The following is a 112,261-nucleotide window of genomic DNA, read 5'->3' as shown; positions in this document are numbered from 1 at the left end:
GATGTTGCCGACGCCCATGGCGGCGAGGCCCATGCCGATGCAGGCGAGGCCCGCGCCGAGGAACTTGAAAGCAACCGGATCCATTGTGATCTCCTTGGGAATACTGTGATCGGGAGGGAAGGTGTAACTCGGCGCAGACCTAGTGGCCCGGGTGCAGCGCGTCGTTGAGGTAGATGCAGGTCAACACCGTGAAGACGTAGGCCTGCAGAGCGGCGACGAGGAACTCGAGCGCCATGAGGGCAACCGCCATGAGGAGCGGCAGCGGAGCGAGGATCGTCAGGGCACCGCCGGCGCCGAGCAGCGCCACCACGAAGCCTGCGAAAACCTTCAGCGCGATGTGTCCCGCGAGCATGTTCGCGAAGAGACGCAGGCTGAGCGAAATCGGCCGGGAGAGGAACGAGATGAGCTCGATCACCACGATGAAGGGCAGGAGCCAGGCCGGCACGCCCGACGGCACGAAGAGGCCGAGGAAGTGGGTGCCGTGCTTCATGAAGCCGTAGATCACCACGGTGCCGATGACGAGCAAGGCCAGGGCGAAGGTTACGATGATGTGGCTGGTGACCGTGAAGAAGCCCGGGATCATGCCGAGCAGGTTGGCCGTCAGCACGAACATGAACAGCGAGAACACGAGGGGGAAGAACTTCATCCCCTCCTTGCCTGTCGCATCGACCAGCGTGTTCGCGACGAAATCGTGCAGGACCTCGGCGACCGACTGTGCGCGGCCTGGAACGACGGCGCGCTTGCGGGTCGCAAACAGCAGGCCGCCCACGATCACGGCGGCCGCGCCGATCATGAACAGGGATGAATTGGTGAAGTTGATGACCGGAATGATGGGCTTGATCTGGAATTGTTCGATCGGGCTCGCCATGATCCGCTCTCAAAGTTCGATGTTATCAAATGCCGTTCGGCGTTCGCAGGTCTAAGTCCGTCACCGCTTGTCGTCATACCGGGCGGATTTGACCATCCCGGCCGCTCGCATCAGGTTGAGCATCCCGGCGCAGAAGCCGAGTATCAGACAAACGATCAGACCCCAAGGGGACGTTCCGAACACGCGGTCGACGATCCAACCCAGGATCCCGCCGGCCGCCACTCCTGCAACGAATTCGGCCGAGAGCCTGAAGGCTTGGCCGAGAGCGCTGGAATCTGACGTCGGACGGGCACGAGGCTCTGACTCGGCTCGATGCGCGGATGCTTGGGAGATCCGTGCGTCGAGAGACTTCAGTCTCGCTGACAGGTCGGCATCGTCGGCACTGCCCGGTTTCCGCTCATTCTCGCCGTTCCGCTCGTGAGGGTCCGCCATTGCGATCTCCTTTGAAGCGTTGCGGGAAAATGCTTGGAAGCCCAGCCCCGAAAGCCGGGCGCACCATATGAGCGGGGGTCCCCCCTGTCAAGAACCGTCTGAAAACATCTAAGTCTCTGATTTAATTGGGTTAACGATGTTTTCAGGTGCCCCCGGGCCGAAAGCCCACATGTTTTTGAGGCTGAAGCAAGGCAGGGCTGAAAGCCTTAGGCTACCTCAAGAATGCGCTCCGCGCTCTGCAGGTCGACGGAGACGAGCTGCGAGACGCCCCGTTCGGCCATGGTGACGCCGAAGAGGCGGTCCATCCGGGCCATGGTGATCGGGTTGTGGGTGATGACCACGAAGCGGGTCTCGGTCTGGCGCGCCATGTCCTCGAGGAGGGCGCAGTAGCGCTCCACATTGGCGTCGTCGAGAGGCGCGTCCACCTCGTCCAGCACGCAGATCGGCGAGGGGTTCGTAAGGAACACGGCGAAGATGAGCGCGGTGGCCGTCAGGGCCTGCTCGCCGCCCGACAGCAGGGTCATGCTCTGGGGCTTCTTGCCGGGCGGACGGGCGAGGATCTCGAGGCCTGCTTCCAGCGGATCGTCCGAATCGACCAGGGTCAGTTCCGCCGTGCCGCCGCCGAACAGGGTGGTGAACAGGCGCTTGAAGTGGTTGTTCACCACGTCGAAGGCGGCGAGCAGGCGCTCGCGGCCCTCGCGGTTGAGGCTGCCGATGGCCTGGCGCAGGCGCTTGATGGCCTCGACGAGATCGTCGCGCTCGCCCGCGATGCCGTTGTACTTGGTCTCGAGCTCGTTCAGCTCCTCGTCGGCGCGCAGGTTAACGGCGCCGAGGCGCTCCCGGTCGTTCTTGAGGGAGTGCAGCTTCGATTCGATCTCGCCATGGGAGGGCAGATCGGCGGCTTCCTTCAAGCCGGCGAGCTCGATGAGCCCGGCGGGCGTCGTCTCCAGGTTCTCCGTGATGGCGCGGGTGATCTCGGCCAGACGGGCCACCGCGGCCTCGTGGCGGGCCTGGGAGCCGGCACGGGACTCGCGGGCCGCCGCGAGGGTTTCGAGGGCCGCGCGGGCCGCGCGATCCGACTCGGCAAGACCCGTCTCGGCATCGGCCAGGTGGTCGGCCGCTTCCTTGCGCTTGGCCTCGGCCTCCTCGACCTCGGCCATGAGGGCGCGGCGGCGCTGCAGGTAGGTGTCGGGGGCCTCCAGCAGGCGCTGGTGCTCGTCCTGCGCGCGCTCCAGGCGCTCGCCCAGATCCTCGAACGCCTTGGCGGCGCGGCCCGCCCGCTCGGTCCAGAGGCGGATGTCGGCCGCGATCGCCTCCTGCCGGCGGCGGCGCAGCTCGGCTTCGTGCATGAGGGATTGCAGGGCGGCCCGGGCCTCGGAGGCGGTCGCCCGGCGCTCGGCCACCCGGGTGCGCTCTTCGAGCAGGCGGCTTTCGAGATCGGGCGCCGGGGCGAGGTCCTGCAGAGCGCTCTCGGCATCCTGCACGCGTTCCAGGGCCTCCGCCTCGCTCTCCGACAGGCGGGCGAGGCCTTCCTGCAGGGCCGAGCGACGCTGGCCGAGCTCGGCCTCCTTGCGCTCGGCGGCGGTGAGGCGCGTGCGGGCGGCATCGAGCGCCTGACGGCTCTGGCGGGCGGATTCGATGGCCTGCGTCTCGTGAGAGGCCGCCCTGCGGACGGCTTCCTGGGCTGCCTCCGCCTCGTGACGCAGGTGCTCGGCCTGCTCGCGGGCTTCCGCGGCCTCGCGCTCCAGGTCGCCCAGGCGGTTCTTCTCCGCGAGGCGACGGGCCGCCGGGGAGGGCGCCTCGGCGGCGGCCGTGAAGCCGTCCCAGCGCCATAGATCGCCTGCCTGAGTGACAAGGCGCTGGCCGGGCCTCAGGCGGCCACGCAGGCGCAGGCCGTCATCCTTGCTCACCACGCCGATCTGGCGCAGGCGGCGCTGCAGGGCCGCGGGCGCCTGGGCGAGATCCGCCAGGGAGCGGACCCCGTCCGGCAGGGCCGGATCGTCCTCGCCGGCATGGGTCTCGGCCCAGTGATGGGGAGCCGATGGGTTGATTGAGGCTTCGAGATCGTCGCCGAGGGCTGCGCCCAGGGCGGTCTCGTAGCCCTTCTGGACCGTGATCTGGTCGACGGCCGGGGGCCAGAGGTCGCCGGTCGCGGAGGTCACCAGCTTGGCGAGGGTGCGCGCCTCGGTCTCGAGGCGCTGCGCCTTGCGCTCCGCCTCGTTCAGGGGCTGGCGCAGGCGGTTCTCGGCCTCGCGGGCTTCCGACAGGGTTTCGCGGGCTTCGACCACCGCCTCTTCGGCGCCCTGTGCCGTTTCCTCGGCGATCGCCATGTCCTCGCGCAGGTCGTCGAGGGAGGGGCCGTCCTCGGGCGAGGCGGAGAGCGCCGCGATCTCGCGCTCGATCCGCTCCTTCTCGGATCGGAAACGGGAGGCGCGCTCCAGCTCCTCGCGCACGGCTCGCTCCAGGGCGGCGCGGCGGGCGTTCAGATCCGAGGTTTGGGCCTGGAGGGCGCTCAAGGCGGATTCGGCTTCCGCCAGCTCGGCCTCGGCGCCCTGGAGGCGCTCATGGGCCTCGGCGCGGGCGTCGTCCGCCCCGTCGGTGGTGAGCGAGATCTCGGCGGCTTCGGTCTGGAGGCGCTCGATCGTGGCCTCCGCGTCGCTGCGCTGTGCGGCCTCGCGGGCGATGTCCCGGTTGAGGTCGCCGACATGGCGCTCCAGCTCGACCACGCGCTCCTTGGACCGGCGCTCCTCCGATTCGAGCTCGTTGCGGGCATGGGTCAGCCGCTGCAGGGCGGCCGCGGCCGCGGCTTCCGCCTGGCGCAGGGCCGGGAGGCCATGGGCCGCGACGGCTTGGGCGGTGGCGGCCCGGGTCTGCTCCTCGGTGGCGTCTGCAACCGCCTTGAGATCCTCGGCCACCTGGCGCTCGGCGGTAGCGGCCTGCTCCCGCGCCTCGGCGAAGCTGATGGCGTACATCAGAGCTTCGAGGCGCCGGATCTCGGCCGAAAGGTTCTTGTAGCGTGAGGCCTGGCGGCCCTGGCGCTTCAGGCTCTCGATCTGGCTTTCCAGCTCGCGAATCACGTCCTCGACGCGGACCAGGTTGTCCTCGGCGGCCTTGAGCCGCAACTCAGCCTCGTGGCGGCGGGCGTGGAGGCCGGCGATGCCGGCGGCATCCTCCAGGATGCGGCGGCGGGATTGGGGCTTGGCCGAGATGATCTCGCTGATCTGGCCCTGGCGGACGAGGGCCGGCGACCGGGCGCCCGTCGCCGCGTCGGCGAACAGGATCTGCACGTCGCGGGCGCGGACCTCCTTGCCGTTGACCCGGTAGGTCGAACCCTCATCCCGCTCGATCTTGCGGGAGATCTCCAGCAGGTCCGTGTCGTTGAAGGCGGCAGGCGCCGTGCGCTCTCCATTGTCGATGGTGAGCATCACCTCGGCCCAGTTGCGGGCCGGGCGGCCGCCGGAGCCAGAGAAGATGACGTCGTCCATCCCCGTGGCGCGCATGTTCTTGAAGGAGTTTTCCCCCATGACCCAGCGCAGGGCCTCGACGAGGTTGGACTTGCCGCAGCCGTTCGGCCCGACGACGCCGGTGAGGCCCGGCTCGATCAGGAAGTCGGTGGGCTCGACGAAGGTCTTGAAGCCCGCGATGCGAAGGCGCGTCAGCTTCATGGACGCGCCCTCCCGTCCCGCACGCTAGCCCATCGTGCGGACCCAGAGGGCCGCGTCAGCGAAAGGTGGATCCGGTTTTCCGCCTCGAACGATACGCGCATCAAGCGAGAGGGCATCGGGTTGATCCCAAAAGTGGACACCACTTTTGGGCCCGATCCCCGAGGGGCAGGATAATGGAGCTTATTCGCCCAGGAGAGGCTTGATGACCTTTTCAAGCTCATCGATCGAAAGGCTTCCAGGATGACGCTGACCATTGATGAAGAATGTGGGCGTGGAGTCCACCTTGAACTGCTCCATACCCCGGTTCTTCACCGCGTTGACTGCGTCATATAGTTTCTGGTCCTTGAGGCAAGCCTCAAATTTTTCCTGTGAAAAACCCGCCTGGCGCATGAGCCCGCGCAGGGCATCGAGCGGCTTGTCCACAAAGGCCCAGTTACGCTGCTGCTCGAACAGCAGGTCCGTGATCGGGTAATATTTGTCGTTGCCGTCGCAGCGGGCGAGCATGAAGCCGGCGGTGGCGAGCGGGTCGAGGGGGAATTCCCGCAGGACGAAGCGCACCTTGCCGCTCTCGATGTAGCGCTTCTTCAGCTCCGGCCAGGTGGTCTTGTGGAAGTTCGCGCAGTGGGAGCAGGTCAGCGAGGCATACTCGATGATCGTCACCTTGGCGTTGTCCGGGCCCTGGGCCACGTCTCCGAGGGGCCCCTGGACCGCCAGATCCGGGACGGCCACGTTCTGGGCGAAGGCCGGAAGACTCGTGGCCAGATAGGCGGTCGCGGCTGCGGTTCCGAGAAGCTGAAGCGTCTGACGCCGGGTGATCATCGTGGGGAGGCTCCTGAAGAGATTTCGTCCTGCGAACGAATGATTTGCGGTAAGATGACTTGGCCTTCGTGGCAAGCGCCCGCCATCTCACGCTTTCGTGCGTGAACCGGAGCTGACGATGGCCTGACCCAGCCGATCGAGCGCCGCCTTCAGAGATTCCTCCTGGATGGGCTCGACGGCCTTGTCCACCTTCTCCCTCTCCGCCGAGGTGAGGGGGCGGGCGACGGGGCGCTTCTTCTCAACCCGCCGCACGGGCCCTTGTTTCAGCACCAGCTTGCCGATGCAGCGCCAGCCGTAATGGGTGTTCACCCGGTCGATGATGGTGGGGGCGAGGTGCTGCAGCTCGAGCGCGAAGGCGCTCTCGACCCGGATCACGAGGGTGGCCGGATCCGGCCGCGCCTCCGGGTCGGCGTGGGGGGCCTTGCGCTTCCATTCGATCTTGAGCGGCTGGGTGAAGGCGGACAGGCGCTCGCCGACGATGTCGGGCCAGGCCATGAGGATGTCGGACGTGGCGAAGCCCTGCGCCGCCAGACTGGGGGACAGGCAGACGTCGAGAAACTCGGCGAGGGGGCGGGCCAAAGGCCTTGGGCGTCTCAATGTCGCCTCGGTCGTCTCATGTTGAATGTCCAAAAGCCGCGTTGGAATATTCCGTTTAGAACGCTATTCCAAGTCCCATGTTAACGCCCGCCGCGAGCGCGACCAAGCCCGACCCGCAGGATCTTCTCGCCTGGTACGACCGTCACCGGCGCGACCTGCCGTGGCGCGCCAAGCCCGGCGTGACCGCCGAGCCCTACCGGGTCTGGCTGTCCGAGATCATGCTGCAGCAGACGACCGTGGCGGCGGTCCGGCCCTATTACCTGAAATTCCTGGAGCGATTCCCGACCGTCGAGGCTCTCGCCGAAGCGCCTGCGGACGCGGTGATGCAGGCCTGGGCCGGCCTCGGCTATTATTCCCGCGCCCGCAACCTGCATGCCTGCGCCAAGGCGGTCGTGGACAAGCATGGCGGGCATTTTCCGCGCACCGAGGCCGAGCTCCTGAAGCTGCCGGGCATCGGCGCCTATACGGCGGCGGCGGTCGCGGCCATCGCGTTCGACGAGAAGGCGGCCGCGGTCGACGGCAACGTGGAGCGGGTGATGTCCCGCGTGTTCATGATCGAGGAGCCGCTGCCCAAGGCCAAGCCCCTGATCCGCGCGCTGACCGAGGCCCTGGTGCCTGCGGACCGGCCCGGGGACTTCGCCCAGGCGGTCATGGATCTCGGCGCCACCATCTGCACTCCCAAGCGCCCCGCCTGCGCGCTCTGCCCCTGGATGGTGCCCTGCCGGGCCCGGGCCGAGGGCCTGCAGGAGGCCTTCCCGAAGAAGCAGAAGAAGGAGGCCGGGCAGCTGCGCAAGGGCGCGGCCTTCGTGGTGCTGCGCGCCGACGACACGATCCTGCTGCGTACCCGCCCGCCGCAAGGATTGCTCGGCGGCATGGCGGAGCCGCCGACCAGCCCGTGGGAGCCCGATTACGAGCCCTCCCGCGCGGTGCTCGACGCGCCCATCGAGGCGCGCTGGCAGCGGCTGCCGGGCACGGTCCGGCACGTCTTCACCCATTTCCCCCTCGAGCTGACCGTGATGTTCGCCAAGGTGTCCAAGGGCACACCCGCTCCGGACGACATGCGCTGGACCCCGCGCCTTCAGCTGCACGAGGAGGCGCTCCCCGGCGCCATGAAGAAGGTGCTGGCGCATGCCCTGGGGGATTTGCCAGGCGGCAAGGCGAAAAGCGAGAAGCCGGTGAAGGGGGCGTGAGGCCGAGCCCGCCACTCTCCTCGACGTCACGGCCGGGCTTGTCCCGGCCACCCCGATACGATGAGCCGCCATGCCTTTCCGATCGGGATCACCGGCACAGGACTGGTGATGACGTGGCGGGTGTAGGAGAGGGGCGACGCGGACGATCAGCCGCCCACCAGGGCCTTCTGGCTCCGCTTGAACAGAGCCGCCAGGGCATTCGCCACCCGGGCCACGTTGGGGCGGCTGCGGCTGCGCCGGTGCATGACCAGGAACACGTCCTCGACCAAGTCGCCCTCGGGCTTCGTGATCTGGATCAGGTCCGGGTCCGAATCGCCGAGCCAGCACGGGAGGAAGGCGGCGCCGAGGCCCGCCTTGGCTGCCTGGTAGCGGATCGGCATGTCGCCGATCCTGGCCGCGACGGTACGACCTTGCGCGAACTCGGCCACATAGGCGGCCTGGCGCGAGAGGGTCGGATCCTCCGGCGGCGCGATGACGGAACCGGGGTTCTCCGTGCGGGAATACATGGCGAAGGCGATCTGGCCGATCTTGCGGGCCACGAGATCATCCGTGCCCTCCGGCAGGTTGCGCATCCGCAGGCCGATATCGGCCTCGCCGGACGCGAGATCGAGCCGGCGCCGGGTCGGGATATAGGCGATCTCCACGGGGGCCGCGGCTTCGTGCAGCTCCGCCGCGTAGAGCGACAGGAACAGCGTCACCGACGCGGTGGCCGTGACCCGCACCGGGGCGTCCGGGTCGGGCCGGTAGGCGGCGGCCGTGCGCGACACCACGGCGGCCGCCTCGCCCATGGGGGCGGCGGCTTCGAGGACCGCCTGTCCCGCTTCCGTCAGCTCGAGGTTGTTCGGGCCGCGCTGGAACAGGGAGAGGCCCAGCGTCTCCTCCAGAACCTTGATGCGCCGCGCCACGGTCGGCTGGCTCTGGCCCAGCGCCTTCGCGGCGCTGTTCATCGATCCATGAGCCACCACGGCGAGAAAGATCCGCAGGTCGTCCCAGGAGGGTTCCGTGAAGGCGAGGCGGAAGGGATCGAGAGACGAAGAAGCCATGACAGGATGCTAAAGCGTTGAACCGGGTTCGGCATAGGGGAATGTTCCGGCGTGTGGACCGGCCCCGACCATCGCGCCGCATCGGCTCTTCCGCAGCCCGCCAGAAGCGTGAGGGAGCGGCTCAGTTTTGATGTGCTGCGGCGGACAATCCTCTGACGTCATCACCGGGCTTGTCCCGGTGATCCCGATGGTGTGAGGCGCCGCGCTTCACTTTATCGGGATGGCCGGCACAAGGCCGGCCATGACGTGAGAGGGTGTCACTGTCGGCCGGAGATGGCGAAACCTTCAGCTCAGCGCCGCCTTCGGCTCGAGCCGATCGAGGACGGACGTGCGGGCAGGCGCCCGAGCCGGTTCGCGGTTCATGTGCGCCTCGTCCTCCATGGCGCTCTGCCACGGCAGGGCTCCGGCCGGCAGATGGCGGCCCAGCGCATCGAGGACGAGCATGGCGGCCGTCACCACGGCCACGATCACGACGGCGACCGCGGAGGCCTGGCTCGCGAGGCCGGCTTCCTCGAGGTTGTAGAGCACCACCCCGATGGTCTCGGTTCCGGCCGACCAGAGCAGGGCCGAGACGGTGAGCTCGCTGAAGGCGAGCAGGAACGCCATCAGCCCGCCGGCGACTGCGGCGGGAAGCAGGGAGGGGAGCACGATGCCGAAGAGCCGCTGCGCCAGCCGGGCGCCGTCGATGGCGGCGGCCTCCTCCTGCGCGACGTCGACCTGCACCATGCCGGCGAGCACGGGTTTGAGCGCCACCGAGAGGAAGCGCGCGAGATAGGCGAACAGGATGATCCATGGGGTCGCGTAGAGCGAGAACCCCAGGAGCGGCAGCGGCTTCAGGAACAGGAGAATGCACGCGATGGCGAGCACGATGCCCGGCAGCACGTAGGCGATTTCGAGGAGGGACACGGCCAGGATGCGGGCCCGCCCCATCAGGCGGACCAACCCGTAGGCGAGGGGCACGGCGAGCCCGGCAAGCAGGCCGGCCGCGCCGCCGGCATAGAGGAGCGAGTTGGTGAAGGCGCGGATCGTCACGTCCTGGCGGGCCAGCACCTCGACGAAGTTGTCGAGGGTGATCGTGGCGAGCGACAGCGGCATGCCGTAGGACGGCACGAGGGCGGAGGCGAGCAGCGACAGGACCGGCAGGACCAGCGTGACCGCGAGGACGAGCGCGACGAAGATCTCGGTCGCGACACGCGCGCGGCCGAGGAGCCAGAACGGCCTCAAGGGTGCGTCGTCCTCGAGCTGCACGTCGTTCCGGCGCATCAGGACCTGGCTTGCGGCGACGCCGGTGATCGCGATGGCCGCGACGAGAAGGCCGAGCGCCGAGACATCGCCGATCATGTCGGTGCCGAAGCTCGACAGCCGCCGGTAGATGAGGACGGGGAGCGTCAGATAGTTCACGGGGGCGCCGAGCAGCGCCGGAATGCCGAAATTGCCGATTCCGGCCACGAAGGCGAGCAGGGCCGCGCTGGCGAGATGCGGGCGCAGCAGCGGCATCAGATGGTCGGTCAGGATCCGGAAGGGCCGCGCGCCGTCGATGCGGGCCGCCTCGACGACCGCCAGCGGAATGCGCTTCAACCCGGCGCTCATCACCACGTAGACGAGCGGCGCATGGTGCAGGCCCAGCACCAGGATGATGCCGCCGCGTCCCATCATCGGATTGGCGCTGCCCGCCTCCGGGGCGAAGCCGAGGGTGTTCAGGATCGGCGAGGCCGGGCCGGCGAGGTGCAGGAAGGCGAGGGCGATCACCTGAGGCGAGATCATCACCGACAGGACGAACAGGAACGACGCGACGCGGCGTCGGCGGAGATCCGTGATGCCGAGGACGAGCGCCATGGCGGTGCCGAGCGGCAGGGCCAGCAGCGTCGACAGCAGGGCCGTTTCCAGCGAGGCCTGCGCCGCCCGCACCGCCGACCGGCTCGACAAGGCCGTCAGCATGGCGTCTGGGTTGAAGGCGCCGCCGGGCAGGAGCGCGGCCCACAGCAGCCGCAGGGCGGGCAGGACGTCGAAGGCGACGACGATCAAAGCGACAAGAGCGAGGAGGCAGAAACCTCCCCGCTCCAGGAACGACCTGCTCTGTGCGCGATGTCTCACTGTCCGAAGATGTCGGCGAAGGCCGCCTTGTTCTTGGTTTCGTCGGCGAGCGCCTTGCCGGCGTCGAAGCTCATGACCTTGATCTGCTCACGGGCCGGATATCCGGCCGGCAGCGCGACGGCCGGATGGGCCGCGATGTAGCCCTGCTTGAGCGCCAGCTCCTGGCCCTCCTTCGAGAGCAGGAAGTCCACGAACGCGCGGGCGGCCTCCGGGTTCTTCGTGCTCTTGAGGATGGCGACGGGCTCGGACACGGCCGAGACGCCTTCCTTCGGGAACACGAACTCGATCGGCGCGCCCTTGGCCTTCTCGCGGATCGGCATGTAGTCGACGATCACGCCGTAGAGCTTCTGGCCGCCGGCCACCTGCTTGAGCACGTCGCCGTTGCCGCCGCCGGCGACGGCATCGTTGTCCTTGAGGGCCTCGTAGTATTTCCAGCCGCCGTCCATGGCGCCGGTGAGGGTCGCGGCATGGATGAGGGCCGCCCCCGAGGTGAGCGGGCTCGGCATGACGAGCTGGCCCTTGACCTCCGGCCGGGTGAGGTCCTGCCACGAGGCCGGCTTGAAACCCGCCTTCGTGTTGTAGGCGATGCCCGTGGTGATCAGCTTGGTGGCGAACCAGAATTTCTGCGGATCGTGCGTTCCGGCCGGATAGGCCGAGACGTCGGCCTTCTCGTGCGCCAGCAGGCGGTCCTCCTTCTTGAGGCCCTCCATGGTGACGCTGTCGGCGATGAGCAGCACGTCGGCCTGGGGCTGCCCAGCCTCGAACTCGGCGCTCAGCTTGGCCAGGATCTTCGGGGTGCCGTCGCGCACGAACGTGACGGTGACCCCCGGGTTCCTGGCCTTGAACGCGTCGACGGTCTGCTGTGCGTCGGTGTTGGGCTGGCTCGTGTAGAGGACGAGGTTGCCGGAGAGCCCCTGGGCCTGAGCGATTGCGGGCACGAGGGCGGCAAGGAGAGACAGGAGAATGCGCTTGGTGGACACGGGACAGTCCTCTCGGTTGGCGAAGGCCTGCCCGCGCTAGCGGTATCAGATGACGCCTCTGTGACGAAAGGTTAGTGCGGGAAACGAAAAGGGCCAGCTTTGGGCTGGCCCTCTCGAAAAGTCCAAATCGTCGCAAAGGTCAAGCGGCCAATTCGGCACGCACCTTCGCCCGGAACTCGTCGATCGACACGAGCTTGCCCTGCCGCTCCACGTGCCAGAACGTCCAGCCGTTGCAGGAGGGGAAGCCCTGGGTCAGGGCGCCGATCTTGTGGATCGAGCCCACGATGGCGCCGAGCGCCACGGTCCCGTCGGGGCGCACCACCGCCTTGTGGCGGCGGCGCTCGTCCACCAGGGTCTCGCCTGCCTTCACATGGCCCGCCTCGACGAGCGACAGGAACGGCACGCGCACCTCGGTGCGCTTTTCGGGCGCAGCCGCGATGGACACGTCGGACAGGGGCTCGACCGCATCGATCCGGGCGCGCGCCGCCTTGGCGTAGGTCGGATCCCGCTCAAGGCCGATGAAGCTGCGGCCGAGCATCTTGGCGACCGCGCCCGTCGTGCCGGAGCCGAAGAAGGGATCGAGCACCACGTCGCCGGGGTTGGACGAGGAGAGAAGGATGCGCGCAAGCAGCGCCTCGGGCTTCTGGGTCGGGTGGACCTTGCGCCCTTGAGCGTCCTTCAGGCGCTCGTCGCCCGTGCAGATGGGAATGAACCAGTCCGAGCGCATCTGCACGTCTTCATTGCCGGCTTTCAGCGCATCGTAATGGAAGGTGTAGCCCTTCGAACCGGCGCTCTTCGAGGCCCAGATCATGGTCTCGTGCGCGTTGGTGAAGCGGCGGCCCTTGAAGTTCGGCATCGGGTTGGCCTTGCGCCACACGATGTCGTTGAGGATCCAGAAGTTCAGGTCCTGGAGCGCCGAGCCCACGCGGAAGATGTTGTGGTAGGAGCCGATCACCCACAGCGTCGCGTTCTTCTTCATCACGCGGCGCACGGCGAGAAGCCAGGCGCGGGTGAACGCGTCGTAATCGGCAAAGCTCGCGAACTTGTCCCAGTCGTCGTCGACCGCATCGACGAGGCTCTGGTCGGGGCGCGTCAGCGCCTGTTCGAGCTGGAGATTGTAAGGCGGATCCGCGAAGACCACGTCCACGCTCTCGGGCGGGAGCTTCTCGAGATTGGCGATGCAGTCGCCGAGAAGGATCTCATTGAGAGGAAGAGACGGCGGCAGAACGGAGAGGGGCGTTTTACGCCCCGTCCGAGGAGCCGGCGCAGACCGCCCGGTACGCGAGACATGGATCCGGGAGGCGGCGCCGGCAGCCCCGGTACGCAAGGTACCCATGGGTGATCACCGGTTACGCAACTGACACTCCGGATCATGATGGGATAGGGTAAAGAGGAGGTTTCCAAAGCTGAGAAAATGCAAATATTTTGGATCGGCAAAACTTGCCTACATGCTGAAAAGATTGGGTTTTTCCGTTAATCAGCGTTAAGAGAGGTTACAGATCCAGTAACCCTTGGCGCAGGGGTGAGAAACTCATGCGGTGGAACGGGCAGGGGCCCTCGCTGGCGATCACCGTGAGATGGGCCTTGGTGCAGTAGCCCGCATTGCTGGCGAATCCGTAAGCCGGGTAAGCCTGCCCGAGCCGCGCCATCATCCGGTCGCGCACCACCTTGGCCACGATGGACGCGGCCGCGATCGAGGCGATGCGCGAATCACCCTTGACGATCGCTTCCGTGGCGCAGGGCAGCACCGGCGGATCGTTACCGTCGACGAAGGCCATGTCCGGCCGGCACGGCAGAGCGGCGAGCGCCCGGCACATGGCGAGCAGCGAGGCCTGCCGGATGTTGATGCTGTCGATCTCCTGATGCGACACCGAGGCGATTCCCACATGGGACGTGGCGAGGATTTCAGTGAACAGCGCCTCGCGCCTCGAAGCCGTCAGGACCTTCGAATCGGCCAGGCCCTGGGGCACGTTGTCGAGATCGAGCACCACCGCGGCCGACACCACCGGGCCGGCCAGCGGCCCGCGCCCGACCTCGTCGAGGCCAGCGATGCATGAACGACCCTGCGCGCGGGCGGCGAGCTCGCGGTCGAGGCCGAGATCGGGGAGACGGGAGGCGCGAATCGGTGCGGTCATGAGGGCCGCTTATAGGCGATCTTCCTCCTCCCGTGGACCGGGCCATTCCGCGCGGGCGAGAGGGTCGACGACCGACATGCCGATGCCTTCCGTCGCCCGGATCGGGATCGTGGAAGGGTCGAATCCGTCCAGGCAGAAGATGTTGACGCCGTAATGGTCGGGGGCCGCTCTCTTGCGATGGAACGTGTAGATGCCGCAGCGGGAGCAGAAGTAGTGCTTCGCCCGCCGCGTGTTCCATTGATAGAGGGACAGGGCCTCCTCGCCCGCCACGATGGTCAGGGCGCTCTCGTGGACCTTGGTCATCAGGGCGTTCTTCTTCACGCAGAGCGAGCAGTCGCAGGTCGTCAGCTCGACGATCTCCGCATCGATACGGAAACGAACGGTGCCGCAATGGCACGATCCGGTGTAGGGGCTCACGGTGCGCTCCGGCTTTCAGGCAGGGACGGGGCACTATAGCGGGCCCGCGGTGCATGGCCAGAGCGGCGCCAGGCGAGGATCGTATGACGCGTGAGATGGCCGGCCCGCGGCGTCCGGATGACGCCTCGTGCGAAGCGGTCAGAACAGACTCAGCTGCCCGGTCTCCTTCGGCGGCACGGCGAACAGGTCCTTGCGCAGGCGCAGGTTCCGCTTGTTCAGGCCGAGCCGTTCGGCGGCGGTCTCGAAGCGACGGCCGAGCATCCAGGCATAGGGTCCGACGCCGGATTGGCGGGTGCTCCATTCGGCATCGTAATCCTTGCCGCCGCGCGCCTCCTGGAGCAGCGTGAACACGTGCTTGAGCTTGTCCGGGTAATGCTCGGCGAGCCAGTCGCGCATCAGGTCCTTGAGGTCGTGCGGCAGGCGCAGGAGCACGTAGCCGGCCTCCTGCGCGCCCGCCTCGGCGCAGGCCTTCAGGATCGCCTCGATCTCGTGATCGTTGATCGCCGGGATGATGGGCGCCACCAGGACCGACACCGGAATGCCCGCCTCGGTGAGTCTGCGGATGGTGTCGAGGCGCTTGGCCGGCGCGGCCGCGCGCGGCTCCATGCGGCGGGCGAGCTTCGGGTCGAGTGTCGTGACCGAGATCGCCACCTTGACCAGCTGCCGCTCGGCCATCCGGCTCAGGATGTCGATGTCCCGGGTGACGAGGCCCGATTTCGTCACGATGCCCACGGGATGGTTCATCCGGTCCAGCACCTCGAGGATGGAGCGCGTGATGCGGAAGCGCCGCTCCACGGGCTGGTACGGGTCCGTGTTGGACCCGAGCGCGATCGTGGTCGGCTCGTATTTCGCGGCCCGCAGCTCCTTCTCCAGGAGCTCCGCCGCATTGGGCTTCGCGAAGATCTTGGTCTCGAAGTCGAGGCCCGAGGACAGGCCCTGGAAGGCATGGGTGGGCCGCGCGAAGCAATAGGCGCAGCCGTGCTCGCAGCCGCGATAGGGGTTGATCGATTTCTCGAACAGGATGTCGGGCGAATCGTTCCGGGTGACGATCGTGCGCGGTTTCTCGACGATGACTTCGGTCGGCAGGGCGGGAAGCTCATCGTCCAGGTCCCAGCCGTCGTCGAAGGCTTCGCGCTGCGCCGGCTCGTAGCGGCCGGACGGGTTCGCGGACGCGCCGCGGCCGCGGCGCCGCTCCACCTCGACGCGGTAGGCCGGGTCGTCCATGCGCCGCCGCGCCGCCTCGGCCGCTTCGAGCGGCGTGCGCCTCACAGGCCGGATGCGGAGGGGATCGCGGGCGGGATCTTTGGCGCGAACGCTCATGGCGGCCTCGAACGAATCTGTCGGTGGAGGCCGCAAGCTTAAGAACAAATCAGGAACAAAATCAAGGGTGCGTCGGCAGAAATGTCCTGGCGACGGCCTGGAGCCGAGAGGCTATACTCTTCGGATGATTACCGTTCTCGTCCGCGTCACGCATGGGCCCGAAGCCCTGGCCGCCACCTTGAGCGCCCTCGTTCCGGCGGTGGCCGCCGGGCTCGTCGGCGACGCCGTCATCCTGGCGGAGAAGCCGGACGACACCCTGGCGACCGTCGCCGACGCCGTCGGGGCGACCCTCGTGGTGGCGCCGAAAGGGTCGTGGCTCGAGGGGGCGAAGGCGGCGCGGCGCGACTGGCTGCTCTGCCTCGACGACGGCGACATCCCGCAGGAGGGCTGGATCCGGGTGCTCGACCGGTTCGTCGCCCTGTCCCGGCCCGACCAGGGTCTGGCGCGGATGCGGCGGCAGCGGACCGGGCTGGCGAATGCGCTCCGCGGCCTGTTCGCGCGCTCGTCCGTGCGGGGAGGGGATCTGGTGCATCGCCGCGTGCTGGCGAACGAGGTCCGGGCGCGCATGCCCGTGCGGCTCGCGGCCACCATCGAGCGCGATCCGGTGTTCGGCTGAGCGCTGTTCAGGCTTTCGGCGTTCCGCGCTTCAGATGCTCGTCGAGCCGCGGCATGATCTCGACGAAGTTGCACGGCCGGTAACGGTAGTCGAGCTGATGGGCCAGGATCCCGTCCCAGGCGTCCTTGCAGGCGCCGGGCGAGCCCGGCAGCACGAACACGAAGGTCGTGCCGGCAATGCCTGCGGTCGCCCGCGACTGGATCGTCGAGGTGCCGATCTTGTCGTAGGAGATGCGGTGGAAGACCGCCGAGAATCCCTCCATCCGCTTGTCGAACAGGGGCTCGATCGCCTCCGGGGTCACGTCGCGGCCGGTAAAGCCCGTGCCGCCCGTGGTGATCACCACGTCGACCGCCGGATCGGCGACCCAGCCCCGAACCCTGCCGCGGATCGCCTCCACGTCGTCCGGCGCGATGGCCCGGTCCGCAAGTCGATGGCCGGCCTTGGCCAGCCGCTCGGCCAGCGTCGCACCCGACCTGTCGTCGTCCAGTGAGCGCGTGTCGGAAACCGTCAGAACGGCGATGCGAAGGGGGATGAAGGGGAGGCTGTCGTCGATGCCGGGCATGGGAGACTCTGGAAGGCGCGGGGTCTCATGTAGCGCAGCAGGGTCCAGGCTTCCACACAGGTCGTGGCGGTTGTCTGACGATGATCAGACCTGGAAGGCCAACCACCCCGTCATCACCGGCCTTGTGCCGGTGATCCCGATAGGGGAAGGGCGGCGCTTCAATGCATCGGGATGGCCGGGACGAGCCCGGCCATGACGAGGAGGGTGTCTGCCACGCCTGAGCGAGACATCAGAGCTGGCTCGTCCGGAACGTGTCGCAGGCCTGGATCGAGCCGGACTTCAACCCGGTCGTGAGCCAGCGCATGCGCTGCTCGGAGGAGCCGTGCGTGAAGCTGTCGGGCACCACGCGGCCCTGGCCCTGCTTCTGCAGGCGGTCGTCGCCGATGGCCTCGGCCGCGCGGATCGCCTCCTCGATGTCGCCCGGCTCGAGGGACTGCCAGCGCTGGTTGGAATGATGCGCCCAGACGCCCGCCAGGCAATCCGCCATCAGCTCGACGCGCACGGAGAGCTGGTTGGCTTCCGCACGCCCGACCTGCTGCTGGCGCTCCTGGACGCGGGGCAGGATGCCGAGCTGGTTCTCCACATGGTGGCCGACCTCGTGGGCGAGCACATAGGCATAGGCGAAATCGCCGCCGGCGCGGAAGCGGCGCTGCATCTCCTGGAAGAACGACAGGTCGATGTACACGGTCTGGTCGAGCGGGCAGTAGAACGGCCCCATGGCCGATTGCGCGCCGCCGCAGCCGGACCGCGTGGCGTCCGAGAACAGCACGAGCTTCGGTGCCTGGTACTGCCGGTTGGCCTGCTTGGGCAGAACCTCCTTCCACACGTCTTCCGTGTTGCCCAGGATCGCGGCCGCGAAGCGTCCGGCCTCGTCCTGCGGGGCGCCCTGGCGGCCCTGCTGTTGCTGCTGGTAGCCGGAGCCGCCGCCCGTCATCATCTCGGCGCCGCCGATCAGGATGCGCGGATCGATGCCGAGCGCCCAGCCGACGAGGCCGAGGATCAGGATGGTGCCGATGCCGAGACCGCCCGCACCCCCGGGCAGACCCATGCCGCGACGGTCTTCCACATTGGACGAGGTTCGAAAGTCTTCCCAGCGCATGATCCACCTTCCAGCCGCGGCATGAGGCTCCGCAGGATCTTAAGGCGTAAGCATATGGACCGGTTCCGAGAAGGCCCGCAAGAGAGCCTTACTCCCGTCCGTCGAGAGCCCGTCGCAGAGCCTGAAAGTCCCGCCAGCCGAGGCGCTTCTGCAGGGGCTGGCGCAGCAGATAGGCCGGATGGAGTGTCGGCAGGGCCCGGATCTCCCGTCCGTCCTCGGTCCTGTAGGTGAACCAGCGGCCGCGGGTGCGCAGGATCCCGTCCTTGACGCCGAGCAGGTTCTGGGCCGCCGGCCCGCCGAGGCAGAGCACGAATTCAGGCGACGCCAGCTCGATCTGGCGCGCGATGAACGGCTTGCAGATGGCGATTTCCTGCGGGGTCGGCGTACGGTTGCCCGGCGGGCGCCAGGGCACGATGTTGGCCACGTAGACCTGCGTGCGGTCGAGCCCGATGGTGGCCAGCATCCGGTCCAGCAGCTGCCCGGAACGGCCCATGAAGGGCTTGCCGATCCGGTCCTCGTCCGCGCCTGGCGCTTCGCCCACCAGCATGACGCGTCCGTCCGGATTGCCGTCCGCGAAGGCGAGGTTCTTGGCCGAGAACTTCAGCGCGCAGCCGTCGAAGCCTGCCAGGATCGCTTCCAGCTCCTCCAAGGACTGCGCATGGCGCGCCTGCTCGCGGGCCAGGCTCGCCACCTCCTCGGGCGCGCCGGCGGCCGCTTTCGGCAGGGCGCGGGGAGCGGGAGCGGCGGGTGCCGGAGAGGACTTGGGCGCGGCGGCCTGGGCGGCAGCCTTGGCCGGGCCGGGCTCGGCCTTGGGCTCGGCGAAACGGTTGTGCGGGGTCTCGTCGAGCGCGAGGTCGACGCCCGCCTCGACATGGAAGTCGAGCAGCGCCTGAAGAGCATCGCGGTCGGAAGGTGCATCCTGCATGAAGCGTATGTAAGCATTCCAGGGGCTGTGGACAACTCGGGTCTGCACAGGATCGGGCCGTCTCCACCCCGTCATCACCGGGCTTGTCCCGGTGATCCCGGCGCGAGAGGCGCGGCGCTCTCCCGTATCGGGATGGCCGGCACAAGGCCGGCCATGACGTGAGAGAGGATCAAAGCCGGCCAAGCTGGCCGAGGCCGGTCCGAGACAAGGACAAGCAAGGCCTCGAATCGGGCTCCTATGAGATACCGTCGAAGAGCGTCGGGGTCTCGTCCCGGCGGGCGCCTTCGATGGCCAGGAGGCGGCGCTTGGTGGTGGCGCCGCCATTCGCCGAGAAGCCGCCGAGCTTGCCGCCGGCGGCCACGACCCGGTGGCAGGGAACGATGACCGCGAACGGGTTGCGCCCCAGGGCCTGGCCGATCGCCCGAGCATTGCCGGTGCCGAGCCGGGATGCAATCTCCCCGTAGGTCAGCACCCGTCCCGGCGGGATGCCGCGGGCCACCTCGTAGACGCGCCGGTCGAAGTCCGGCACCCCGTCCATGTCGAGCCGCACCGTGGACAGATCGCGCGCCTCCCCGTGCAGCTGGGCCGTGACGTCCGCGACGATGGCCTGGATGTCCGGCGGCGGCTTGGCCTCGACGAGGCCGGGGAAGCGCCGCGCGAGGCGGCCGCGCAGCCGGGATGCGTCGTCCTCGGGAAGCTGGAAGCCCACGATCCCGCGCCCGTTCCAGGCGAGACCGCACGGGCCGATGGCCGTCTCGAACAGCGTGTAGAACACCGCATCGCGGGAGGGAGGATCCTGCATGGCTCTTTGTAGTCCTCCTGCGGCCGGCGAACAACTCGGGAGGGCCGTCGCGGGCCTTGCGAGCGGACGACCGGGCCGGTTCCCTGTCCCGGGTGCGTCACGGTCATCGGGTTTCGGCATAACCTTATGCGGAAAGAGAACTTTCAGCCGTCCGGCAATGAAGCTAGGAGAGGAACGTGACGAGAGCGACTTGAGAAATCCGTCGGATCGTTCATATGTAAACCATCCGGCCGTCCAAGCGTTGAAGCCGCGTACCAGGAGGAAGCCATGTCCGATCTGCCCGCCCGTGAATCGATGGAATTCGACGTCGTCGTCGTGGGCGCGGGTCCGGCCGGCCTGGCGACCGCTATCCGGCTCAAGCAGCGGGCGATGGAGCAGGGCGCGGACATCTCGGTGGTCGTGGTTGAGAAGGGCTCCGAGGTCGGTGCCCACATCCTGTCCGGCGCGGTGATCGACCCGATCGGCCTCGACGGTCTCCTGCCGGAATGGCGGTCCGATCCCGACCGGCCCCTGAAGACGGAAGTCACCGCCGACGAGTTCATGTATCTGGGCCATGCCGGCGGCATTCGCCTGCCCAACGTGTTCATGCCCAAGCTCATGAACAACCACGGCAACTTCGTCGGCTCGCTCGGCAACGTCGCCCGCTATCTCGGCCGCAAGGCCGAGGAGCTCGGGGTCGAGATCTATCCGGGCTTCCCGGCCGCAGAGGTGCTGATCGAGGACGGCAAGGTGGTGGGCGTCGCCACCGGCGACATGGGCATCAGCCGCAACGGGGAGCCCAACGCCAACTTCACCCGCGGCATGGAGCTGCGCGCCAAGTACACGATCTTCGGCGAGGGCGCCCGCGGGTCGCTCACCAAGCAGATGGTCGAGCGCTTCGGCCTGAACCAGGGCCGCGATCACCAGAAATACGGCATCGGCATCAAGGAGCTCTGGCAGGTCAGGCCGGAGAAGTTTCAACCCGGTCTCGTGCGCCATTCCATGGGCTGGCCGCTGCCCAACAATTCCGGCGGCGGCTCCTGGCTCTACCATTTCGACGACCATCTCGTGTCCGTCGGCTTCGTGGTGCATCTCAACTACAAGAACCCGACCCTGTCGCCCTTCGACGAGTTCCAGCGCTTCAAGACCCACCCGATGGTCCGGGACGTGTTCGAGGGCGCAAAGCGCATCGGCTACGGGGCGCGCGCCATCATGGAGGGCGGCTGGCAGTCGGTGCCGAACTTGGCCTTCCCCGGCGGCTGCCTGGTGGGCGACTCGGCCGGCTTCGTGAACGTGCCGCGCATCAAGGGCAGCCACAACGCCATCCTGTCCGGCATGCTCTGCGCCGACCACGTCTTCGCGGCCCTGCAGGAGGGCCGGGCCAACGACGAGATCGCGGCCTACGAGGAATCCTGGCGCGCCTCGCCGATCGGCTACGATCTCAAGCGGGTTCGCAACGTGAAGCCGCTCTGGTCGAAATACGGTACGGCGGCCGGGGTGGCGCTGGGCGGGCTCGACATGTGGCTGACCGAAATCTTCAACTGGTCGCCTTTCGGCACGATGAAGCACGGCAAGCCCGACCACGAGTGCCTGCTGCCGCTCGATCAGGTCAGGCCGATCACATACGACAGGCCGGACGGGGTCCTGACCTTCGACCGGCTGTCCTCGGTGTTCCTGTCCAACACCAACCACGAGGAGGACCAGCCGGTCCACTTGAAGGTGAAGGACATGGGCCTGCAGAAGGCGTCCGAGCACGACGTGTTCGGCGGTCCCTCGCAGCGCTACTGCCCGGCGGGCGTGTACGAATGGGTCGAGGGCGAGGGGGGCGCGCGCTACCAGATCAACGCCCAGAACTGCGTCCACTGCAAGACCTGCGACATCAAGGACCCGAACCAGAACATCAACTGGGTCACCCCCGAGGGCGGCGGCGGCCCGAACTACGTCAACATGTGATGGCGCGCCTGCTCGTTTCCTCTCTCCTGCATCGCAGAGGCGAGGGATGAGCCGGTCTCGTCTCGCTCCCGCAGCAGGTCCCTCGCGTCGTCCGACTCTCCTCGTCATGGCCGGGCTTGTCCCGGTTTTCCCAGGGTCGTTCCGTCAGCCTCGACGTCATGGCCGGGCTTGTCCCGGCCATCCCGCTCATGTGAAGCGCCGTGCCTTACGGGTCGGGATCACCGGCCCAAGGCCGGTGATGACGTGCGGGTGAGGATGAGAGGGTGAGCTCGAGCTGGTGAGGTCATGTTCTCACTTTGTTCTTGACAGCTCAATCAAGCTAAGCTATATCATGGCGCAGATCGGTTCCTTCGAGGGGCGCGCTCGCGAGGCGTCGCAAGTGTGGGAGCCGGCACGGTCCTGCGACAGGCTTCGCACCCCTGGGCGCGCAGGAGGCCGACCTTGGGCTCTGCCCAGCTGGTCCGCCTGAAAAGAACCGTGCGCGACGAGCAGCTTGGCTCTCGCTTATCACCTCAGACATCGAGCCGGGCTGCCACTCGCGCCACCCTCGATCATCCTGAAGGCTCGCAGCGCAAGCTGCGGGCCCGCAGGTGCTGCTCTTTGACATCAGCACAGATCACAAACCCGCACCACAGCGTGACGCTCCCCCGTCCCGCCACCCTCCGCCCGTCATGGCCGGCCTTGTGCCGGCCATCCCGATCGGAACGGCGCGGCGCTTCAAGCAAGCGAGATCACCGGGACAAGCCCGGTGATGACCGGGAGAGGGGATCAGGACGGGCCATCCCGATACGGAAAGGCGCGGCGGCCTACAGAAGCGGGATCACCGGGACAAGCCAGGCGATGACGGGGAGAGGATCGGTGCCCGACCATCCCGATCCGGACGGGCGCCGCGTCTCGATCAGCCGGGACGGGTCGGGGATGCCCGGTGACGACAGGAAGAGGGCGTTCCCGACGATTCCGCTCCTCACGACGCTTTTACGCCCCAGCGGCAATTGTCCCCTTGCAGCCATCGGAGGGAGACGCCATTCTCCGGCCTGATTTGGCGCACATCTCCCCTGACGAGAGATGCTGTGATTTTTGGAGCCGCGCTTCGTGCCCATCTTGAAAAAGTCCTTTGCCCGTAAGGGGCTGCCTGCCCTGATGCTGGTGGCTGCCGGCCTGCTGGCCGCTCCGGCCGTCGCTGCGAACACGGAAGACGAGATCCTGCAGCCTGCCCAGAGCCTGGAGGGCAACTTCCTGTCCGCCTACGTGGCAGGCTCCGCGCGGGACACCGAGGCGGCGACCATCTTCTTCCGGGAGGCGATCCAGGAGGATCCCCGCAACCAGGAGCTTCTGGAGCGGGCCTTCGTGGCCTTCCTGGCCAACGGGTCCATGAACGAGGCCGTGCGCGCGGCCGAGCGCCTCTCGGGCCAGGACTCGTCCAACAACCTAGCGCAGTTCGCCCTCGCGGTCCGGGCCCTGAAGGGCCAGAAATACGCCGATGCCCGGACGCGCCTCTCGAAGGGCGCCCGCGGGCGTCAGGCCGATCTGACGGCAACGCTCCTGACCGCCTGGACCTATGCCGGCGCCAAGGACGGCAAGCAGGCGCTCGCCACCGTCGACAAGCTCAAGAACGAGCGGGCCTTCGACCAGTTCAGGGAATATCATGCCGCCCTCATCGCCGATGTGGTGGGCAACCCCGTCGAGGCCGAGAAGCGCTTCAAGGCCGCCTACGAGGGCGAGCGCAACACCCTGCAGGTGGTCGACGCCTATGGCCGCTTCCTCGCCAAGCGCGGCCGCAAGGACGAGGCCCTGAAGATCTACAAGGCCTTCGACGAGGCCGCGCCGCGCCATCCGATCGTCCGTGCGGCCATGAAGGCGCTGGAGGAGGACAAGCCGCTCCTGCCGCTGGTCAACACCGCGCAGGACGGTGCGGCCGAGCTGCTCTACGGGCTCGGCGTCGTCGGCAACACCCAGGGCGACGAGCTCACCGCCATCATCTATCTGCGCCTCGGCCTCGACCTGAAGGGCGATCATCCGCTCGCCCTCGTCACCCTGGGCGACGTCTACGAGCGCCTGAAGCAGTACGATAAGGCGAATGCGATCTTCGATCGCATCCCCAAGGATTCTCCCGTGCGGCCGAGCGCCGACATCTCCATCGGCCACAATTTCGAGCTGATGGGACGGGGCGACGACGCCATCGCGCATCTCGAAAAGCTCATGAAGGAGCGGCCGGACGACGTGGAGGTCGTCATGGCGCTCGGCAACGTGCAGCGCTCGCGCAAGAAGTTCGCCGAGGCGGCCGACACCTACGACAAGGCGATCAAGCTGATCGGCCAGCCGGAGCGCGGCCACTGGATCCTCTACTTCTATCGCGGCACGTCCTATGAGCGCGCGAAGCAGTGGGACAAGGCCGAGGCCGACCTGAAGAAGGCCCTGGAGCTCGTCCCCGAGGGGCTGCCGGCCGGCCGGGCGCAGGTGATGAATTATCTCGCCTATTCCTGGGTCGACCAGAACATGAATATCGACGAAGCCTTCAAGATGCTCACGAAGGCCGTCGAGCTTGCCCCGCGCGACGGCATGATCATCGACTCGCTCGGCTGGGCCTATTACCGCATGGGCCGCTACGACGACGCGGTGCGCGAGCTGGAGAAGGCCGTGGAGCTCAAGCCCGGCGATCCGACCATCAACGACCATCTGGGCGATGCCTATTGGAAGGTCGGCCGCAAGCTCGAGGCGAAGTTCCAGTGGGACCACGCCAAGAACTCGGATCCGGAGCACGAGGAACTCGTGAAGATCCTCAAGAAGATCGACAATGGTCTCGAAGAGGATCCGAAGCCGGCCGCCGCCGAGAACGCACCGCCGCCTCAGCCGGAAGTGCCGAAGCACAACGGCGGCTAAGGCCTGTCGAACCATATTCCCCTCTGTCATCACCGGCCTTGTGCCGGTGATCTCAATTGCTTGAAGCGTTGAGCCTTGCCGGGTCGGGATGGCCGGGACAAGCCCGGCCATGACAAGGACAAGGGAAGGCCGGCGCCCGCGGCGCGGCAGGCCTTCCCATCACGCCCGCTCTCGGGCATGGAAGCGCCATGCCTCAGCCGCTTGCCACCCGCGCGCCCGCCAAGATCAACCTGACGCTCCACGTGCTCGGGCGCCGGGCCGACGGCTATCACGAGCTCGAGAGCCTCGTGGCCTTCGCCGGCACGGGCGACGACCTGCGGCTCCAACCCGGAGCGGGACTGGCGCTCGAGGTGGATGGTCCGACGGCCGCGCTCGCCGGAAGCGGTGCCGACAATCTCGTCCTGAAGGCGGCGCGTCTCCTGGCCGACCGCGTGGAGGGCCTCCGGCTCGGGACGTTTCACCTCACCAAGCGTCTGCCCGTGGCAGCCGGGATCGGAGGCGGGTCCTCGGATGCGGCCGCGGCCCTGCGGCTCTTGGCGCGCCTCAACGGCCTGCCGCTGTCGCATCCGGCCGTCCAGGATGCGGCCCGGCTGACGGGAGCGGACGTGCCCGTCTGCCTGGAACCGAAAGCACGCATGATGCGGGGCACGGGCGCCGAGATTGGGGCTGCGCTGGATCTGCCGCGCCTCTTCGCCGCCCTGGTCAACCCGCGCGTGCCGGTGGAAACCCCGGCGGTGTTCAAGGCGCTCGCGCTGCAGCCTGGCCAGCGACTGGCCGGCGAGGGCCATCCGAGCATCGAGCGGAGCGGCCTCATCGATGCGTTGCAGGCCGCTCGCAATGATCTCGAGCCGCCCGCGCTGCGTCTTCAGCCGCTGATCGGCGAGGCGCTCGGCCTGATCCGGCGGACGAAAGGCTGCCGGCTGGCCCGCATGTCCGGATCGGGCGCCACCGTGTTCGGCCTCTACGATGATTGCGAGACGGCCGCGGAGGCCGCGAAGGCCGTCCGGCGCGCGCGGCCGGATTGGTGGGCGAAAGCGACGAGCCTTCGCTAGATCGCGTCTCGACGTCGTCACCGGCCCTGGGCCGGTGATCCCGATCCCCTGAGACGCAGCGCTCTTCGAACGAGGATGGCCGGCTTGAGGCCGGCCATCACATGGCGAAGAATGGGAGAGCGCGGCAGCGGCTTACCAGGCCGGGATGATAGCGCCCTTGAAGCGCTCTTCCAGGAACTTGGCGACCTCGGGGGACTGGTAGGATTCCACGAAGGTCTTGATCTCCGCACGGTTGTCGCCCTGGCGAGCGGCCACGAAGTTGGCATAGGGGTTGCCCTCGCGCTTCTCGACCGCGATCGTGTCCTTGCGGATGTCGAGGCCCGCATTGAGCGCATGGTCGGTGTTGATCACCGCCGCGTCGAGGTCGGGCAGGGCGCGGGGCAGCTGCGCGGCGTCGAGCTCTGAGAACTTGATGCCCTTCGGGTTCTCGGCGATGTCGAGGAGGCTCGGCGACAGGCCCTGGCCCTCCTTGATCTTGATCAGGCCTTCAGCGGCCAGCAGGTTGAGCGCGCGGCCGCCGTTGCTCGGATCGTTCGGAATGCCGATCTTGGCGCCCTTGGGCAGGTCGGCGACGGCCTTTACCTTGGTGGAGTAGAGGCCGATCGGCTGAACGAAGGTGAAGCCGACGGGAACGATCTTGTAGCCCCGGGCGGCGATCTGCGCGTCGAGATAGGGCTTGTGCTGGAAGGCATTGGCGTCGAGGTCCTTGCGCTCCAAGGCCTCGTTGACGAGAGCGTAGTCGGAGAAGGGCACGAGCTCGACATTCAGGCCCTTGGTGGCCGCGACCTTCTTGACGACCTGCGCGACCTCTTCCTCGGCCCCGGACATGACGCCGACCTTGATGCTCTTCTGCTGGGCGGCGGCCGGCAGCGCGGCGGCCAGTGCGGCACCGAGCGCGACGGTCGCGGACAGGAGGGCGCGGCGGGTGAAAACGGACATGGGGTCTACCTTTCGGGCAAAGTGCGTCCGGGCTTCAACTCGAAGCCGGACATGTGGTTCGGGGCTTTTGTTCGAGAACGATCAGGCCGCGCAGCGACAACACCGCTCAGCCTGAAGAGGCCGAGGAAGGGGCAGGGATGCCGTCATGGAAGTGCAGCGCGTCATAACCGATCGATCCTCGTGAACCACGAGGCGGAGGCCGCTCGTGGCGCTTTAGCCTTTGATGACGCGGGGCAAGCTGCTCGTCTCAAATCTCCGCGGTCTCACTGTGGCCGGAGCCGCCGCGAGACGGGATCTTTGTAGCCCTGCCGGCTTTTAAGTCAACCAAATTGTTCTGTAAAAAGAACACACCGGTTATGCGTTCAGAGCCTAAGCCGTTCGGCCCTGCGTCTGGGACGCGACATAGACGCGCTCATCCATTCGGCTGAAAGACGCGCCGCCTGCGACTTGTTATAAAGTAACTCATGATTCGGCTGGTAGCTTCACGCCAGCCGTCAGTCTTCAAGAGCAGGAGCCCCGAGTCATGAGCAGCCCCGGCCAGATCTTCGAGTGGGAAGGCATCACGCAGCCGTCCTACTGGGGTGGACAGATTCTCGCAGGGACGGGCCTGAAGGCGATGAACCAGATCGTGGCGACCGGCGCCAACACCGTCACGATCATCCCCAACTTCTTCCAGGCTAACAAGTTCAGCAACGCGGTGGAACTGCACCTCGGAGATCCGAACAATCCCTGGGACAACGAGAGCGACACCTTCGAGCAGGTGAAGCAGTCCGTTCTGGCGGCCAAGAACCGCGGCCTCAAGGTCGTGCTCAAGCCGCACGTGGAGACGAGTGATCGCGTCTGGCGCGCGGAATTCGCACCCACCGACCCCAAGGCTTGGTTCGCCAGCTACAAGGCCATGATGGTCGAATACGCCAAGGTGGCTCAGGTGGCCGGCGCGGAGATGATCTGCGTCGGCACCGAAATGAACAGCATGATCGACCCGGCCAAGACCTGCAGCGACGGCAAGACATACACGCAGAAATGGGGCGAGATCATCGATGCCGTGCGCGCCGTCTATTCCGGCAAGGTCACCTACGCGGCGACCTACGACACGGTGCAGAAGGTCGGCTTCTGGGACAAGGTCGACTTCATCGGCGTCGACGCCTACATCCCGTCCTCGGAGATTAACAATCCGACCGTCGACCAGATCGTCGACGCCTGGGTGAAGCCGCATTTCAATTCGTGGGTCCGCGACACCCTGCACGGGGGCAAGTCCGTCGTCGACTATTACAAGGCGCTCTCAGAGCAATACGGCAAGCAGGTGCTGTTCACCGAGGTCGGCTACAAGAGCATGGATGGGGCCAACAAGGACCCAGGCGTGTTCGGCGGCAGCGGCACATACGATCCCCAGGAGCAGGTCGACTGCTACGAGGCTCTCTTCAAAGTCATGGAGAACTATGGCGGCCGCTGGCTCGCCGGTTCGTTTCTCTGGAGCTACTACTCCTTCGAAAACCCGATGGTGGAGCGGAACGTGCCGTGGACGGACTATACCACGCAACGGAAGCCAGCGAACGTCACGGTCACCACGCATTACTCCGGCCCGGCTCACACGACGGGGCTCGTCTGGAACGGAACGAATGTCACCGACAGGCTCGATGGCGGTTATCACAACGATACTCTGAACGGCGCCGGCGGGAACGACGTTCTTTGGGGCGGCGCCGGAAATGATCGGCTCAATGGCGGCCTAGGCGACGATGTTCTCGATGGCGAAGCGGCTGAGGACACGGCGGTCTTTTCCGGCGCCCGCGCGGATTACAGGATCTACGCGTTCGGCGCTGGCCAATACATTGTGAAGGACACCCGTCAGAACGGAGACGGCACCGACGAACTCCGCAACGTGGAGAAGGCGAGCTTTTCTGACCAGACCGTGGATCTGGATGACATCGGCGGAACGCCTCCGGAGAGCGTCTTCTCGGTCGCGGCCGTTCAGGCCAGCAGGCGCGAGGGATCCGAAGGCGTCACCACCGATTTCACTTTCAAGATCACCCGCTCCAGCGACGTGGGCGATGGCAGCGTCAAATGGCGTGTGCAGCTTCCCGCCGGCTCCGTCAGGGCCAACGACTTTGCCGTCATGACCGGCGAGATTTCCATGGCAACGGGGGTGACCGAGCAGACGATCACCGTGAAGGTTCGGGGCGATCTCCTCTTCGAGGCGGACGAGACCTTCACGGTCGAACTCTACGGGGCAGGCGTCGGCGGAGCCATCGGGACCGGGAGCGCGAACGGCACGATCCTCAACGATGACAGCGACAATGCCCCAAGCAACATCATGCTGAGCAACCCGGCGGTGGCCGAACTCGCCAAGGCCGGAACGTTCATTGGCACGCTGTCAGCCGCGGACATCGATGAGGACGAAACGCATAGCTTCGCCATCGTCAACCCGGACGGGCGGTTCACGATCGAAGGCAACAGGCTGCTGGTGGCTGACGGCTTCAGGCTCGATCATGAGCAGGCCTCCTCGCACAAGCTCACCGTGCAGGTGACAGACAAGGGCGGGGCAACCTACGCCAAGGACCTCGTGGTACATGTCACCAACGAAGATCCGGAGAAGACCGCAGGCAGCGCGGCCGACGACGTGTTCTATGGTGGCGGAGGCAATGACACGCTCGGTGGCGGAGCAGGTCACGATCGCTTGTTCGGCGGTGTGGGCGCCGACACGCTCACCGGCGACAGCGGCGGTGACATCCTCTCGGGCGGGGCCGGCAGGGACACGCTCGCCGGCGGCAAATGGAGCCGGATGGACCCGAACAAGGACGCATTCCTGTTCGACATCAAGGTGACTAAGAGCAACTATAAGAGCCACACCGATTCGGTGAAGGATGCTCAGTTCAAATACGATGCGTTCTACTTCGACGATGCCGCCTTCGGCAACGCGACCATCGCCAAGTACCTAAGGGGCAAGAACGCCTCGCTCGACCATGCGGTCACGATCAGGAAGGGCTGGTTCACGTTCGATAAGGCCACGGATCGGAACGACTTCTTCATCGCCAAAAAGGTGAATGGCAAGACCTACAAGCTGTTCTTCGATGCGGACGGCGCGGGCACGAAGCAGAAGGCCCTGGAGATCGCCACCGTGACCTATGATAAGAAGATCGGCGGCGAGATCTCCTTCAAGGATTTCCTCTTCGTCTGACGGCAGAGTGTCCGCTCAATAGGCCCGGGCGATGCAGAAATCGACCGCGTCGAGCAGGGCCTGCTTCATCGGGCTCGACGGGAAGAGCGCGAGGGCGTCGCGGGCCATGGCGCCGTAGTGCCGGGCCCGCTCGACGGTGTCCTCGAGGGCCCGGTGCCGGCGCATGATGGCGATGGCCTGCTCGAGATCCGCGTCCTCGATCTCACCCTGCTCGAGCACGCGCTTCCAGAAGGCGCGCTCCTCGTCGGTGCCGCGCCGAAATGACAGGACCACCGGCAGGGTGATCTTGCCCTCGCGGAAATCGTCGCCCACGTTCTTGCCGAGTGTGGCGGCCTTGCCGCCATAGTCCAGAGCATCGTCCACGAGCTGGAAGGCGATCCCGAGATTCATCCCGTAGGAGCGGCATGCGGCCTGCTCGGCCTTCGGGCGCCCGGCGATGACCGGACCCACCTCGCAGGCGGCGGCGAAGAGCTCGGCCGTCTTGCCCCGAATCACGGCGAGGTACTCGTCCTCCGTGGTTTCGGTGTTCTTGGCGGCGGCGAGCTGCATCACCTCGCCTTCGGCGATCACCGTTGCGGCCGCCGACAGGATGTCGAGCGCCCGCAGTGACCCCACTTCCACCATCATGCGGAAGGCCTGTCCGAGCAGGAAGTCGCCGACGAGCACGCTGGCCTCGTTGCCCCACTTGATTCGGGCGGCGATCTTGCCTCGGCGCATGTCGCTCTCGTCGACCACGTCGTCGTGGAGGAGGGTGGCGGTGTGCATGAACTCGACCGAGGCCGCGAGCTTCACGTGCCCGTCGCCCTGATAGCCGGAGAGCCCGGCGGTTGCGAGCGTCAGCATGGGCCGAAGGCGCTTGCCGCCGGAGGAGATGAGATGGTTCGCCACCTCCGGGATCATTGTGACCTCGGATCCCGTCCGCGACAGGATCATCGCATTGACCCGTTCCATGTCGGAGGCCACAAGGGACACGAGCTTCTCGATGCCCGCATTCTTCTCGGGATGCTTGTCTTCGAACGGAACGACGACGCCCACGTCTCACTACCCGGGTTGCCGGCCGGCTTGGCCGGTAGGAATATCAGTCACCGTGGCATGGCACTTTCCATGCTGCAATGCAAACGCTTACCGCAGGGGAAGGATCTCAAGCCGATGGTCGAAATCGTCCGCACCAGCGATCTCGTTCTGGTCGGCTTCCTACAATCCCTCCTGGAAAACGCCAATATCCCGGTTTTCGTGGCAGACATGCACATGAGCGCCCTGGAGGGTATGACCGGCGCCTTTCCGCGCCGGATTCTCGTGCCGGAGGATCACCTGGCCCAGGCCCGCCGCCTTGTCTCCGAAGCCGGGCTCGCGGGCGAGCTGCGACATGGCTGAGATCACGGAGGATCTCCTCCTGAACGGGCGGGTCCGCCTCCTGCAGCCGCAAAAGGGGCACCGGGCCGGCACCGATGCGGTGCTGCTCGCAGTCTCTGCCGAGGCGAGGCCCGGCGACATGGTAATGGATGTGGGCGCGGCGACCGGAGCCGTCGGCCTCATGGTGGCGGCGCGGCAGGACGCTGCGCGCTTCGTCTTCGTGGAGCGGGATCCTCACCTCGCCGAATTGTGCCGCCGCAACTGCCGGGACAACCGCGTCGCGGGCGAGGTCGCCGTCGCGGACGTGCTCGACAGGACCTCCCGCGAGGCTGCAGGTCTCAGGCTCGGGAGCGCCGATCTCGTCCTCACCAATCCGCCGTTCCTCGAGGAGGGTCACGCGCGGATCTCGCCCGATCGCGGCCGGGCAGCTGCTCATGCGCTGCCCACCGGCGGATTGGACGCTTGGCTGAAGATTTGCACGGGACTTCTCAAGCCGAAAGGCCGGCTCGTCCTGATCCACCGGGCCGATCGGACGCTCGAATGTCTCCGGATTCTGGGGAAATGGCTCGGAGGTCTGGAACTCCGCTTCGTGCATCCGAGCGCCGACCGGCCGGCCATTCGCTTGCTCCTGTCCGGGATCAAGGACAGCCGGGCCCCCGTGAGCATCCTGCCGCCGGTGATCCTGAACGGGCCGGACGGCCGCTTCACCCCACAGGCGGAGGCTCTTCACCGGGGAGAGGCCATCCTTCTATGAGAGAGGGCCCCGATGGGGGCCCTCCGAGTTTACCAGCGGTAACCAGGTCTGCCGACCGTGCGGCAGACCTCGATCGGCCGGCGCACCCAGCGGTAGCCGTTCCACACCCGCCGCGGCTCGACCCAGCAGCGGCGTACCGCGCGGGCGGGGCGATAAGCCCCGTAGGGGCGTCCGTAATAGGGGCGGTCGTACCGCGGGCCGCCATAATAAGGGCGCCCGTACTGGACCGTCACGGCGGGACCCCGATAGCCGTAGCCTCCGTAATAGGGTTGCGCTTCTGCCGGCTGAACCGACAGCGCCCCGAAGCTCAGGGCCGCAAAACCAAGAAGGCCGAACATCAGCTTACGCATTCATTCTCTCCTCAACTCCGCCCAGACACCAGCGTGAAACGGTGTCACGACCGGGCTGTTGTCCATGATCAAGATTTAATCGGTCTTAACTGAACGCAGCCCGACAATTTCCCTAACGGTATGTTCATCTTGGGAAGCCGGGCCGTGCACCCTAGATAACAGCCATGGCTCAAACATCGTTCTCCTCCATGCTCCCGGCTCGTCTTCAATTCCTCCTTCCGGCCAAGTACCGCGCCTATCCCAACCCCATCGTGCCCGTGGTTCGCCTCTCGGGGCCGATCGGGGCCGTGATGCCCCTGCGCCAGGGGCTGGCCATGCAAAGCGTCGCGCCCTTGCTGGAGCGCGCCTTCTCGGTGCCGGGCGCGAAGGCGGTGGCGCTGGTCATCAACTCGCCGGGCGGTTCGGCCGCCCAGTCGCACCTGATCTTCAAGCGGATCCGGGCCTTTGCCGAGGAGAAGGAGCTCCCCGTGATCGCCTTCGTGGAGGATGCGGCGGCTTCCGGCGGTTACATGATCGCCTGTGCGGCCGACGAGATCTACGCCGACCCGGCCTCCATCGTGGGCTCCATCGGAGTGGTGTCGGCGAGCTTCGGGTTCCACGAGCTGATCGAGCGCATCGGCATCGAGCGGCGGGTCCACACGGCCGGCAAGAGCAAGGCGATGCTCGATCCGTTCCGGCCCGAGAATCCGGACGACGTGGTGCGCCTGAAGGGGCTCCAGCGCCAGATCCACGAGGTTTTCGTGGGGCTCGTCCGCGACCGCCGGGGCGAGAAGCTCAACGATTCCTACGACGATCTCTTCTCCGGCGCCTTCTGGGTCGGGGCGGAGGCGCTCGATCTCGGGCTCGTCGACGGGTTAGGCGACATCCGGACCATCCTGCGCCAGCGCTTTGGCGACAAGGTGCAGTTCCGCATGATCGAGCCGGCCCGCCCGCCGCTGCTGGGGCGCCTGCTCGGCCGGCGCTCGCTCGGACAGAGCAGCCTGATCGACCCCGGCGAGATCGTCGGGGCCCTGGAAGAACGGGCCGCCTGGGCGCGGTTGGGGCTGTAAGGGAGCAGTGGCCAGCGGCTGCAGGAATACTCGCCGGGACACCCCGGTGCTTGACTTGGGCGGCCCGTCATCCCAAGGGTTCGCCTGACATTTTTCAAAGCCAAACCGGACGCCGACATGACGAGCGAACCCGCGCACATGAACCCTGCGCGCTCTTTCCAAGGTCTGATCCTCACGCTTCAGCGCTACTGGGCGGAGCAGGGCTGCGTCATCCTCCAGCCCTACGACATGGAGGTCGGCGCAGGCACCTTCCACCCGGCCACGACCCTGCGGGCCTTGGGCCCCAGGCCCTGGCGCGCCGCCTATGTCCAGCCCTCCCGCCGCCCCAAGGACGGGCGCTACGGCGAGAACCCGAACCGGCTTCAGCATTATTACCAGTTCCAGGTGATCCTGAAACCGAACCCGCCGAACCTGCAGGATCTCTATCTCGGCTCGCTCAAGGCCATCGGCATCGACACGAGCATCCACGACATCCGCTTCGTCGAGGACGACTGGGAGAGCCCGACCCTGGGCGCCTGGGGCCTCGGCTGGGAATGCTGGTGCGACGGCATGGAGGTGTCGCAGTTCACCTATTTCCAGCAGGTAGCCGGCTTCGAATGCTCCCCGGTGGCGGGCGAGCTGACCTATGGCCTCGAGCGCCTCGCCATGTACCTGCAGGGCGTCGAGTCGATCTACGACCTCAACTTCAACGGGCTCGATGGCGACCGGAAGGTCACCTACGGGGACGTGTTCCTCCAGGCCGAGCAGGAATATTCGCGCCACAACTTCGAACATGCTGACACGGAGATGCTGTTCCGGCACTTCCGCGACGCGGAGGCCGCCTGCCGCAAGTACCTGGAGGCCGGCGAGCCGAGACCTAACTCCAACGACAACCGCCACCTGATGGCGCTGCCGGCCTACGACCAATGCATCAAGGCCAGCCACGTGTTCAACCTGCTCGACGCCCGCGGGGTGATCTCCGTCACCGAGCGCCAGAGCTACATCCTGCGCGTCCGCGAACTGGCGAAGGCCTGCGGCGCGGCATGGCTGAAGACCGAGGGCGGGGGCGTGGCGGCGTGACCGCCGCTGCCATCCGCTTCCTCCCTCAGACATAAAGTTCTCCGATGCCCGATCTCCTCCTCGAACTGTTCTCCGAAGAAATTCCCGCCCGCATGCAGCGCCGCGCGGCGGAGGATCTGAAGAAGCTCGTGACCGATGCGCTCGTGGAGCGTGGTTTCCTCTATGAGGGCGCCAAGGCCTTCGCCACGCCGCGCCGGCTGGCCCTCCAGGTGGCGGGTTTGCCCGTGAAGGGGCAGGACGTGCGCGAGGAGCGCAAAGGTCCCCGCGTCGGCTCCCCCGACGCGGCGATCCAGGGCTTTTTGAAGGGTGCCGGGCTGTCCTCCATCGAGCAGGCGAAGATCGAGAGCGATCCGAAGAAGGGCGAGTTCTACGTTGCCGTCATCGAGAAGCCCGGCCGCTCGACGCCCGACGTGCTGGCCGAGATTCTGCCCGGGATCGTGAAAACCTTTCCGTGGCCGAAATCCATGCGCTGGGGCGCGGCCTCGCGTGAGCCGGGTTCGCTGCGCTGGGTGCGCCCGCTGCACTCGATCATCTGCACGTTCGGGCCCGAAACCGAGGATCCGGAGGTCGTGCGCTTCGATATCGATGGGATCGTTTCGGGCGACGTCACGAAGGGTCACCGCTTCCTGGCGCCCGGCGAGATCCGCGTGAAGCGCTTCGACGATTACGCGCCGGCCCTGGAGCGCGCCAAGGTCGTGATCGACACGGACCGCCGCAAGGACATGATCCTGCACGACGCGAAGGACCTGGCCTTCGCGCAGGGGCTGGAGCTCGTCGAGGACGAGGGCTTGCTCGAGGAGGTCGCCGGCCTCGTGGAATGGCCCGTGGTGCTCATGGGCTCGTTCGACGAAGCGTTTCTCGATATTCCCCCGGAGGTGATCCGCACCACCATCCGGGCGAACCAGAAATGCTTCGTGTTGCGTGACCCGGCCACCGGCAGGCTCGCCAACAAGTTCCTGCTGACGTCCAACCTCGTCGCCAGCGATGGCGGCAAGACGATCGTGGGCGGCAACGAGCGCGTGGTGCGCGCGCGCCTCTCCGACGCCAAGTTCTTCTGGGAGACGGACCAGCGCGTGAAGCTGGAGGACCGGCTCGAGAAATTGAAGAGCATCGTGTTCCACGAGAAGCTCGGCACGCAGTACGAGCGCGTGGAGCGCATCGCGGCGCTCGCCAGGGAACTGGCCCCGATGGTCGGCGCCGACCCTGAACTCGCGGAGCGTGCGGCACGCCTCGCCAAGGCAGATCTCGTGACCGAGATGGTGGGCGAATTCCCTGAATTGCAGGGCCTCATGGGCCGCTACTATGCGACGCTCCAGGGCGAGCACGCGTCCGTGGCGGCGGCCGTCGAGGAGCATTACAAGCCCCTCGGCCCGTCCGACCGCGTGCCGACCGATCCCGTGTCGGTGGCCGTGGCGCTCGCCGACAAGATCGACACGCTGGTCGGCTTCTGGGCCATCGACGAGAAGCCGACGGGATCCAAAGATCCCTACGCACTGCGTCGTGCGGCGCTGGGCGTGATCAGGCTGGTGCTGGAGAACAATCTCAAGCTTTCGCTCACCAGCCTGCTTGCAAAGCCCTTCGCCAGAACGGCCAATGCGGCTCTCTTTGCTGAGTTTCTGAAGGCGAAGGAGCTCGTCGACGCGATTGAGCAGAGCCCGTTCGCTCCCGTTGTCGAACATCCCTCTGTCGCCGAGCTGGCCGCAATCTTCCGGCAGCGGCAGATCGTCGAAGGTGAGACGCTGGCGCGTCTCATGCACGCTCGTGCGCTCGACCTCCTCGCCTTCTTCGCCGACCGTCTGAAAGTCTATCTCCGCGACCAGGGTGCGCGTCATGATCTCATGGATGCCGTGTTCGCCCTTGAGGGCCAGGACGACCTTCTGATGATCGTCCGCCGCGTGGAGGCGCTTGGGCGTTTCCTCGATACCGAGGACGGCAAGAACCTGCTCGCGGGCTACCGCCGCGCGGCCAACATCCTGCGCATCGAGGAGAAGAAGGACGGGCGCTCCTACGACGAGGCGCCCGACCTCCAGATCGTCGGCGACCAGGGGCAGATCGAGGAGAAGGCGCTCGCCGTCGTTCTCGACGGTGCCAAGCGCGAGGCGGCCGCCGCGGTGGAAGCGGAGGATTTCGAGGGGGCGATGCGCGCCCTGTCGCGCCTGCGCCAGCCGGTGGACGCCTTCTTCGACAAGGTGACCGTGAACGCGGCGGACCAAGCTCTCAGGGCCAACCGCCTGCGGCTCCTCAACGATATCCGCGCGGCGACCCGCACGGTGGCGGATTTCTCCCGCATCGAGGGCTAGCCGCGTTTGGGGCAGGGATCCGGTCCTGCGCTGGATCCCGCCCGAAATGCCGGAGGTCTGCGCCACGCGCATGAGAGATTCTCCGCGGGTTAATTCATGTTAAGGTGTGGCCTGAGGGGCACAGCCAACGGGCCGCCTAGGCTCTAGGTAGGCGGCAACCGATCCAAATTCAGAAGACCGAAGATGATTCGACGCCTCCTGATTGCCGCTCTTCTGGGCGCGCCCCTTGCTGCCTGCCAGACCGCCCAGCAGCCGGTCGCTACGGTGGCCGATTCCGCTTGGTATGTCGGCATGATGCCCGACAAGCCGCACAACATCCCGCTGGTCGACCGGCGCAAGATGGACGCGAAATACGCCCGCCAGACGGTGGCGTATAACGGCTCCGAGAAGCCGGGCTCCATCGTGGTCGATATCGACGAGCGCATGCTCTATCTCGTCCAGCCCGAGGGCAGGGCGATCCGCTACGGCGTGGGCGTCGGCAAGCAGGGCTTCTCCTGGAAGGGCATTGCGTCGGTTGGTCGCAAGGGGGTCTGGCCGGCCTGGTCGCCCACCAAGACGATGGTCGGCATCAAGCCCGAGCTGCCGCGTTACGTGGAAGCCGGCCTCGACAACCCGCTCGGTGCCCGCGCGCTCTATCTCTACCAGGATGGCCGCGACATCCTCTTCCGCATCCACGGGACGAACGAGCCATGGAGCATCGGCGAGCAGCTCTCCTCGGGCTGCGTGCGCATGCTGAACGAGGACGTGGCCGACCTCTACGAGCGCGTCCCGGTCGGCACGACGGTCTATGTCAAACGCAACGGCCGCTACCGGGTGTGAGCCCCGGTTCATGACGGATCACAATGGCCGGGCCTGTCCCGGCCATTTTTATTTGCTCTTCTTGTCGTCGGGGTCGTCCCAGGCATCGTTCAGGCTGCAGGCGTGACCGCACGGCGGGAGCCCAGCATCCACCCGACAGGCTGAGCAGGCCCCGATGGCCGAAAGGCGACCCTCCTGAATTTTCCGGAACCGTGGCTGTTCAGCTTGCGTTTGGGCTCCACATGTTTCAAGCCAACACCTGCGCTGCAGCAGGGCGTATTCAGAGCCAAGGGATCGAGCGATGACGCAGTGGGTCTATACCTTCGGGGACGGTAAGGCCGAGGGCCAGGCGGGAATGAAGAACCTGCTCGGCGGCAAGGGGGCCAACCTGGCCGAGATGTCCAATCTGGGACTGCCGGTCCCTCCGGGCTTCACGATCACGACCGAGGTCTGCACCTATTACTACGATCACGGCCGCTCCTACCCGGAAGAGATGAAAGCCCAGGTCGAGAACGCCCTGACCTATGTCGGACGTCTCACGGGCCGCACCTTCGGGGATGCGGAGAACCCGCTTCTGGTCTCCGTCCGCTCCGGCGCCCGCGCATCCATGCCCGGCATGATGGACACGGTGCTCAACCTCGGGCTCAACGACGTGACCGTCGGGGCCCTCGCCAGGGGGGCGGGCGACGAGCGCTTCGCCTATGATTCGTACCGGCGCTTCATCACCATGTATTCCAACGTCGTGCTGGGCCTCGAGCACCACCACTTCGAGGAGATCCTCGACGAGTACAAGGACCGCAAGGGCTACACGCTCGACACGGACATGACGGCGCAGGACTGGCAGGCCATCCTGCCGCGCTACAAGAGCCTCGTCGAGAAGGAGCTCGGCAAGCCCTTCCCCCAGGACCCACAGGAGCAGCTCTGGGGCGCCATCGGAGCCGTGTTCGGCTCCTGGATGAACAACCGCGCCATCAAGTACCGCGAACTGCACGGCATTCCGGCGAGCTGGGGTACGGCGGTGAACGTGCAGGCCATGGTGTTCGGCAACATGGGCGAGACGTCCGCCACGGGCGTCGCCTTCACGCGCAATCCCTCGACCGGCGAGAAGGAGCTCTACGGCGAGTTCCTCATCAATGCCCAGGGCGAGGACGTGGTGGCGGGCATCCGCACCCCGCAGGATATCACCGAAAAGGCCCGCATCGCGTCCGGCTCCACCAAGCCTTCGATGGAGCAGGCGATGGCCGAGGCTTACAACGAGCTGGTGCGCATCTATGGCATCCTCGAGAAGCACTACCGTGACATGCAGGACATGGAATTCACGGTGGAAAAGGGCAAGCTCTGGATGCTCCAGACCCGCAACGGCAAGCGCACGGCGAAAGCCGCGCTCCGCATCGCCGTGGAGCTCGCCTCCGAGGGCCTGATCACGCAAGAGGAAGCCATCACCCGCGTGGAGCCGGCCGCCCTCGACCAGCTGCTTCATCCCACCATCGACCCCAAGGCCGAGCGCAAGATCCTGGCCACCGGCCTGCCGGCCTCGCCGGGGGCTGCCTCAGGCGCGGTCGTATTCAACTCGGACGACGCCGAGGCGGCCAAGAAGGCCGGCCACAAGGTCATCCTCGTGCGCATCGAGACGTCTCCTGAGGACATCCACGGCATGCATGCGGCGGAGGGCATCCTGACCACCCGCGGCGGCATGACCTCGCACGCCGCGGTGGTCGCCCGCGGCATGGGCAAGCCCTGCGTGTCCGGCGCCGGCTCGATCCGCGTCGACTACGCGGCGCAGACCCTCACCGTCGCCGGTCAGGTTCTGAAGAAGGGCGACGTGCTGACCATCGATGGCTCCAACGGCCAAGTGCTGCTCGGGCAGGTCAAGATGCTGGAGCCCGAACTGTCGGGTGAGTTCGCCACCCTCATGGGCTGGGCCGACAAGGTGCGCCGCATGAAGGTGCGTGCCAACGCGGAAACGCCGCTCGACGCCAACACCGCCCGCACCTTCGGGGCGGAGGGCATCGGTCTGTGCCGCACGGAGCACATGTTCTTCGAGGGCGACCGCATCGTGGCGGTGCGCGAGATGATCCTGTCGGACGACGAGGCCGGTCGCCGGGCGGCGCTCGCCAAGCTGCTGCCGATGCAGCGTAAGGACTTCGCCGAGCTGTTCTCGATCATGAGCGGCCTCCCGGTCACGATCCGCCTGCTCGATCCGCCGCTGCACGAGTTCCTGCCGCATTCGGAAGCCGAGATGGAGGAGGTGGCGAAGGCCATGAACGCCTCGGTAGACAAGCTCAGGCACCGCGCCCGCGAGCTGCACGAGTTCAACCCGATGCTCGGCTTCCGCGGCTGCCGTCTGGCGGTGGCGTACCCTGAGATCGCCGAGATGCAGGCACGCGCCATCTTCGAGGCGGCGGTGGACGCCGGCAAGCAGACGGGCCAGCCGGTCGTGCCGGAGGTCATGGTGCCGCTCGTCATGACGAAGGCGGAGCTCGACCTCGTGAAGGAGCGCATCGTCGCCATGGCGGAGGCGGTGGCAAAGGAAAGTGGCGTCGCGGTCGAGTATCAGGTCGGCACGATGATCGAGCTGCCGCGCGCAGCGCTGCGCGCCGGCGAGATCGCGGAATCGGCCGAGTTCTTCTCGTTCGGCACCAACGACCTCACCCAGACGACCCTCGGCATCTCGCGCGACGACGCGGCTTCGTTCCTGGGCCCGTACACGCAGAAGGGACTGCTGCCGGCGGATCCTTTCGTCACGATCGATCAGGAAGGGGTGGGCGAGCTGGTGAAGCTCGCGGCCGAACGCGGCAGGACAACCCGCAAGGGCATCAAGCTCGGAATTTGCGGCGAGCACGGCGGCGATCCGGCGTCGATCCATTTCTGCCAGTCGGTCGGTCTCGACTATGTGTCCTGCTCGCCCTACCGCGTGCCGATCGCGCGCCTCGCGGCCGCGCAGGCGGCCCTCGGCAACAAGGCAGCGAGCCAGGCCTAGATGGTCTTGTCTCGGACGCGCCTTCTCTATGTCGGGGTGGTGCTGGCATCCGGCATCGCCATCGGGCTCCTGATGCTGCAGCGGCCCGCCTGGCAGCAGGCCGCCGTTCCGCCGGCGGCCTGGCCCTTCGCCGTATCGTTGATCCTGGATCTCATCATCGGCCAACTCTCCGCCCAGGGCAAAGCCGAACCGCTCACCATGGGGGATCGATTCGTGGCGGTGATCGGCGCTGGCTTGATCGTGACCGCGATGGTAGCCTTGGGATAACGATCGCGGACAGGGGCAGGGGGCACGGATGGCGCGGCACGAGGGTTCATGCCATTGCGGCGCGGTCGCGTACGTGGTCGAGACGGATCTGCAACAGATCCTCGAATGCAATTGCTCCCATTGCAGCCGGAAAGGCTATCTCCTGACCTTCGTGCCCCGGGAGGCGATGACGCTCCTTCGCGGAGAGGACAGCCTGTCCACCTACACCTTCAACACCCACAGGATCCGGCATCGCTTCTGCGCGGAATGCGGCTGCGCCCCCTTCGGCGAGGGGCAGAAGCCGACCGGAGAGGCCACGGTGGCGATCAATGTCCGCTGCCTCGAGGGCGTGACCCTGTCCGAACTCGACACCATTCCGGTCGACGGGCGGAGCTTCTGAGTTCGGGCCGCCCAGTTCCGAGCCGTGCCTGCCTCAAGGGTAATTGAATCGAAATGAAATATTGTTTAAATTGCTCCTTCTCGCAGGGGCGAAAAGCTCTATTTGATCAGAACAGAAGGGGCGGTGTCGACTGAAGGATCGCCGCTCCCCGTCCGAAAGCTCAGGATGCCGGAGAGTTTGAGCGTTACGAAGGATGACGTCATTCGTGACTTGCGCGGCGCCCATTCCGCAGCCAAGGATTGCGGGGCGTCCGACGTTGCAGCGTCGGAGTTTCTGCCTATCCTCCAGCAGGGACCCGGCTTCTTCTGCTTCCTGCGTCACCCGGACGACATCATTACTCTGACCAACAACGCCTTCCGTCAGCTTGTCGGAGGGCGGGACATTGCCGATTGCCCCCTCGACGCAACACCGCTGATCCGCTGGCCCGGCTTCAAGGAGCGTCTCGACCAAGCCCGCGCCGGCCTGACGCTTCCGGACCCCCTTCGGGTCGCGATCTTCTCGCAAACGGATGCCGGGAGCATCGCGGAGGAGCGGTTCGTCGAGTTCTCCTTCCAGCCTGTCTGGGGCGGGGGCAGGGTGCTTCTGGGAGTGGCCGTGCAGGGCCATGACGTGACCGGTCATGTCCGGCAAGAGCGGGAGCTGAGCGCGAGCAATGCGCGGTCGGAGGCGGTTCTCGACGTGCTCGGCGACGGCTTCGTCGTGTTCGACGAGGAGTTCCGAGTCGTGAAGCTCAACCCCGCGGCGCTCAAATATGACGGGCGTCAGGCGGAGGAGATCATCGGCAAGATTCAATGGGAGGCATGGCCTACCTCGGCGGGCTCCGCTTTGGAAATGGCCTATCGTCGGTGCCTCGCAGAACAGGTGCAGATCTCGTTTGAGCGCCGCTATCTCGGCTTCGGCAAGGACCGGTGGCTGGAACTGCGCGTCTGCCCGGTTCCCGGCGGCATCGTCAGCTTCTATCGAGATATTACTGAACGGAAGGCGTCAGAGGAGGCGCTGCGCGCCAGCGAGGAGCGGTTCAGGGCTCTCGTCGAGGCGGTTCCGCATCAGGTCTGGGAGGCGGGACCGGGCGGATCGGTGGAGTGGTCGAACGGGCGCTTCCCCGAATATCTCGGTATCACGCTCGACGACCTAGCGAACGGCGCCTGGGAGCGTATCGTCCATCCGGAGGATTTTCCGGTTGTCGCCCGGGCGTGGCGGCGCGCCCTTAAGGACGGCACGGTCTTCGAAGGCGAGATAAGGCTGAAGCGGGCCCGCGACGAGACCTACCGGTGGTTCCTGTCGAAAGCCGTCCCCGTGCGGGACACCGACGGGGGTGTCATCCGGTGGATCGGTACGAACACTGATATTCATGATCAGAAGACCGCCGCCGAGGAACTCGTTCATCTGAACGCCAGACTGGAAAAGCGGGTCGAGGAGAGCACGCGGGACCGTGATCGCCTTTGGCATCTGTCGACCGACCTGATGCTTGTCGCCGACTTCAACGGAACGATCGTGACGGCCAATCCGGCCTGGGGCCGCATGCTCGACTGGAAGAACGGCGATCTCCTTCAGGCGCCCCTGCTCGACTTCATCCATCCCGAGGACCAGAGCGAAGCACAGTTGGCCGTCGGGCGGCTCGCGCATGCCCTGACCACCTGCAGCGTCCAGAACAGACTGCGCCATCGGGACGGCTCTTACCGTTGGATTGCCTGGACGGCAGTGTCGGACGAGCATTTCATCCACGCGGTCGGGCGCGATATCACGGCCGAGGAGGAGGCCGCCCAGGCGCTGAGACAGGCCGAGGAGGCGCTTCGGCAGTCGCAAAAGATGGAGGCGGTCGGCCAGCTGACCGGCGGCATCGCCCACGACTTCAACAATCTTCTGACCGGCGTGATCGGCAGCCTCGATCTCATCCGAACCCGCATCGCCCAGGGACGCGCCGGCGATATCGAACGCTATGTCGATGCCGCCATGTCTTCGGCAAACCGGGCGGCCGCGCTCACGCACCGCCTTCTCGCCTTCTCCAGACGACAGCCCCTCGATCCGAAGCCCGTCGATGCGAACGCTCTCGTCGCCTCGATGGAGGAGCTGTTCCGGCGCACGGTCCGCGAGACGATCCAGGTCGAGCTGCGGTCTTGCCGGGATCTCTGGCTCACCCTCTGCGATCCCAACCAGCTGGAAAGTGCTCTGCTCAATCTGGTCATCAACGCCCGCGACGCCATGCCGGACGGAGGGTCCATCGCCATCGGGACGGACAATGTGGAGCTCGACGACGCCTACGCGGCCACCCAGCAGGACGTCAAACCCGGCCCCTATGTCGCCTTGTCGGTCTCCGACACCGGGTCCGGCATGTCCGACGATGTGCTCGCGAGGGTCTTCGAACCCTTTTTCACCACGAAACCGATCGGGCAGGGTACCGGTCTCGGCCTTTCCATGGTCTACGGCTTCGTCAGGCAGTCCGGCGGCCATGTCAGGATCTCCTCGGCCATCGGCCGGGGCACCACCGTCACGATCCTGCTGCCGAGATATCTCGGCGATACGGAACTCCAGGACCCCTCGGCCACGGCCGTCTCGGGGGCGCGCGCAAAGGCTCACGAAACCGTGCTCGTGGTCGAGGACGAGACCGTCGTGCGCGGGCTCATCGTGGAGATGCTCAAGGAGCAGGGGTACCGCGTTCTGGAGGCCGAAGACGGGCCGAAGGGACTCGTGGTTCTGCAAACCGGCCAGCCGATCGATCTCCTTCTGACCGATGTGGGGCTGCCCGGCTTGAACGGGCGGCAGCTTGCTGACGCGTTCCGCGCGGAGCGGCCGGATCTGAACGTTCTCTTCATGACGGGCTATGTGGAGAGCAGCATTCTCTCGGCGGGCTTCCTGGGACCGGGCATGGAAGTCATCGCCAAGCCCTTCACCCTTGAGGCTCTCGCAGCCAGGATCGAGGCGATCATTCACGGTTCCTAGCATCGAGCATGACGGTCGCCGGCGATGTGCCGAAAAACTTTGGTCGGGATGGCCAGGCTTGTCCCGGCCATCCCGACCATTTGAAGCGCCTCGCTTTGGGCAATCGAGATCACCGGGACAAGCCCGGTGATGACGTGGGTGGGGATTAGCTATCGGGATCAAGCCGTCGCGGCTTCCGACCGGCGCATTCCGACGAACTGGAACTCCGCGTACATCAGCACCACGAGGGCCTGGGCGATCACGAACGCATAGCCCGCGCTGGTCGGCGCCACCCAGCCGCTGAGAAGGAGGAGCGCGCTGTCGACGACCCAGAGGGCATTCCCCAGGATCACCGCCCAGGCGATGGACCTATGGATTTCCTCGCGCAGGCCGAGCCAGCCGATGAAGGCGGCATAAGGCAGGAGAACCAAGCCCACGATGCGCAGGAGAAGCTCCGGCAGGCCGAAGACGCCGCTCAGGGCACCGGCACCGATGAGCATCATCAGGCCGAAGGCCCCGCTGGTGGTGGCGTCGGCCACGAGAGCCTGGCGAAGAAGCGGGGAAGATTGAATTGTCATCATGGCTGTCTCCTTGCGGTGGGCCGGTTGAAAACCTCAACCTGATCGCAAGGATCTCGGAAGCGCTGAGCACAGTCGATTACCTCCGAGGTCATGGAAGATCGGCTTGTCTCACGCTAGGGTCTCTCTCATGAGAACAGCGAGCACTCAACCCGTGAACACCGACCGACATGTGGGCGATTACCTGCGCGAATGGCGTCAGCGGCGACGCCTGAGCCAGATGGACCTCGCCCTCGAAGCGGAGATCTCCACCCGCCATCTGAGCTTCCTCGAGACCGGCCGCTCTCAACCGAGCCGCGAGATGGTGCTGCTGCTTGCGGAGAAGCTCGATATGCCCCTTCGCGAGCGCAACATCATGCTGGTGTCGGCAGGCTTCGCGCCGGTCTATTCGCAGCGCTCCCTCGACGACCCTGCGCTCGTCAGCATGCGTCAGGCGGTGGATCTCGTGCTCAGGGGGCATGATCCCTATCCGGCGCTCGCCGTGGACCGGCACTGGTCGCTCGTGTCCGCCAACGAGGCTCTCGTGTCGGTGATCGGCGAGGTCGATCCGGCGCTGATGAAGCCTCCTGTCAACGTGCTGCGCCTGAGCATCCATCCCGCAGGCCTTGCCCGTCGGATCGTGAATTTCACCGAGTGGCGCAACCATCTGGTTCATCGACTGCATCGTCAGGTCGATGCGACCGGCGACGTCGTTCTCGCCGCTCTGATCGAGGAACTGCAGTCCTATCCGACGCCGGACGCGGCGGGACGCGGCCCCAGGTCGAGCCACGATTACGCCGGCATCGTCGTGCCGCTCCAGCTCGTGACCGGGGAGGGCCCGCTGACCCTGTTCAGCACCACCACGATCTTCGGCACCCCGGTGGACGTCACCCTGTCGGAATTGGCCATCGAGGCGTTCTTTCCGGCCGATCCCGAGACCGGTTCCGCGCTGAGGCGTCTCGCCGAGAAGCGTCAGGCTGCCGCAGCGTCACCCGGATAACCGGAGCCTCGCCTTAACCACCCATCAACCTTAACCCGCGATAACTTTACGACATCGGAGCCCTCCTGCTGGATGCTCCGGATTGTTCACGAGTTTTTGCAGGGTGTTGCGCGTGCGTCTTCCGTATCGTCGATCTCGGGTGAAATGGATCTGCGCCACCACGGCTCCCTGGGCGCTGGCCACCGGATTGCTGATCTCGTTTACCGCATCGGCCAGCAACGATCTCCATTCCGGCGTGAGCTTCACGCCGCGCAGCGCTACCGCCCGCCTCGTCGACACCGCGCTCATCCCGCCCACCGGCGCCTCGATCGCCGACGGAAAGCTCGGAATCGAGCGCGATGTTCTCCGCACCCTTCCGCGCTATGACCTCCCGGACGAGGCTGCCGATTCCGCGCCTCTCAAGGCCGACAGGAAAGCCGATGCGGGTCCCGATGCCCTCGTGGACCGCTCCCTGAAGGGCAATCCCCTGGTGGCGCCGCACGCCACCCTGTCCCGTCGCGCGAGACAATTGCGCTCGACCCTCGATCAGATGGGCAGCACCCGGCTGCTCTACAGCCGCGACGAGCGGCTTCTGCCGCCGACCGTCCTCATGGAAGGCCAACTCGAGGCTCCGGAGACGGAGCAGGCCTTCGAGCCCTGGGAGGCGCCCGAATACACCACGACGCGTCAAGCCACGTCCGTCCAGTCCCCGGCCGCGGCGGCCGCGGGCTCGACCGGGGCTGCAGCGAGCCCGACCACCCCCATGGTCAAGCGCGCGACCGCCCTGTCTTCGACGACGCCGGCCCCGGTCGAAGCAACGCCCATCGAGATCGCAGCCGCCCCCGTGTCCCTGCAATCCCCGCGTCTCGACCGCGGCGGCTATGGGGACCTGTCCATCCTGCCCAAGAGCGACGATCCGGATCGTCCCCGCTATGCCGACCTGATCGATCCGGACAACACGAGCAAGGAGCAGCGCTGCCTCGCCGAGGCCGTCTATTTCGAGGCCCGCAGCGAGCCCGTCGAAGGGCAGGCGGCCGTGGCCCAGGTGGTTCTCAACCGTGTGAAGAGCGGGCTTTACCCGTCCAGCATCTGCGGCGTGGTCTATCAGAACCGGCATCGTCATCTCGCCTGCCAGTTCACCTTCGCCTGCGAGGGCAAGGCCCTGCGCATCCGCGACACCGAGTCCTGGGAGCGCGCCAAGAGCGTCGCGAGCGCCGTGCTCGAGGGCAAGACCTACCTGGCCGATGTGGGCGCGGCGACCCATTACCACGCCGACTATGTCCGGCCCTACTGGGCCCGCCGCCTGAAGAAAATGGACGTGATCGGGCGGCACATCTTCTATAAGCTCAAGCCCGGTCAGACCTGAGAAAAACCTTGCTCGTGCGCTTCGGCACTTCACCGAGTGTAACAAAGTCCTATCAAGACTCAGGCGCGGCATTGAAGGCGGGGAAGTCGTGGCAAGCATTCGAAATTCCGTTCCGGGTACCGGCTATGGCAATGCCTATGTCGATGCGCTGGTCTGGGGAGGAACGGCCTGGAACACCGCGAGCGGGTCCATCAAGATCTGGTTCGGCCAAAACGGCGATTTCGCGGCGGCGAGCGCCGTCCACGGCCCCAGCGACATCCTGACGAGCGGTCTTTCGACCCGGAATTGGACAAAGGCCGAGAAGGCGGTCTTCGACTATGCGATCCAGGTTTATGAAAGCGTCTGCGGGTTGAAATTCGAACTCGCCGGCTCCGCCGCGGAGGCCAACGTCGTCTGGTGGAAGATGCCGCTGGACGGCAGCACGCTCGGATTGCACGAGGTGCCCGACAAGAACCAGATCTGGGGATATTTCGACCCGACGATGCCCTCATGGAACTGGATGAATTTCGGCGGTGACGGCCTCAACACCGTCCTGCACGAGTTCGGCCACGGCATGGGCCTGGCTCATCCGCATGACGGCGGAACGGGCGCGGATGCGACGACCTTTCCGGGCGTGACGGATTCCGGCACCCTCGGGCCGAACGGCCTGAACCAGGGTATCTGGACGGTCATGTCCTACAATCCCGGTTGGGGGCAGGCCGGGTACGACCTGTCCTACGGCAATCAGGCCGGGCTCGGCGCCTTCGACATCGCGGCCTTGCAGGCGCTCTACGGAAAGAACATGGAAACCGGCCAGGGGAGCAACGTCTACGCGCTGCCGACCCTGAATCCGACTGTCGACGAGCAGGGGTGGTACTGTCTCTGGGACGCCGGCGGACTGGACACGATCACCGCCGCCCGAGCACTCGATGGTGTCGTCATCGATCTTCGCGCCGCGACCCTGGAGCCGGGAGATTCCCATGCGGGCGGCTTCATCTCCCGAGAGAAGGGCGTTGCCGGCGGCTATACGATCGCCAACGGCGTAACGATCGAGAATGCCACCGGCGGACGCTTCGCCGACAGGCTTCAGGGCAATTCGGCCGGAAACGTGCTGCGCGGCGCCGACGGCGCCGACACCCTCGCCGGCGGAAGCGGCGACGACATCCTTTTTGGCGGCGCGGGCAGCGACAGGCTCTCGGGCGGCGCGGGTTACGACGTCTTCGTGTTCGACACCAGAACCAGCCGGGACAAGAACGTCGACCGGATCGACGACTTCAACCCGGCCTACGATTCGATCAGGCTCGAGAACAAGATCTACACCGCACTGGGCTCCGGCAGCGCATCCAAGCCGGCGGCCTTCAAGGCAGACATGTTCATTCGGGCCAAGAAGGCGCAGGATCTCGAGGATCGGGTCATCTACGACGCGAAGTCCGGCGCGCTCTCCTACGATGCCGATGGCTCGGGTGCCGGCGCCCCGATGAAATTTGCCACTCTTGGGAAAAATCTGAAGCTCAACCACCACGACTTCTTTGTAGTCTAGGGGATTGCGGAGCAAATCGGAGCCGGATTTCTGCAGGTATCCATCACAAAGCCTCATACCAAAGCCTACAAACTTTCAATGTTGCCGGCGGACGACTTGGGCTAGTCTGCGCACCCCTGCCTTCCCTCAAAGGGCCGTGAGCATGTCCGCTTCCCCCGCTCGAACCCGCGTCTCGCCGGAAGTCATCGTCGTCGCCGGCTGCCTGATCGCCCTGATCACCTTCGGCCCGCGCGCGTCCTCCGGCCTGTTCCAACTGCCCATGATCACGGAATACGGTTGGGGACGAGACACCTTCGGCTTCGCCATTGCGATCCAGAATCTGCTCTGGGGACTGGGCCAGCCCTTCGCCGGCGCCGTGGCGGACCGGTTCGGAGCCTTCCGGGTGCTCTGCGCCGGCGCGCTCCTCTACGCGCTCGGCCTCGTCGCCATGGCCTATGCCTCCACGCCGGGCATGCTGCATCTCGGGGCCGGCGTCCTCATCGGCTTCGGCCTGTCCGGCTGCTCGTTCAATCTGGTGCTTGGCGCCTTCGGCAAGCTTCTGCCGGAGCAATGGCGGCCGATGGCCTTTGGCGCGGGAACGGCGGCCGGCTCATTCGGCCAGTTCCTGTTCCCGCCGATCGGGAACGTGCTGATCGACTCGCTGGGCTGGCATCAGGCCCTGCTTGTCTTCGCCGCGAGCGTGCTTCTCGTCATGCCGCTCGCCGTCGCGCTCGCCACGCGTCCGACCGGCGACGCGGCTCCGTCCGGAGCGGCGGCCGTTCCGAACCAGTCGATCAAGCAGGCGCTGACGGAAGCGTTCCGACATCGCTCCTACGTGCTCCTGGTGCTCGGCTTCTTCACGTGCGGCTTCCAACTCGCCTTCATCACGGTGCACCTGCCGGCCTATCTCAAGGATGCGGGCCTCTCGGCGGCCGTCGGCGGATGGACGCTCGCGGTCATCGGCTTGGCCAATGCGGTCGGCTCCCTCGGATCGGGCTGGCTGTCCACCCGCATGTCGAAGCGCTGGCTGCTCGCCTGGATCTATCTCGGCCGCTCGGTGGCGATTGCGGCCTTCATCCTGGTCCCGGCCTCCCCCTTGACGTCGATCCTGTTCGGCATCTCCATCGGCCTGCTCTGGCTCTCCACTGTGCCACCCACGTCCTCCCTCGTGATGCTGATGTTCGGCACCCGCTACATGGCCATGCTCTACGGCTTCGCGTTCTTCTCGCATCAGGTCGGCGGCTTCCTCGGGGTCTGGCTCGGCGGGCTTCTCTACGAGATCAACGGCAATTACAGTGCCGTCTGGTGGCTGTCGGTCCTGCTCGGCCTCGCCTCCGCGCTGATCAACCTGCCGATCAAGGAACAACCTGTTGAGCGCGGGCCCGCCCTGCAGCCGGCGGAATAAGCCGGCCTCTGCTGCGAAGGGCTAAAGCCTTTCCCCTTGCCCTGATCCTCGGTCGCGCCAAAAGATGGTCGTGGGAGGATTCGGCATGAGCACGTTCAGGGCCGTCGTCATCGACAAGAATGAATCAGGTCAGAATGTCGGGATCCGCACGTTCGACGAGACGGATCTCATGGACGGCGACGTGACCGTACGCGTCTCGCACTCGACTCTGAACTACAAGGACGGTCTTGCGATCACCGGCAAGGCCCCGGTGGTACGCCGCTTTCCCATGATTCCCGGCGTCGATCTCGCGGGTGTCGTCGAGGCTTCCTCGAATCCCGAATTCAAGTCCGGCGACGCGGTCGTCCTCAACGGCTGGGGCCTGGGCGAGACCCATCTCGGAGCGTATGCGGAGAAGGTGCGGGTGAAGGGCGACTGGCTGATCCCGCTGCCGCAGGGTCTGTCGGCGGAGCAGGCTATGGCGGTGGGGACCGCAGGCTACACGGCGATGCTGTGCCTGATGGCCCTGGAGCGACATGGACTGCGTCCCGATCAGGGGCCCGCCATCGTCACGGGCGCCGTCGGAGGCGTCGGCTCGGTCGCCGTGGCGCTTCTCGCCAACGCGGGTTGGCATGTGATCGCCTCGACCGGCCGACCGAAGGAAGCTGATTACCTGAAAGGTCTCGGCGCGGCCGAGATCCTCGACCGGAGCGAGCTCGCGGGTTCCGGCCGGCCTCTCGCCAAGGAGCGCTGGGCGGCCGGAATCGACACGGTCGGGTCCACGACGCTCGCCAACCTCCTGTCGATGACGAAGTATGGCGGCGCGATCGCCGCCTGCGGCCTTGCGGGCGGAATGGATCTGACGGCGACCGTCGCGCCTTTCATCCTGCGCAACGTGGCGCTCCTGGGGGTCGATTCGGTGATGGCTCCGAAAGCCCTGCGCATGGAGGCCTGGAACCGGATCGCCCGGGAACTCGACCACGACAAACTCGCCGCCATGACCACGGTGATCCCGCTCGATCAGGTGTTGGAGGCCGGCCGTGAGATCGTCGAGGGCCGGATCAAGGGCCGGGTGGTGGTGCAAATCGCTTAAGCGACGGGAGCGGGCGCCGAAGCCTTCCTCCCGGCGCCCTCGATCCATTTCTTCTGCTTGGCGATCTCGGCAGCCATGAAATCCATGAAGGCGCGCACGCGCGCCGATTGGCGCAGGTCCGGGTGGGTCAGGAGCCACAGGCCCGCGGCGAAATCCGGATTGATGTCGGAGAGCCGGACGAGATCGGGGTTCGAATCCGCGATGAAACAGGGCAGGGGGCCGATGCCGGTTCCGGCCTGGACGGACTCGGCGAGGCCAAGAACCGTGTTGACCTTGTAGACGATGTTTTCCGGCGCCACGTGCTCGCGCACGAAGCGGGCGGCCTTCAGGGCGGCCAGATTGTCGCCCAGAGCCACCCAATGCCGGTTGAACAGGTCGGTCAGGCTGACGTCGTCGGGACCGCGAACGTCGGGGAAATCCTCCACCCGTCCGTAGACCGCCCAGGCGATTGTCGCCACGCGCCGCCCAACGAGGGTCTCCGGCGGATCGTCGGTGGCGCGAATCGCCACGTCCGCGTCGCGCTTCGACAGGTTCAGGGCCTGATTGGCGAGCACCACGTCGAGCCGCATCTCGGGGCAGGCTGTGATAAAACGGGCGAAGATTGGGGTCAGGAGATGGACGAGCAGCGTGTCGTTGGTCGTGACCCGCAATTCTCCTGTAGGCGCCACGGCCTGTCCGGCGAGCTTGCGCGTGAAGGCGGTGACGTTCTCGTCCATCTGCTCGGCAAGCGCCGACATCTCCTCCCCGGCAGGCGTGAGGACATAGCCGGTCCGGTGACGCTCGAAGAGCTTGACCCCGAGATTGTCTTCCATCTGGCCGAGCCTACGGAAAACTGTCGAATGGTTGACCCCGAGTCGCTCCGCGGCGCCGGCCAGGCCATTGGCCTCGGCGATGATCTTCACGAGCCTGAAATCGTCCCAGTCGAGATGCTGCTGTTTGGTCATCGGTTTTGCATTCGCGCAAGAGAGACCCTGCAAATCTAACACTGGTTTTGCAGTTGGGAAAGATTATCCTCCACGACGTTCAACAACAGCAGGCGATGCAACTCCGGCCCGATGGAATCCGCGACCGGACGCCGACCGCTCTGCGCCTCGTTTCAACCGATCGGAGTTCACATGACCAAGGTTCTGGTTCTGTATTATTCGTCCTGGGGTCACATCGAGCAGATGGCCTATGCGGCCGCCGAAGGCGCCCGCGAGACCGGCGCCGAGGTCGTGGTGAAGCGCGTCCCGGAGCTTGTTCCTGCCGAGGTGGCTCAGGCTGCTCATTACAAGACCGATCAGAAGGCTCCCATCGCGACCGTCGAGGAACTGCCGGACTACGATGCCATCATCATCGGCACGCCGACCCGCTACGGCACCATGACGGCGCAGATGAAGAACTTCCTCGATCAGACCGGCGGCCTGTGGGCCCAGGGCAAGCTGATCGGCAAAGTCGGCTCGGTCTTCACCTCCACGGCGACCCAGCACGGCGGCCAGGAGGCCACCATCCTCACCACGCTGCCGGTGCTCCTGCACCACGGCATGGTGGTGGTCGGACTGCCCTATTCGTTCCAGGGCCAGATGGGCGTCGACCAGATCCGCGGCGGCTCGCCCTACGGCGCCTCCACGATCGCGGCCGGCGACGGCTCGCGCCAGCCGAGCGAGATCGACCTCGACGGCGCCCGCTTCCAGGGCCGCCACGTGGCTCAGATCGCCGCGAAGCTCGCCGCGAAGTAACCGACCCTCCCACGTCATCACCGGCCTCGTGCCGGTGATGACGGGTCACGGTTCGATGGGTCTTTCCGAACGCCTCACCGCTCCGCAGCGGCGCGCCTCAGGCGGTCGTTGATGGCCTCGCCCAGGCCGGTCTCCGGAACGGGACTGACCGCGATCGTCCCGGCACCCGACGCGTCGAGTTGCCGGAGATGGGAAAACAGATGAGCGGCGGCCTCCACGAGGTCGCCGCTTTTGCTGAGGTTCAGCGCCGATGGGGCCGCCTCGATGCCCCGCGGCGCGTCAGGGCCGAACAGCAGCGCGGCCTCGCCCGGCAGAAGGCTTTCCGCGTTCAGCCGCACCTGCGCCCGCGGCGCGTAGTGGGATGCCAGCATGCCGGGCGCGAGCGGGCTGGAGCCTGCCTCCGGCGCGCCTTCGAGCCGTCTGCCGATCAGCGCCTCAATGGCCTCTCGCGGCACGCCACCCGGCCGGAGCAGGCGCGGCACGCCTCCCAGGCACGACACGATGGTCGATTCGACGCCGACCCGCGACGCTCCCCCGTCGAGCACCGCATCGATGCGTCCGTCGAGATCCCCCAGGACATGGTCGGCATCGGTCGGGCTCACGCGGCCCGAGCGGTTCGCCGAGGGCGCGGCGACCGGCCGTCCCGTCCGTTCCAGAAGAGCATGGGCGAGCGGATGAGCCGGAACGCGCAGGCCGACGCTGTCGAGACCGGCGCGAGCGAGATCCGAGACGGTGCAGGTCGGCGCCACGGGCACCACCAGGGTCAGGGGACCGGGCCAGAAGGCCTCCGCGAGGCGCGTCGCCGTGGCGTCGAACATCCCCTGGCTTCTGGCGGCTTCGAAGCTGGCCAGATGGGAGATCAGGGGATTGAAGCTCGGCCGCTCCTTGGCCGTGTAGATGCCCGCGACCGCCTCCGCGTGCGTTGCATCGGCACCCAGGCCGTAAACCGTCTCGGTCGGAAAGGCCACGAGACCTCCGCCGCGCAGGAGGGCGGCGGCCTCGGCGAGACCCGCCGCATCGGCGGTCAGACGCATCGTTTGGCGCATTGACCCGTGATCGTTCACGTCTAAACTATCCTTCGTCCGGAAGGCCTGTGCCTTGCGGGATTTGCCCTTGCCGGGCGGGTTTAATGGCGCGAGAACTCGCGTCAACATGAAAAGCCCACGTATCGAGAGGAAACGTTGATGACCTACCGCGCGCCTGTCCCGGACATCGTCTTCATCATGCGGCACGTGGCGGGCCTCGACCGAGCCGTGGCCGACGGCCTCTACGGCGATCTCTCGGCCGATCTGGCCGAGACCATCCTGGACGAGGCGGGCCGCTTCGCCAACGATGTGATCGCGCCGCTCAACCGCGAGGGCGACCGGGTCGGCGCGACTTTCAAGGACGGCCAGGTGACCACCGCGCCGGGCTGGAGGCAGGCCTACCGGGCCTGGACGGAAGCCGGATGGAATGCGCTACCAGGTCCGGTGGAATATGGCGGGCAGGGTCTGCCGACTCTGCTCAACTCGGCCTGCGTCGAGATGTGGAACGCCGCCTCCATGGCCTTCGGCATCGGGCCTGTGCTCACCATGGGGGCCATCGAGGCGCTCGCGTCCCATGCCACCGACGACCTGAAGAGCCGCTATCTCGAGAAACTGGTCTCCGGGGAGTGGACCGCGACCATGAACCTGACCGAGCCGCAGGCGGGATCGGACCTCGCGGCCCTGCGCTCCCGCGCGGAGCCCGCGGGCGACGGCAGCTATCGCATCACGGGCCAGAAGATCTTCATCACCTACGGCGAGCACGACCTCACCGACAACATCGTCCACCTCGTTCTCGCGCGGCTGCCCGACGCGCCGGCCGGGACGCGCGGCATCTCGCTCTTCCTGGTGCCGAAATTTCTGCCCGACGGCACGCGCAACGACGTGCGCTGCCATTCCATCGAGCACAAGCTCGGCATCCATGCCTCGCCCACCTGCACGATGATCTTCGGCGACCATGGCGGCGCCGTCGGGTGGCTCGTCGGCGAGGAGAATCGCGGCCTGGCCTGCATGTTCACGATGATGAACAACGCCCGCCTGGCGGTCGGCCTGCAGGGTGTGGCGATCGCCGAGCGCGCCTATCAGCAGGCCCTGTCCTATGCCAACGAGCGCAGGCAGGGACGGGCAATCGGGGCCGCTGAGAGCATGAGCCCGATCGCCGTGCACCCGGACGTGCAGCGCAACCTGCTGACCATGAAGGCGCTGACCGCCGCCGCGCGGGCCATCTGCTACATGACCGCGGAGGCGATCGACCGCGCCCATCTCGAACAGGATCCCGCACGGCGGAAGAAGGCCAACGAGCGCGCCTCCCTGCTCACCCCGGTGGCCAAGGCCTTCTCGACCGATATCGGCGCCGAGGTGGCGTCGCTCGGCGTCCAGGTCCATGGCGGCATGGGCTTCATCGAGGAGACGGGGGCGGCCCAGCACTTCCGCGACGCGCGCATCGCGCCGATCTACGAGGGCACCAACGGCATCCAGGCCATCGATCTCGTCACGCGCAAGCTGCCGCTGTCCGGCGGCGAGACCGTGCGGGCGCAGATCGCCTCCATGCGGGCCACCGTGGCGCGGCTTTCGAAGGAGTCGACGCCCGCCTTCGGGGCGACCGCGCCGCGCCTGCGCGACGCCGTCGAGAGCCTCGACCGGGCCACGGGCTATCTCCTGAAGGCCGTCTCCTCCAACGCCCAGGGCGAGGCGCTGGCCGGCGCGACCCCTTACCTGCGCCTCTTCGCGCTGGCCCAGGGCGGCGCGGGCCTGGCCGAATTGGCGCTCGCCGCCCAGGCGCAGGCGGCGGCGGGCGACGGGGATCCGGCCCATGCGGGCCGCATCGCGCTCTGCCGCTTCTTCGCCGAGAACATCGCCGTCGGGGCGAAAGGACTGGAGGACACGGTCATGGGCGGGGCGGGCTTCCTGCAGGATGCAACCCTGGCGCTGGCGAGCTGAGATCATGAGCCTGCAAGGAAAGACCCTCTTCATCACCGGCGCCTCGCGGGGCATCGGTCTTGCCATCGGCCTTCGCGCCGCCCGGGACGGGGCGAACGTGGTCATCGCGGCCAAGACCGCCGAGCCGCACCCGAAGCTTCCCGGCACCATCTACACGGCCGCCGAGGAGATCGAGGCGGCGGGCGGCAGGGCGCTGCCGCTCGTGGTCGACGTGCGCGACGAGGACGCCGTGAAGGGCGCCATCGACACCACGGTCGCGACCTTCGGCGGCCTCGACATCGTGGTCAACAACGCCAGCGCCATCAGCCTCACGCCGACGCCGCAGACCGACATGAAGCGCTTCGATCTGATGCACCAGATCAACACGCGCGGCACCTACATGGTGTCGAAATACGCCATTCCGCATCTGGAAAAAGCCGAGAATCCCCATATCCTGATGCTGTCGCCGCCCCTCGACATGAGCGAGAAGTGGTTCGCGCCGCATCTCGCCTACAGCATCGCCAAATACGGCATGAGCCTTTGCGTGCTGGGACTGGCGGGCGAGCTGCGGGGCAGGGGAATCGCCGTGAACGCGCTCTGGCCGCGCACGACCATCGCGACGAGCGCGGTCAAGAACCTTCTCGGCGGCGACGCGCTCGTTCAGGCGAGCCGCACCCCGGAGATTCTCGCGGATGCCGCCCATGCGGTCTTCCAGAAACCCGCGAAGAGCTTCTCGGGCCATTTCCTCATCGACGACGTGTTCCTGTCAGGCGAGGGCGTGACCGATTTCGAGAAGTACCGAGTCGATCCGAGCCAGCCGCTCGCGCCGGACTTCTTCGTGCCCGACGACACGCCGCCCCTGTCATCGTTGGGTTAGGGAAATCCGCTTCACTCCGCCCAGGAGTGCCACCCTCGACGTCATGGCCGGGCTTGTCCCGGCCATCCCGATGGTGTGAAGCGCCGCGCCTTACGGATCGGGATCACCGGCACAAGGCCGGTGATGACGTGGTGGATGGATCGTGGGCGACCAGGAATGACAGGGGGTTCGCGTGAGAGTACAAAGCCTGCGTCGAGCTGACATGACTGGGATGCCACAAAGGCAAGTTCCAGAAGGGCAAGTACGCGTATGATCGTGATTCACAGGCCGGCGCAGATGAAGGGCCCGATGGGCGAGTCCCTCGACCGCGAGGTTCTTCCGCCCGGCGATCCCATCCCTCCCGACGCCCTGTGGATCGACCTGATCGATCCGTCCAAGGAGGAGGACAGGCTTGTCGAGGCCCATCTCAGCATCGAGATCCCGACCAAGGAGGAAATGGCCGACATCGAGCCGTCCGAGATCCTCTATCACGAGAACAACGCCCGCTACATGACGGCGCGCGTCCTGTGCAGCTCGGACACCGACAACCCGAAGCTGATCGACGTGTCGTTCATCCTGACCGAGAAGGCGCTGGTCACCGTGCGCTACGGAGAGCCGCGCTCCTTCAGCATGTTCATGGCGCGCGCCGTGAAGCCCGGCGGATGCCGGCACCAGCCCGAAGCGGTGCTCGACGGCCTGCTCGAAACCATCATCGACCGCGCGGCCGAGATCCTGGGGACGGTAGGATCGCGCATCGACCGCCTCTCGCAGGCGATCTTCGAGAACGAGAAGCAGGGCACCCGTCGCGCCGCCTCCTATCGCTTCGCCCTGCGGTCCATCGGCCGCAAGGGCGACATCATCTCGAACGTGCGCGAGAGCATGGTGTCGGTGGAGCGCATGCTGCTGTTCCTGTCAGCCAGCATGCCGCGGCCGCAGAAGACGGCGGGCTACCAGTCGGAATGGCGCACTGCGCTTCGCGACGTGCAGTCCATCGAGGAGCACGCGACCTTTCTCTCCAGCAAGGTGCAGTTCCTGCTCGATGCGACGCTCGGCTTCGTCACCATGGAGCAGAACGACATCATCAAGATCTTCTCGGTCATGTCGGTGATCTTCCTGCCACCCACCCTGGTCTCGTCGCTCTACGGCATGAACTTCAAGATCATGCCGGAACTCGACTGGGAGTTCGGCTATCCCTGGGCGATCGGCCTGATGGTGCTCGCCGCCGTGCTGCCCTATCTGTTCTTCCGCTGGAAGCGGTGGCTTTAGGAGAGTGCCATGTGCGGGCGCTACGCGATCACGCTCCCTCCCGAGACCTATCGGGATTTCTTCGGCTATTCCGAGCAGCCGAACTTTCCTCCGCGCTACAACGTGGCTCCCACCCAGCCCGTGCCGATCGTGCTGGAGGACCGGGGCGAGCGGCATTTCATGCTGGTGCGCTGGGGCTTCCTGCCGTCCCGGGTGAAGGATCCCAAGGATTTCCCGCTCGTCATCAACGCGCGCGGCGAGACGCTGCAGACGAAGCCGACCTTCAAGGCGGCGTTGAAGCGCCGGCGCTGCATCTTCCTCGCGGATGCCTTTTATGAATGGCGGCGGGACGGGCGTGAGAAGACCCCGTTCATGATCCGCCCGCGCAGCCGCAGGCCCATGCCGCTGGCAGGCCTGTGGGAGACCTACACGAGCCCGGACGGAGCCGAGATCGACACCGCCGCGATCGTGACGACGGATGCCAACGGCACCCTGTCGGCCGTGCACGACCGCATGCCGGTGATCCTGTCGGATCAGGACATCGCCGCCTGGCTCGACGTGCGCGACGAGCGCGCCGACGTGATGGGCCTCGTACGCCCCTGTCCGGACGACTGGCTCGACCTGATGCCGGTCTCCAGCCGCGTGAACAAGGTCGAGAACGACGATCCCGGCCTGATGGAGCCGCTGACGCGGCCCGAACCGGCACCGGTCCCGGAGAGGAAGCCAAAGGCGAAGAAGCCGCTCTCCAGCGACGAGGACGAGCAGGGCAGCTTGTTCTAACGGTCTTTCCATCCACCGGCTGTCATGGCCGGGCCTGTCCCGGCCATCCCGATCCGAAAGGCGCGGCGCCTCTCACATCGGGATCACCAGCACGAGGCCGGTGACGACGTGGAGGGTGAGTATCCAGTTCGGCTCTGACACCCTCTCACGTCATGGCCGGGCTTGTCCCGGCCATCTCGATCGGACAAGCGCGGAGCCTCACAGGATCGGGATCACCGGCACGAGGCCGGTGATGACAGAAGGCTGAGAGCGAGCAACGGACTCACCGCCGTTTCTTCGCCACGTCGCGCCTCAGGATTCCGACCACTTCCAGATGCGGCGAATGCTTGAACTGGTCGACCGGAACCACCCGCTCGAGGCGGTAGCCCGTGCCCATCAGAATCGCGGCATCGCGCGCGAAGGTGGCGGCGTCGCAGGAGACGCTCACCACGAGCGGGACCTTCGACAGGGCGAGCTGTTTGGCCTGCGCTTCCGCGCCCGCGCGCGGCGGATCGAGCACCACGGCGTCGAAGGCGTTGAGCTCAGGCGTCAGCAGGGGCCGGCGGAAGAGATCGCGCGCCTCGGTCGTGACGCGGCGCAGACCGGGCGTCGCCCGGGCGGCCTTGTCGAGGGCCGTCATGGCGCCCTTGTCGAATTCCACCGCGTGGACGTCGGCCCTTTCAGCGAGCCGTAGCGAGAACGGCCCTGCGCCGGCAAAGAGGTCGGCCACGCGCTTGGCGCGCGCGCAGGCCTCGGTGACCAATCCGGCCAGCGTCTCCTCGCCGAGCCGCGTGGCCTGCAGGAAGGAGCCCGCGGGCGGCACGACGGCGGCGCGGCCCATCGCGATGGCGGGAGGGCGGCGCTCCACGATCACGTCGCCATGGATCGACAGGCGCGAGAGGTCGAGGCTCGCCGCGAGATCGATGAGGCGCAGGCGCTCCGGATCCTTGAGGGGACCGAAGCCGCGCACGTCCACGTCGAAGCCGGTCTGCGTCGCGGTGATCTGAACGTCGAGCGGCTTGCGCGGTCCCTTCAGATGCTGGCCGATGGCCCTGGCGATCTCGGGCGCACGATCCTTCAGGACGGGTTCCGAGATCGGGCAGAACGCGATCTCCACGATCTGGTGACTGCGCGGGGCCATGAAGCCCACATGCATGGCGCGGTCGGGAAAGCGCACATGCAGGGTGACACGCCGGCGTCCCTCGCCATGGGCGTCGATGAGCGGCTCGACCGGCGCGTCGATGCGTGCTTGGCGTAGGGTATGGACGAGGGTCTCCTGCTTCCAGGCCTGATAGAAGCCGTGCCTCATGTGCTGCGTCGCGCAGCCGCCGCATTGGTCGAAATACGGACAGAACGGCGCCTCGCGCTCCGGCGACGGATCATCGACGGAGACGAGGCGCGCATGCGATCCCTCGCGCTCGATGGTGACGGTCTCGCCCGGCAGCACCTTCGGCACGAAGACGGACCCAGAGGACGTCTCCGCGATGCCGTCGGCCTTGGCGCCGAGGCGCCTGATGGTAACCTGTTCAGCCAATGCGGGCTCCCAACAAGAATTCACGATTGCCGTCCCCGCCCTCGATGGGCGAGGGGACGAGTCCGATCACATCGAAGCCGAGGGACGTCACGAAGGACGAGAGGTCCTCGCACACGGCGCGGTGCACCGCCTCGTCGCGCACGATGCCCTTCTTCACGTGATCGCGGCCGGCCTCGAATTGCGGCTTCACGAGGACGGCAAGCTCCGCCCGGGGCTTCAGCAGGGCGACCGCCGGCGGCAGAACGAGTTTGAGCGAGATGAAGCTCACGTCCGAGACCAGGAGATCGGCCGCCTGCGGAATGAGTGCGCGGGTCAGCGAACGGGCATCCGTGCCCTCGAAATTCGTCACCCTGGAATTGCCCACGATGGTGGGATGCAGCTGGCCATGCCCCACATCGACCGCGTAGACATGGGCCGCGCCGCGCGTCAGCAGCACCTCCGTGAAGCCCCCCGTGGAGGCGCCGACGTCGAGGCAGATCTTGTCCCTCGGGTCGATCAGGAAGGCGTCGAGCGCCGCCGCGAGCTTGACGCCGCCGCGGGACACGTAAGGGTGCGGCTGCTCGGCGGTGATGACCGCCTCCTCGGGGACCGCGTCGGACGCCCGGCGGATGACGGCGCCGTTCACGGTCACGAGCCCGGCCGCGATGGCCTCCTGGGCCCGGGCGCGGCTCATGAAGAAGCCGCGCTCCACCAGCACCACATCGGCGCGCCTGCGGGTCATCGGAGCCTCGCGTTCATCTGGATCACGATCCTTTTATGGGCAGAAACCAGGCTCGGCCCTAGAACCTCTTACGGTCACAATTCTTCAAAGGCCAACGGAGGTCCCATGCTCAGCCGCCGACATCTTCTGACAGGTGCAACCCTGCTGGCCGCCAGCGCTGCCATTCCGCGCGCCTGGGCGCAAGCCCCCTCCGGACCGTTCAAGCTCGATCCGTTACCCTACGCGCCCTCCAAGAACGAGCCGCATATCGACGCCCAGACCATGGAGATCCACCATGACAGGCACCACGCGGCCTACGTCAACAATCTCAACACGGCGCTCGCCCAGAACGCCGAGGCGGCCAAAATGCCGCTCCAGGACATGCTGGCGAACCTGAGCAAGGTCCCGGAATCGATCCGCACGGCCGTGCGCAACAACGGCGGCGGGCATGCCAACCACACGATGTTCTGGCAGATCATGGGCGGGTCGGGCGGCGAGCCCTCGGGTGAGCTCAAGGCCGCCATCGACCGCGACCTCGGCGGGTTCCAGAAATTCCAGGCCGATTTCAACACCGCCGGGGAGCGGCAGTTCGGCTCCGGCTGGGTCTTCGTCACGGTTGCCCGCGACGGCAAGCTCGCCCTGACCACCAGGCCGAACCAGGACACGCCCCTGATGGACGGGCAACGGGTCCTCATGGGCAACGACGTCTGGGAGCACGCCTATTACCTGAAATACCAGAACCGCCGGCCGGACTACCTCAAGGCCTGGTGGAACGTGCTCGACTGGAACAGGATCGGCCAGCGTTATGCTGCGGCGAAGTCGGGAACGCTGACGGTTTGATATCGAAGGACTCGCTGGTTCCCGCCACGTCATCACCGGCAGCCAACACCACCCTCTAGGTCATCACCGGGCTTGTCCCGGTGATCCCGATCCTTTGTGGCGCGGCGCTTATCCGTATCGGGATGGCCGGGACAAGCCCGGCCATGACGCAGAGGGTGTCAGGACGGGCGGAGGATGGCCGGGGCAAGCACGGCCATGACGTGGGAAAAATCCTAAGCGCTTGCCTTGCGGGTTTCTTCCCGGCCCAGGGCCTCGAACACCTTGGTGACGATCCCGGCGGAATCGAGCCCGGCCTTGGCGTACATGCGCTCGGGCTTGTCCTGGTCCTGGTAGATGTCGGGCAGGACCATGGCGCGCACCTTGAGGCTGCCTCGGTCGAGGGCGCCTCGGTCGGCGAGGAGCTGCAGCACGTAGGAGCCGAAGCCTCCGATGGAGCCCTCCTCGATGGTGACGAGAACCTCGTGGTCGCGGGCGAGCCGCAGGATCATCTCCTCGTCGAGCGGCTTGGCGAAGCGGGCATCCGCCACGGTGGTGGAGAGGCCGCGCGCCTCCAGCTCCTCGGCAGCCTTCAGGGCCTCGGACAGGCGGGTGCCGAGCGACAGGAGCGCGATCCGGCTGCCTTCCTTGACGATCCGGCCCTTGCCGATCGCGAGCGGGATTCCCTTTTCCGGCATGTCGACGCCCACGCCCTCGCCGCGGGGGTAGCGGAACGCGATCGGGCCGGAATCATGGGCGGCCGCGGTCGCCACCATGTGGACGAGCTCCGCCTCGTCGGCGGCCGCCATCACCACCATGTTGGGCAGGCAGCCGAGATAGGCGACGTCGAAGGAGCCCGCATGGGTCGGGCCGTCGGCGCCGACGAGGCCCGCCCGGTCCAGGGCGAAGCGCACGGGCAGGTTCTGGATCGCCACGTCGTGTACGACCTGGTCGTAGGCGCGCTGCAGGAAGGTGGAATAGATGGCGCAGAACGGCTTGTAGCCCTCGGTCGCCATGCCGGCCGCGAACGTGACCGCATGCTGCTCGGCGATGCCCACGTCGAAGGTGCGGGCCGGGAATTCCTTGCCGAACAGGTCGATCCCGGTGCCCGACGGCATGGCGGCCGTGACGGCCACGATCTTGTCGTCGGCCCTCGCTTCCCGGATCAGGCTCTCGCCGAACACCTTGGTGTAGGACGGAGCGTTCGCCTTGGCCTTGGTCTGCGCGCCGGTCACCACGTCGAAGGTGACCACCCCGTGATACTTGTCGGCGGCGGCTTCCGCGGGCGCGTAGCCCTTGCCCTTCTTGGTCACCACGTGGACCAGGATCGGCCCGGTCTCGGTGTCGCGCACGTTCTTGAGGATCGGCAGCAGGTGGTCGAGGTTGTGGCCGTCGATCGGCCCGACATAGTAGAAGCCGAGCTCCTCGAACATGGTGCCGCCGGTCCAGAAGCCGCGGGCGAATTCCTCGGCGCGCTGGGCCTTCTCGTAGATGAATTTCGGCAGCTTCTTGGCCAGCTGCTTGGCCGTCTCGCGGATCCCGCGATACGTGCCGCCGGAGACCAGGCGGGCGAGATAGGACGACATGGCGCCGGTGGGCGGGGCGATCGACATGTCGTTGTCGTTGAGAATGACGATGAGGCGCGAATGCATGGCGCCGGCGTTGTTCATGGCCTCGTAGGCCATGCCGGCCGACATGGCGCCGTCGCCGATCACGGCGATCACGTTGTTTGTCTTGCCCTCCAGGTCCCGCGCCACCGCCATGCCGAGGCCGGCCGAGATCGACGTGGAGGAATGGGCGGCCCCGAAGGGGTCGTACTCGCTCTCCTGGCGCTTGGTGAAGCCCGACAATCCCTCCGCCTGGCGCAGGGTGCGGATCCGGTCGCGGCGGCCCGTGAGGATCTTGTGCGGGTAGGCCTGATGGCCCACGTCCCAGATCACCCGGTCTCGGGGCGTGTCGAACACGTAGTGCAGCGCCACGGTCAGCTCGACCACGCCCAGGCCCGCGCCCAGATGTCCGCCCGTGACGGACACGGCGCTGATCGTCTCCGTCCGCAGCTCGTCCGCCACCTGCCGGAGCTGGTTTTCGTGCAGTCGACGCAGATCGTCCGGGGTCTTGATGGTGTCGAGGAGAGGTGTGGACAACGTTGTTCTCGCCAAGCTTGAAGCCGGGTGGCCGTCACCAGGAGATAGGTTCGGGAAGCACCCGGGTCAAACGCGAGGCCCCAACCTTCCTGCTCGGCCCGATTATTCCGCCACGTCCAGCGGAGCCGTGCCAGAGGCGGCGCCGTCGGGCCCGATGGTGATCTTCTCGATGCGGGCCTCGGCCTTCTTGAGGAGCTGCTCGCAATGCTTCTTCAGGGCCTCGCCGCGCTCGTAGATGGCGATCGAGTCCTCGAGGGGCACGTCGCCGCGCTCGAGACGGCGGACGATGTCCTCCAGCTCGGCCAGGGCCTTCTCGAAGGGGAGGGTCTTGATGGAGGCGGTGTCGGTCATGCGGATATCCGTCAAATCTCTGTCCTGGCCCGATCTCACGATGGAATTGCGGCATCGCTTGGTCGGCGCGCGAGGAGTCTCTGATAGACGAGACCGATCCCGATGAGAACAAGCCCCAGGCCAATAAATGACAGGGCCCGCATGACTCCCTCCAGGTTGGACAGGTCGATGATGAAGACCTTCAGCACTGCCAGCACCAGGTAGATGGCCGAGACGAGCCGCGCGGGACGGCTGTTGAAGGCGAGGCCCAGGCCGAGCAGGAGGATGCCGATGACGAGGAGCGCCAGCGAGTAGCTCCATTGCTCGCCCTGCGTGAAGCCCTGCCAAAGGGCGAGCTGGGGACCGGCGGCGATCCGCCGGATCGCCAGTCCGACATAGGTCGAGAACAGGACGAGGCTCAGGACCGCCGAGGAGAGGCTGTAGAGGGGCGGCCGGGCGCGCCGCTCCACGAGGGCCAGACCGGCGGCCAGGATGGCCGGCAGGAGATAGGCCGGGATGAGCGCGTTGAAGATCGGCCCTCCCGGGATCTCCTCCTCGGTCAGAAGGGGATTGGCCACGAGAAGGAGCCCGCCCGCGCAGAGAACCAGGGACAGGACCCGGAAGATCAGCGAACCCCAGCGATAGACCGGGTCGGCGTGCCGGACGTCGAGGCGCGTGAGGACGAGTGCGAAGACGAAGCTTTCTGTCGCAACGAGGCCGATCTCCAGAAGGTCGGTGGTCGCGGCCAGGGGATCTCCGGCCCGGAGCGCGTGGCGGATCTCGAAGAAGACCAGGAAGGCCGCGAACGCGATCCCGAGGCTCTCCGTGAGCCGCACGGTCCAGTCGCGGCCCGTTCGCTGGAGCAGGCGGCTCGCCGCCAGGAAGGCCAGGGCCGGAACACCGTAGCCCCAGAGGAGCCAGTTGATCAGGACCGGGCCGGGGTCGCCCCCGACGATGGTCGGGTCCCAGATCAGCCGTCCCAGGATGATCACCCCGATGGCCCCCACCGCGTAGCGCAGGGCCGGAATGGCGATCCTGTCGGCGATCCAGGCCGTGCCGAGGGCCGTCAGGGCGAAGGCCACCGTGAGCATGCCCTTGTCGAGCGCGAAGGTCAGGCCGAGCGCCAGACCCGCGAGCGCCGCCGAGGCCGTGGCGCCGAGGCCGAGGCGCAGGGCAGGCGCGTCCCCGGGGTTGCGGCGGATGAGCCATTGCGATGCCAGCACGAAGGCAAGCGCCAGGCCGCCGGCGACCAGGGCGAAGGACAGGCTCGGCTCGAAGTCGGTCACACGCCAATAGGCGGCGATGAGCGCCAGGAGCGGGCCGGCGGTCGCCGCTCCCGCGTACCAGGCGGCCGTGGCGAGGCGAAGACCGGGCGATCGTGCGAGCCGGACCAGCGAGGCTCCCGCGACGGCCGCCGGAGCCAGAAGGGCGAGCCCGAGAAAGGCCTCGACCGCGTGGGGCCGAACCGCGAAGGCGTCGCCCTCCTGATAGAAGAGGCTTTCCGGCGTCCCGCCGACCTCGGCTGCGATCGGCCAGACCAGGAGGGCGCCCGCGGCGGTCAGGGCCGCCCAGGCGGCCGCCGGCGCGGCGGCCGGGACGCGGATGCCGGTCGCCAGGAGGACGAGCCCGAGCGCGGCGACGAAGACCGGGCGGCCGTCGCCGACGATGACGGATCCCGATATGGCGATGCCGGCCAGGGCGAAGGCCAGGAGGATGCCGCTCGCGGGCCGGTCGATGCGGGCCTCCTGGTCGGGAACGTGCCGATAGGGGACGACCGCCAGGAAGGCGGCCGCGAGGCCGGTCTGGATCACGAGATGCACCATGGCCGGCAGGGCATCCGTCCCGTCCAGGATAAAGATGAGGAACGTCCAGGCGAGCACCCCGATGGGGGCGGCGAGCGCCAGCCAGCGCCAGACGCGCAGGCGCGCGACCCCGTAGGCCGGCAGCACCACGAAGGCGAGGTAGATCACGAGCGCCCAGGGCTGGGGCCTGTCGGAGGACACGAGAAGAGGGCTGCCCATTGCGCCGAGGAGCCCGAGGGCCGCGAGGATCGGACCATGCAGGGTCGCGGCGATCATGGTCAGCACCGCCACGATGCCGAGGGTCACGAAGGTCGCGCCCGGTCCGATCAGACCGTAGAGGGCATAGGCCGCATAGGCCGACGCGAAGGCCGTGCAGGTGCCGGCCGCCGTCAGAATGGCCGGAACGTTGGCGGACGGAAGGCCCGGCAGCCTGAGATCCTGCTCCCGGCGGCGCAGCCATTCGCCCGCGCCGATCAGGAGAAGCGCGAAAAGCCCGCCCAGGGCGATCCGCGTCCCGGGGCTGAGCAGGTTCTGCTCGATGGAATAGCGCACGAGGAAGATGCCGCCGAACGCCAGGGCGACGCCGCCGACCCAGACGGCCCAGCGGGCGCCGAGCTTCTCTTCGAAGTCCCGTGTCTTTGCGGCGGGCTGCGGCGCTGCGGCCGGGATCGCCGGGACCGGGGCGGTTGTCGGAACGGGTTCCGGTGACGGGTCGGGTTCAGGCTCCGGCTCCGCGGGCTGTTCGACGGTCGGTTCCGGAACCGGAGCGTGATCGGCCGACGGAGCGCCTCCGCCCGCCCGTGCCTTGATCAGGCGCAACTCGCCTTCGAGAGCCGCGATGTGCTCTTGGAGAATGATAAGCTTCCTGCGGGCCGAGAGGCCGAGGACCAGCCCGGCGATGGCGCAGGCGGGAATGCTCAGAACCAGCAGAGCGAGCAGGACCATGTCGTCCAAGGGGCAGCCTCCGAGTCATCGGTCAGAGCATCGGATCGGATGCTCCCTTTCTTGGCCGGCGCATCGTTCAGGGTGGACCCGAAGGGCCTCGTCAGCGAAAACCGGATCCACTTTTCCACGCGATGCGCGAGCACGGCGACCGACCCAGGTGGAATCGGCTATCGGCAGCTAAGCTGTAACATGAAGGGTGTGCCCTCCATAGCCTCGGCGCCTCGGCCGATGGACCGGATCGCCTCGACCATGCGGCCCCGACGCCCGAGGAGATCATCGGCCAGGGCGACAAAGCGCGGGTTCGGCGTCGCGCTGGGGGAGGCCCCGCGCAACTCGAGCGCGATCCCGGCTTCGTCCCGCTCGGGCGCCAGCGCGCAGGCCGCGATATAGGCGGCCGCGGTGGAGCGGCTGATTCCGGCCCAGCAATGAAAGACCAGAGGGCTCTCCCGGCCCCAGGCCTGCACGAAGCCGAGAATCCGCTCGATATGCTCGGCGGCCGGCAGGACATAGCCCTCCAGGGGCTCCACGATATCGCTGACCCCGATGAAGAGATGGCGCTCGGCCGCGATGCCGGCGGGACGCTCCACGGCGGCGCCGGCCCCCATGAGGCTCACCACATGGCTCGCGCGGGTCGCCGTCACGGTCTCGGTCAGGCGGGAAAGGGGGCAGACGTGCAGGGTCGGCATGGGGTGGGTTCTCGGAGGTGGCGGGCAGCCTTACACGATTCGGATCACGGCCATGAACTTAACACCGATGTCATTCCCGTTCGGCGGCCGCCGGGGTGGATACCCTCACCGTCATGGCCGGGCTTGTCCCGGCCATCCCGATACGGAACGGTACGGTGCTTCAAGCAATCGGGATCACCGGCACAAGGCCGGTGATGACGCGAGTACGAGCGTTGAAGAATGCGGAAGCTACGGCTTCACCCCGCCAGCGCCATCGTCACCTTCTCGCTGTAACGGTCCTCCGCGTCCGCCACCGGCCAGGGCTCCAGCAGGGCGAGCACGGACCGGGGCAGGGGCTCGGGCCGGCCGAAGAGCTTGAGCGCCTCCTCGCGGGAAAAGCCCGCGAGATGCGTCGCCTCCAGGAAGGCCGCCTGGCGGTCGGCCTGCTTGATGAAGCGCTTGAGCGCCGCGGCCGGTTGGGCGGGCAGGCCGAAATGCAGATGGATCGCCCCGAGCAGCCCGGCCTCGATGGTCTTGTAGGCGTCGCCGATCACCGCCTTGAAGGGCGAGATGATATCGCCGATCACGTATTCCGGCGCGTCGTGGAGCAGCACCGCGAGGCGCCACTCGCGCGACATGTCCGGGTTCGTGTGGCTGGCGATGGCCTCGACGAGCAGGCTGTGCTGCGCGACGGAGAAGATGTGCCCGCCCACCGTCTGCCCGTTCCAGCGGGCCACGCGGGCAAGCCCGTGGGCGATGTCGTCGAGCTCGACGTCGAGGGGCGAGGGGTCGAGCAGGTTGAGGCGGCGGCCGGAGAGCATCCGCTGCCAGACGCGGGGTTCCTTGCCCATCAGAGTGTCCCGGCGAGGTCCGCGCATTCCGCGTGGCGATAGCAGCCGGTGAGATGGTCGTTCGTCATGCCGACCGCCTGCATGAAGGCGTAGACGATGGTGGGGCCGACGAAGTTGAAGCCCTCCTTCTTCAGAGCCTTCGAGATCTTGCGCGAGACCTCGGTCTCCGTCGGCACATCGCGGCGGGTCTTCGCATTGGTCTGGACCGGCCGCCCGTCGACGAAATCCCACAGGAAGCGCGAGAAGCCGCCGCGCTCCTGGATCACCAGCCAGGCGCGGGCGCCGGCGATCGTCGCCTCGATCTTGGCGCGGTTGCGCACGATGCCGGTCTCGAGCATCAGCGCCTCGACCTGCGCCTGGTCGAACCGGGCGATCACCGCCGGATCGAAGCCCGCGAAGGCGCGGCGGAAATTCTCGCGCTTGCGCAGGATCGTGATCCAGGACAGGCCCGCCTGGAAGCCGTCGAGAATGAGCTTCTCGAACAGGGCCCGGTCGTCGCGTTCCGGCACGCCCCATTCCGTGTCGTGATAGGCGACGTAGAAGGGGTCGGTTCCGGGCCACCAGCAGCGGGTCTTGTGATCGGGATGCAGGATCAGTCCGTCGGTCATGGAACGTGTGTAGCGGGGCTGCAGGGAAACGGGAAGACGGGCAGGGGCAATTCATCCCACATGTCATCGCCGGGCTTGTGCCGGTAAAGACGGCGAGGGTGTCGTCCCCGGCCCGCTTTTCAGAACTCCTCAGGAGGAGGACAGCGGCTTGCGGTAGCAGACGATCCGCTCCGTCTCCTCGAATCCCAGGGCTTCGTGCATGCCGTGCGAGGCCGTGTTGGCGAGCAGGGCATCGGAGGCGAACTCGCGGCAGCCGTGCCGCCGCGCCCAAGCCTCAACGGCGCGGCAGAGCAGGCGGGCGAGCCCCCGGTGGCGGTGTTCCGGTTCCACGTAGATGCCTTCGAGGAACGCCACGGGCGAGGTGCTGCAGCCGTTCACGTAGTCATGGCGCAGGGCGGCCTCGGCAAAGCCGGCCGCCGTGCCGTCGGGCAGGCGGACGAGAAAGGCGGCGGCCTTCTTCTGCTCCCAGAGCATGGCCTGCGCGTCGGAGAGATGGTCCTGCACCGGAGCTTCCGGCCAGAGGGCATGGCGCAGGACGGCCCATTCCTCCAGGGAGTGGAGGGCGCAGGGCTCGATCCTCGGGCCGGTGCCGTCATTCACGCGGCCGGGCTCCCCGCGCGTCGACCAGCTCCGCCATCCGGCGCGAGGCATCGTCCGCGGACAGGCGCAGGCCCGCCGACACGCCGATCCGGTCGGCCTCGGAGCGGTTCTGGCTCACCTTCCACTTGCCCTCGATCCGGGTGATCTCGATCTCGATGCCGACGATGCCCTTGAGCTGGGCGGCCACGAAGGGGGCGGGCGCATCGCCGACGCTCCAGGGCTCCGGCCGCGGCCCTTCCTGCAGGTCGGTCATGGCGCCGATCTGCCGCCGCAGCCAGTCCGGATCGTCCCTGATGATGAGCCGGCCGCGGGCCTGCACGATGGCGTAGTTCCAGGTCGGCACCACCTTGCCGTGCTCGCGCTTGGCCGCATACCAGGACGGCGTGATGTAGGTCTCGGGGCCCTGAAAGACCACGAGGGCCTCCTGGTCGGGGTCGAAGGTCCGCCACTGGGGATTGGCGCGGGACAGATGAGCCTTGAGGGTTCCGCGCGCAGAGGCCGAGGCGTCCAGCACGAAGGGAATGGGATTGGCTTCGAGCCCCTCGCTGCCGAACGTCACCAGAAGGCCGAACGGATGGGCCTTGATGAGAGCGTGTTGAACCGCGAGATCGTCCTCGCGGAAATGCGGCGGCTGGTACATGGCATTCCCGATGGAGCAGGCCGGGAATGTTAGCGATTCAGGCCGGACAGGACCAATCAAAAATCCCGATGCTCTCCATCACGCCGGACGATGGGCGTCAGCCGACCGTGCGGAGCGCCCGCAGCTTGTCGGCGAGCTCGGTCCAGCGGTAGGGCTTGCTGATGAACGACACGCCTGCGCCCAGGCCGTCGGAGGGCAGGGCCGACATGGGATACCCCGAAGCGAGCAGGATCTTGAGATCGGGCCGCATCTCGCGGGCCCGTCGCGACAGCTCGACCCCGTTCATCCCGTTGGGCATGATCACGTCGCTGAACAGGACGTCGATGGACGGGTCATCCTCGAGAACCTTGAGCGCCTCGTTGGCGTCGGTCGCCGTCACCACGTCGTAGCCGAGGCTGTCGAAGATGTCGCTCGCGACCTCCAGGACGGCGGGCTCGTCCTCGACGATCAGCACGGTCCCGGCGCTGTCCCGGGCCGGACGCTCCGTCTCGTCGTCCTCCCCTGACGCCTCGTCGCCGCTCTCCTGGGCCGGCAGAAGCATGATGACCTTGGTGCCCTGGCCGGGGGTGCTGTCGATCTTGATCGCGCCGCCCGACTGGGTCACGAAGCCATAGACCTGGCTCAGTCCCAGGCCCGTGCCCTTGCCGATCTCCTTGGTGGTGAAGAAGGGCTCGAACACGCGCTCGACGATGTCCGGCGTCATGCCTGTTCCGGTGTCCTGCACGGCGATCGAGACGTACTGGCCCGGCGGCAGGTTCGACGCTGCCGCTTCCTGCTCGCCGAGGGTGGCGTTTCCCGTCATGATCTTGATGGAGCCGCCCTTCGGCATCGCGTCGCGCGCGTTGACGATGAGGTTGAGCAGCGCGGACTCGAATTGAGGCGCGTCGACCGAGACCCATCGGGTCCGCTGAGGCAGCGAGAGCTGCAGCCGGATCATCTCGCCGCAGGCTCGCCGCAGAACCGACTCGAAGCCCTCGATGAGCGTGTTCGGATTGTGCGCATCGGGCTGCAAGGGCTGGCGGCGGGAGAAGGCGAGCAATTGCTGGGTGAGCTTGGCGCCGCGTTCGGCCGCGCGCTGCGCACTCTCGATCAGCTTGACGTCGCGCGGATCGCGCGCGTTGCGCGTCAGGAGATCGAGGTTGTTGACGATGATCGTCAGAAGGTTGTTGAAGTCATGCGCGACGCCGCCCGTGAGCTGGCCGACAGCCTCCATCTTCTGGGCCTGGAAAAGGGCCAGCTGCGTCGCTTCGAGCGCCTCCTGCGTCGCTCGGCGTTCCGTGATGTCGCGGGTGATCTTGGCATAGCCGATCAGCTCGCCCCGGTCGTTCCGGATTGGATCGATGACGACGTTGGCCCAGAACCGTGTGCCGTCCCGGCGCACCCGCCAGCCTTCCGCCTCGAACTTGCCCTCGCGGGCGGCGGTTTCCAAAGCGCGGCGCGGCAGCTCGGTCGCCCGGTCCTCGTCCGTGTAGAAGCGCGAGAAATGCTCGCCGACGATCTCGCTCTCCGCATAGCCCTTGATGCGCTGGGCGCCTGGATTCCAGTTCGTCACGCGGCCCTGGGGGTCGAGCATGTAGATGGCATAGTCGGTCACGCCCTGGACCAGCAGGCGGAAGCGCTCCTCGCTCTCCTTCAGGGCCTCCTGGGCCAGCTTTCTCTCGGTGAGGTCGCGGGTGATCTTGGCGTAGCCGATCAGCTCCCCGTGCGGGCTGCGGATTGGGTCGATGACCACATGCGCCCAGAACCGGGTGCCGTCCTTGCGCACCCGCCAGCCTTCCGCCTCGAACTTGCCCTCGCGGGCGGCGGTTTCCAAAGCGCGGCGCGGCAGCTCGGTCGCCCTGTCCTCGTCCGTGTAGAAGCGCGAGAAATGCTCGCCGATGATCTCGCTTTCCACATAGCCTTTGAAACGCTGGGCGCCTGGATTCCAGCTGATCACGACACCGGTCGGGTCGAGCATGTAGATGGCGTAATCCGTGACGGCGTCGACGAGGAGTTGAAAGCGACCCTCCGACGACGTCCTATGACCAGGCACTGCATTCATCCAGAAAATTCCCCGACAGGACCGTCCGCGTTTCTTTGGCGCATGATCAGGCCCAGTGGTCTATAACCCCGATGGGTCCCGGTGGTTCCTCGAAACCGGCTAGAACTTAAGGCGCAGGGCCGGCTTCGCCCGGGAAGGGAAAGCGGATCCAGGCCGGTTTCTCGAGCTGCACCGGGATGCCGCCGGCCCGGATGGTTTCGCCCGCTTGCAGCGCGTCGGCCGCCCGGTCGAGGCGGATCATCAGAAGGCCGCGGCCCTCGGCGCCGGTCCCGGTTCGGCCGAGGGCTTTCTCCCCGGCCGTGACCTCGACGCCCACATCCGCCGCGAAGCCGCCTTCGTAGAGGGCCGGCACGATCCTGGTCCGGGCCGTGCCCCGGTGCTGCATGCGCGAGACGACCTCCTGGCCCACATAGCAGCCCTTGTCGAAATCCACCCCCTGGAGCTGGTCCATCAGGGCCTCGTGCGGGAAGGCATCGCCGAACAGGAAGTCGCGGCCGCCCTCGGGGACGCCGAGCGCGATGCGGTGCGCGTGATAGGCCTCCGCCGCATCCCGGCCGAACTCCGCCGCATCCTGGGCCGCCACGATGGCGCGCCAGCCGAGACCCGGCAGGCGCGGGTCGTCGACCACGAGGCCCGCCTCCTCGTCCGGCTTCGGAGCGTCCCAGCCCGCCACGACGGCCAGCGAATCGGACAGGTCCTCGATCGCCACCTTCGCCCGCAGCTTGTAGAACCCGAGCCGCTTGGCGAGATCCGGGGCGTGGACCTTCAGCACGTCGAGGTAATAGGCGCCACCGATCTCCTGCGGGGCCTGGAACACGAGAAAATCGAACAGGATCTTGCCCTGGGGCGTCAGCAGGGCGCCGAGGCGGGCCATGTGCGCCGACACACGGTCCAGATCGCACGTGATGAGGTTGTCGAGAAAACTCTTGGCGTCCTCGCCCGAAACCCTTACCACGCCCCGGTCGGCCAGATGGACTGACGGCATGTGCCCGCTCTCCTTGCTCTTCCAGGCGTGACATATGCCCGTTCCGCAGCGGCCTCAAGGGATGAGATTGCCATGCCCCAGACCTTCGACCTGATCCTCAAAGGCGGCATCGTCGTGAACCACGACGGACGCGTGGAGCGCGACATCGGCGTGCGCGACGGGCGGATCGCCGCCATCGGCGACCTGTCGCAGGCCTCCGCGGCCAGGGAGATCGAATGCAGGGGCCTGCACATCCTGCCCGGCGTGATCGACAGCCAGGTGCATTTCCGCGAGCCCGGCCTCGACCACAAGGAGGATCTCGAATCCGGCTCCCGCGCGGCCGTCATGGGCGGCGTCACGGCGGTGTTCGAGATGCCCAACACGGATCCGCAGACCACGACCCCGGAGGCGCTCGCCGACAAGGTGCGGCGCGGCCATCACCGCATGCATTGCGACTTCGCCTTCTGGGTCGGCGGCACGCACGAGAACGCCGCCGACGTGCCGGAACTCGAGCGCCTGCCGGGCGCCGCCGGCATCAAGGTGTTCATGGGCTCGTCCACCGGGTCGCTTCTCGTCGAGGACGACGAGGGCATCGCCAGCATCCTGCGGCGCACCCGCCGCCGCGCCGCGTTCCATTCCGAGGACGAGGCGATGCTGCGCGAGCGCAAGGGGCTTCGCGTGGAGGGCGACCCGCGCTCGCATCCGGTCTGGCGCTCGGCCGAGGTGGCGCTCGCCTGCACGCGGCGCCTCGTGCGCATCTCGCGCGAGACGGGCGCGCGCATCCACGTGCTGCATATCACGACGGCCGAGGAGATGGCGCTTCTCAAGGACCACAAGGACCTTGTGACCGCGGAGGTCACGCCCCATCACCTGACGCTCGTCGGGCCGGAGGATTACGAGCGCCTCGGCACCTACATCCAGATGAACCCTCCCGTGCGCGACGACTTGCATCGCGCGGCGCTCTGGCAGGGCCTCGACGAGGGCGTCGCGGACGTTCTCGGCTCCGACCACGCGCCGCATACGCGCGAGGAGAAGGACAAGAGCTATCCCAACACGCCGTCCGGCATGACCGGCGTGCAGACCCTCGTGCCGATCATGCTCGACCACGTGAATGCCAGCAGGCTCACGCTCGAGCGCTTCGTCGATCTCACCAGCGCCGGACCCAAGCGCCTCTTCGGCATCGCCAACAAGGGCCGCATCGCGGTGGGCTACGATGCCGATTTCACGATCGTCGATCTCAAGCGCATCGAGACGATCACCAACGCCTGGATCGCCTCCAAGTGCGGCTGGACGCCCTATGACGGCAAGAAGGTGACGGGCTGGCCCGTCGGCACGGTCGTGCGCGGCAATGTGGTGATGTGGGACGGCTCGCTCGAGACGCCCTCGCAGGGCGAGGTGGTGCGGTTCGAGGAGACGATGGGTTCGTGATGCGTCGGGGATGACACTCTTGCCGTTCAAGCCGTCGGCTGCCGGATCCGAACCAGATCGGAGTGAGCTTTTTGACTTCCCGCCAACCCGCTGTTCTTCCTGACACCCTCCACGTCCTGGCCCCCTCCGCACAGCATGGCCGTCTCCGGACTTGATCAGGGGATCAGTCCCGGCCATCCCGGCCAGGAGAGCGCGGCGCTTCACAGTAGCGGGAACACCGGCGCAAGGCCGGTGATGACGTGCAGGGTGATCGTCCGATGTGCGCTACACGCTCTGCGTAGCATCACCGGGACACGCCCGGCCATGACGGGAAAGGTTTCACTCAGACTGAACCACGCCGGATCTCCTTCCGCAGGATGGGATCAGCAGCACGGCGTTCGATGAGCCGATGTCTCTCGGGTGGGATTCTTGAGGGGCCGCGCCCTCAATGCTTCAGCGCACCCACCATGGAGAATGCGCCACTGCGGATCTTGTCGACGAGCGTCGATGCATATTCCGCAACGGCATCTTCGCCATAGGTGGCGACGAGTTCGGTAAAGGCCGCGAAGAGGGCGGCCTGCGCCATGCAGTCGCCGTCGAGCCCGTCGAGCTCGGCCTCGGCGAAGGCCTCGGTCACATAGCTCAGGGCCGCCTGCTTGAGGGCGCTGAGTTCGGGCAGCTCGGTGAGAGGGACGTCGTTGTCGTTCATGATCCAGGCCCCTTCGAGGGGCGGCGCGCGAGTTCGGTTGAGTCGTTTCTAGACGTCGCGCCGGCCCGCCGCCAGCATCACCTTGCAAGGAGGTTAACGCGAGGGGGACATTTCCGAAAAATGTGGATAAGAGGCATCCCTGCAACACCCGTGCCGCATCCTCTGGATCCTTCGTTGTCATCACCGGGCTCGTCCCGGTGATCCCGACCGGACGGCCGCAGAGCCAAGAACAATCCGGATGGCCGGGATACGCCCGGCCATGACACGGGGTGTCGCTACGAGAGACGTGCGGCGCCTTGCTCTCACCCGCCGTAGCGGCCGGTGATGTTGCGGGCGAGCTGTTCGCCCTCGCTCAGGAACCGAACGGACGCCTCCTGGGCCGACGGCGTGCAGACCCGGTAGGTGAGGGCATAGGCCTGGTAGCCCTTGTTGTAGGCCCCGGCCAGGCGTTCGCGGCGGCCCGGCGTGGTGCCTTCCGCCTCGAGCAGGACCTGCATGCGACGGTTCCATTCCGAACCGTCGGGGGCGCTGCAGAGGGGGCGCAGCATGGCAAGGGAGCCCATGATCTCGGCGAGCCGCAGCAATTCCTTCTCGTAGGGGGCGGCCGGCGGCTCGACCGTCGGGGCGGGCTCCGCCTGCTGCTGCGGCGCCGATTGCTGAGTGGCGGCCGGCCTCTGCGATTGCTGCGGCTGGGGACGCCGCTGCTGCTGCGGCTGGGGCTGCGGGCGGAACTGGGGCTGGGATTGCGGCACGGGCCGGTACTGCGGCGGCGGAACGGGCTGGCCCGGCTGCGGCCGCGGCGGCAGGCCGAACAGCCGCTCGAAGAAGCCCTGGGCCGTGGCCGGCTGAGGCACTGCGAGCCACAGGGCCGGAACGACGAGGAGCAGGCCCGCGCGTCTCATGGCGTTGAATCCTGGCGGGCGAGCTGGAAGGCCTGTTCCAGTATTCCGGTGAGCCCTGCCGTCATCGGCAGATCGGCGATGTCCCGTTCCGTGACCCAACGGATTTCCTTTGCTTCCGGACCTGTCTGAGGTTCGCCCGAAACCCAGCGGGCGGCGTGGGCGGCGATGACGACGTGATGCTTTATATGGCCTTTCTCGTCCCTTTCAATGAATTCCACCGGGGCGATCAGACCGATAAGCTTGGCCTCAACCCCGACCTCCTCGCGAAGTTCCCGAAGCGCCGCCTCGCCCAGGGTCTCCCCGGTCTCGACCATGCCGCCGGGCAGGGAGAACAATCCCTCGCTCGGGGGCTTGCCCCGGGCGGCGAGCAGGATGCGCCCGTCCCGGATCACCGCCACGGAGGCGGCGAGGATCGGGCGGGACGGGTAGAGGCGGTCTGAGGTCATGGGGAGAAGATCCGGGCCGAGGAATCGTCCGCCGCCACATAGCGGGCCCGCGGCCGGATGAGGGCCGCCTGGCTGCGCTGCTCGATGGCGTGGGCGAGCCACCCGGCCGTGCGTCCGATGGCGAAGACCGTAAACGCAGCCCCGACCGGCAGTCCATAGGCGCGCTCCATCATGACGAGGGCCATATCGACGCTGGGAGTGCTCCCGCCGGCCGCGATGGCCCTGAGGGTCGTGGCGTCCGAGGCGAGCAGCGGCACGTTCTCCAGGAGAGCCTTCGCGCGGGGATCGCCGTCCGGATAGAGGCGATGCCCGAAGGCCGGCCGGGGTGTCGTCCCGGGATTGTCGAGGAAGGCCCTGACCCGTTCCGTCATTCCCCCGTGATACGGGCCGCTCAGGGTGACGAGACCGGCGATGACCGCGTGGCGCAGGGACGCGCCCGTGGAGGCCGCGACCCGGACCGCGAAGGCCGACGAGCTGAGCTCGTGGTCGGCGCACAGCACGAGGGCGCGCCGGATCGTGTCGGCGGCCTGTGGAGAAGCCCCCCAGGCCCGGGCCAGGTGCGCGTGCAGGGGTTCGGCGCCCGGATCGCCACCGGCGGCAGCCGCCACGAGGCGCAGGATCGCCGCGACCTCCGTGGCCCGGGTCTCCCTGAGGGCCGGCTCGGCCAGAAGGCGGACGGCCTGCGCCACGAAGGCGTGGAGGCCGATGACCGGGCCGCCCAGGGGCATTGGGATCCGGGACGTATGGTGAAAGGCATCGTCATCCAGCGCGCCGATCAGGAGGCGCGCAATGTCCTCGAGGGTGGCGGTCCGGGAGAGCGCGACGGCGTCCTGTCCCCGATAGAACAGGCGTCCGTCGGTGATCTGCGTGATGCCCGTCTCCAGAACCGGCAGCCCCCAGTCGAGCGCGGTCGCTGCCGCGACGGCGGGGCGGCGGAAGCGGACCTTGCGCTCGGCCAGCGTTTCCACGTCCTCGACGGAGTAGAGGCGCTGCCGCGGATCATGCGGCGACGCGAAGGAGCGGATCAGGCCCCGGCTCACATAGGCATAGAGGCTCGCCCGGCTGATGCCGAGGCGGGACGAGGCCTCGCCGGCGGAGGCGAGATCGAGGGAGCGGGTATCCATATGTTGATATGTTGATTCAAGATTGACCCAAGAGCAAGACCGGCGCGAAATTCTCCTGCAGCAAGGAGAAAGCGCATGAGTATCGGACTTGACGACGTGGTGGCGGCCGAGACCGTTCTCAGCCATGTGGATGGCCAGGCGGGCCGTCTGATCATAGGCGGATACGATCTGGAGGAACTGGCCGGTCGCGTGTCCTTCGAGGATGTGGTCGCCATGCTCTGGACCGGACTGGTGCCGGACATCGCCGCCGATCCCCGGGCGCTGCTCGGCCGGGCGCGGGCACGGGCCTGGGGTCATCTGGCGCTGCTGGCTCCCCGGCTGGCCGGTCTCACGCCCATCGAGGGCATGCGGCTGCTCCTGTCGGGCCTGCCCGACGCGGAGGAGGGCCATCCAGCCCTGGCGGTCGGTGCGGCGGGCGTCGCGGCGGCCATGGCCGTGCGGGGTGCGCAGGGCCTTGCGCCGGTGGAGCCGGATGCGTCCGCCCCTCATGCGGCCGACATCCTGCGCATGATGCGCGACGCGCCAGGAGCGCCCGACGAGGCGCAGGCCCTCGACACCTATCTCGTGACGGTGATCGACCACGGGCTCAACGCCTCGACCTTCACGGCCCGGGTGGTGGCCTCGACGCAGGCCGGCATTCTGTCCGCCGTCGTGGCCGGGCTGTGCGCCCTCAAGGGGCCCCTGCATGGCGGGGCACCCGGTCCGGTGCTCGACATGCTCGACGCCATCGGGTCGCTCGAGAACGCGGATGCTTGGCTCGACGATGCCATGGCCCGAGGCGAGCGTCTCATGGGCTTCGGCCACCGGATCTACCGGGTGCGCGACCCGCGGGCGGATGTGCTCAAAGGCGCCGTCGGTCGGCTGAAGGGCCGGCACAACCGCATCGCCTTCGCGGAGGCCGTGGAGGCCGCGGCCCTCAGAGCCCTTGAGCGCCGCAAGCCCGGACGCCGACTCGACACCAACGTGGAGTTCTACACCGCCGTCCTGCTCGACGCCCTCGGGGTCCCGCGCGAAGGGTTCACGCCGCTCTTCGCCGCCGGGCGTACGGCCGGCTGGGTGGCGCACGCCATCGAGCAGAGCCGCACCGGCCGCATCATCCGGCCGCAGTCGCGCTATGTCGGGACCTGGCCCGCCCAGGCGGCGTGAACGGGGCCTACTCCGTAGGCTCTTCCGGGCGCTGCGCCAGGCACGGGTCGAGGACGATGAAGTCGGCATTGGGCCGGCCGTAGCCGCCCGCGACCGTCACCACGTCACCGACCTTCATGTCGTTGGTCTGATACGTGACGCAGAGCACCTTCGGATCGGTCCCGCTGCCGCACAGGCCCAGATAGGCAAGCGTGCCGTCGAAATGCACGAGGGCGAGCGGGCCCGTCACGCTGAAGTCGACCCGGGTCGCGCCTGTCTCCCGATCCTTGGTCAGCTCCCGGACCTCGTGGCATTGCGCGCGGTAGGAGGGCTGCATGTCGGGATCGGCGAAGGGGTTCTTCTCGGGCGCCTCCTGGGCCTGTGCCGGCTGCATCGCGCCGAAGAGCAGCACGGCCATGACGGCTTGCATCGGGCTTCGTGCTGGATGCCGCAGGTGCATGGATCTCCCGTCCAGCGCATCGTGCGGAAAAGTGGATCCGGTTGCCCGCATGAACGATGCGCTCTTCAATGAGGTTGGAGCATCGGAATGGATCCCGAAAGTGGGTCCACTTTTGGGTCCGATGCTCTAGACGTGCTGGCCGCCGTTGATGTGGAGCTCCGCGCCGTTCACGTAGGAGCTCGCCTCCGTGCAGAGGAAATAGATCGCCTTGGCCACCTCGTCGGGCGTTCCCAGGCGCCGCATCGGCAGCTGCTCGACGATCTTCTCCGTCCCGGGCGAAAGAATCGCGGTGTCGATCTCGCCGGGCGAGATGGCGTTGACGCGCACGCCCAGGGGGCCGAAATCGGCCGCCATCTCGCGGGTCAGCGCCGCGAGCGCCGCCTTGGACGTCGCGTAGGCCGCGCCCGCGAACGGATGCACCCGGGAGCCCGCGATGGAGGTCACGTTGACCACCGAGCCCTTGGCCTTGGTGAGTTCGTCCTGCAGGCCGCGGGCCAGCATGATCGAGGCGAAGAAATTGACCTGGAAGACGCGCAGCCAGTCCTCGTAGCGGGTGTCGAGGGTGCCGAGCCGGGATCCGCCTTCGCCCTTGGGGGAAATGCCGGCGTTGTTGACCAGCGCATGCAGGCACCCGCCCTCGGCGGCGAGCCGCTCCTTGACCTCCGCGATGGCCCGGCGGGTGTCCTGGGCGTCGGCCAGGTCGACCTGGAGGTGGTCCTCCGGCCCCATCTCCCACGGGCAGTTTTCCGGAAAGCCGTGCCGCGAGCAGGTGATGACCCGCCACCCGGCCGCGGAGAAGCGCTTGACGGTGGCATGCCCGATGCCGCGGCTGGCGCCGGTGAGCAGCATGATGCGGCGGGAATTGCTGGGGGAGGACATCTGGGTTTCTCGCGTGGGAGGGCCTGGACCCTTATCCCGGTTCAGGATCGGGGTCCATGCCGCTCGATGAGATCAGGGATACAGGCGCACCTTGCGCCACCCGTCGCCGTGGCGGGTGAAGACGACCCGGTCGTGGAGCCGGAACGGCTTGTCCTGCCAGAACTCGATCGACACCGGCGCGATGCGGAAGCCTGTCCAGTGGGGCGGGCGGGGCACCTCGCCGATGGCGTATTTGGCCGTGTTGAGCGCCACCGCCTTCTCGAGGGCGAAGCGGCTCTCCAGCGGGCGCGACTGCTGGCTCGCCCAGGCGCCGATGCGACTGTCGCGCGGGCGGCTCTGGAAATACGCGTCGGCCTCCTCGTCGCTCACCAGGGTCACCGGGCCGCGGGCCCGCACTTGGCGGCGCAGGCTCTTCCAGTGCAAGACGAGCGCCGCCTTCCTCTGGCCCAGGAGCTCCTGACCCTTGTTCGATTCCGTGTTGGTGTAGAACACGAAGCCGTCGGCGTCGAAGCTCTTGAGGAGCACCATGCGAACATTCGGCAGCCCGGTCTCGTCGACGGTCGCCAGCGCCATGGCGTTGGGATCGTTCGGCTCCGAAGCCTCGGCTTCCGCCATCCAGGCCTTGAAGAGCGCGAAGGGCTCTTCGGATTCAGTGAAGTCACCGGTTATTAACGGGTTCAATGCTTATCTCGTTCTGTGACTTTAGGTTCTGGGGGGACCCGACGCGTGACGCGGATCAATGCGCGCCGTTATAGATCAGATGCTGTCCGGAGCGAAGCCATCAAGCTGCTGGCCGTGGGCCTGATCGCCCTGTCCACGGGCGCATGCAGCTTCTCCTTCGGTCTGTCCGCCCTGGACGACGAGGGGCCCAAATCCACCGGCGCCCTCGCGGCCAAGGCGGTCACTCCCCTGTCGGCCGATCTCGACGAGGAGGATTGGCGCCGGGCCAAGGCGGCCCTGGCGGTCGCTCTCGATCCGCAGGGGCCGGGCACGCTGGTGTCCTGGGACAACCCCGCCACCAGCATGAAGGGCAATTTCACCCCGATGGGCGCGCCCTTCGTGAAGAACGACGAGATCTGCCGCACCTTCTCGGCCCATCTGAGCGGTCCGTCCTCCGCCTCCCTGAACGGAACGGCCTGCCGGCCTTCGGGCGGCGAATGGGCGATCAAGGACGTCAAGCCGATCAAGGCCCAGGCCAAGGTCTGACCTTGGCAAGGTAAAGCTGTCAGCGGCCGAGGCGTTGCAAACGGGCAACACTTCGCCCATATGACCGTCAAACCCGTTGAGCTCCAGCGCATCGCACGGAAAAGTGGATCCGGTTTTCCGCCCCGAACGATGCGCGGGCTCAGAGGATGAGCATCGGAATGGATCCCAAAAGTGCCAGTCCACTTTTGGGTCCGATGCTCTAGGCTCCCCATCCGACGGTTCATGGATTCACGATGCGAAACCCCTACGACGTTCTAGGCGTATCCCGCTCCGCGAGCGAAGCGGAGATCAAGAAGGCGTTCCGCAAGCTCGCCAAGACCTACCATCCCGACAGCAACAAGGACGATCCTAAGGCGAAGGACAAGTTCGCCGAGGCGAACTCGGCCTACGAAATCCTTGGCGACGCCCAGAAGCGTGCCCAGTTCGACCGGGGCGAGATCGACGCGGAGGGCAAGCCGCGCTTCCAGGGCTTCGAGGGCTTCGGCGGCGGGCGCGGCGGGGCGCGGTCGGAAGATTTTTCCGGGTTCAGCGGCTTTTCCGGGTTCGGCGGCGGCTCGCGCCGGTCGAGCCGGAGCACCTTCGGGGCTGATCTCGGGGACGACGTCTTCTCCCAGTTCTTCGCCGATGCCTTCCGTTCAGGCGGCGAGGGCACCCGGCAGGGCCGCGCCCGGTCGCAAAAGGGCGAGGATGTCTCCGCCACCCTGACCGTGACCCTGGAGGAGGTCGCCCAGGAGGCCAAGAAGCGCATCCGGCTCTCCACCGGGCGCGACGTGGACGTGGTGATCCCGAAGGGCGTCAGCGACGGCCAGGTGATCCGCCTGCGCGGCCTCGGCCAGGGCGCGCCCGGCATCGATCCCGGCGATGCGCTGCTCACCATCGCGTTCGCGCCCCATGAGCGCTTCACCCCGGACGGGTCCGATCTGCGCCTGCGCCTGCCGGTCGAGATCGAGGAGGCGGTCCTCGGCGGTCCCGTGCGGGTGCCGACCCTGACCGGATCGGTGGAGATGAAGATCCCGCCCATGACGAATTCGGGCCGCACCTTCCGCCTGCGCGGCAAGGGCCTGCCCACCAAGACCGGGCACGGCGACCTGCTCGTGACGACGGAGATCAGGCTGCCCGAGGTGGTGGACGAGGACCTGATGGATTACGCCCGCAAGCGACGCTCGGAGAAGGCCAAGTAGGGGCTGACGTCACCCTGTTGCGTCATGGCCGGGCTTGTTCCGGCCATCCCGATCCCGTGAGGCTCCGGCACAAGCCCGGTGATGACGCGGTGTGGAGGCCCGAGGGACAGCACAAGCCGACCGGATCGTCTCAACCCGCATCAAGAGGTCTTCCCCCCTGACGCCGCGTCGGCTAAAGAGGCCGTTCTTTCTTGACCTGTCCAGCGACGATCTAGGTGAATCATGGCGGAGACAAAGGCCACCGGCATCCTGGCCGGTAAGCGTGGCTTGGTGATGGGCGTGGCGAACAACCGTTCGATCGCGTGGGGCATTGCCCAGGCTGCCCACCAGCACGGAGCGGAACTCGCCTTCACCTATCAGGGCGATGCCCTGAAGAAGCGTGTCGAGCCTCTGGCGCGGGAGCTCGACGCCCATGTGGTCGGCCATTGCGACGTGACGGACGGCGCCACGATCGACGCGGTGTTCGAGGAGGTGAAGCGCCTCTGGGGCTCCATCGACTTCGTCATCCACTGCATCGCCTTCTCGGACAAGGACGAGCTCACCGGCCGCTACGTGGAGACCTCCGAGGGCAATTTCACCAAGTCGCTCCTGATCTCCTGCTATTCCTTCACGGCCATCGCCCAGCGGGCCGAGAAGCTGATGAACGACGGCGGCTCGCTCCTGACGCTCACCTATTACGGCGCCGAGAAGTGGATGCCGCACTACAACGTCATGGGCGTGGCGAAGGCCGCTCTCGAGGCGTCGGTGCGCTATCTGGCGGCCGATCTCGGTCCGAAGAACATCCGCGTCAACGCCATCTCGGCCGGTCCGATCAAGACCCTCGCGGCCTCCGGCATCGGCGACTTCCGCTACATTCTCAAGTGGAACGAGTACAACTCGCCGCTGCGCCGCACGGTCACCATCGAGGAGGTCGGCGAGACCGCCGCCTATCTCGTATCCGACATGTCGCGCGGCATGACCGGCGAGATCCTCCATGTCGACGCCGGCTACCACGTGGTCGGCATGAAGAATCCTGAAGCGCCGGACTTGTCCCTCGACAAGGACTAACCTCGGCCTGCCGCGTCACCCCAGCGTATCGGACCAAGACCAGTGACCCCGTCCCGCCCCACGATCTACTTCATTCGCCATGGCGAGACGGACTGGAATCTGGAGGGCAGACTCCAGGGTCAGAAGGACATTCCGCTCAACGACGTCGGCCGCGTCCAGGCCGAGGAGGCGGGCCGCAAGCTGAAGGCGCTCGTGCCGCATGTCGAGGACCTCGCCTACGTGGCGAGCCCCATGACCCGCACCCGCGAGACCATGGAGATCCTGCGCGAGACGCTGGGCCTGCATCCCGAGAGCTACCGGCTCGACGAGCGCCTGGTCGAGCTGACCTTCGGCACCTGGGAGGGCATGACCTGGAAGGAGGTCCGCAAGGCCGAGCCGCAGCTCGCGGCCCTGCGCGAGCAGGACAAGTGGCATTACGCGCCGCCCGGCGGCGGCGAGAGCTACGCCATGCTGGTCGAGCGCATCCGCCCGATCCTGGACGACCTCACCCGCGACACCGTGATCGTCGCCCATGGCGGCGTCGCCCGCGCCTTCCTGTCGATCTGCTGCGGCGTCTCCTCCCGCCAGGCCGCCAGCATGGACATCTGGCAGGGCCGGGTGCTCGTCATCGAAGGCCGCCATCACCGCTGGGTGTGACGGGCAGGCGCGACAACCTTCGCGGCGCTCCCGCGTTGTCAGGATATGCAATACATCTGCGATGCTCCTGGAGCGAAGACCTGGTTCCGGATCGAGACCGAGGGCGAGGCCGCGCTCGAATCCGACGCCATGGGCCATGCGGTCGAGAAGCATTTCCGCCATGCCTGGGAGGCGGCCACCGACAGCTATCGGGCAACCTCGTCGCCCTTCGTCGAGCAGAATATCGGGCTCAAGGCCCATGTCCGGCGAGTCATGCCGCTGTTCCTGACCCTCCGCGACGCCGAGGGGACGGCTCTGGCGACCGCGATGCTGCCGCCCGACGGCGAGGGGAACCGGCATTTCAGGATCATCGTCGTCGGGCCGGAGAACCGCGATCCTTATCCGGAGCACGGGGAGGCGATCCACGCATTGGGCGTGCATCTCGGCCTGACCCTCGACCGCGACCGCTGCTACCCGTATCGGTGAGTTTCCGGACACTGGATGGCGATGCGGATTGCTGAGCGCGCGACGGTTTGGTCGGCCATTCACCTCACACGTCATCACCGGCCTTGTGCCGGCGATCCCGATGATGAAGAGCGCCACGCTTCAAACGATCGGGATGGCCGGGACAAGCCCGGCCATGACGTCGGTGGGCGTCGGCTCCGAGGATGCTGGATGGCCGGCACAAGGCCGACCATGACGGCGAGAGGCTTGCCCGATCCAGGAACTGAGCAGTACCCTGCCGGTTATCCTTAAGCGCAGGCCCCGCGGGCGTGCCGCACACCCGGATCGTCATGGCCACATTCGCCGACGCCCATGCCGATGATGCGAGAACCGGCACTGCCTCCCGGGCGGCGGTTCTCGGCGCTCTCGGCGTTGTGTTCGGCGACATCGGCACCAGCCCGCTCTATGCGCTCCGCGAGGCGGCGGTCGCGGCCGACCATGGCGTCCTCTCGGCGGCCACGGTGCTGGGGGTGCTCTCGCTGATCCTGTGGTCGCTCATCGTGGTCATCTCGATCAAGTACTGCCTGTTCATCCTGCGCGCCGACAACCGCGGGGAGGGCGGGATCATCGCGCTGCTCGCGCTCCTTGGTGTCCGGCGGATTCAGCCCGGCTCCTGGCGCATGTATCTCGCGGTGCTCGGCCTCGTCGGCACGGCTCTGCTCTATGCGGACGGGACGATCACGCCGGCCATCTCCGTCCTGAGCGCCATCGAGGGCCTCGCGGTCGATTCCGACCAGTTCAAGCCCTACGTGATCCCGATCACGATGGTCATCCTGGTGACGCTGTTCGCGCTCCAGCGCATGGGCACGGGCCGGATCGGCCGGGTCTTCGGCCCGTTCATGCTGATCTGGTTTTCGATCCTGGGCCTGCTCGGCCTCGGCGGGATCATGGCCGCGCCCGGGGTGGTCGCCGCCATCAACCCGATTCACGCGCTGGCCTTCCTGTTCAACACGGATCTGTCGGTCACGCTCGCGGTCCTTGCCGCGGTGTTCCTCACCGTCACGGGCGGGGAGGCGCTCTATGCGGATCTCGGCCATTTTGGCCCGGCCCCCATCCGCAACGCGTGGTTCTTCGTCGTCCTGCCGGCTCTCATGCTCAACTATTTCGGCCAGGGAGCCCTGCTCCTGACGAATCCGGGCACGGTCGAAAGCCCCTTCTATCACCTCGCGCCCGACTGGGCGCATTATCCGCTCGTCGTTCTCGCCACCTTCGCGACGGTCATCGCCTCGCAGGCCGTCATCACGGGAGCCTTCTCGCTGACGCAACAGGCGATCCAGCTCGGCTTCCTGCCCAGGATGCGGGTGATTCACACCTCGACCCATGAACGGGGCCATGTCTATGTGCCATTCGTGAACTGGGCGCTCGCCCTGCTGACTTTCACGGCCGTCCTCGGCTTCGGATCGTCGAGCCGCCTGGCGGGCGCCTACGGGCTGGCCGTGTCGCTCGACATGGTGATCACGACGATCCTGGCGACCTTCGTGGCCATCCATTGGGGCCATCGGCCGATCCTCGTCTACCTGCTCAACGGGACCCTGCTGCTGGTCGATCTGGTGTTCTTCGCCGCCAACACCACGAAGCTGCTGGAGGGTGGCTGGTTCCCGCTCCTCATCGCGCTCAGCGCCGCCTTCATGATGCTGACCTGGCGCAAGGGCCAGCAGCTCGTCCAGCGCGCCCGCACGCATCTGCGCATGTCCACGAAGGACTTTCAGCATCTCCTGGAGCAGCAGCCGCCGATCCGCATCCCGGGAACCGCCGTGGTCATGTCGGCGTCGCCGACCGGAATCCCCGGGACCCTCCTGCATCACCTGAAGCACAACCGGGTGCTGCACGAGACCGTGTTCCTCGTCTCGGTCGTGGTCACCGACGAGCCGACGGTCGGCGAGGAGGCGCGTGCCCACCTGGTGCCGATCTGCGAGGGGGTTCAGCGCCTCGTCCTGCGCCTCGGTTTCACGGAGAAGCCCGACGTGCCCAAGGCGCTGCGCGACGCGGCGGCCCGTCTCGACCTGCCGGGTCTGGATCCGGATACCGTGACCTATTACGTCGGCCGTCAGACGATCGTGGCCTCCAGGAAGCTTCCCGGCATGGCGTTCTGGCGCGAGGTGATCTTCGCCATGCTGAACCGCAATGCGGAGCTGACGGCGGATTACTTCTGCATCCCGGCCGCCCAGGTGGTCGAGATCGGCAGCTCCATCGAGATCTGACGACGCGGGTCAGACTCTCGCGCCCGGAGGGCGCTCCTCACCGGTCACGGGCGGAGCCGGCCGTCCGCGGCGGCTCCCGGTCCATGCCCCCGTTCCGGTCGCGCGCCGCCCGGGCCGGGTCGTGGGGCGTGCCTCGTCAGGCGCGACCGGCAGGAGCATGCGAACCCTGGTCCCCGTGCGACGCCCCGGGGTGGCCGCTTGAGCCCGCCCGAGGAATATGCTCATCTCATGAAACATCGTTACAGTGAAGGCGATCGATCATGTGCCGGTTCATAGTTGCCGCCGCAGGGCTGGCTCTGCTGACTTCTCCCGGCTCCGCCGAGACCATCGAGCGGACCGTCAAGGCCAATACCGTCTCGGCCATCGACGGATTTCTGGGGTACGAGGTCAATACCTGCTACCCGTCGGTGATCCCCGACGTGAAGGTGCGCCAGGCGCCGGCCAACGGCACCCTCCAGATCCGACCGCACGAACAGGCGCTGGGCAAGGACACGCGCTGCCCCGGCACGAAGGTCCGCGGTCTCGCCTACGTGTATACGCCGAAGAAGGGCTTTAAGGGGATGGACGAGGTCGTGCTCGACATTCCCTGGAGCTGGAACGACCTGGCGACGCAGACGCTCCTGACGAGAACGTACAGGATCCGCGTGGAGTAGCGCCGGGCCGAGCGTCGCGGAAGGGCCGGCATCCGGCCTGTGATCGACGCGTCGAGGGGGCGGCGCATCGGGCGTGACACCCGGCCGCTTTGGTTCTAAGAGGCCTAGAGCATCGGACGTGAAAAGTGGACCCACTTTTCACGTCCGATGCTCAACCCCTTGAGTGGCGCACCGTTCGACGCGAAAAACCGGGTCCGCTTTTTCGCACGGTGCGTTAGAACCTCGAAGAAGCGCCATGTCCCACAACACCTTCGGCCACCTGTTCCGCGTCACCACCTTCGGCGAAAGCCACGGACCCGCCCTCGGCTGCGTGGTGGACGGTTGCCCGCCCATGATCCCGCTCGAGGCCGCCGAGATCCAGGCGGAGCTCGACCGCCGGCGCCCGGGCCAGTCGCGCTTCACCACCCAGCGCCAGGAGCCGGATCAGGTGAAGATCCTGTCCGGGGTGTTCACCGACGAGCGCACGGGCCGGCAGGTGACGACCGGAACGCCGATCGCGCTCCTGATCGAGAACGTGGACCAGCGCTCAAAGGATTATTCCGAGATCAAGGAATCCTACCGCCCGGGGCACGCGGATTTCACCTACGACGTGAAGTACGGCATCCGCGATTATCGCGGCGGCGGGCGCTCCTCGGCCCGCGAGACGGCGGCCCGCGTGGCGGCCGGCGCCATCGCCCGCAAGGTGCTTCCCGGCATCACCATTCGCGGCGCCCTCGTCCAGATGGGCCCGCATGCCATTGATCGCGGCAGCTGGGACTGGGACGAGGTGGCGCGCAACCCGTTCTTCTGCCCGGACCCCAAGGCGGCCCGGTTTTACGAGGAGTATCTCGACGGCCTGCGCAAGGACGGCTCCTCCATCGGGGCGGTCCTTGAGATCGTCGCCGAGGGGGTGCCTGCGGGCCTCGGCGCGCCGATCTACGGCAAGCTCGATTCCGATCTCGCCGCCGCCTTGATGTCGATCAACGCCGTCAAGGGCGTGGAGATCGGCGACGGTTTCGCGGCCGCAAGCCTGCGCGGCGAGGAGAACGCCGACGAGATGCGCCCCGGCAACCAGGGCGCGCCCACCTTCCTGTCGAACCATGCCGGCGGCGTGCTGGGCGGCATTTCCACCGGCCAGCCCGTGGTGTGCCGCTTCGCCGTGAAGCCGACCTCGTCGATCCTCACCCCGCGCGCCAGCGTCACCCGCAGTGGCGCCGAGGCGGAGGTGCGGACCAAGGGACGGCACGATCCCTGCGTGGGCATCCGGGCCGTGCCGGTGGGCGAGGCCATGGTCGCGTGCGTGCTGGCCGACCACCTCCTGCGCCACCGCGGCCAAGTCGGGCAGGGTCCCTCCTGGCCGTTCCAGGCCTGAGGCTAGAACGTCGAAGCGTGTCATCGGGAGGTCAGGGCCGGGCCCGTCTCCGGCCATCCCGGTCCAGTGGGGGCGGCGCCTTCAGGCAATCGGGATCGCCTGCACGAGGCCCGTGATAACGTGGGTGGTTCCGACGAGACGGCGCCAAGCACTTCTGCAAGGGCCGGCTTGCAGATTTTAGTTTTACTAAAATCCTTCCATCGGCTAAGCCTCCGGCATGAGACTGGCTGACTGGTTGTCCCGCAACGGCGTGTCGCGCGTAGCCTTCGCGCGGCGGATCGGCGTCACCCCTGGCGCCGTCACCCAGCTGTGCAACTCCGAACAGGCCTGGCTCTCCCGCGATACCGCCGAACTGATTGCCCGCGAGACCCGCGGGGCGGTGACGCCCAATGATTTTCTGCCCGAATCCGCCAAGGAGGCCTGGATGCCCCATTCCGTCACCGAAGCCATCGAGGCTTTCGCCCGTGGTGAAATCGTCATCGTGACCGACGACGACGACCGCGAGAACGAGGGCGATCTCATCGTCGCCGCCTCCCTGTGCACGCCGGAGAAGATGGCCTTCATCATCCGCAACACCTGCGGGATCGTCTGCGCGCCGCTGACGGTCGCGGAAGCCCGCCGCCTGCGGCTCGATCCGATGGTGCAGGCCAACGACGCGCCGCTCGGCACTGCGTTCACGGTGACCGTGGACGTCAAGCACGGGCTGACCACCGGCATCTCGGCCGAGCAGCGCTCGAACACCGTGCGGGCGCTCGCCAACAACAACATGGGGGCGGCCGATTTCGTCCGCCCGGGCCATGTCTTTCCGCTCATCGCCAAGGACGGCGGCGTCCTCATGCGCTCCGGCCATACGGAGGCGGCGGTCGACCTGTGCAAACTCGCGAACCTGCCCCCGGTCGGCGTGATCTGCGAACTCGCCAACGACGACGGCACCGTGATGAAGGGTCCGCAGATCGACGCCTTCGCCGAGACGCACAATCTCAAGCGGATCTCGGTCGCCGACCTCATCGCCTATCGTCAGGCGCGGGAGAAGCTCGTGGAGCGGATCGCCACTTTCCCGGTCGAGACGCAATGGGGCTCGTTCACCGGCTATGCCTATTCGACGCCCTTCGACAGCGTGCAGCACATCGCCCTCGTCCATGGCCGCATCGGCGACGGCACGAACCTCCCTGTGCGCCTGCACCGCGCCAATGCGCTCACCGATGTGTTCGAGGGCGGCAAGACGGTGAACACCGCCCTGCAGCGTTTCGTGAAGGAGGGCAGGGGCGTCCTGGTCTATCTGCGCGACGGCACCGCCGGCGTGCCGACCACGTCCTTCTCGGACAATGACGAGACGGGCTCGGAGGCGATGCGCTCCAGCCAGTGGCGCGAGATCGGCCTCGGAGCGCAGATCCTGCGGGATCTCGGGGTCGCGTCGATCCGCAACTTCGCGACGTCGAGCCGCTCCTATGTGGGCCTCTCGGGCTTCGGGATCGAACTGCTGAGCGAAGAGCCGATCGAGTGTTGATGGGAGCCTCACTGGCTTCGTGAAACCTGCCACGTCATCACCGGCCCTGTGCCGGTGATCTCGATCTGTGAAGCGCTGAGCGTGCCGTGTGGGACTTCGCTCAAGTCCCGGTCTCACGCCCCATGAGGGCGTCGAGATGGAAGGCGGTCGATTTCGCCAAGCCTTCGAGGTCGTAGCCGCCTTCGAGCACGGACACGATCCGCTGCCCGCAATGGCGACTGGCGAGGTCCATCAGCTTCTGCGTCGCCCAGGCGAAATCCGATTCCATCAGGTTCAGGCTGGCGAGCGGATCGCGCCAATGGGCGTCGAAACCCGCCGAGATGATGATCAGGTCCGGGCCGAAATCGTGGATCCGGGGCAGGATTGCGGCTTCGACCGCCTCCCGGAACGCCTCGCTGCCGTCGCCCGCGTTCAAGGGCGCGTTGACGATGGTGCCGTGCTCGCCCGTCTCGGAGAGGGCGCCTGTTCCGGGATACAGGGGAGCCTCGTGGGTCGAGCAATAGAGCACGCTCTGATCCGACCAGAAGATGTCCTGCGTGCCGTTGCCGTGGTGGACGTCCCAGTCGAAGATCGCCACCCGCTCGGCGCCGTGGCGCGACTGCGCATGGCGCGCCGCGATGGCTGCGTTGTTGAAGAAACAGAAGCCCATCGTCCGGACGCGCTCGGCATGGTGTCCGGGCGGGCGCATCGCCACGAAGGCGTTGGTGGCCCGGCCCGTCATGACCTCGTCCACTGCCATCACGGCGCCGCCGGCGCCCCTGAGAGCTGCCTCGTAGGTGCCCGGCGACATGACCGTGTCCTCGTCGATCCGGACTAACCCTTCTCGGGGACTGATGTTGCGGAGCCGGACGATGTACTCTTCCGGATGCGCGAGGGCGAGGCTCTCCATCTCGGCCATGGGCGCCTGCTCGCGGACGAGCGAGGTGAACCGCTCCTTCTCGAGGGCGCGCTCGATGGCGCGGATGCGGTCCGGGCGTTCGGGATGGCCAAGCGGTGTCTGGTGATCGAGGCTGGCCGGATGGGCGATGTAGAGCGTGGACATGGGTCTTCTTGTGGTGGGACCACCGCGAGTGTCGCAGCGTCACGAGCGGCTGTCTATGTTGTTGCGATGCAACACTTTCGGATGCGGAGCCGTGCCATGGTGTGTTTCGATTCGACTTGACGACGTCACGGCCTATAAACCGGCCGGAAACGAAATCATGTCTCGCCCCAAGCGTTGACTCTGCAGAGCTTTACACGATGCGCCTTTTCCGTCTGCCCCTTCTTTTGGCAATGATCGCGGCTCTGGCCGGATGCAACTTCAAGGGTGTCCCGGATCCCCAGGTCTCGGCCCGCGATACCGAGTGGATGGCGCAGGTCCCGAAGGCCGACGACGATCCGCGCTTCGGGCGCTACATGATCGACGATCCGACCGGCGAGGCGCCCGGCACGATCGTGGTCGATACCAAGGAGCGCCAGCTCTATCTCGTCCAGCCGAACCGGAAGGCGATCCGCTACGGCGTCGCCGTCGGCGATGAGGCCTATGGCTGGACCGGCACGGCCACCATCGCCCGCAAGGCGGAATGGCCGGACTGGAATCCGCCGGCCGAGATGAAGGCCCGCTGGCCCCACGTCCAATACACGAAGGGCGGCCCGGAGAACCCGCTCGGCGCGCGGGCGCTCTATCTCTACGAGGGCAACAAGGACACCCTCTACCGCATCCACGGCACCAACGAGCCTGAGAAGATCGGCCATGCGGTGTCGTCGGGCTGCATCCGGATGCGCAATATCGACGTGATCGATCTCTACAACCGGGTCGCGCTGAACTCGAAGGTCATCGTCCGCTGACGGAACCCGTCATGGCTGATAATGAAAAGAGCGCCCGGGAGGCGCTCTTTTTGTTTCTGATAGGGATTTCAGCCCAGCATCGCTTCCTTGCGAAGGATGGCGGGAAGCTCGGAGGTTTTCGGACGGTCCTGCTGCCGCTTGGCGGCCTGGACGGCGGCCGCGAGGGCCGGCAGGGCGACGGCCTTGAAGGCCGGGATGGAATGGGCGGCATTCTGTTCGCCGGGGCGGATCTGGCGGTCTTGGGCGTGCTGAGTCATGAATCCTCTCTCGAAAACAGGCTGTCTTCGCAACCTGCCCTTATGATCCGGCTGCCTGTGACTGCTTTGGGGCAGACCTGTGATCATGTGCTGGCTTGGCTGCAGATGACTGGTCCAAGGTGAACGAAGCCTTAACGCTGCAACATTCCTTCACCGGACGCAGCGAACTCCCGTGGCTCCCGGAATTCCGACGCGGCTCGCGGCCGCAGCGCCAGGATCGAGACCAGGATGAGTGCGCCGATCATGCCCATATGCTCGCCGGCCGTGTGGAGCGCCGTGACGGCCCGCTCGCCGTCCAGGCGCCAGAAGGCGTGGACGATCAGGATGGTCAGGAAGGTGAAGACGCCCAGCGCCCCGGCGCCGAGCCATGTCCATCGGTTCGCGATGATGAGGGCCGATCCGGTCAGCTGAACGACGATCGTGAGGCTGTTGTAGAGCCCCGCCGGCTCCAGGCCGAACTGGCGCATCTCCGCCACCCCGCCGGAAAAGTCCAGGAGCTTGATCAGTCCGCTGGCCCAGAACGGAAAGGTGAGCAGGATCCGGGCGGCAATTTCCGCTCCCCGGCTCGAGAGCAGCGCATCGATCCAGCGTGGTGGTGTAGTTGACGCCATGGCGGCTTCCCCTTGTTGACGTTAAGTCAGGCGGGGAGCCTTCTAGGGCCAAGCTTCGCTAGAAGCTGTGCGCGCCCGCACCTCTGGCAAAGGCCTCGCCGTCCCTCAACCCCATCTCGTAGGCCCGGCGGATGCCCGCCGGATTGGTGATGTCGAACTGGCCGACGGGGACCGGTTTCGAGGGCTGGATGTAGGTGCGGCCCTTCACATTGGGGAATGCCCGGTAGAGCCGCGAGAGAACGACGAGGGTCCTGCCTCCCTGCTCCTCGACCGGCAGCAGGGGCTCGGTCGGCACATTGTCCAAAAGCCCGCCGTCGAGCGCCGCCATGCCGCCGACGAGGCCCACCGGCATGAAGGGCGGCACGCTGGCGCTCGCCATCAGGGCAGCCGAGAGCTCCGCCGGCGTGGCCAGATCCTGCACCCGAATGAATTCGGGCCGGAAACCGAGGGCGCGGCCGCCGCGCGGATGAACGGGCGAACGCCACTTCTTCTCGATCTGATAGGTGGCGATCCCCAGGGGGACGGCGAGCGAGAGAGGCAGGCGGCGCGGCTTGCGGGCGAGCCCGATCAGCACGCTCGGACCCTGCTTCAGGTGCTCCAGGGCGTTTTCGTCGATGATGGCCTCGATCAGGCTGCGGTACATGAGCGAGACCGGCCAGGGCGACCCTTCGCTGCGCCAGGCGCGCCACTCGAAGTTGCGCCGCCCCAGGCTGCAGCCCTCCGCCACCATGTCGTTGACGCGCCGTCCGAGCCCGAGAAGGCTGTAGCAGGCCGACCAGGCGCCCGCGCTCACGCCGACGACCATCGCGGGCTTCAGGCCGAGGAGGGGAGCGGCGGCTTCCCAGAAGCCGCCCTGCCAGTAGCAGCGGTTGCCCCCGCCTGCGAATGCCACCGCGTCGAACATCGAAAGCCTATCGGGATTTCCCCGAGGCATCCTCCTCCTCGGTCCGCGCCCGGTCGCGCCAGGCCAGGACGATGCGCTCCAGCTCGGCGAGATCCTGGGCAGGGAGCGTTCCGAGCGTGCGCATGACATAGGAGCGCTGCGCGGCGATCCCGCGGTTCGCGAGATCGCGGCCCTTCGAGGTCAGGTACAGGGCGTTGGAGCGTCGGTCGCCGGGGATCGAACGGCGCTCGACGAGACCGGCCTCGACCATGCGGTCCAGAAGTCCCGACACGTTGCCTTTCGTGACGTAGAGGCGCTCGGCCAGTTCCTGCTGGCTCATGCCCTCGCGCTCGGTGAGCGTGGAGAGCAGGTCGAACTGAGGGATCGACAGGCCCAGCTCCTTCAGCTCCGCCGCGACCGCATTGGTGGCCCGGCGGTTCAGGCGGATGAAGCGAAACCAGATCCGCAGGGGGTCGGCGGCTTCGACGGGGGCGGGAACGGGTGCGGACGACATCAAAGGCTTCGGGCTCCTGAGAGGGGAATAGTTTATATTGAAACCATTTCGCCCGTCACCCCTCGCGAAGAGGGGACGAGGATCTTTACCCGGAAAATGCCTCCGTGGCTGACGTTGCGGCCGCTTGCGGCATGATATGTTCTAGTGTTGAACCTTGACGACCGGCATCGAGACGCCGGGGTTCCGAAGGCTTGATCATGACCACCCCTTTTCTGGCTGACGGGTCGCCTCCTGCGCCGTCGAATTCGCCCATGGCCTTCTCAGGACGAGGCCGTGAATTCATGAGGCTTCTGATCGCGGGAGGTCTCTTCCAGATCACGACCTTCGGCTTCTACCGGTTCTGGCTGATCACGAAACTGCGCCGCCACCTGTGGTCCAATACCCAGATCGACGGCGAGGCGTTCGAATATACCGGCACCGCCAAGGAACTGCTCATCGGCTTCCTGATCGCCCTGGCGATCCTGGGGCCGATCTATATCGCCTATGCGATTCTCGGCATCGTCCTTGAGGAGAAATATGCGTTTGCCAGCGTTCCGCTCGTGATCGCCATGTATGTGCTGGCACATTTCGGCAGCTATCGCGCCCGCCGGTATCGCGCGAGCCGAACGGTGTTTCGAGGCATCCGGTTCTGGATGACGGGGTCCGGATGGCCCTATGCCGTCCGGGCCATCCTGTGGGATGTCGCCACGGTTCTCACCCTCGGTCTCGCCTTACCTTGGGCCATGGCGTCCCTCGAACGCTACAGGATGCGCAACACCTATTTCGGCAGCATCCAGGGCGATTTCGCCGGGACGGGCTGGTCGCTTTTCAAGCGGGGATGGTGGATCTGGGTGCTGGGGCTTGCGGGTCTCGTCAGCCTCGCAGCGCTGATCGTCGTCCTGACCAAGCTGTCTCCCGGACGTGACCGAACGGTCCTGCAGGCGATCGTCGTCCTGCTGATCCTGGCCGGCATGGTGCTCTTGCCGCTGGCCCTGGCGATCCTGACGCGCTGGCGCATCGACGGCTTGCGTTTCGGCGACGTCACCGCGGCAAGCCGCTTCCGGGCCCGCACCTATTACGGGCTCTTCTTCAAGCTCGTTTTCTCGTCTCTCGGCTTCCTCCTGACCTTCGGCATCGTGGCCGGATTGCTGGGAATCCTGTCCGCCGGGGTCTTCAAGGAGGCCATGACGGCAGCCGGCGGGCTCTCCTGGCTTTCGATAGGGGCAGGCCTTCTTGTAGCGATCGGCTATCTCGTCGCCCTGCTGGGTCTCGGCGTCCTTCAGCGCTATTTCCTCGGACGCGGCCTGTGGGCCGCCATCGTGGGGTCGACGACGATCGCCAATCTGCCATCGATCGATGCGGCCGTGGCGGCTGGCCAACCGGCCGGCGTTCTGGGAGAAGGACTGGCCGACGCCCTCGATTTCAACGTCGGCCTGTGAGGTCGGCCATGGCAGGTGCAGTGTTCTACGACGGCGAAAGCGCCCGTCGAAGAATGGTTTCCCTGAACGTAACCCCGTCCGCCATCGACATTCACGAGGGCACCGAATGGATCGCCTCTTGGCCCTCTGCGCAGGTGAGACGGCGGGACGCGCCCGACGGCGTCCTGCGGCTCACGCGTCGAGGTGCGTCCTCCCTGGCACGGCTCGATGTGGCCGATGCAGACCTTCAGGCAGCCATCCGCGTGTCCTGCACACAGCTCGACGGTTCCGAACGGCGGGAGCGGGCGGAGCGGATCCTGCTCTGGTCCTTTGCGGCGACGGCATCGATTCTTCTCTGCGTCTTCCTGCTGCTTCCGATCCTGGCCGAGAGGCTGACCCCGCTCATTCCCGTCTCCTTCGAACGCCGGCTCGGCACGGCCGTCGATAATCAGGTGAGAACGATCTTCAAGGGCAGGACCTGCGAGGAGCCCCGCGGTCTTGCGGCCTTGAACCGGCTCACCGAACGCCTGGAGAAGGCACACGTTCCGCCGCTGGACGTGGAGGTCGCCGTAGTGAGCACGAGGGTGCCGAACGCCATCGCACTGCCGGGCGGGCGGATCTATCTGTTCGAGGGTCTCCTGGACAAAGCCGAATCCCCCGATGAGCTCGCCGGGGTGCTGGCCCATGAGATGGGCCATGCGGCGCATCGCGACGGCCTGCGCAAGATGATCCAGGCGGGCGGCACGTCGTATCTGCTCGGCCTGCTGTTCGGCGACGTGACGGGCGGGGGCGCCATCGTGTTCGTCAGCCGCTATCTCGTCGACAGCGCCTATTCCCGCGACGCGGAAGCGGCGGCGGACGGTTTCGCCGGCAGGACCATGGTGTCTCTGGGACGGCCGGCCCATCCCATGGCCCTGTTGCTCAAACGCATCGAAGGCAAGGATGATGAGGAGGGCGGGAACGATTCCGGGATCCCGGCTTTTCTCTCCACCCACCCCGTCACCGACCAACGGCTGAAAGCTTTGGAAAAACAGGTGCCACCCCAATCCGGCGAGCCTCTTCTCGATCAACAGGAGTGGCGCGCGCTCAAAGAGATTTGTAAGACGACCTGATGCGCCGTCTCATCATCGAAGAACCGGTCTCCCGTCCGGCGAAGTGGTCTCCCGCGCTGGCATGGTTCGCGCTCGTCGTCACCGTGCTGGCGGTGTTCATGATCCGCTTCAACAAAATCGACTATCAATCCGGCTTCATCGCCCTCGGCGCCGGCATCGCCATCGCGCTCCTGGCCGTGGTCATGGCCTTCATGGGCTTCGTCCGCATCTGGCAGGAGGGCCGCCAGGGATTGGGTAGCGGCATCAGGGGTGTTCTTATCGCGGCCCTTGTTCTCGCCTATCCGGGCTTCATGGCGCTCAAGGCCGCGACCCTGCCGCCGATCACCGATGTCAGCACCGACACCGACGATCCACCGTCCTTTTCCCGCTCCCGCGCCGCCCTTCAGGCCCGTGACGGCCGCATCCCTCCCGATGTGGCCCCGGAGACGCGGGAGATGCAGCGAGCGTCCTACGTGCAGATCGCCCCGCTCACGCTCGATATCGGTCCGGACGAAGCCTTCGCGATCGTGCAGAAGGCCGCCCACAATCTCGGCTGGCAGGTGATCGAGGCCGTGCCGCCCGGCGGGCGCATCGGCCTGGGACGACTGGAGGCGGTCGACCGGACGCGCCTGCTCAAGATGCCGAGCGACATCACCGTCCGGGTCCGCCCGCGCGTCGACGGCACGCGCATCGACATCCGCTCGGCCTCCCGCTTCGGCAGCCACGACCTCGGCGCCAATGCCGGGCATATCCGCGACTTCCTCGAAGAAGCGTCGAACCTGGCGATCGCGGTACGGTAAGAGATCATAGTGCTCCCACGTCATGGCCGGCCCTGTGCCGGCCATCCCGATACGGAAAAACGCGGCGTTTCAGACAATCGGGATCACCGGGACGAGCCCGATGATGACGTAGTGGGAGTCAAGGCCGGCTTGGATGTCCGGGCGTGTATGCCGGTCACGCGATCCGGTACTCGCTGTCGAGAGCGGGAATGCCGTCCACGACCGCTTGTCCCTTCGCCACCAGGTCTTCCAGATGCGCGAAGACCGACAGACCCGCGGCTCCGACCAGGGCGGGATTCAAGCCCTGATAGATCGCCGCCACGATCGCCGGGATCGTCCGGTCTCCCGCCCTCAGCCGGTTGAGGATCGAGGCCTCGCGCTGGCGCCGGTGATGGATGAGGGCGCGCACGAAGCGCTGGGGTTCCTGCACCGGACCGCCGTGGCCCGGCCAGTAAAGGGTTTCCTCCCGGCCCTTCAGCTTGTCGAGAGACTCCATGAACGCGCTCATCGACCCGTCCGGCGGCGCCACCACGGTGGTGGACCACGCCATCACGTGATCGCCGGAGAACAGTGCCTTTTCCTCCGGCAGCACGAAGGCGAGGTGGTTGGCCATGTGGCCCGGCGTGGCGAGCGCCTCGAGGGTCCAGCCGCGACCCGCAATGGCATCGCCCTGGCGCAGTTCGCGGTCGGGCGCATAGTCCCTGTCGGAACTCGCCTCAAGGGTATTGACCTCTCCGGAGAACAGGGGCCTGGCGCTGTGGTGCGGCGCGCAGCCGACGATCTCCGCGCCCGTGGCGTCCTTGATGGCTCGGGCGGCAGGCGAGTGGTCCTTGTGGGTGTGGGTGACGAGGATATGGGTCACCGTCTCGCCACGCACCGCATCGAGAAGCGTCTCGATATGCCCTTTCCCATCGGGGCCAGGATCGATGATGGCGACCTGTCCCGAACCGACGATGTAGCTGCAGGTTCCGGTGAAGGTGATCGGGCCGGGGTTGTCGGCGACGATCCGGCGGACGAGGGGGCTCACCCGCATGCATTCCCCGGACCTTGCCGGCGGGCGGGTGTCGAAGGTGAGATCGTCGGCCATGGGGAAACCTCGGGGAATGTCTGTCGCTACCTAACCAACCCCGGCCCGTCCGCAAGGGTTTTCTCCTGCCCGGGGATTGGACCAAAGGGTGTCCACAATGGCGGGAAATGCTCAAGTCTGCGGCTTGAGGCACAGGCCGGACCTCCCTATAAGGCTTGATGAGCCGCCGCGCGAATGGCGGAACGATCTGGAGATTCAATTCATGACGACCGGCGTCTCTTCGCTGTCTTCTCCGTCGACCCTGGTCGGCCTCCTCTGGCCGTCGCGGGACGACGTCCGCTTCGCTGCCCTTCGCGCCATCGTGCTGATGGTCGCCGGCACGGCGCTTCTGACCATTTCCGCCAAGGTTCAGGTGCCGCTTCCCTTCGTCCCGATGACTCTGCAGACCCTGGTGGTGCTGCTCATCGGCGCGTCCTTCGGCTGGCGCCTCGGCGGCGCGACCGTCGCCCTCTATCTCGCCGAAGGCGCCATGGGCATGCCGGTCTTCGCCGGCCCGACCGCCGGCATCGGCTACCTGATGGGCCCGACGGGCGGCTTCCTCTTCGGCTTCCTGGCCGCCGCCATCGTGATGGGCTTCATGGCCGAGCGCGGTTGGGATCGCTCGCTCCCGCGGGTGATCGCGATGATGGCCATCGGCCATGCGGTGATCTTCGCCTTCGGCCTGGCGCAGCTCTCCCTGGTGATGCCGTTCGCGAAGGCCTGGACCGTGGGCGCCGCTCCGTTCGTGGCTGCGACCCTCGTGAAGACCGCACTGGCCGTAGCCCTCATGCAGGCGGCCTGGTCGGTCACCCGTCGCGGTGGCAAGGCCTGATCCGAGGCTTCGAACCCGATGCTTCTGGAAGCCGCCCTCGGGCGGCTTCTTCGTTTTCGAGACCTGGCCGGCAGACGGTAGCGGCGGTGTCGATCAGCCGGCCGAATGCACCAGACGGAGTTTCGGTTTGGCTTTGGCGGTGCCATGGAGGAAGGTGACGTCCGCCCATTCCTCGTCGCCGCCGTTTTCCTCGATGCGGTAGCCCATCTGTCGGGCGATCGCCTCGACCTGGCTGAGATTCGATCGCGCGATCCAGCGCGAGAACTCGCCCAGCTCCTGGTCCATCAGAACGGCAATCATGCCGATCTCGACGCCCTGATCGAAATCTTCGCTGCGGCCGGGAAAACGCAGCCGCAAACCGTCATCCAAGTGGATATGTCGCATAACGGGAAGCCCCCATATCGCCCTTTCTGGGCACCTTTTGTTTGAATGTATCAAGAAAACTTCCCGGCCGGAAGGCGGCATGGACGCGCATCTCGACCGCCGCCGGACGGGAGGGGGAACCGGCCCGGCAAGCCGCTCATTAGCCCTGCGAATTCAATCGAACGGGAGGGCTCCCATGGCCGAACGCAGGATCTCCGCCTTCTTCGACACCTATGACGAAGCCGCCCGGGCGGTGAAACGGCTGGAGGCGGCCCATCTTCCGAGCTTCGGGATCAGTCTCGTGTCGAACAACTTCGACGATGCCCATACGCATCACGCGACGCGTTCCTTCGATGTGGGGACGTCTCACGATTTCGCCGGCGCCACTGCGGCAGCCGGCACCGTCGCGGGTGCGGGAGCCGGTCTTCTGGCCGGGCTCGGCACGGTGGCGGTTCCCGGGTTCGGGCCGGTGATCGCCGCGGGATGGCTCGTCTCGACCCTCGTGGGGGCCGGCGCCGGGGCGGCCGTGGGCGGCCTTGCGGGAGCCCTGGCCGATGCCGGTCTCAGCGACGAGGATGCGCAGACCTACGCCGAAGGCGTCCGTCGTGGGGGAGCGCTCGTGACCGTGAAGGTCGATGAGGCCCAGATGGACCGGGTGGTGAAGATCCTCGACGACGAAGGCGAAGTCGAGCCGGGTGGATCGGACCGGGCGTCGGATGAGGCGCCGGCGCCGCCCATCGGGGCTGCCGCGTCCACCACGACCGGGCTGATGACCGATCTCATGCCGATCCCCGTCGATGACGAGGAGGAGGGCGATCATACGCTCCATGTGGAGCTGGAGGACGAGCGCCTTCGCCCGCCTGCGGGAACGCGATCCAAGTAGAAGCAAGGCGGGAGATCGCGGCGATCTCCCGCCTTTCCTTCCATTCGTGGCCCGATCAGGCTGCGCGGCCGTTGCGCAGCAGGCGATCCAGGCTCCAGGCACCGCCGCCGGCGGCCGCGATGAAGAGAAACACGAAGCAGTAGAGAATGGCCGCATCGCCGCCGTTCAGAACCGGGAAGGGGCTGCGCGGCGCATGGGCGATCCAGTACGCGAAGGCCATCAGACCCGAGAGGACGAAGGCGACGGGCCGGACGAACAATCCTGGAATCAGCAGGGCGCCGCCGACGATTTCCAGAACACCCGCAATCCACGGAAGGCTGAAGGCCGCCGGGCCGGGATTGGGAGAGACCGGGAAGCCCAGAAGCTTCTGCGTGCCGTGGGCCATGAAGATGAGGGCCGCGACGATGCGCAGGATGCTGAGGAGGCGCGGCGCCCAAACGGTCTCGAGCTGCGTGGTGTTCATCAGGGAGTCTCCAGATATGAAGGAATCTCGGCGGACGGTCGGGCCGATCCGTCCACGTGCGCCGTTCCGATACCCGCTCAGCGTCGATCTTCCCACCCCTTACGGTGCAGCTTCCGGTAACGAATTGCTTACCACGTTCCCAACACGGTTTGATCCTTGGCGATCCCTGGGAGTTTCTCCTACGCCAACAGAACAGGGGGCCTTCATGACCATCCTCGATCCCAAGACCGGGCAACTCGTCACGATCGATCTCACGTCCAAGCCGCGCCGTGCCGGGCACGCCTGAACGCCTTTTAGGCACGCCGTCAGATCTCGTTTTCAAATCACCGCGATCATTCTCCTCCTCCCCCTTATTTGACCATCCTCTGCACTGATCGATTGCGCAAAGCGCCTTATTTTACTTTGAGCGGCGCGAGCTTGTGACCCATCGCACATCGCGAATGTGACAACTTGTCGATAGTGGAGGGGCCGGAACCCTTGCTCCGCATAGGCATTGGCTAGCAGGAATGGATTCTATGCGAGCGCCAAGGCCAAGGTTTGTTGGCTTCTTGATCAGCAACCGGACCGTTGGCGCTCTGTCATTTTGAAGAGATCGACAATCAAGGAGAGTCGAATGGCTCTGACGGGACGCTTTAATCTTCGCAAGACCTTTACCGGCCGTATCGTTCTGCAGGTCGAGGAGGAGGTCACGGGCTTCTGGAGCCGGATGTTCGGCAAGACCAAGCTGCACCGCCGCTGGCGCGATGCCAACGTGCTCGACCTGGCAGCCCCCGAGCTGCGAAGCCTCGTCGATCTGCGCTTCCGCCCGCGGTACATGCCTCAGACCAACGAGACGCCGCAGGATTGGCCCAAGGCTCCGCGCCAGCTCGAGGCGATCCCGGCTCAGACCCTCCATTATGAAACCTATCAGGAAGACGGCCGCTTCTCGACCCATTGAGGCGGGTGCATGTCGGAGGCCGCTTCATGGCCTCCGATCTCTCGTTTTAAGGCGCTGAACCGGCGCCAATCTGCTGACGCGCCGCTCTCCGAAACAGCCACGCCGACGTGAGCCAGAGCATCACGTAGAACCCATTCAAAAGCAGGATCTCGCCGGTGTCCTTTGCCCCGTCAGAGCCCCATCCGGCGATGAGAGCCACGGCGGCAACCAGCGCCTGGGCGAGGGCGGTCGCCGTCAATGCGCGGGCCATACCGTAGGGCTGGAAGCGCGCGAGGGCGGCGCTCGTGATCCCGACGGCGAGCACGCCGCCGAACACGAGATTAGCGGGATGATCTTCGGACCCGATGATGCCCACGGCAAGGTTCATCCAGAGCAGGAGAAAGGCCGCAGCAACCGACAGTCCTGTCGCGGCGCGGTAGGCCGTGCTGCGCGTCGATCGCGCGGCCATCTCGCAGGCGAGGCAGGCCCCGGTCAGCATGGCGCCGAAGATCGCGTAATCGTGCAGATCCCAGTCGACTCCATCGGTGAATTGCGCCGCGAGAAGCGGCGCCAGGAGCATGAGCCCCGCCACGCTCCAGAGGGCCGGACGCCAGCGATTCCCACGTCGTCCCCCGGCTCCCCCTGCGTGGATTGCCATGGGCGCACCTCCATGCATGACACGCCGGATACGGCGGCGAGGGGGCAAGGGGTTAGCGAAGCGTCGCCTCGATGTGTTCGACGATCCATGGGGCGGCGACAAGCGCGATCATGCAGAGCATCAGAACGACGTAGGTCCAAAAGCCCGGGATCATCATGTTCATCGGGAGCGCGCCTCCTGAAGCCGTGCGCCCTATTCTGTCAGAGTTTCAGCACCGACGATACCGCGAATGGCGGCCTCTGCAGGGACGCCGGTGCACGGTCTCAATCAGCGCCGGTGGCAGCGAATGCGCCGCCTGTGAGGCATTTCACAGATCAGGTCTTGCGAGGTGAGCCAATGTGACCGTTCGCCGTCGGAGAACATCCTCGGCGGAAGCGAGCAGACCTACTGGAAAGGACATCTCATGAGCGGCTACAATCTACTTGGCTCGGGCACCAATGAAACTCCCTCCGGCGGGGGAGTTCCTGCAATTGCTGTGGGAGAACCAAATCCGGGAGCCCCCATACCGGTGGAACCGAACGGCGGTCCTGGCGGTGAGATGGGCCCGTTGTACGGCGGACATCCGTTGCCCGAGTGGTTAGAGGACCTTTCATCCTGGTTCCCCTCTGGGAACGACCATGGCGGCGAGCCTCCGTTCTGCGGCACACCGCCCGGTCCGTGGGATGGCCCTGTCATTATCCCCGCTTACAACGAAGTCCCTCCTGGCCCCAATGACCCTCTCGACTGCTGGTAGCCCACTTCGGAGCGTCGCGGTTCACATATTGCGACGCTCCTTCGTTGAGTCAGCGACGAGTCGCCGGGCCAAGGACGCTGGTGAGTGTGGAGATGGCGGTGAGGTCGAGGGTGTAGGTCATGGGGACGGTACGGCCGGGAGGGTTGAAGAGAATGTTCATCCGCTCAAGGCCCAAGCCCCAGCCTGAATTCCTTCTCACCACGACACATGAAGCCCCGGACAGGGCCGGGGCTTTCCTTTTTCCCTCGGCCGTCGCATTCCTGGGACATGACAGAGCGCCCACTGAAGATTCGATACGTTAAAGTCGCCGAGCAGGAAGTTCACGCCTTTCGAGAACTTGGGCAGGAAGTTTTCGGGTGGTCCCCTCCCGCGAAGTTGGACCAATGAACGTGAGAGTTTTCGGTTAGACTCCTGATGCGACGGAGAGCTGACCGATGAAGAAGACTCGCTTCACAGACCAGCAGATCGCCTTTGCTCTACAGCAGGTCGAAGCCGGTACGCCCGTGCCGGAGGTCTGCCGTAAGATGGGTGTATCTGAACCCACCTTCTACCGATGGAAGCAGAAGTACGGTGGCCTCATGCCGTCAGAGGTCAAGAAGCTGCGGCATCTGGAGGAGGAGAACGCTCGGCTCAAGAAGCTCGTGGCCGATCTCACCCTCGACAAGGAGATGCTCTCGGAGGTCATCCACTGAGGACTATGACGCCTGCTCGAGGCCGGGAGATCGTCGACTTCGTGCGCACCGTCTTCCGGGTGTCGATCCGCCGGGCCTGCCGGGCTGTACCGGCGCCGCGCTCGACGTATCACTACCGCTCCCGCCGCCCCGAGCTGGCTGCTCTCCGCAAACGCATCCGCGAGGTCGCTGAGGCGCGCGTGCGCTACGGCTACCGCCGGATCTGGATCGTGCTCCGGCGCGAAGGCTGGCCGATCAATGCCAAGCGCGTCTACCGGCTCTACAAGCTCGAGGGACTGACCATGCGCCACAAACCACCCCGGCGACGGGTTGCGGCCAAGATCCGCGAGGACCGCTCACCGGCTACCGCCCCCAATCAAGTGTGGGCGATGGACTGGATGTACGATCAGCTCTTCGACGGGCGGCGCATCTGGGTCCTGACGATGCTCGACACCTGGAGCCGGATCTGTCCCGTGCTGCGGGTGTGCCGGATCGCCACCGCATGGGAGGTGATCTCAGCTCTGGATGAGGCGGTACGGCGGTTTGGAAAGCCAAAGATCATTCGGGTTGATCAGGGCTGCCAGTTCACCTCGCGCGAGCTCGACCTGTGGGCTTATTCCCACGGCGTGACGCTGGACTTCAGCCGGCCCGGCAAGCCGACCGACAACGCCTACATCGAGTCCTTCAATGCCCGGGTCCGTGCGGAATGCCTGAACCAGAACTGGTTCATGGATCTGGACGACGCGCGCCGGAAGGTGGAGGATTGGCGCGTCGAGTACAACCCTGCATCACAACACCCATCTGTCTATGTCATTGATGGAAAGAGAGTTTGCTGATCGGGATGCGGTCCCGTGGGGTATTTTGCCGAGCGCTCCGCTCGTTGTGCAACCTCGTTCGCCGCTGATCCACCAAGATCAGCGCGGCTGAAGATCCAGGGACCATCCGCAAGGGGATGAATGGCGGTGATCTCACCGCGTTCGGCCGCCAGCCTGAGCGTCTTGGGGCTGACGCCGAGATGCGTGGCCGCCTGGGTCAGGTTGAGCCAGGGCTCGATCCCGTCAGGGGCGGGTCGGTAGACTGGAATACGATAGTGGGAACGCAGCGCCGTCACACGCTCCCGCGTCCAGCGATTACCATGGCCGGTCACAAGCTTATTTCGATTCAGGAGGCCGGCGATGAGATCGTCATTGGCGATCAAAACCAGATGCCGGACGGCGGCAAGGACATCAGGTGAGGTGCTGTTGCGCTGGCCGCGTCGCCGCCGGGGCAGACGCAGCTCGGTGTGAACGCCGCCGGCCCAATGGATCATCAGGAGGATCTCGCCAGCATCCGCATCAATGTCGGCGATCACCTCGCGAATGACGGTGCGCACGATGCGCTTCTTCAGCCGCGCATCCGTGGTCGGGGCGCTCCAAACAGCCTGCAGGTCATCGGCCAACCTGGCCAAGGAGATCGGCGCGATCTCCATAGCAGGTCGCAGGGCCGCATCGTGGGCAGCGATCTTCGCCTCGACCTCAGCCACTCGGGCCAGCGCCTTGTTCCAGCGCGCCTCCAGTTCCCCGGCCACCAGGCGATTGCCCGGATCAGCGGCATCGTACTGGCGGAAGGCGCGGTCCGCGGCGTACCGGACGGCCTCAAGATCGCGGGTGAGCGCCTCACGGACCTGATCCCGCCGGCTGCTGGCTTCTGCCTCGGCCGCGACTGCAGCAGCAATCGCACCGGGTTGAACCACCTGCAGCAGAGCCGCCTCAATGGCGTCGTCCACCCGCAAGCCTCCGAAGGCGATGCAGCGCGGCTCTCCGTTGTCGCGATGGCCTCGGCAGCAGGCATAGCGTGGGATGTTGTGCTTCATGCCTGAGTAACGCACCGTCAGCTTCCGGCCACAGCTCCGGCAACGCACGAGCCCGGCCAGCAGGGCGTCGCCGTGCTTGGGTGCGCCATGATGCCGGCTGGTCGGAACATTGTCGCTCACCATTCTGCGTATCGCCTCCGCCCGCTCCCAATCGACATAGCCCTCGTGAGTGCCGGGCTTCAGAGTAAGCCATTCTGCGCGCGGCTTGCGGCAAATCCTGCCCCGCATGCCTGAGCTGTCATAGCCCGCAACGCGAGTCTTACCATAGGCATAGGCGCCGCCGTAGATTGGGTTCTCGATCATCCGGTGGATGGTCGCATAATTGGGCCGGCGCCAGATCACATCGCCGTTGGGCTGCCGGGCCGGCAGATCGAGCCCGTGCTCGTGGAACCACAGCAGAGCCTGGCGGGCGCTGCCCAATTCCGCCACCTTGTCGAACACCAGCACAATCGCGTCCTGCACCCGCCGGTCCGGATCCTTCTCCCAGCGGTCGCCGGCCTTCACGAAGCCGATTGGCGCCGTGACGAGGAGTTCACCGCGTCTGGCCTTCTCGTAGCGCGCCGCGAGCGAGCGCTGACGCAGGAGATCGAGCTCATACTCATTGAGAGAACCCTTGAGCCCGAGCAGCAGCCGATCGTTGCCCTGCCGCGGAGCATAGACCGTCTCCTGGTCAATCAGCACCGTGTCGACCACCCGGCACATCTCAATCAGTTGCTGCCAGTCGCGGCTGTTGCGGGCAAAGCGCGACACCTCGCGGGCTGCCACGGCGCCGACCTTGCCGAGGCAGACCTCGGCCACCATGCGTTCGAAGCCGGCGCGGGCGGTGGTGCCGGCCGCTGACCGCCCGAGGTCGTCGTCGACGGTTTCGATTTGCGCCCAGCCCAGCATGGTCAGCCGGTCCCGCATGGCGTACTGCAGGGTGCTGCTCTCGCGATTGTGCAGAACCTGATGGGCGGAGGACTGGCGAACATAGAGGATTGCCTTGCGCTCCAGATGATGGGGCTGGATCTTGTCAGTCATGACCGCGCTCCTCTGCCGGACGGCCGTCGTCGCGGACGTGCTCGAGGATCAGACGAACCATCAGGTTCGTCAGCGCCTGTTGCGTCTCCGCAGGCAGGGTTCGCCAGTCTGGCACCCGCGGCAGGCCGCCGTCCCTTGGCTGGGCAAACAGGTCGAACTGCTCTGGTCCGGACCGAAGGACATGATGAGGGTTGCTCTGGCGTCGCATGGACCTCTCCCCGATTCCCGTCGTGAGAGATCCAGTTTGCCGTTGTCGCCGTGGGAGTCGACGGTGCTCGCTTCAACACATCCGCCAGCACCGCCGTCAAAGCCTGGATTGCGGCGATATCCACCCGAGGAGCAAGCTCAACCCGCATCGGCGCACACACGGCCCGGTCGAACATCCAGAGAGGGAGTTCCAATCTGCGGGCTGGATCACCATCGTGGCGGCAGCGAACACAATCGCCAGCCCTCTTCTCGACGACCTCATCAAGATGGACGATGCACCCGGCCCAGGGGTGCCACCGATACAGAACCTCGCGCTCTTCGGTCCTGTGGGCGTTCCGTTGTCGCTTTGTACAACGAAGTGAGACCGCATAGCGCCATTGGTGATAGGCCACCGATGGCCTTGCTTCACCAGGCCTTAGGCGCGCCTGAGGCCGTTCCAGGACCGGAGATTCTCACATGATCCGGTCCAACTTCGGGGATGCAGCCACAAGCCCGGAAAGTTGCATCGGCCGTGGATCACATATGGGGGCAGCTCCAGCCGGAGGGGGAACAGCGCAATCAGCTTCTGGAGATGGCCAGAACCTGGGACACCCTGGCCGCAGAGCGGGAAAGGTTGGTCCGAAACCGCTCCGAACTCGACACCGCGGAGGAGTCGAGCAAGGCTCGCATGTCCTCAATCCGCCACCCGTAGGACAGGCCTATGTCGTTTTTGAGCTAAGCCTTTAGGAATATCCACTCAAGCCATTTGCTCCGTTGTGGAGCCGCCGGAACAGTTTAGCCTCCGGAATGTGGCGAAGCCCCCTTCCAGCCGCAGACGCCCCGGCCAGAGGTATAGGACACCCTCTGGCTGGGGCGTTTTTTGCATCCGCCGTCCTCGCACATAAACGTTCACAGCATTTTCGCATAAGTGCCGGTATGAAATATAAGTAGAAGGACACATCGGCAAAGAAAAAGCGCCTCCCCGAGGAGGGCGCTTTAAGGTTTCGGTCCCGTAGGGGCAAAAATTGGGAGCCGATGAGTGATATCTATTCAGGCTACGGCGCTCCTGCAACCAATCAACGTTAAAACTTGTATCTGGTCGATGTGCGCTATTGTGTCGCCTGTCAGGCCATAACTAGGGACTATTACTTATTGAAATTGCATTTTGTTCTCGATATATCGCCTCTACCCGTGGGGGCAACTACGGTTCAAAGGGTCGCGAACACGGTCATAAGACTGGGCGCGGCCCTTTTTCATGCGAAGCTCTCGGTCGCGCATGACTCTGCCCGGATTTGCGGCCCGTTTCACTGAGATGAAGACCGCACCTCCGCCGAGAGCACATTCTCAGCATTTTGGCATCGCCCTTTTATCAGCCGTGGGATCAAGCTGCGTCTAAAGCTGGGTTGCATCGAGCCATAGCGATGCAACCCAGCTTCCTGGAGTTGGATCTTACACTGCGTTTTATGGGATGGTTCAGAGGGTGAGAAGGTAGCCGTCGACGCTCGGATTGACCTTATAACTGCTGACCAGGTCTGGAGCGCTATCTGTATGGGTCGGGCCTGTGCTTACGCGGTCTATCAAGTCGCTGCCACTGGAGGAACGTAGGAAGCTGCTTGCCGTCAGCGAGTCGGCAGCCGCGGTGCTGCTGTCGAGCGACTGGCAGTCGCCCTTGGAGAGAGCCCCCCACGAGTCCCAGGAGTTGCGGTCGACCGGGCTCGTGGTGGCCACATTGTCGGTGCCCGTCTTCGTGTCGAACGTGAAGGAGTCCTTGCCTGCACCACCCGTGAGGATGTCGTCGCCGCCCTTTCCATCGACCTTGTCGACGGCCGTCGTGCCACCCGGCCTGTTGTCACTGCTAGTCCCCGTAATGGTTTTCGTCGGGGTCGGCGTCGGAGTCGGGGTGGGTGTCGGCGTCGGAGCCGGCTGAGATGCACCGGACCCAGCCTCGAACGCTCCGAGGTCGGTTGCGGTCCCGGTGTTGGACTGGCCGCTGACGGCGACGCCTTTGTCGATGAGGTCGCTGGAGGCGGCCAGGTGCAGGAAGGTGCTGGCTGGCAGGGAGCCGTCGGCGGCGCGGGCGGCCACGGCGGAGGTGCTGTCGAGCGACTGGAAGTCGGCGCTGGAGAGCGACACGCCTGCGTCCCAGGAGTTGTGGTCGGCCGTGCCGGTGGTCTTGATCTTGCCGGTCCCGTACGAGATGTTGTTGCGGATGACGTGCCCGGCGTTGTGGTCGAAGTAGAAGTTGTAAGCGCCGTTGTTATAGGCGGTGTTGTCAGACAGTGTCAGCTTGGACACGCCGCCGTTGCTGCCGTTCTCGTCAAAGCCGTTCATCTTGTTGCCGAAGGCCACGTTGCCCTCGACCACGTGGGCGCCGGCGGTCGAGCCGGAGCCGTCGCGCACGCCGCCGAGCTTGAAGCCGTTGCCGTCGCCGCCGGGCTTGCCGTCCACGGTCCAGCCATTGCCCCAGGCCCAGTTGTTGATCACCTTGAGAGCGCCGGCCTTGGTGCCGTTCTGGATGTTGTAGAAGTCGTAGCCGTCATCCGAGTTGGCCCAGGCGCGGGTGCCCTCGAGCACGTTGCCGCTGCCCGTGGTGGCAACCTGGAAGCCGTCGGCGTTGTCGAGGTTCAGGTCCTGGTTGTGATGGGAGTCGATGTTGCGCAGCAGGTTGTTGGCGCTGGAGCCGAACAGGGACACGCCCTTGCCCTCCCACTGCGACAGGCGGCCGTTGTGGTGCACGTCGAGGTTGTCGAAGACGTTGCTGTTGGACGCGCCCTTGATCAGCAGGCCGCCTTCGGCGCCGTTGCGGATCTCCAGGTTGGTGACGCGGTTGAAGGACACGCTGTCGAGGTTGAGCACGTAGCCGGCGGCGCCGCCCTTGGTCATGGCCGCGCCGTCGAGCACGGCCTTCTCGCCGGGCGCGCTGGTGATGGTGATCGGGGCGGCGGCGGTGCCGTCGTTAGTGAGCTTGAGGCCGGTGGTGAGCTTGTAGACGCCGCCGCGCAGGTAGATGGTGTCGCCCGGCTTGGCCAGGCTGTGGGCGTGTTGCAGGGAGGCGAACGGCTGCGCGGCCGTGCCGGCCCCGCTGTTCGAGCCCGCCGTCGATACGTAGTAGATTGTCATCTCTGAAGTTCCCCTTGTCATTCAAGATTGTTGAAGTGGATGAGACAGTATTGATTTGATGAATTCGGTACTGACGCTTGTCTCTGATCCGCGGAGGGAACTTTGTCTGGGAATGTGTCCTGTTTATGTCGTATGTTCATTATTGTAAAAGTGCTTTTTACTGCCTCTATACTGACTGATATGTGGCAATAATCTGTCGAATATGTTGCGAGTTATAGGTCAGCACTTTTGCAGGCTTGAACCGACCGAAATACGCCAATGCTCCTGCGTGAGACGTGCGATGTGGGTGCGGGATTCAGGAAGACCTGTCCGGGTTGGGATTAAGGGCATCCGGAAGAGGCCACACAAAATCATCTGGCAAGCTCAGGCCCAGGCTGATCTCAAGTTCTTCCGTTAGTGTTTTGAGACGGTTCAGGGAGGGCGTGACGTGCCCAAGGTGCTCCTTGATGATGCCAAGCCGGATCTCCCGCTCAAGGCGGACATTCGCTCAATCTGCGGATAGTCCTGTGCAGTACTAATGTGCCGCTGCTCACTCGAATGCTGACCTTTGAACGAAAGTGTAAGTCGCCTGTGGTGAGGACAGCACCAATTGGAGAAGGAGCGCCGCTCTCGATAGATACCGAGCGGATCAGCTCACTGGTGACACGAACAACCTCATCCTTTGCAGCCGATACCCACCTTCACCCAAGCTTGGGTAGTGCTGAGGGGTAAAAGGTTATCCGGATGTGTCCATTGTGATGACGCGCCACCCAGCTACTCTCGGGCTCGGACTGGGTGTTAGAGTTGCAATGGCCAGAGAAGAAGAACTTGAGCGAATGCTCTCGTATTCTCGCGCACTTGGACAGGGCGTGAGCTATTTGCTTACCAGGCTGCTCATTGAGCATGTAAAAGCCCGTGCCAATGATCCTGAAGTGTGCATGGTCAACACTCGTGCGATGCTCGATTGGACGCTTGTTGGCTTCAGGGGCAGCGTTCCTGTCCATGGTGGCGGCCAGCTAGAAATAACCGATGAGATTAGAGGTAGGATCTTGCTGATCCTGGACGCTATCGAGCGGGAGGCCAGAGACGCCCTGAACCTTGCCCCGCCTGTCAAAGAGCGCCATTGGGGCGCCTGACCGCGCGGCCAGCCAGATTCAAGGTGGCTATGACCAGCGCTTCCGCAGGTAAGTTGAAACCTCCGACATTTTGGCGTGCTCCGGGCGAACTCGGCGTTCTGGTTCCGCCCTGTGAATGGACATGGCGAACCCGCCAAGGGAAGCTCAGTGTGACGCAGGCCACAGTCTGCGACTAAGCGCGAATGTACGTACATCCGGTACACCACGCCCGATTTTAGCGGGGCGATCCGCGTGATCGACCAATTGGGCAGCAATCGAGGAGAGCCCAATGCGCGACCATGATTGGCATAAAGGCTGGGATAGGCCAAACGATAGCCGATTTGAGCGACACTCCGACTGCCCGCATCATCACACTTCGTATCAAGACGACGAACCGTATGTGCGCCCGAACTGGGGCCAAAGCGATATCCGTGAGGAACGGGACTGGGACAACCTTCCAGAGCGCTCCTGGAGGAATGACGTCGGCGACAGGAGCCTAGATCCCGGCGATACTCATGACGGCTCCAGCCAGCCGCATGACAGCGGCTTCCTTGGTTGGGATGCTTCCGCCTGGGAGGATGCTGGTGGCTTCGAAGCAGTGCTTTCTGGCCAACTGTCCAACAGTCTGGGCCATTCGGGAGGCTTACCGCCGATCATCGTCTTTGCAATCGACGACCTGGACGTAAATATCGGTACACTGAACCAGATCACACAAGTTCAGAATACATTTGTCTTCCTGAACGCCTCACACGGCGGCAGCATTGATGTCGGTGGTGACGTAACTGCAAACGGGCTCCAGTCAGCCGGAATTATGAACCTCCAAGAGTTTTCTTGATCTGTGTGGGCCAGTGAAGGGCATCTGAGGCGAAGAGGTATCGGCAATGCGCTGGATTAGACGGAATTCTGTGGAGCGATCCTACCCGCACCAATGGTGCCAACGC

At 66.4% G+C, this 112,261-nt stretch carries 104 protein-coding genes (2 of these 104 only partly in view); 48 read left to right on the top strand and 56 right to left on the bottom strand.

Annotated elements, in window-relative coordinates; genetic code table 11:
- From HPT29_RS19245 to HPT29_RS19220, 6 genes are all read right to left on the bottom strand, one after another.
- A protein-coding gene (locus HPT29_RS19245) for a F0F1 ATP synthase subunit C (RefSeq protein WP_009764739.1) crosses the window boundary here: on the bottom strand, positions 1–84 show its 5' portion. Its footprint begins 141 nt before the window's first position; the window shows 84 of its 225 coding nt (coding positions 1–84); its start codon is at positions 82–84; the stop codon falls past the left edge of the window.
- 55 nt (positions 85–139) lie between these two features.
- Complete coding sequence (locus HPT29_RS19240) at positions 140–868, bottom strand: F0F1 ATP synthase subunit A (RefSeq protein WP_173946093.1); 729 nt, start codon at positions 866–868, stop codon at positions 140–142.
- 60 nt (positions 869–928) lie between these two features.
- On the bottom strand, positions 929–1,300 hold the full coding sequence (locus HPT29_RS19235) for an AtpZ/AtpI family protein (protein WP_173946092.1): 372 nt from the start codon (positions 1,298–1,300) through the stop codon (positions 929–931).
- Between the two features lie 206 nt (positions 1,301–1,506).
- Positions 1,507–4,965 (bottom strand): chromosome segregation protein SMC, encoded by a 3,459-nt coding sequence (smc, locus tag HPT29_RS19230; RefSeq protein ID WP_173946091.1) that lies wholly within the window; start codon positions 4,963–4,965, stop codon positions 1,507–1,509.
- Positions 4,966–5,145: 180 nt separating this feature from the next.
- Positions 5,146–5,784: a DsbA family protein gene (locus tag HPT29_RS19225; RefSeq protein ID WP_173946090.1), complete on the bottom strand. Its 639-nt coding sequence runs from the start codon at positions 5,782–5,784 to the stop codon at positions 5,146–5,148.
- An 87-nt stretch (positions 5,785–5,871) separates the two neighbouring features.
- Positions 5,872–6,363, bottom strand: a complete 492-nt coding sequence (locus tag HPT29_RS19220; RefSeq protein WP_173946089.1) for a DUF721 domain-containing protein — start codon at positions 6,361–6,363, stop codon at positions 5,872–5,874.
- Between the two features lie 95 nt (positions 6,364–6,458).
- Here HPT29_RS19220 and mutY point away from each other — a divergent pair, with 95 nt between their 5' ends.
- Positions 6,459–7,571, top strand: coding sequence for an A/G-specific adenine glycosylase (gene mutY / locus HPT29_RS19215; protein ID WP_173946088.1), 1,113 nt, complete (start codon positions 6,459–6,461; stop codon positions 7,569–7,571).
- Positions 7,572–7,717: 146 nt separating this feature from the next.
- Here the strand turns inward: mutY and HPT29_RS19210 are convergent, their stop codons facing one another.
- The 7 genes from HPT29_RS19210 to HPT29_RS19180 all read right to left on the bottom strand — a co-directional run bounded on the left by HPT29_RS19210 (position 7,718) and on the right by HPT29_RS19180 (position 15,464).
- Positions 7,718–8,614, bottom strand: a complete 897-nt coding sequence (locus HPT29_RS19210) for a LysR family transcriptional regulator (RefSeq protein WP_173946087.1) — start codon at positions 8,612–8,614, stop codon at positions 7,718–7,720.
- Between the two features lie 285 nt (positions 8,615–8,899).
- Positions 8,900–10,708, bottom strand: coding sequence for an ABC transporter permease (locus HPT29_RS19205; protein WP_173946086.1), 1,809 nt, complete (start codon positions 10,706–10,708; stop codon positions 8,900–8,902).
- Positions 10,705–11,688, bottom strand: coding sequence for an ABC transporter substrate-binding protein (locus HPT29_RS19200; RefSeq protein ID WP_173946085.1), 984 nt, complete (start codon positions 11,686–11,688; stop codon positions 10,705–10,707). The genes HPT29_RS19205 and HPT29_RS19200 overlap by 4 nt, the downstream gene beginning before the upstream one ends.
- A 139-nt stretch (positions 11,689–11,827) precedes the next feature.
- Complete coding sequence (locus HPT29_RS19195) at positions 11,828–13,024, bottom strand: site-specific DNA-methyltransferase (RefSeq protein WP_247654551.1); 1,197 nt, start codon at positions 13,022–13,024, stop codon at positions 11,828–11,830.
- A 157-nt stretch (positions 13,025–13,181) separates the two neighbouring features.
- Positions 13,182–13,823, bottom strand: coding sequence for a ribonuclease HII (gene rnhB / locus HPT29_RS19190; RefSeq protein WP_173946084.1), 642 nt, complete (start codon positions 13,821–13,823; stop codon positions 13,182–13,184).
- 9 nt (positions 13,824–13,832) lie between these two features.
- Positions 13,833–14,240 carry a GFA family protein gene (locus tag HPT29_RS19185; RefSeq protein WP_173946083.1) on the bottom strand — a complete coding sequence of 136 codons (408 nt, stop codon included), beginning with the start codon at positions 14,238–14,240 and terminating at the stop codon, positions 13,833–13,835.
- 138 nt (positions 14,241–14,378) lie between these two features.
- Positions 14,379–15,464 carry a PA0069 family radical SAM protein gene (locus tag HPT29_RS19180; protein WP_247654556.1) on the bottom strand — a complete coding sequence of 362 codons (1,086 nt, stop codon included), beginning with the start codon at positions 15,462–15,464 and terminating at the stop codon, positions 14,379–14,381.
- A 220-nt stretch (positions 15,465–15,684) separates the two neighbouring features.
- Between HPT29_RS19180 and HPT29_RS19175 the strand changes: the two genes are divergently transcribed.
- Positions 15,685–16,176 carry a hypothetical protein gene (locus HPT29_RS19175; protein WP_173946081.1) on the top strand — a complete coding sequence of 164 codons (492 nt, stop codon included), beginning with the start codon at positions 15,685–15,687 and terminating at the stop codon, positions 16,174–16,176.
- Between the two features lie 7 nt (positions 16,177–16,183).
- Here the strand turns inward: HPT29_RS19175 and moaB are convergent, their stop codons facing one another.
- The 4 genes from moaB to HPT29_RS19155 all read right to left on the bottom strand — a co-directional run bounded on the left by moaB (position 16,184) and on the right by HPT29_RS19155 (position 19,564).
- Positions 16,184–16,738, bottom strand: coding sequence for a molybdenum cofactor biosynthesis protein B (moaB, locus tag HPT29_RS19170; protein WP_173946080.1), 555 nt, complete (start codon positions 16,736–16,738; stop codon positions 16,184–16,186).
- Positions 16,739–16,967: 229 nt separating this feature from the next.
- Complete coding sequence (ypfJ, locus tag HPT29_RS19165) at positions 16,968–17,837, bottom strand: KPN_02809 family neutral zinc metallopeptidase (protein WP_173946079.1); 870 nt, start codon at positions 17,835–17,837, stop codon at positions 16,968–16,970.
- An 88-nt stretch (positions 17,838–17,925) separates the two neighbouring features.
- Positions 17,926–18,762, bottom strand: a complete 837-nt coding sequence (locus tag HPT29_RS19160) for a uracil-DNA glycosylase (RefSeq protein ID WP_173946078.1) — start codon at positions 18,760–18,762, stop codon at positions 17,926–17,928.
- Between the two features lie 235 nt (positions 18,763–18,997).
- Positions 18,998–19,564 (bottom strand): methylated-DNA--[protein]-cysteine S-methyltransferase, encoded by a 567-nt coding sequence (locus tag HPT29_RS19155; RefSeq protein WP_173946077.1) that lies wholly within the window; start codon positions 19,562–19,564, stop codon positions 18,998–19,000.
- A gap of 267 nt (positions 19,565–19,831) precedes the next feature.
- Here HPT29_RS19155 and HPT29_RS19150 point away from each other — a divergent pair, with 267 nt between their 5' ends.
- Positions 19,832–21,496, top strand: coding sequence for an electron transfer flavoprotein-ubiquinone oxidoreductase (locus HPT29_RS19150; RefSeq protein WP_173946076.1), 1,665 nt, complete (start codon positions 19,832–19,834; stop codon positions 21,494–21,496).
- A gap of 806 nt (positions 21,497–22,302) precedes the next feature.
- On the opposite strand, the gene HPT29_RS19145 is transcribed toward HPT29_RS19150, so the two are convergent.
- On the bottom strand, positions 22,303–22,464 hold the full coding sequence (locus HPT29_RS19145; RefSeq protein WP_173946755.1) for a hypothetical protein: 162 nt from the start codon (positions 22,462–22,464) through the stop codon (positions 22,303–22,305).
- 124 nt (positions 22,465–22,588) lie between these two features.
- Here HPT29_RS19145 and HPT29_RS19140 point away from each other — a divergent pair, with 124 nt between their 5' ends.
- Both HPT29_RS19140 and HPT29_RS19135 read left to right on the top strand, forming a co-directional pair.
- On the top strand, positions 22,589–24,376 hold the full coding sequence (locus tag HPT29_RS19140; RefSeq protein WP_173946754.1) for a tetratricopeptide repeat protein: 1,788 nt from the start codon (positions 22,589–22,591) through the stop codon (positions 24,374–24,376).
- 188 nt (positions 24,377–24,564) lie between these two features.
- Positions 24,565–25,428 (top strand): 4-(cytidine 5'-diphospho)-2-C-methyl-D-erythritol kinase, encoded by an 864-nt coding sequence (locus HPT29_RS19135; protein WP_173946753.1) that lies wholly within the window; start codon positions 24,565–24,567, stop codon positions 25,426–25,428.
- A 132-nt stretch (positions 25,429–25,560) separates the two neighbouring features.
- Here HPT29_RS19135 and HPT29_RS19130 read toward each other — a convergent pair whose 3' ends face one another.
- Complete coding sequence (locus HPT29_RS19130) at positions 25,561–26,367, bottom strand: MetQ/NlpA family ABC transporter substrate-binding protein (RefSeq protein ID WP_173946752.1); 807 nt, start codon at positions 26,365–26,367, stop codon at positions 25,561–25,563.
- 523 nt (positions 26,368–26,890) lie between these two features.
- On the opposite strand from HPT29_RS19130, the gene HPT29_RS28670 reads away from it, so the two are divergent.
- Positions 26,891–29,542: a glycoside hydrolase family 113 gene (locus HPT29_RS28670; protein ID WP_285892595.1), complete on the top strand. Its 2,652-nt coding sequence runs from the start codon at positions 26,891–26,893 to the stop codon at positions 29,540–29,542.
- Between the two features lie 15 nt (positions 29,543–29,557).
- Here the strand turns inward: HPT29_RS28670 and HPT29_RS19115 are convergent, their stop codons facing one another.
- Positions 29,558–30,577, bottom strand: coding sequence for a polyprenyl synthetase family protein (locus tag HPT29_RS19115; protein WP_173946751.1), 1,020 nt, complete (start codon positions 30,575–30,577; stop codon positions 29,558–29,560).
- Between the two features lie 114 nt (positions 30,578–30,691).
- On the opposite strand from HPT29_RS19115, the gene HPT29_RS19110 reads away from it, so the two are divergent.
- Together HPT29_RS19110 and HPT29_RS19105 are read left to right on the top strand one after the other, a co-directional pair.
- Entirely contained in the window at positions 30,692–30,916 is a 225-nt protein-coding gene (locus HPT29_RS19110) for a putative signal transducing protein (protein ID WP_173946750.1), read from the top strand.
- Positions 30,909–31,649 carry a tRNA1(Val) (adenine(37)-N6)-methyltransferase gene (locus tag HPT29_RS19105; protein WP_173946749.1) on the top strand — a complete coding sequence of 247 codons (741 nt, stop codon included), beginning with the start codon at positions 30,909–30,911 and terminating at the stop codon, positions 31,647–31,649. Before HPT29_RS19110 ends, HPT29_RS19105 begins: the two co-directional genes overlap by 8 nt.
- 29 nt (positions 31,650–31,678) lie before the next feature.
- Here HPT29_RS19105 and HPT29_RS19100 read toward each other — a convergent pair whose 3' ends face one another.
- Positions 31,679–31,999: a hypothetical protein gene (locus HPT29_RS19100; RefSeq protein ID WP_173946748.1), complete on the bottom strand. Its 321-nt coding sequence runs from the start codon at positions 31,997–31,999 to the stop codon at positions 31,679–31,681.
- A 164-nt stretch (positions 32,000–32,163) separates the two neighbouring features.
- On the opposite strand from HPT29_RS19100, the gene HPT29_RS19095 reads away from it, so the two are divergent.
- From HPT29_RS19095 to HPT29_RS19060, 8 genes are all read left to right on the top strand, one after another.
- On the top strand, positions 32,164–33,048 hold the full coding sequence (locus tag HPT29_RS19095) for a S49 family peptidase (RefSeq protein ID WP_247654596.1): 885 nt from the start codon (positions 32,164–32,166) through the stop codon (positions 33,046–33,048).
- Positions 33,049–33,165: 117 nt separating this feature from the next.
- A complete protein-coding gene (locus tag HPT29_RS19090; RefSeq protein ID WP_173946747.1) occupies positions 33,166–34,107 on the top strand; it encodes a glycine--tRNA ligase subunit alpha in 942 nt (313 codons plus the stop codon).
- 44 nt (positions 34,108–34,151) lie between these two features.
- Complete coding sequence (gene glyS, locus HPT29_RS19085; RefSeq protein WP_173946746.1) at positions 34,152–36,407, top strand: glycine--tRNA ligase subunit beta; 2,256 nt, start codon at positions 34,152–34,154, stop codon at positions 36,405–36,407.
- Positions 36,408–36,590: 183 nt separating this feature from the next.
- Positions 36,591–37,226 carry a L,D-transpeptidase gene (locus HPT29_RS19080; RefSeq protein WP_173946745.1) on the top strand — a complete coding sequence of 212 codons (636 nt, stop codon included), beginning with the start codon at positions 36,591–36,593 and terminating at the stop codon, positions 37,224–37,226.
- Positions 37,227–37,506: 280 nt separating this feature from the next.
- On the top strand, positions 37,507–40,185 hold the full coding sequence (gene ppdK / locus HPT29_RS19075) for a pyruvate, phosphate dikinase (RefSeq protein WP_173946744.1): 2,679 nt from the start codon (positions 37,507–37,509) through the stop codon (positions 40,183–40,185).
- Positions 40,186–40,452 carry a hypothetical protein gene (locus tag HPT29_RS19070; protein WP_173946743.1) on the top strand — a complete coding sequence of 89 codons (267 nt, stop codon included), beginning with the start codon at positions 40,186–40,188 and terminating at the stop codon, positions 40,450–40,452. It begins immediately after the preceding gene.
- A 28-nt stretch (positions 40,453–40,480) separates the two neighbouring features.
- Entirely contained in the window at positions 40,481–40,831 is a 351-nt protein-coding gene (locus HPT29_RS19065; protein WP_173946742.1) for a GFA family protein, read from the top strand.
- 177 nt (positions 40,832–41,008) lie between these two features.
- Positions 41,009–43,771 (top strand): PAS domain-containing hybrid sensor histidine kinase/response regulator, encoded by a 2,763-nt coding sequence (locus HPT29_RS19060; protein WP_173946741.1) that lies wholly within the window; start codon positions 41,009–41,011, stop codon positions 43,769–43,771.
- Positions 43,772–43,929: 158 nt separating this feature from the next.
- Here the strand turns inward: HPT29_RS19060 and HPT29_RS19055 are convergent, their stop codons facing one another.
- Positions 43,930–44,331, bottom strand: coding sequence for a hypothetical protein (locus HPT29_RS19055; RefSeq protein WP_173946740.1), 402 nt, complete (start codon positions 44,329–44,331; stop codon positions 43,930–43,932).
- Positions 44,332–44,458: 127 nt separating this feature from the next.
- On the opposite strand from HPT29_RS19055, the gene HPT29_RS19050 reads away from it, so the two are divergent.
- From HPT29_RS19050 to acuI, 5 genes are all read left to right on the top strand, one after another.
- Positions 44,459–45,307: a helix-turn-helix domain-containing protein gene (locus HPT29_RS19050; RefSeq protein ID WP_173946739.1), complete on the top strand. Its 849-nt coding sequence runs from the start codon at positions 44,459–44,461 to the stop codon at positions 45,305–45,307.
- Between the two features lie 139 nt (positions 45,308–45,446).
- Positions 45,447–46,652, top strand: coding sequence for a cell wall hydrolase (locus HPT29_RS19045; protein ID WP_259060176.1), 1,206 nt, complete (start codon positions 45,447–45,449; stop codon positions 46,650–46,652).
- An 88-nt stretch (positions 46,653–46,740) separates the two neighbouring features.
- Entirely contained in the window at positions 46,741–48,171 is a 1,431-nt protein-coding gene (locus HPT29_RS19040; RefSeq protein ID WP_173946737.1) for a M10 family metallopeptidase C-terminal domain-containing protein, read from the top strand.
- 142 nt (positions 48,172–48,313) lie between these two features.
- Positions 48,314–49,555: an MFS transporter gene (locus HPT29_RS19035; RefSeq protein WP_173946736.1), complete on the top strand. Its 1,242-nt coding sequence runs from the start codon at positions 48,314–48,316 to the stop codon at positions 49,553–49,555.
- 85 nt (positions 49,556–49,640) lie between these two features.
- Positions 49,641–50,627 carry an acrylyl-CoA reductase (NADPH) gene (gene acuI, locus HPT29_RS19030; protein WP_173946735.1) on the top strand — a complete coding sequence of 329 codons (987 nt, stop codon included), beginning with the start codon at positions 49,641–49,643 and terminating at the stop codon, positions 50,625–50,627.
- Here the strand turns inward: acuI and HPT29_RS19025 are convergent.
- A complete protein-coding gene (locus tag HPT29_RS19025; RefSeq protein ID WP_173946734.1) occupies positions 50,624–51,571 on the bottom strand; it encodes a LysR family transcriptional regulator in 948 nt (315 codons plus the stop codon). The two genes, acuI and HPT29_RS19025, sit on opposite strands and share 4 nt — an antisense overlap.
- Before the next feature lie 171 nt (positions 51,572–51,742).
- Between HPT29_RS19025 and wrbA the strand changes: the two genes are divergently transcribed.
- Positions 51,743–52,345 (top strand): NAD(P)H:quinone oxidoreductase, encoded by a 603-nt coding sequence (wrbA, locus tag HPT29_RS19020; protein WP_173946733.1) that lies wholly within the window; start codon positions 51,743–51,745, stop codon positions 52,343–52,345.
- A gap of 74 nt (positions 52,346–52,419) precedes the next feature.
- Here wrbA and HPT29_RS19015 read toward each other — a convergent pair whose 3' ends face one another.
- On the bottom strand, positions 52,420–53,391 hold the full coding sequence (locus tag HPT29_RS19015; protein WP_173946732.1) for an L-threonylcarbamoyladenylate synthase: 972 nt from the start codon (positions 53,389–53,391) through the stop codon (positions 52,420–52,422).
- A gap of 138 nt (positions 53,392–53,529) precedes the next feature.
- Here HPT29_RS19015 and HPT29_RS19010 point away from each other — a divergent pair, with 138 nt between their 5' ends.
- The 4 genes from HPT29_RS19010 to HPT29_RS18995 all read left to right on the top strand — a co-directional run bounded on the left by HPT29_RS19010 (position 53,530) and on the right by HPT29_RS18995 (position 58,168).
- Positions 53,530–55,308, top strand: a complete 1,779-nt coding sequence (locus tag HPT29_RS19010) for an acyl-CoA dehydrogenase family protein (RefSeq protein ID WP_173946731.1) — start codon at positions 53,530–53,532, stop codon at positions 55,306–55,308.
- A 4-nt stretch (positions 55,309–55,312) separates the two neighbouring features.
- Positions 55,313–56,164 (top strand): SDR family oxidoreductase, encoded by an 852-nt coding sequence (locus HPT29_RS19005; RefSeq protein WP_173946730.1) that lies wholly within the window; start codon positions 55,313–55,315, stop codon positions 56,162–56,164.
- Between the two features lie 249 nt (positions 56,165–56,413).
- Positions 56,414–57,409: a magnesium transporter CorA family protein gene (locus tag HPT29_RS19000; RefSeq protein WP_173946729.1), complete on the top strand. Its 996-nt coding sequence runs from the start codon at positions 56,414–56,416 to the stop codon at positions 57,407–57,409.
- Positions 57,410–57,418: 9 nt separating this feature from the next.
- The gene (locus tag HPT29_RS18995) at positions 57,419–58,168 is read left to right on the top strand and encodes an SOS response-associated peptidase (RefSeq protein WP_173946728.1); all 750 of its coding nucleotides are present in this window, start codon (positions 57,419–57,421) and stop codon (positions 58,166–58,168) included.
- 262 nt (positions 58,169–58,430) lie between these two features.
- On the opposite strand, the gene HPT29_RS18990 is transcribed toward HPT29_RS18995, so the two are convergent.
- Together HPT29_RS18990 and HPT29_RS18985 are read right to left on the bottom strand one after the other, a co-directional pair.
- Positions 58,431–59,681 (bottom strand): class I SAM-dependent RNA methyltransferase, encoded by a 1,251-nt coding sequence (locus HPT29_RS18990; protein ID WP_173946727.1) that lies wholly within the window; start codon positions 59,679–59,681, stop codon positions 58,431–58,433.
- Positions 59,674–60,402, bottom strand: coding sequence for a TlyA family RNA methyltransferase (locus HPT29_RS18985; RefSeq protein ID WP_173946726.1), 729 nt, complete (start codon positions 60,400–60,402; stop codon positions 59,674–59,676). The genes HPT29_RS18990 and HPT29_RS18985 overlap by 8 nt, the downstream gene beginning before the upstream one ends.
- Before the next feature lie 105 nt (positions 60,403–60,507).
- Here HPT29_RS18985 and HPT29_RS18980 point away from each other — a divergent pair, with 105 nt between their 5' ends.
- Positions 60,508–61,221 (top strand): superoxide dismutase, encoded by a 714-nt coding sequence (locus tag HPT29_RS18980; RefSeq protein ID WP_247654597.1) that lies wholly within the window; start codon positions 60,508–60,510, stop codon positions 61,219–61,221.
- Positions 61,222–61,433: 212 nt separating this feature from the next.
- Here HPT29_RS18980 and dxs read toward each other — a convergent pair whose 3' ends face one another.
- The 10 genes from dxs to ygfZ form a co-directional block, all read right to left on the bottom strand.
- A complete protein-coding gene (gene dxs, locus HPT29_RS18975) occupies positions 61,434–63,341 on the bottom strand; it encodes a 1-deoxy-D-xylulose-5-phosphate synthase (protein ID WP_173946725.1) in 1,908 nt (635 codons plus the stop codon).
- 102 nt (positions 63,342–63,443) lie between these two features.
- Positions 63,444–63,692 (bottom strand): exodeoxyribonuclease VII small subunit, encoded by a 249-nt coding sequence (locus HPT29_RS18970; RefSeq protein ID WP_009764792.1) that lies wholly within the window; start codon positions 63,690–63,692, stop codon positions 63,444–63,446.
- A 35-nt stretch (positions 63,693–63,727) separates the two neighbouring features.
- On the bottom strand, positions 63,728–66,418 hold the full coding sequence (locus tag HPT29_RS18965) for a DUF2339 domain-containing protein (protein WP_259060760.1): 2,691 nt from the start codon (positions 66,416–66,418) through the stop codon (positions 63,728–63,730).
- A 167-nt stretch (positions 66,419–66,585) separates the two neighbouring features.
- On the bottom strand, positions 66,586–67,104 hold the full coding sequence (locus HPT29_RS18960) for a tyrosine phosphatase family protein (protein ID WP_173946723.1): 519 nt from the start codon (positions 67,102–67,104) through the stop codon (positions 66,586–66,588).
- Positions 67,105–67,340: 236 nt separating this feature from the next.
- The gene (locus tag HPT29_RS18955; RefSeq protein ID WP_173946722.1) at positions 67,341–67,934 is read right to left on the bottom strand and encodes a YfbR-like 5'-deoxynucleotidase; all 594 of its coding nucleotides are present in this window, start codon (positions 67,932–67,934) and stop codon (positions 67,341–67,343) included.
- Positions 67,934–68,542, bottom strand: a complete 609-nt coding sequence (locus tag HPT29_RS18950; RefSeq protein WP_173946721.1) for a DNA-3-methyladenine glycosylase I — start codon at positions 68,540–68,542, stop codon at positions 67,934–67,936. Before HPT29_RS18950 ends, HPT29_RS18955 begins: the two co-directional genes overlap by 1 nt.
- 129 nt (positions 68,543–68,671) lie before the next feature.
- Positions 68,672–69,142 (bottom strand): aminoglycoside 6'-N-acetyltransferase, encoded by a 471-nt coding sequence (gene aac(6'), locus HPT29_RS18945; protein WP_259060173.1) that lies wholly within the window; start codon positions 69,140–69,142, stop codon positions 68,672–68,674.
- A complete protein-coding gene (locus tag HPT29_RS18940; RefSeq protein ID WP_173946719.1) occupies positions 69,135–69,782 on the bottom strand; it encodes an FMN-binding negative transcriptional regulator in 648 nt (215 codons plus the stop codon). The genes aac(6') and HPT29_RS18940 overlap by 8 nt, the downstream gene beginning before the upstream one ends.
- Before the next feature lie 97 nt (positions 69,783–69,879).
- Positions 69,880–71,823: a hybrid sensor histidine kinase/response regulator gene (locus tag HPT29_RS18935; RefSeq protein WP_259060172.1), complete on the bottom strand. Its 1,944-nt coding sequence runs from the start codon at positions 71,821–71,823 to the stop codon at positions 69,880–69,882.
- Between the two features lie 106 nt (positions 71,824–71,929).
- Positions 71,930–72,808 carry a CAF17-like 4Fe-4S cluster assembly/insertion protein YgfZ gene (gene ygfZ, locus HPT29_RS18930; RefSeq protein ID WP_173946143.1) on the bottom strand — a complete coding sequence of 293 codons (879 nt, stop codon included), beginning with the start codon at positions 72,806–72,808 and terminating at the stop codon, positions 71,930–71,932.
- 72 nt (positions 72,809–72,880) lie between these two features.
- Here ygfZ and HPT29_RS18925 point away from each other — a divergent pair, with 72 nt between their 5' ends.
- The gene (locus HPT29_RS18925) at positions 72,881–74,215 is read left to right on the top strand and encodes a dihydroorotase (protein WP_173946142.1); all 1,335 of its coding nucleotides are present in this window, start codon (positions 72,881–72,883) and stop codon (positions 74,213–74,215) included.
- Between the two features lie 424 nt (positions 74,216–74,639).
- On the opposite strand, the gene HPT29_RS18920 is transcribed toward HPT29_RS18925, so the two are convergent.
- The 4 genes from HPT29_RS18920 to HPT29_RS18905 all read right to left on the bottom strand — a co-directional run bounded on the left by HPT29_RS18920 (position 74,640) and on the right by HPT29_RS18905 (position 77,375).
- Positions 74,640–74,903 carry a hypothetical protein gene (locus HPT29_RS18920; protein ID WP_051455320.1) on the bottom strand — a complete coding sequence of 88 codons (264 nt, stop codon included), beginning with the start codon at positions 74,901–74,903 and terminating at the stop codon, positions 74,640–74,642.
- A gap of 302 nt (positions 74,904–75,205) precedes the next feature.
- Positions 75,206–75,805 (bottom strand): TIGR02301 family protein, encoded by a 600-nt coding sequence (locus HPT29_RS18915; RefSeq protein ID WP_247654598.1) that lies wholly within the window; start codon positions 75,803–75,805, stop codon positions 75,206–75,208.
- The gene (locus HPT29_RS18910; RefSeq protein ID WP_173946141.1) at positions 75,802–76,251 is read right to left on the bottom strand and encodes an NUDIX hydrolase; all 450 of its coding nucleotides are present in this window, start codon (positions 76,249–76,251) and stop codon (positions 75,802–75,804) included. The genes HPT29_RS18915 and HPT29_RS18910 overlap by 4 nt, the downstream gene beginning before the upstream one ends.
- Positions 76,248–77,375, bottom strand: coding sequence for a citrate/2-methylcitrate synthase (locus HPT29_RS18905; RefSeq protein WP_173946140.1), 1,128 nt, complete (start codon positions 77,373–77,375; stop codon positions 76,248–76,250). Before HPT29_RS18905 ends, HPT29_RS18910 begins: the two co-directional genes overlap by 4 nt.
- Before the next feature lie 75 nt (positions 77,376–77,450).
- On the opposite strand from HPT29_RS18905, the gene HPT29_RS18900 reads away from it, so the two are divergent.
- On the top strand, positions 77,451–78,521 hold the full coding sequence (locus tag HPT29_RS18900) for a citrate synthase (RefSeq protein WP_173946139.1): 1,071 nt from the start codon (positions 77,451–77,453) through the stop codon (positions 78,519–78,521).
- Between the two features lie 7 nt (positions 78,522–78,528).
- On the opposite strand, the gene HPT29_RS18895 is transcribed toward HPT29_RS18900, so the two are convergent.
- The 3 genes from HPT29_RS18895 to pdxH all read right to left on the bottom strand — a co-directional run bounded on the left by HPT29_RS18895 (position 78,529) and on the right by pdxH (position 80,520).
- Positions 78,529–78,930 (bottom strand): hypothetical protein, encoded by a 402-nt coding sequence (locus HPT29_RS18895; RefSeq protein ID WP_173946138.1) that lies wholly within the window; start codon positions 78,928–78,930, stop codon positions 78,529–78,531.
- A gap of 156 nt (positions 78,931–79,086) precedes the next feature.
- The gene (locus HPT29_RS18890; protein ID WP_432807307.1) at positions 79,087–79,809 is read right to left on the bottom strand and encodes an SDR family NAD(P)-dependent oxidoreductase; all 723 of its coding nucleotides are present in this window, start codon (positions 79,807–79,809) and stop codon (positions 79,087–79,089) included.
- 102 nt (positions 79,810–79,911) lie between these two features.
- Positions 79,912–80,520 (bottom strand): pyridoxamine 5'-phosphate oxidase, encoded by a 609-nt coding sequence (pdxH, locus tag HPT29_RS18885; protein WP_173946136.1) that lies wholly within the window; start codon positions 80,518–80,520, stop codon positions 79,912–79,914.
- 45 nt (positions 80,521–80,565) lie between these two features.
- On the opposite strand from pdxH, the gene HPT29_RS18880 reads away from it, so the two are divergent.
- The 9 genes from HPT29_RS18880 (at position 80,566) to ribB (ending at position 90,104) form a co-directional block, all read left to right on the top strand.
- Positions 80,566–81,045 carry an RT0821/Lpp0805 family surface protein gene (locus tag HPT29_RS18880; protein ID WP_259060171.1) on the top strand — a complete coding sequence of 160 codons (480 nt, stop codon included), beginning with the start codon at positions 80,566–80,568 and terminating at the stop codon, positions 81,043–81,045.
- 233 nt (positions 81,046–81,278) lie between these two features.
- Positions 81,279–82,226: a DnaJ C-terminal domain-containing protein gene (locus HPT29_RS18875; RefSeq protein WP_173946135.1), complete on the top strand. Its 948-nt coding sequence runs from the start codon at positions 81,279–81,281 to the stop codon at positions 82,224–82,226.
- A 222-nt stretch (positions 82,227–82,448) separates the two neighbouring features.
- Positions 82,449–83,273 carry an enoyl-ACP reductase FabI gene (gene fabI, locus HPT29_RS18870; protein WP_173946134.1) on the top strand — a complete coding sequence of 275 codons (825 nt, stop codon included), beginning with the start codon at positions 82,449–82,451 and terminating at the stop codon, positions 83,271–83,273.
- A gap of 42 nt (positions 83,274–83,315) precedes the next feature.
- A complete protein-coding gene (locus HPT29_RS18865) occupies positions 83,316–83,909 on the top strand; it encodes a histidine phosphatase family protein (RefSeq protein ID WP_173946133.1) in 594 nt (197 codons plus the stop codon).
- A 45-nt stretch (positions 83,910–83,954) separates the two neighbouring features.
- Positions 83,955–84,374 (top strand): hypothetical protein, encoded by a 420-nt coding sequence (locus HPT29_RS18860; RefSeq protein ID WP_173946132.1) that lies wholly within the window; start codon positions 83,955–83,957, stop codon positions 84,372–84,374.
- A gap of 308 nt (positions 84,375–84,682) precedes the next feature.
- A complete protein-coding gene (locus HPT29_RS18855) occupies positions 84,683–86,593 on the top strand; it encodes a potassium transporter Kup (RefSeq protein WP_173946131.1) in 1,911 nt (636 codons plus the stop codon).
- A 260-nt stretch (positions 86,594–86,853) separates the two neighbouring features.
- A complete protein-coding gene (locus tag HPT29_RS18850) occupies positions 86,854–87,246 on the top strand; it encodes a hypothetical protein (protein WP_173946130.1) in 393 nt (130 codons plus the stop codon).
- 235 nt (positions 87,247–87,481) lie between these two features.
- A complete protein-coding gene (aroC, locus tag HPT29_RS18845) occupies positions 87,482–88,597 on the top strand; it encodes a chorismate synthase (protein WP_173946129.1) in 1,116 nt (371 codons plus the stop codon).
- A 217-nt stretch (positions 88,598–88,814) separates the two neighbouring features.
- A complete protein-coding gene (ribB, locus tag HPT29_RS18840; RefSeq protein ID WP_173946128.1) occupies positions 88,815–90,104 on the top strand; it encodes a 3,4-dihydroxy-2-butanone-4-phosphate synthase in 1,290 nt (429 codons plus the stop codon).
- A gap of 100 nt (positions 90,105–90,204) precedes the next feature.
- Here ribB and HPT29_RS18835 read toward each other — a convergent pair whose 3' ends face one another.
- Positions 90,205–91,146, bottom strand: a complete 942-nt coding sequence (locus HPT29_RS18835) for a histone deacetylase family protein (protein ID WP_173946127.1) — start codon at positions 91,144–91,146, stop codon at positions 90,205–90,207.
- Positions 91,147–91,343: 197 nt separating this feature from the next.
- Here HPT29_RS18835 and HPT29_RS18830 point away from each other — a divergent pair, with 197 nt between their 5' ends.
- On the top strand, positions 91,344–91,931 hold the full coding sequence (locus HPT29_RS18830; RefSeq protein WP_173946126.1) for a L,D-transpeptidase: 588 nt from the start codon (positions 91,344–91,346) through the stop codon (positions 91,929–91,931).
- A gap of 68 nt (positions 91,932–91,999) precedes the next feature.
- On the opposite strand, the gene HPT29_RS18825 is transcribed toward HPT29_RS18830, so the two are convergent.
- The 4 genes from HPT29_RS18825 to HPT29_RS18810 form a co-directional block, all read right to left on the bottom strand.
- Entirely contained in the window at positions 92,000–92,188 is a 189-nt protein-coding gene (locus HPT29_RS18825) for a hypothetical protein (RefSeq protein ID WP_173946125.1), read from the bottom strand.
- A gap of 131 nt (positions 92,189–92,319) precedes the next feature.
- The gene (locus tag HPT29_RS18820) at positions 92,320–92,799 is read right to left on the bottom strand and encodes a DoxX family protein (RefSeq protein ID WP_173946124.1); all 480 of its coding nucleotides are present in this window, start codon (positions 92,797–92,799) and stop codon (positions 92,320–92,322) included.
- 58 nt (positions 92,800–92,857) lie between these two features.
- A complete protein-coding gene (locus tag HPT29_RS18815) occupies positions 92,858–93,703 on the bottom strand; it encodes a patatin-like phospholipase family protein (protein ID WP_173946123.1) in 846 nt (281 codons plus the stop codon).
- Positions 93,704–93,710: 7 nt separating this feature from the next.
- Positions 93,711–94,196 carry a MarR family winged helix-turn-helix transcriptional regulator gene (locus HPT29_RS18810; protein ID WP_173946122.1) on the bottom strand — a complete coding sequence of 162 codons (486 nt, stop codon included), beginning with the start codon at positions 94,194–94,196 and terminating at the stop codon, positions 93,711–93,713.
- A gap of 281 nt (positions 94,197–94,477) precedes the next feature.
- On the opposite strand from HPT29_RS18810, the gene HPT29_RS18805 reads away from it, so the two are divergent.
- The 3 genes from HPT29_RS18805 to HPT29_RS18795 are packed head-to-tail and all read left to right on the top strand — an operon-like array spanning position 94,478 to position 97,484.
- Positions 94,478–95,614 carry a YjgN family protein gene (locus HPT29_RS18805; protein ID WP_259060169.1) on the top strand — a complete coding sequence of 379 codons (1,137 nt, stop codon included), beginning with the start codon at positions 94,478–94,480 and terminating at the stop codon, positions 95,612–95,614.
- Positions 95,615–95,622: 8 nt separating this feature from the next.
- A complete protein-coding gene (locus HPT29_RS18800) occupies positions 95,623–96,705 on the top strand; it encodes a M48 family metallopeptidase (RefSeq protein ID WP_173946120.1) in 1,083 nt (360 codons plus the stop codon).
- On the top strand, positions 96,705–97,484 hold the full coding sequence (locus HPT29_RS18795; protein WP_173946119.1) for a DUF1499 domain-containing protein: 780 nt from the start codon (positions 96,705–96,707) through the stop codon (positions 97,482–97,484). Before HPT29_RS18800 ends, HPT29_RS18795 begins: the two co-directional genes overlap by 1 nt.
- A 154-nt stretch (positions 97,485–97,638) precedes the next feature.
- Here HPT29_RS18795 and HPT29_RS18790 read toward each other — a convergent pair whose 3' ends face one another.
- Complete coding sequence (locus HPT29_RS18790; RefSeq protein ID WP_173946118.1) at positions 97,639–98,550, bottom strand: MBL fold metallo-hydrolase; 912 nt, start codon at positions 98,548–98,550, stop codon at positions 97,639–97,641.
- Between the two features lie 202 nt (positions 98,551–98,752).
- Here HPT29_RS18790 and HPT29_RS18785 point away from each other — a divergent pair, with 202 nt between their 5' ends.
- Positions 98,753–99,361 (top strand): biotin transporter BioY, encoded by a 609-nt coding sequence (locus HPT29_RS18785; RefSeq protein WP_173946117.1) that lies wholly within the window; start codon positions 98,753–98,755, stop codon positions 99,359–99,361.
- Positions 99,362–99,454: 93 nt separating this feature from the next.
- On the opposite strand, the gene HPT29_RS18780 is transcribed toward HPT29_RS18785, so the two are convergent.
- Positions 99,455–99,718, bottom strand: coding sequence for a hypothetical protein (locus HPT29_RS18780; protein ID WP_259060167.1), 264 nt, complete (start codon positions 99,716–99,718; stop codon positions 99,455–99,457).
- 202 nt (positions 99,719–99,920) lie between these two features.
- Here HPT29_RS18780 and HPT29_RS18775 point away from each other — a divergent pair, with 202 nt between their 5' ends.
- Complete coding sequence (locus HPT29_RS18775) at positions 99,921–100,607, top strand: hypothetical protein (protein ID WP_173946116.1); 687 nt, start codon at positions 99,921–99,923, stop codon at positions 100,605–100,607.
- A 55-nt stretch (positions 100,608–100,662) separates the two neighbouring features.
- On the opposite strand, the gene HPT29_RS18770 is transcribed toward HPT29_RS18775, so the two are convergent.
- Entirely contained in the window at positions 100,663–101,070 is a 408-nt protein-coding gene (locus tag HPT29_RS18770) for a DoxX family protein (RefSeq protein WP_173946115.1), read from the bottom strand.
- A 613-nt stretch (positions 101,071–101,683) separates the two neighbouring features.
- On the opposite strand from HPT29_RS18770, the gene HPT29_RS18765 reads away from it, so the two are divergent.
- Positions 101,684–102,007, top strand: a complete 324-nt coding sequence (locus tag HPT29_RS18765; protein ID WP_210811968.1) for a hypothetical protein — start codon at positions 101,684–101,686, stop codon at positions 102,005–102,007.
- Positions 102,008–102,053: 46 nt separating this feature from the next.
- On the opposite strand, the gene HPT29_RS18760 is transcribed toward HPT29_RS18765, so the two are convergent.
- Positions 102,054–102,644, bottom strand: a complete 591-nt coding sequence (locus tag HPT29_RS18760) for a hypothetical protein (RefSeq protein ID WP_259060165.1) — start codon at positions 102,642–102,644, stop codon at positions 102,054–102,056.
- 1,167 nt (positions 102,645–103,811) lie between these two features.
- Between HPT29_RS18760 and HPT29_RS18755 the strand changes: the two genes are divergently transcribed.
- Positions 103,812–104,884 (top strand): IS3 family transposase gene (locus HPT29_RS18755; protein WP_432807264.1). Its coding sequence is split into 2 segments (ribosomal slippage): positions 103,812–104,067 and positions 104,067–104,884, totalling 1,074 coding nucleotides; the frame shifts between segments, so codons are not numbered across the junction.
- Here HPT29_RS18755 and HPT29_RS18750 read toward each other — a convergent pair.
- From HPT29_RS18750 to HPT29_RS18740, 3 genes are all read right to left on the bottom strand, one after another.
- The gene (locus tag HPT29_RS18750) at positions 104,854–106,920 is read right to left on the bottom strand and encodes a recombinase family protein (protein ID WP_173946113.1); all 2,067 of its coding nucleotides are present in this window, start codon (positions 106,918–106,920) and stop codon (positions 104,854–104,856) included. The genes HPT29_RS18755 and HPT29_RS18750 overlap by 31 nt on opposite strands.
- Positions 106,913–107,128, bottom strand: a complete 216-nt coding sequence (locus HPT29_RS18745) for a hypothetical protein (protein WP_173946112.1) — start codon at positions 107,126–107,128, stop codon at positions 106,913–106,915. The genes HPT29_RS18750 and HPT29_RS18745 overlap by 8 nt, the downstream gene beginning before the upstream one ends.
- A gap of 1,451 nt (positions 107,129–108,579) precedes the next feature.
- The gene (locus HPT29_RS18740) at positions 108,580–110,226 is read right to left on the bottom strand and encodes a right-handed parallel beta-helix repeat-containing protein (RefSeq protein WP_259060823.1); all 1,647 of its coding nucleotides are present in this window, start codon (positions 110,224–110,226) and stop codon (positions 108,580–108,582) included.
- 737 nt (positions 110,227–110,963) lie between these two features.
- Between HPT29_RS18740 and HPT29_RS18735 the strand changes: the two genes are divergently transcribed.
- The gene (locus HPT29_RS18735; RefSeq protein WP_173947996.1) at positions 110,964–111,341 is read left to right on the top strand and encodes a hypothetical protein; all 378 of its coding nucleotides are present in this window, start codon (positions 110,964–110,966) and stop codon (positions 111,339–111,341) included.
- Between the two features lie 268 nt (positions 111,342–111,609).
- A complete protein-coding gene (locus HPT29_RS18730; protein WP_173947995.1) occupies positions 111,610–112,155 on the top strand; it encodes a hypothetical protein in 546 nt (181 codons plus the stop codon).
- Between the two features lie 81 nt (positions 112,156–112,236).
- Here HPT29_RS18730 and HPT29_RS18725 read toward each other — a convergent pair whose 3' ends face one another.
- Positions 112,237–112,261, bottom strand: the 3' portion of a protein-coding gene (locus tag HPT29_RS18725) for a thermonuclease family protein (protein ID WP_259060163.1). Its footprint extends 416 nt past the window's final position; 25 of the gene's 441 nt are visible here — the last part of the coding sequence; its start codon lies beyond the right edge, outside the window; it ends in the stop codon at positions 112,237–112,239.

It is taken from the genome of Microvirga terrae, assembly GCF_013307435.2.
In the GTDB taxonomy this organism is placed as follows: domain Bacteria; phylum Pseudomonadota; class Alphaproteobacteria; order Rhizobiales; family Beijerinckiaceae; genus Microvirga; species Microvirga terrae.
This window is presented reverse-complemented; position numbering and strand designations above follow the sequence as displayed.

Bases quoted from the DNA above. Each gene is read 5' to 3' on its own strand.
- HPT29_RS19160 (WP_173946078.1), bottom strand. From the start codon at position 18,762: ATGCAGGATGCACCTTCCGACCGCGATGCTCTTCAGGCGCTGCTCGAC.
- HPT29_RS18785 (WP_173946117.1), top strand. From the start codon at position 98,753: ATGACGACCGGCGTCTCTTCGCTGTCTTCTCCGTCGACCCTGGTCGGC.
- HPT29_RS18770 (WP_173946115.1), bottom strand. From the start codon at position 101,070: ATGAACACCACGCAGCTCGAGACCGTTTGGGCGCCGCGCCTCCTCAGC.
- HPT29_RS18775 (WP_173946116.1), top strand. From the start codon at position 99,921: ATGGCCGAACGCAGGATCTCCGCCTTCTTCGACACCTATGACGAAGCC.
- HPT29_RS19235 (WP_173946092.1), bottom strand. From the start codon at position 1,300: ATGGCGGACCCTCACGAGCGGAACGGCGAGAATGAGCGGAAACCGGGC.
- HPT29_RS18910 (WP_173946141.1), bottom strand. From the start codon at position 76,251: ATGACCTCAGACCGCCTCTACCCGTCCCGCCCGATCCTCGCCGCCTCC.
- HPT29_RS18895 (WP_173946138.1), bottom strand. From the start codon at position 78,930: ATGCAAGCCGTCATGGCCGTGCTGCTCTTCGGCGCGATGCAGCCGGCA.
- HPT29_RS19135 (WP_173946753.1), top strand. From the start codon at position 24,565: ATGCCTCAGCCGCTTGCCACCCGCGCGCCCGCCAAGATCAACCTGACG.
- HPT29_RS18735 (WP_173947996.1), top strand. From the start codon at position 110,964: ATGACGCGCCACCCAGCTACTCTCGGGCTCGGACTGGGTGTTAGAGTT.
- HPT29_RS19175 (WP_173946081.1), top strand. From the start codon at position 15,685: ATGATTACCGTTCTCGTCCGCGTCACGCATGGGCCCGAAGCCCTGGCC.
- aroC (WP_173946129.1), top strand. From the start codon at position 87,482: ATGTCCCACAACACCTTCGGCCACCTGTTCCGCGTCACCACCTTCGGC.
- HPT29_RS18730 (WP_173947995.1), top strand. From the start codon at position 111,610: ATGCGCGACCATGATTGGCATAAAGGCTGGGATAGGCCAAACGATAGC.
- HPT29_RS18805 (WP_259060169.1), top strand. From the start codon at position 94,478: ATGAGGCTTCTGATCGCGGGAGGTCTCTTCCAGATCACGACCTTCGGC.
- HPT29_RS18935 (WP_259060172.1), bottom strand. From the start codon at position 71,823: ATGAATGCAGTGCCTGGTCATAGGACGTCGTCGGAGGGTCGCTTTCAA.
- HPT29_RS18960 (WP_173946723.1), bottom strand. From the start codon at position 67,104: ATGCCGACCCTGCACGTCTGCCCCCTTTCCCGCCTGACCGAGACCGTG.
- HPT29_RS19035 (WP_173946736.1), top strand. From the start codon at position 48,314: ATGTCCGCTTCCCCCGCTCGAACCCGCGTCTCGCCGGAAGTCATCGTC.
- HPT29_RS18760 (WP_259060165.1), bottom strand. From the start codon at position 102,644: ATGGCAATCCACGCAGGGGGAGCCGGGGGACGACGTGGGAATCGCTGG.
- HPT29_RS18860 (WP_173946132.1), top strand. From the start codon at position 83,955: ATGCAATACATCTGCGATGCTCCTGGAGCGAAGACCTGGTTCCGGATC.
- HPT29_RS18925 (WP_173946142.1), top strand. From the start codon at position 72,881: ATGCCCCAGACCTTCGACCTGATCCTCAAAGGCGGCATCGTCGTGAAC.
- HPT29_RS19055 (WP_173946740.1), bottom strand. From the start codon at position 44,331: ATGATGACAATTCAATCTTCCCCGCTTCTTCGCCAGGCTCTCGTGGCC.
- glyS (WP_173946746.1), top strand. From the start codon at position 34,152: ATGCCCGATCTCCTCCTCGAACTGTTCTCCGAAGAAATTCCCGCCCGC.
- HPT29_RS19070 (WP_173946743.1), top strand. From the start codon at position 40,186: ATGGTCTTGTCTCGGACGCGCCTTCTCTATGTCGGGGTGGTGCTGGCA.
- HPT29_RS19000 (WP_173946729.1), top strand. From the start codon at position 56,414: ATGATCGTGATTCACAGGCCGGCGCAGATGAAGGGCCCGATGGGCGAG.
- HPT29_RS18850 (WP_173946130.1), top strand. From the start codon at position 86,854: ATGTGCCGGTTCATAGTTGCCGCCGCAGGGCTGGCTCTGCTGACTTCT.
- HPT29_RS18815 (WP_173946123.1), bottom strand. From the start codon at position 93,703: ATGTTCGACGCGGTGGCATTCGCAGGCGGGGGCAACCGCTGCTACTGG.
- HPT29_RS18980 (WP_247654597.1), top strand. From the start codon at position 60,508: ATGCTCAGCCGCCGACATCTTCTGACAGGTGCAACCCTGCTGGCCGCC.
- HPT29_RS19015 (WP_173946732.1), bottom strand. From the start codon at position 53,391: ATGCGCCAAACGATGCGTCTGACCGCCGATGCGGCGGGTCTCGCCGAG.
- HPT29_RS18920 (WP_051455320.1), bottom strand. From the start codon at position 74,903: ATGAACGACAACGACGTCCCTCTCACCGAGCTGCCCGAACTCAGCGCC.
- smc (WP_173946091.1), bottom strand. From the start codon at position 4,965: ATGAAGCTGACGCGCCTTCGCATCGCGGGCTTCAAGACCTTCGTCGAG.
- HPT29_RS19025 (WP_173946734.1), bottom strand. From the start codon at position 51,571: ATGACCAAACAGCAGCATCTCGACTGGGACGATTTCAGGCTCGTGAAG.
- HPT29_RS19100 (WP_173946748.1), bottom strand. From the start codon at position 31,999: ATGCGTAAGCTGATGTTCGGCCTTCTTGGTTTTGCGGCCCTGAGCTTC.
- HPT29_RS19080 (WP_173946745.1), top strand. From the start codon at position 36,591: ATGATTCGACGCCTCCTGATTGCCGCTCTTCTGGGCGCGCCCCTTGCT.
- HPT29_RS18955 (WP_173946722.1), bottom strand. From the start codon at position 67,934: ATGGGCAAGGAACCCCGCGTCTGGCAGCGGATGCTCTCCGGCCGCCGC.
- HPT29_RS18790 (WP_173946118.1), bottom strand. From the start codon at position 98,550: ATGGCCGACGATCTCACCTTCGACACCCGCCCGCCGGCAAGGTCCGGG.
- HPT29_RS28670 (WP_285892595.1), top strand. From the start codon at position 26,891: ATGAGCAGCCCCGGCCAGATCTTCGAGTGGGAAGGCATCACGCAGCCG.
- HPT29_RS18995 (WP_173946728.1), top strand. From the start codon at position 57,419: ATGTGCGGGCGCTACGCGATCACGCTCCCTCCCGAGACCTATCGGGAT.
- HPT29_RS18875 (WP_173946135.1), top strand. From the start codon at position 81,279: ATGCGAAACCCCTACGACGTTCTAGGCGTATCCCGCTCCGCGAGCGAA.
- HPT29_RS19110 (WP_173946750.1), top strand. From the start codon at position 30,692: ATGGTCGAAATCGTCCGCACCAGCGATCTCGTTCTGGTCGGCTTCCTA.
- ppdK (WP_173946744.1), top strand. From the start codon at position 37,507: ATGACGCAGTGGGTCTATACCTTCGGGGACGGTAAGGCCGAGGGCCAG.
- HPT29_RS19130 (WP_173946752.1), bottom strand. From the start codon at position 26,367: ATGTCCGTTTTCACCCGCCGCGCCCTCCTGTCCGCGACCGTCGCGCTC.
- HPT29_RS18830 (WP_173946126.1), top strand. From the start codon at position 91,344: ATGCGCCTTTTCCGTCTGCCCCTTCTTTTGGCAATGATCGCGGCTCTG.
- HPT29_RS18940 (WP_173946719.1), bottom strand. From the start codon at position 69,782: ATGTACCAGCCGCCGCATTTCCGCGAGGACGATCTCGCGGTTCAACAC.
- HPT29_RS19095 (WP_247654596.1), top strand. From the start codon at position 32,164: ATGGCTCAAACATCGTTCTCCTCCATGCTCCCGGCTCGTCTTCAATTC.
- HPT29_RS18890 (WP_432807307.1), bottom strand. From the start codon at position 79,809: ATGCTGCTCACCGGCGCCAGCCGCGGCATCGGGCATGCCACCGTCAAG.
- HPT29_RS18765 (WP_210811968.1), top strand. From the start codon at position 101,684: ATGGCTCTGACGGGACGCTTTAATCTTCGCAAGACCTTTACCGGCCGT.
- HPT29_RS18985 (WP_173946726.1), bottom strand. From the start codon at position 60,402: ATGACCCGCAGGCGCGCCGATGTGGTGCTGGTGGAGCGCGGCTTCTTC.
- HPT29_RS19210 (WP_173946087.1), bottom strand. From the start codon at position 8,614: ATGGCTTCTTCGTCTCTCGATCCCTTCCGCCTCGCCTTCACGGAACCC.
- HPT29_RS19050 (WP_173946739.1), top strand. From the start codon at position 44,459: ATGAGAACAGCGAGCACTCAACCCGTGAACACCGACCGACATGTGGGC.
- HPT29_RS19105 (WP_173946749.1), top strand. From the start codon at position 30,909: ATGGCTGAGATCACGGAGGATCTCCTCCTGAACGGGCGGGTCCGCCTC.
- HPT29_RS18950 (WP_173946721.1), bottom strand. From the start codon at position 68,542: ATGACCGACGGACTGATCCTGCATCCCGATCACAAGACCCGCTGCTGG.
- HPT29_RS19195 (WP_247654551.1), bottom strand. From the start codon at position 13,024: ATGGGTACCTTGCGTACCGGGGCTGCCGGCGCCGCCTCCCGGATCCAT.
- rnhB (WP_173946084.1), bottom strand. From the start codon at position 13,823: ATGACCGCACCGATTCGCGCCTCCCGTCTCCCCGATCTCGGCCTCGAC.
- HPT29_RS18750 (WP_173946113.1), bottom strand. From the start codon at position 106,920: ATGACTGACAAGATCCAGCCCCATCATCTGGAGCGCAAGGCAATCCTC.
- ribB (WP_173946128.1), top strand. From the start codon at position 88,815: ATGAGACTGGCTGACTGGTTGTCCCGCAACGGCGTGTCGCGCGTAGCC.
- HPT29_RS18835 (WP_173946127.1), bottom strand. From the start codon at position 91,146: ATGTCCACGCTCTACATCGCCCATCCGGCCAGCCTCGATCACCAGACA.
- fabI (WP_173946134.1), top strand. From the start codon at position 82,449: ATGGCGGAGACAAAGGCCACCGGCATCCTGGCCGGTAAGCGTGGCTTG.
- HPT29_RS18820 (WP_173946124.1), bottom strand. From the start codon at position 92,799: ATGGCGTCAACTACACCACCACGCTGGATCGATGCGCTGCTCTCGAGC.
- HPT29_RS18825 (WP_173946125.1), bottom strand. From the start codon at position 92,188: ATGACTCAGCACGCCCAAGACCGCCAGATCCGCCCCGGCGAACAGAAT.
- HPT29_RS18855 (WP_173946131.1), top strand. From the start codon at position 84,683: ATGGCCACATTCGCCGACGCCCATGCCGATGATGCGAGAACCGGCACT.
- HPT29_RS19150 (WP_173946076.1), top strand. From the start codon at position 19,832: ATGTCCGATCTGCCCGCCCGTGAATCGATGGAATTCGACGTCGTCGTC.
- HPT29_RS19010 (WP_173946731.1), top strand. From the start codon at position 53,530: ATGACCTACCGCGCGCCTGTCCCGGACATCGTCTTCATCATGCGGCAC.
- HPT29_RS18740 (WP_259060823.1), bottom strand. From the start codon at position 110,226: ATGACAATCTACTACGTATCGACGGCGGGCTCGAACAGCGGGGCCGGC.
- wrbA (WP_173946733.1), top strand. From the start codon at position 51,743: ATGACCAAGGTTCTGGTTCTGTATTATTCGTCCTGGGGTCACATCGAG.
- HPT29_RS18795 (WP_173946119.1), top strand. From the start codon at position 96,705: ATGCGCCGTCTCATCATCGAAGAACCGGTCTCCCGTCCGGCGAAGTGG.
- HPT29_RS19155 (WP_173946077.1), bottom strand. From the start codon at position 19,564: ATGCAGGATCCTCCCTCCCGCGATGCGGTGTTCTACACGCTGTTCGAG.
- HPT29_RS18745 (WP_173946112.1), bottom strand. From the start codon at position 107,128: ATGCGACGCCAGAGCAACCCTCATCATGTCCTTCGGTCCGGACCAGAG.
- HPT29_RS18905 (WP_173946140.1), bottom strand. From the start codon at position 77,375: ATGGATACCCGCTCCCTCGATCTCGCCTCCGCCGGCGAGGCCTCGTCC.
- ypfJ (WP_173946079.1), bottom strand. From the start codon at position 17,837: ATGCGCTGGGAAGACTTTCGAACCTCGTCCAATGTGGAAGACCGTCGC.
- HPT29_RS18800 (WP_173946120.1), top strand. From the start codon at position 95,623: ATGGCAGGTGCAGTGTTCTACGACGGCGAAAGCGCCCGTCGAAGAATG.
- HPT29_RS19065 (WP_173946742.1), top strand. From the start codon at position 40,481: ATGGCGCGGCACGAGGGTTCATGCCATTGCGGCGCGGTCGCGTACGTG.
- HPT29_RS19225 (WP_173946090.1), bottom strand. From the start codon at position 5,784: ATGATCACCCGGCGTCAGACGCTTCAGCTTCTCGGAACCGCAGCCGCG.
- HPT29_RS18970 (WP_009764792.1), bottom strand. From the start codon at position 63,692: ATGACCGACACCGCCTCCATCAAGACCCTCCCCTTCGAGAAGGCCCTG.
- HPT29_RS18900 (WP_173946139.1), top strand. From the start codon at position 77,451: ATGAGTATCGGACTTGACGACGTGGTGGCGGCCGAGACCGTTCTCAGC.
- HPT29_RS19180 (WP_247654556.1), bottom strand. From the start codon at position 15,464: ATGGACGACCCGGCCTACCGCGTCGAGGTGGAGCGGCGCCGCGGCCGC.
- ygfZ (WP_173946143.1), bottom strand. From the start codon at position 72,808: ATGCCGTCAGTCCATCTGGCCGACCGGGGCGTGGTAAGGGTTTCGGGC.
- moaB (WP_173946080.1), bottom strand. From the start codon at position 16,738: ATGCCCGGCATCGACGACAGCCTCCCCTTCATCCCCCTTCGCATCGCC.
- HPT29_RS19005 (WP_173946730.1), top strand. From the start codon at position 55,313: ATGAGCCTGCAAGGAAAGACCCTCTTCATCACCGGCGCCTCGCGGGGC.
- HPT29_RS19240 (WP_173946093.1), bottom strand. From the start codon at position 868: ATGGCGAGCCCGATCGAACAATTCCAGATCAAGCCCATCATTCCGGTC.
- HPT29_RS18915 (WP_247654598.1), bottom strand. From the start codon at position 75,805: ATGAGACGCGCGGGCCTGCTCCTCGTCGTTCCGGCCCTGTGGCTCGCA.
- mutY (WP_173946088.1), top strand. From the start codon at position 6,459: ATGTTAACGCCCGCCGCGAGCGCGACCAAGCCCGACCCGCAGGATCTT.
- acuI (WP_173946735.1), top strand. From the start codon at position 49,641: ATGAGCACGTTCAGGGCCGTCGTCATCGACAAGAATGAATCAGGTCAG.
- HPT29_RS19090 (WP_173946747.1), top strand. From the start codon at position 33,166: ATGACGAGCGAACCCGCGCACATGAACCCTGCGCGCTCTTTCCAAGGT.
- HPT29_RS18965 (WP_259060760.1), bottom strand. From the start codon at position 66,418: ATGGTCCTGCTCGCTCTGCTGGTTCTGAGCATTCCCGCCTGCGCCATC.
- HPT29_RS18810 (WP_173946122.1), bottom strand. From the start codon at position 94,196: ATGTCGTCCGCACCCGTTCCCGCCCCCGTCGAAGCCGCCGACCCCCTG.